Raw genomic sequence first — 115343 nt, forward strand, 5'->3', positions numbered from 1 at the left:
GCGCGGAAAGATTTTTCGAAACGGTAGTCGATCAGCGTGTTGAGGTTCTCATCCGCCTCTAACCACACGTCACCACCATCACCACCGTCGCCGCCGTCAGGGCCGCCACGTGGAATATATTTTTCACGGCGGAAGCTTACACAACCATTGCCGCCATCACCTGCTACGACCAGGATCGTTGCTTCATCAACAAACTTCATTTTACTCTCCGTAAATCATTCGCCTGAGCGGGGGACTTCTACTACTACCGCTTCATTTTTGCGCCAACGTCCCCAAAGACGATGACCAATGGCGGAATACATCGCGCCCGCAACCACGACAAACGCACCGAGATAACCCAACATGTTGAGCATCGGTCTGACGAAGACATCGGGCCAGGCCATTGATAACAAATCTGAAAATAACAGCGTAAACAGCGGAGTCAGCGTGATTAACGCGCTCACCTGCGCTGCCTGCCAGCGCGCCATTGCTTCGGCCAGCGCGCCATAACCGACCAGCGTATTCAAGCCACAAAAAATGAGGCACGCCAGTTGCCAGTCACTAAGCTGGGTGATCACACCCGGTTTAGCTAACGGCACTAATGCTAGTGTACATAAAGTGTACAGCAAAAGGAGGATCTGCTGTGAGGCAAGACGACGCAATAACACCTTTTGCGCGACGCCATAACTCACCCAGACCGTTGCTGCACCCACACCGAAAATCACACCCCAGGTGTAATCCGTCAGTCTGGTAAAAATCTCAATCAGGCTGGTGTTGAAGAACATCACCAGACCGCAGAGCAGCATACTTGCCCCAATGACCTGTGTACCACGCATCTTCTCTTTCAGGATGAAGACGCTGGCAACCATCATGCCTACCGGTGAAAGTTGACCAATCACCTGCGATGCCGTGGGGCTAAGATATTGCAGGGAAGAACTGAACAGAATGAAGTTGCCAAACAGACCGCCCGTTGCGATAGCCAACAACACCAGCCAACGCGGTTTGCGGAAGAGTCGCAATGGCGGAAGCTTACCTTTGACAGCAAGGATGGCTCCGAGGCCAATGCTTGCCATCAGAAAGCGATAAAACACCACCGTAGGCGGTTCCATCACTTCCAGTACCTGCTTCATTGCAATTGGCAATGCACCCCAGCACATCGCGGTAGTGAGCGCCAAAAGAATACCAATGCCGGCCTGCTGCTTCATGCCCGTTTTCCCTACAGAAAAAATTACCGGGTTTCCAATGTAAAAAGCCCCGCAACAGGGTGCGGGGCTTTAATCCGTTACCGGACCGAGAAAACCTTACTCAGCAACGATGCTGATATATTTACGGTTGTTCGGGCCTTTAACTTCAAATTTCACTTTACCGTCTGCTTTAGCAAACAGAGTGTGGTCACGACCGCAACCTACGTTGTTGCCAGCGTGGAATTTGGTACCACGTTGACGAACAATGATGCTACCCGCCAGAACGGATTCGCCACCGAAACGCTTAACGCCCAGGCGTTTAGCTTCTGAATCGCGACCGTTACGTGTGGAGCCGCCAGCCTTTTTATGTGCCATTTAAATCTCTCCTCAGGTCTTAGGCGCTGATGCCAGTAATTTTCACATCAGTGAACCACTGACGGTGGCCCTGCTGCTTACGGTAGTGCTTACGACGACGAAACTTAACGATTTTAACTTTCTCGCCACGACCGTGTGCAACAACTTCAGCTTTGATAACGCCGCCATCAACGAAAGGAACGCCGATTTTGACTTCTTCACCGTTTGCGATCATCAGAACTTCAGCGAACTCAACAGATTCGCCAGTTGCGATGTCCAGCTTTTCCAGGCGAACGGTCTGACCTTCGCTTACTCGGTGTTGTTTACCACCACTTTGGAAAACCGCGTACATATAAACTCCGCTTCCGCGCACGTCCTCGTATGAATCAGAGTGCGCTATAAATATTCACAATAGGGCGCGAATATTACGCAAAACGCGAGCCTTTGACAAGTGCTACCATCAATACATGAAGAAAAAAAACACAACACGTACGGTAACGTTTATCTGAGCCGTTTTTTCAGTACAATCAGCAATACTTTTGATAAACCGAAACCCTTCGTTAACCCATTTGATGTGGGATAAACAGGATAAAAAGCCCGGCTTTTGCGATGAATTTAGAAAAAATCAACGAGTTAACCGCGCAAGATATGGCGGGTGTAAATGCAGCAATCCTGGAGCAACTCAACTCTGATGTTCAGCTGATCAATCAGTTGGGCTATTACATCGTCAGTGGCGGCGGCAAACGTATTCGCCCGATGATAGCTATTCTGGCGGCGAGAGCTGTTGGCTATCAGGGAAATGCGCACGTCTCCATCGCGGCACTGATCGAATTTATCCACACTGCGACTCTTCTTCATGACGACGTAGTGGATGAATCAGACATGCGTCGTGGTAAAGCCACGGCAAACGCCGCATTTGGCAACGCTGCCAGCGTTCTGGTGGGGGATTTTATTTATACCCGCGCCTTCCAGATGATGACCCGTCTGGGCTCGCTGAAAGTGCTGGAAGTGATGTCTGAAGCCGTGAACGTCATTGCCGAAGGTGAAGTGCTGCAACTGATGAACGTCAACGACCCTGACATCACCGAAGAAAACTACATGCGCGTAATTTACAGCAAAACGGCACGTCTGTTTGAAGCTGCAGCGCAGTGCTCTGGTATCCTGGCGGGATGCTCAGAGGCTCAGGAGCGCGGATTACAGGACTATGGCCGCTATCTTGGCACCGCATTCCAGCTGATTGACGATTTACTGGATTACAGTGCGGATGGCGAAACGCTCGGTAAAAATGTCGGTGATGACCTGAACGAAGGCAAACCGACCCTGCCGCTGCTCCATGCCATGCGCAATGGTACCCCGGAGCAGGCACAAATGATCCGTGAAGCGATCGAGCAGGGAAATGGTCGACATCTTCTGGAACCTGTACTGGAAACAATGGCTATCTGTGGTTCCCTTGACTGGACGCGCCAGCGCGCAGAGGAAGAGGCAGATAAAGCCATTGAAGCGCTCCAGGTCATCCCAGATAGCCCATGGCGGGATGCTCTGATCGGCCTTGCCCACATCGCCGTTCAGCGCGATCGTTAACACGCCATCTTCTCCCCGTGTGCTTCACGGGGAGCTTCCAATAAGCGCCTGTAAATTTCATATTCACGTTAAAACATCAGCTTACAGGCCGCATGAATAAAGCTATGTCTTATTCTGAATATTGCTTCCAGTAATGCGAACTTTTTAGAACGGCTGTTCGAAGAAGGTATAGTAACGCTGTCATTTCAAGAGAACTGGCTCGGACGTATACGCACACAAGGACAGCACTATGGATATGAAATTTATCGACTGGCACTCGGCCGATATTATTGCGGCACTCCGCAAAAAAGGGACATCGCTGGCAGCAGAATCGCGTCGCAGCGGACTGAGTTCCTCTACGCTAGCAAATGCACTCACTCGCCCATGGCCAAAGGGCGAATTAATTATCGCAATTGCACTGGAAACCGACCCGTGGATAATCTGGCCATCGCGTTACCACGATCCCATCACTCACGAATTTATCGACAGAACACGCATGATGCGCCAGAAAAAGAGTAAGCAAGAGGATCAAAACTGACCCTCAGGTTTTGACAGGAACAGCAACCCCCCGGTCATCTCTGGCAGGGGGCTGCCGGAACGATTACTCGCCCTTCACACGCTCGATATTGGCACCCAGCGCGCGCAGTTTGTCTTCAATACACTCATAGCCGCGATCGATGTGATAAATACGATCCACCACCGTTGTGCCTTCAGCAATACAACCCGCCAGAACCAGACTCGCAGACGCGCGAAGATCGGTTGCCATCACCTGTGCACCAGACAGTTTCTCAACGCCATGGCAAATCACGGTGTTACTTTCGATTTCTGCATGTGCGCCCATACGGATAAGTTCCGGTACGTGCATAAAGCGGTTTTCGAAGATAGTTTCGGTGATAACACCCGTCCCTTCAGCAACCAGGTTCAGCAGCGTGAACTGCGCCTGCATGTCGGTCGGGAATGCCGGATGTGGCGAGGTGCGAACGGTAACGGCTTTAGGGCGCTTACCATGCATGTCCAGGCTAATCCAGTCTTCACCCACTTCGATATCGGCACCTGCTTCACGCAGTTTCGCCAGCACAGCGTCCAGCGTATCAGGCTGAGCGTTACGGCAAATAATTTTGCCGCCAGAAATGGCTGCTGCGACCAGGAAAGTACCGGTTTCGATACGGTCTGGCAGCACGCGGTAAACACCGCCGCCCAGACGCTCAACGCCTTCGATGGTGATGCGGTCAGTACCCTGCCCCGTGATTTTCGCACCCAGTGCAACGAGGAAGTTTGCGGTATCAACGATTTCCGGCTCACGCGCGGCGTTTTCGATGATAGTGGTGCCTTCTGCAAGCGTAGCCGCAGACATAATGGTCACCGTTGCGCCCACACTCACTTTGTCCATGACAATGTGCGCGCCCTTCAGGCGACCGTTTACAGAGGCTTTAACGTAACCTTCTTCCAGCTTGATCTCAGCGCCCAGTTTTTCCAGGCCAAAGATGTGCAGGTCAACCGGACGCGCGCCGATCGCACAACCACCCGGCAGAGAAACCTGACCCTGACCAAAACGCGCCACCAGCGGGCCTAGCGCCCAGATGGAAGCACGCATGGTTTTGACCAGGTCGTATGGTGCAGAAAAGTTATTCACGTTGCTGGCATCGAGCCAGACGGAACCGTTGCGCTCAACTTTAGTGCCCAGCTGGCCGAGCAGCTTCATGGTCGTGTCGATATCTTTCAGCTTCGGTACGTTCTGGATCTCTACCGGCTCTTCTGCGAGCAGCGCCGCAAAAAGGATTGGCAGTGCAGCGTTTTTCGCGCCAGAAATTGTGACTTCGCCCTGGAGGCGCGTAGGCCCCTGCACACGAAATTTATCCATGATTTTGCTCTCTTATAAATTCAACCGTGCTGCGGGCCTATAGCCCTCAGCTCAAAAACCGTTTAGTTTGCGATCGCGAGCCCACTCTTGCGGGGTGAACGCTTTAATCGACAGGGCGTGGATGCGGTTATCCGCAATGTATTCCATCAGCGGCGCGTACACAGCCTGCTGTTTCTTCACGCGGCTCATTCCGTCGAAGATCTCACCCACAGCAATAACCTGGAAGTGACTGCCATCGCCAGAGACGTGGGCTTCCTGAAGGGAGAGTGCATTCATCAGCACTGCCTGGATTTCATTATTTTCCATGGGTTCTACATCATCAGATAGTGAAAACAAGCCCAACATCTTAGAGCAAAGTAGCGTTGTCTTAAACAAGCAAAAAGCCCCAACGATGAAACAGTCGGGGCTTTCAGAATTAACGCTTTGAAAATATTAACGAGGTAGTACGTCTTCCGGCAAATTGTAGAGCTGCGCAAGAGTCATCACATTATCGCTGGCACCCGCCAGTGCAACCGTGAGCCCCTGCTTTTTGCCTTCCGCAACAAGATGCACTAACAGGGCGATTCCTGCCGTATCCACGCGTGAAACACCGGTCAAATCAATCAGCGTAACGCCTTTCATGGCATCGTTGCGAGCATCCCATAACGGGTTCAGCAAATCCTGATCAAGCTCGCCAGACAACAACAACGTCTCACCTTCGCGCGACCAGCTCAGTTGCTGTTGCATTACTTTTTCTCGTCCAGGGAAATTTTCTGACGCGAGATGGACTGCAACTGCGCGGTCAGGCCATCAATGCCTTTGGTACGCAGCAGGTCGCTCCATTCATTTTGCTTGGTGGTAATCATGCTCACCCCTTCCGCAATCATGTCGTACGCCTGCCAGTTACCTGTCTGGGAGTTTTTACGCCACTGGAAGTCCAGGCGAACAGGCGGACGACCGTTAGGGTCAAGAATGGTCACACGAATTGGCACAATAGTCGCATCGCCCAGAGGCTGTTCAGGCGCAATTTGATAGGTTTGACCGTGATACATTGCCAGCGCCTGACCGTAAGCCTGTTTCAGGTATTCACGGAACGCAGCAAAGTAAGCATCACGCTGTGCAGGCGTCGCATCTTTGTAGTAACGACCCAGCACAAGAGCACCCGCGTATTTAATCTGCACATAAGGCAGCAGTTCCTGATCAACCACTTCACGCAGATAATCCGGGTTAGCACGAATTTTAGGTTGTTCGTTTTTAAGGCGATCGAAGGTCTTTTTCGCGGCCTCATCCATCTGTTTGTACGGGTTACTCAAATCGGCAGCATGCGCTGCGGTCAGAGGGGCAATCACCAGCATGGCAACCATGAACAGTCGTTTAAACATGAATTACTTCTCCTGAGATGAATTCGTCGCGTCTGGGGCTGGCGCGGCGTCAGTATGGCCTTCACTTTGTGCTGGCGCACCGTCAGTTTTCTTGTCGTCACCGCCTTTACTGCTGTAAAGGAACTGACCAATCATATCTTCCAGCACCATGGCTGATTTCGTATCCTGAATGACGCTACCGTCTTTAAGGATAGTCGTTCCCAGTTCAGGATCTTCAAAGCCAACGTTAAGTGCCAGATATTGTTCACCCAACAGGCCGGAGGTACGAATCGACAGCGAACTGGTGTCCGGAAGATGGTTGTAACGCTCTTCGATATCCATCGCGACACGCGGCAGATAGGTTTTCTCGTCCAGCGTGATGTCCGCCACGCGACCAATAACCACGCCGCCAATACGCACCGGTGAGCGCGCTTTCAGGCCGCCGATGTTGTCGAACGTTGCATAGAGGCGATATGTCGGTTCGGTGCGAATAGACGTGATATCCGCAGCTCTCAGACAGATGAACAGCGCAGCCAACAGTGCCAGCAACAGAAACACGCCGACCCAAATTTCATTTTTTCTCGTTTGCATGAACTCAATTCCCAAACATCAGTGCGGTGAGCACAAAATCCAGACCCAGTACGGCCAGCGACGAATGTACGACAGTACGTGTAGTTGCACGGCTAATGCCCGCCGACGTCGGGATGGCATCGTAACCGTTGAACAACGCAATCCAGGTGACCGTAATAGCAAATACCACGCTCTTAATCAGACAGTTAACCAGGTCCATCCGCAGGTCGATAGCATCCTGCATGGCAGACCAGAAGAACCCGGCATCAATGCCTTTCCAGTGTACGCCAACCAGCGAGCCCCCCCAGATCCCGACCGCAACGAACAGGATAGTGAGCAGCGGCAGTGAAATCACGCCCGCCCAAAAACGCGGGGAAATCACACGGCGCAGAGGATCGACCGCCATCATCTCCATACTGGATAACTGCTCGGTGGCACGCATCAGGCCAATTTCAGCGGTTAACGCTGACCCGGCACGCCCGGCAAACAGGAGCGCGGCAACAACCGGGCCCAGTTCGCGCAGCAGCGAGAGTGCCACCAGCATCCCAAGGCTGGTCTCTGCGCTGTAGGTTGTGAGCACAAGATAGCCCTGCAACCCCAGTACCATGCCAATAAACAGGCCAGAAACGATAATAATGACCATCGACAAAACGCCGACATTGTAGAGCTGTCGCACCAGCAAAGGCGCGTGCTTACGGAATTCCGGTTTGCCAACCAGCGCATTGAATAACATCAATCCGGCACGCCCGAACGTCCTGATGGTTTTTACGCCACGGTGTCCCAGAGCGGCCAACGCATTTAACAGCATGAGTGGCTTAACTCCCTATTCCCAATAAATCGTCACGATAGTCGCCCGATGGATAGCGGAACGGCACCGGGCCGTCTGCGATACCGTCCAGGAACTGCCGTACTCGCGGATCGCAATTATCCTGTAGTGCCTGAGCACCACCGTGCGCGACGATCCTTTTGTCTGCCACAATATAGGCGTAATCAGCAATACTCAGCACTTCCGGTACATCGTGAGAAACCACGATACAGGTGACGCCAAGCGCACTGTTCAGTTCAGAGATTAACTTCACCAGAACGCCCATGGTGATAGGGTCCTGCCCGACAAAAGGTTCGTCGAACATGATTAAATCGGGTTCTAACGCAATGGCACGCGCCAGTGCGGCACGGCGCGCCATACCACCAGAAAGCTCTGATGGCATCAATTTGGCAGCCCCGCGAAGGCCAACGGCCTCGAGTTTCATCATGACCGTACTTTTCAGTAATTCATACGGCAGATTGGTGTGCTCGCGCAGCGGGTAGGCCACGTTATCAAAGACATTCATATCGGTGAATAATGCCCCTGACTGAAAGAGCATACTCATGCGCTTGCGGACAGTATACAAGCGCGAACGCGACATCTCCGGGACGTTCTCTCCGTCAAAGAGGATCTCGCCACTATCCGGCGGGATTTGCCCACCGATAAGACGCAACAGGGTCGTTTTACCGATTCCCGACGGCCCCATAATGGCGGTGATCTTGCCACGGGGTACAGTCAGTGAAATATCATCAAATATCAATCGGTTGCCGCGAGAAAAGCTGACACCACGGACATCGACTAAATTCGCCAAATTGGGGCTCATTTATGTTTCCTTTCTTACCCTGATTCACATTAAGCATGACGCTTAAATCAGCCCTAAACTCAACATTTTTACAGAATAATAGCCGTTGAGGTTAGCGAAAGCTGGCATTTGTTTTACTTTTCCGGCGCATAAAGTCAAAATTAGGAATTCGTTACGTCTTAGACTGTATGCAGCACCAAAATTCACGCGCAGTGGACCGGCGAGTATACCTGAAGAAAGGACTTTTGATGCTTTTAGCAACAGCACTGTTAATAATTGGTTTACTTTTGGTGGTCTACAGTGCTGACCGTTTGGTATTCGCTGCATCAATATTGTGCCGACTAATTGGCGTGCCGCCTATTATCATCGGGATGACGGTCGTCAGCGTCGGGACGTCTCTTCCTGAAATTATCGTGTCCGTCTCGGCATCGCTGCATGGCCAGATCAATCTCGCTATCGGCACGGCCATAGGTTCTAACATCGTCAATATCCTGCTGATTCTTGGTCTGGCTGCATTGCTGCACCCATTTCGCGTGCATTCTGATGTTCTGCGCCGTGAATTGCCGCTAATGTTAATCGTAAGCCTGTTGGCGGGCTGTGTGCTCTATGATGGGGTGCTGAGCTATAGCGATGGCATTTTCTTACTGGCGCTGGCGGTAATTTGGCTGCTGTTTATCGTTAAAATCGCCCGCCAGGCCGAAAAACAGGGTAATGATAGCCTCACTCGTGAGCAGGTAGCAGAGCTGCCGCGGGAAGGAACGTTACCGGTCGCGCTGCTTTGGCTTGGCGTGGCGCTCATTATTATGCCAATGGCCACCCGCATGGTGGTGGATAATGCCACCGTGCTGGCAAACGCCTTCGCCATGAGCGAATTAACCATCGGCCTGACCGTGATTGCTATCGGTACCAGCCTGCCGGAACTGGCAACCGCCATTGCCGGCGCGCGTAAAGGTGAGGATGATATCGCGATTGGCAATATTATCGGCTCTAACATTTTCAATATCGCGATCGTGACCGGCTTACCGGCATTGATATCGCCAGGGCCGTTTAATCCGCTGGCATTTTCGCGCGATTACGGTGTGATGTTGCTGGTCAGTGTTGTTTTTGCCCTGCTCTGCTGGCGGCGGAAACGTCAGATTGGTAAAGGCGCAGGCGCGCTACTGACAGGTGGATTTATCGTATGGATGGCGATGCTGTACTGGCTTTCGCCTCTTCTCTCTGGGTAAACGGAAACGCATTATGTCGCAAATAGAATTGCAGCCGGATTTTGACTTTCAGAAAGCAGGCAAAGACGTTCTGGAGATTGAACGTGAAGGTCTGGCGCAGTTAGATCAGTACATTAATCAGGATTTTAGTCTGGCATGTGAGAAGATGTTCTACTGTGCCGGCAAAGTCGTGGTCATGGGAATGGGCAAGTCTGGTCATATTGGGCGCAAAATGGCCGCAACTTTTGCCAGTACCGGAACTTCTTCATTCTTTGTTCACCCAGGGGAAGCAGCACACGGCGACCTGGGCATGGTCACGCCGCAGGATGTGGTCATTGCACTGTCGAATTCCGGTGAATCGAACGAGATCCTGGCGCTTATTCCAGTGTTGAAAAGGCTGCACGTGCCGCTGATTTGCATGACCAGCCGCCCGGAAAGCAGCATGGCCCGCGCTGCAGATATTCACCTGTGCGTCAAAGTGCCAAAAGAAGCGTGCCCATTGGGTCTTGCCCCGACGTCCAGCACCACTGCCGCACTGGTCATGGGAGATGCGCTTGCGGTGGCATTACTCGAAGCTCGTGGTTTTACGCCAGAAGATTTCGCGCTCTCTCATCCAGGCGGCGCGCTGGGGCGCAAGTTGCTGCTCCGGGTAAACGACATTATGCACACGGGCGATGAGATCCCGCATGTAAGTAAAGCCGCTTCACTGCGTGATGCGTTACTGGAAATTACCCGCAAAAATCTCGGCATGACGGTTGTTTGCGACGATCTCATGAAGATTCAGGGGATTTTCACTGACGGTGACTTACGCCGCGTGTTCGATATGGGCGTGGATGTCCGCACGTTAGGTATCGCCGATGTCATGACACCAGGCGGGATCCGCGTTCGTCCTGGCACCCTGGCGGTGGATGTGCTGAACCTGATGCAGTCCCGCCACATAACCTCGGTGATGGTTGCCGATGGCGACCAACTGCTGGGTGTGGTACATATGCATGATCTTCTACGCGCAGGCGTAGTGTAATGAAGGATAAGACAATGAGTAATGCGGGTGCATCCCTTGCAACCTGTTATGGTCCAGTAAGTACAGACATGATGGCGAAGGCGGAAAACATCCGTCTGCTGATCCTGGATGTTGATGGCGTACTCTCCGATGGCCTGATTTATATGGGCAATAATGGCGAAGAGCTAAAAGCATTCAATGTTCGCGACGGTTATGGCATTCGCTGCGCGCTCACATCCGGGATCGAAGTTGCTATCATCACCGGGCGAAAAGCTAAACTTGTAGAAGACCGCTGCGAAACGTTGGGCATTACCCATCTGTATCAGGGACAATCCGACAAGATGTTGGCATTCAACGATTTGCTTGCGAAACTGTCCATCGCGCCTGAGCATGTTGCCTATGTTGGCGACGATCTGATCGACTGGCCGGTGATGGCCGAAGTGGGGCTGAGCATCGCGGTAGCCGATGCCCATCCGCTGTTGATACCGCGTGCTGACTATGTCACCCATATCAACGGCGGTCGCGGTGCCGTACGTGAAGTCTGCGATCTGCTTCTGCTGGCGCAGGGCAAGCTTGAAGAGGCCAAAGGGCAATCAATATGAGTAAAACCAGACGTTGGGTTATCATTCTGCTAACGCTTGTCGCACTGGTACTGATTGGCGTAAACCTCGCTGACCGTGACGATACACAACCGGAAGTGTTCAACAATAGCGATCCAACATACAAAAGCGATCACAGTGACACGGTGGTTTACAGTCCAGAAGGTGCGCTGAACTATCGCCTGATTGCAACGCATGTTGAGTATTTTTCAGATGATGGTATCTCGTGGTTTACCCAACCGGTAATGACCACATTTGATGCCGATAAAGTGCCAACGTGGTCGATTAAGTCTGACAGAGCAAAATTAACAAATGACCGTATGCTTTATCTGTATGGTCATGTTGAGGTCAACGCCCTGACCGCTGACTCTCAACTGCGTAAAATTACAACAGATAATGCCCAGATTAACCTGGTGACCCAGGATGTGACTTCGCAAGATCTGGTTACACTGTATGGCACAACATTTAATTCCAGCGGTCTGAGAATGCGCGGGAACTTACGCAGCAAAAACGCCGAGCTGATTGAAAAGGTTAGATCCTCTTATGAAATTCAAAACAAACAAACTCAGCCTTAATTTTGTTATCGCCAGCGCGCTGCTGGCAGCCAGTCTTCCCGCACTTGCTGTGACTGGTGATACCGAACAGCCGATTCATATTGAATCTGACACTCAGTCTCTCGATATGCAGGGTAATGTCGTCACCTTTACCGGCAACGTCGTCATGACTCAGGGCACCATCAAAATTAATGCCGACAAAGTGGTCGTTACCCGTCCGGGCGGCGAGCAAGGCAAAGAAATTATTGATGGTTATGGCAACCCGGCAACCTTCTACCAGATGCAGGACAACGGTAAACCGGTGAAGGGCCACGCCACACATATGCACTATGAACTGGCGAAGGATCTTGTCATTCTGACCGGTAACGCCTATCTGGAACAGCTGGACAGCAATATCACCGGCGACCAGATCACCTATCTGGTGAAAGAGCAAAAAATGCAGGCTTCCAGCGAGAAAGGCAAACGCGTTACCACCGTGCTTGTTCCTTCACAGCTGCAAGATAAAGGCAAAAGCCAGGCCCCGGCACAGAAGAAGAGTAACTAATTCGTTATGGCAACATTAACTGCAAAAAATCTCGCTAAGGCCTATAAGGGCCGCCGCGTCGTGGAAGATGTCAGTCTGTCCGTCAACTCCGGCGAAATTGTTGGCCTTTTAGGTCCTAACGGTGCGGGTAAAACCACTACCTTCTACATGGTGGTGGGCATTGTGCCGCGTGATGCAGGCAACATTGTCATTGATGATGAAGATATCAGCCTTCTGCCGCTGCACGCCCGTGCGCGCCGTGGTATCGGCTATCTTCCTCAGGAAGCGTCCATTTTCCGCCGTTTAAGCGTCTTCGATAACCTGATGGCCGTCTTGCAGATCCGCGACGATCTGTCGAGCGAGCAGCGTCAGGATCGCGCTAACGAACTGATGGAAGAGTTTCATATTGAACACCTGCGCGATAGCTTAGGCCAGGCACTGTCAGGCGGTGAACGTCGTCGTGTCGAGATTGCGCGCGCACTGGCTGCAAACCCGAAATTCATCCTGCTGGATGAACCCTTCGCGGGCGTTGACCCTATTTCCGTCATCGATATCAAACGTATTATTGAACATCTGCGTGACAGCGGGCTTGGCGTACTGATCACTGACCACAACGTCCGTGAAACGCTGGCCGTTTGTGAACGCGCTTATATTGTGAGCCAGGGCCATCTGATTGCCCATGGTACGCCGACGCAGATCCTCGAAGATGAGCATGTTAAGCGCGTGTACCTTGGGGAAGACTTCAGACTCTGATAGGGTAGAGGTAACGTAACGCCGCACCGGAGAAAAATGCTCTGAACATGAAGCAAGGTTTGCAATTAAGGCTCAGCCAACAACTGGCGATGACGCCACAGCTACAACAAGCGATTCGCCTGTTGCAACTGTCCACGTTAGAACTTCAGCAGGAACTCCAGCAAGCACTGGACAGCAACCCGTTGCTGGAGCAAACCGATCTTCATGACGAGGTAGATACTCAGCAAACGCAGGACACCGAAACGCTCGATACCGTTGATGCTCTCGAACAAAAAGAGATGCCGGACGAGCTGCCTTTGGATGCCAGTTGGGATGAAATTTACACCGCAGGAACCCCGTCCGGGACGCGTGCGGACTACCAGGATGATGAGCTACCGGTCTATCAGGGCGAAACTACCCAGTCGCTTCAGGATTACCTTATGTGGCAGGTGGAGTTAACGCCCTTCTCTGACACCGATCGTGCGATTGCGACATCCATTGTCGATGCCGTTGATGACACCGGATATTTGACCGTTTCTCTGGACGATATTCTTGAAAGCATCGGCGATGATGAGATCGAACTCGAGGAAATTGAAGCGGTTCTGAAGCGTATTCAGCGCTTCGACCCGGTTGGCGTGGCCGCGAAAGATCTGCGCGACTGCTTGCTGATCCAGCTTTCTCAGTTTGCCAAAGAGACCCCCTGGATTGAAGAAGCCCGGTTAATTATCAGCGATCATCTGGATCTGCTGGCAAACCATGACTTCCGTACACTGATGCGCGTCACCCGCCTGAAAGAAGAGGTGTTGAAAGAAGCCGTCAATCTGATCCAGTCGCTCGATCCTCGCCCCGGCCAATCCATCCAGACCAGCGAACCCGAATACGTTATCCCGGATGTGCTGGTCAGAAAACATAACGACCGCTGGGTTGTAGAATTGAATTCAGACAGCATTCCTCGCCTGCAAATCAACCAGCAGTACGCCTCCATGTGCACCAGCGCACGCAACGACTCCGACAATCAATATATTCGTAGCAATCTTCAGGAAGCGCGATGGCTGATCAAAAGTCTGGAGAGCAGAAATGATACGCTGCTCCGTGTAAGCCGCTGTATTGTCGAGCAGCAGCAGGCGTTCTTTGAGCAGGGCGAAGAGTATATGAAACCGATGGTGCTGGCAGATATTGCCCAGGCCGTCGAAATGCATGAATCAACTATTTCCCGCGTGACAACGCAGAAATATCTGCACAGTCCACGCGGTATTTTTGAGCTTAAGTATTTCTTCTCCAGCCATGTGAATACCGAAGGCGGCGGCGAAGCCTCGTCGACGGCAATTCGTGCACTGGTGAAGAAGTTGATCGCCGCGGAGAATCCCGCGAAGCCACTGAGTGACAGTAAGTTAACCACCATGCTGTCCGATCAGGGTATCATGGTGGCACGCCGTACTGTTGCAAAGTATCGAGAGTCTTTATCCATTCCGCCGTCTAACCAGCGTAAACAACTGGTCTGACACAACCGATAAGGAAGACACTATGCAGCTCAACATCACAGGACACAACGTCGAAATTACTGATGCTTTACGTGATTTTGTGAACACTAAGTTCGCGAAACTTGAACAGTATTTCGAAAGGATCAACCAGGTCTATATTGTGTTGAAAGTGGAGAAAGTGACTCATATCTCGGATGCAACCCTGCACGTGAACGGGGGTGAACTCCATGCCAGTGCGGAAGGGCAAGACATGTATGCTGCTATCGACGGCTTGATTGACAAGCTCGCGCGACAGCTCAATAAACATAAAGATAAACTGAAACAACACTAATTGTCCGGGCAGTTAACGGGTGCAGGAAGGCCTGTTGTGAAACACAACAGGCCATTTGTACAGTTAGCGCTTAGGTGAAATTATGATGAACAACGATTCCGCTCTTCAACTGAGCAATGTCCTTAACCAGGAATGTACCCGTAGTGGCGTTCACTGCCAGAGCAAAAAACGTGCGCTGGAAATCATCAGTGAACTGGCCGCAAAACAGCTGGGCCTGCCGTCACAGGTGGTGTTCGAAGCTATTCTGACCCGCGAAAAAATGGGCAGTACTGGCATTGGCAACGGCATTGCTATCCCGCATGGTAAGCTGGAAGAAGACACCCTGCGTGCCGTCGGTGTATTTGTGCAGCTCGAAACGCCTATCGCCTTCGACGCCATCGATAATCAGCCAGTCGATCTCCTCTTCGCGCTGCTGGTTCCTGCTGACCAGACCAAAACCCATCTGCATACGCTTTCGCTGGTCGCTAAACGTCTGGCTGATAAAACTATTTGCCGTAGACTGCGCTCAGCCCAAAGTGATGAAGAGTTATATCAAATTATCACTGAAGCAGAAGGCAATCAGGATGATGCATAACCGGGAGATGTCCTTTACATCTGTTGTCCTGAGGAGAAACGGAACATGGTGCTGATGATCGTCAGCGGTCGTTCAGGGTCGGGGAAATCCGTCGCCCTCCGCGCGCTTGAAGATATGGGTTTTTACTGTGTCGATAACCTGCCGGTTGTGCTGCTGCCCGACCTGGCCCGGACGCTCGCGGACCGACAAACGTCTGCTGCCGTCAGTATCGACGTCCGTAACATGCCAGAATCACCGGAAGTCTTTGAACAGGCGATGAGCAACCTGCCTGACTCGTTTTCGCCTCAGTTGCTGTTCCTTGATGCTGACCGTAACACGCTGATCCGTCGTTACAGCGATACCCGCCGTTTGCATCCGCTCTCCAGTAAGAATCTCTCTCTGGAAAGCGCCATCGACGAAGAGAGCGACCTGCTGGAGCCATTGCGCTCTCGTGCAGACCTCATTGTCGATACATCTGAAATGTCCGTTCACGAGCTGGCTGAAATGCTCCGAACCCGTTTGCTGGGTAAACGCGAGCGCGAACTGACAATGGTGTTCGAATCCTTCGGCTTTAAGCACGGCATTCCTATCGATGCGGATTATGTTTTCGACGTGCGCTTCCTGCCTAACCCCCACTGGGATCCAAAACTGCGTCCAATGACCGGTCTTGATAAACCCGTGGCCGCGTTCCTCGACAGGCACACAGAAGTTCACAATTTTATCTACCAGACGCGCAGCTACCTTGAGCTATGGTTACCTATGCTGGAAACAAACAATCGTAGCTATCTGACGGTGGCGATTGGCTGTACCGGTGGTAAACATCGTTCGGTTTACATTGCTGAACAACTGGCCGACTACTTCCGTTCACGCGGGAAGAACGTTCAGTCCCGTCATCGTACGCTGGAAAAACGTAAAACATGACCGTAAAACAAACTGTTGAAATCACTAATAAGCTGGGTATGCACGCCCGCCCGGCGATGAAACTGTTTGAACTGATGCAGGGTTTTGATGCGGAGGTTCTGCTGCGTAACGATGAAGGTACAGAGGCTGAAGCCAATAGCGTTATCGCGCTACTGATGCTGGATTCTGCCAAGGGCAGACAAATTGAAGTTGAGGCAACAGGCCCACAGGAAGAAGAAGCTCTGGCGGCAGTGATAGCACTGTTTAATGCCGGGTTTGATGAAGACTAGACTGATGCATCCACCCTCTCCTTCACGGAGAGGGTCACTAATACAGCTTATTTCCCGTCATAAATCCTTCCCCGCCTAACTGGCGCATTTGCCGCATAATCCACGCCTGACGACCACGAACATACCCCGATGGGGCACTGGCCTTAAAGCGGACGGGATTGGGCAACACGGCCGCTAACAACGCGGCTTCTGATATCGTCAGACGGCTGGCAGGTTTATGGAAATAACGTTGCGCGGCGGCCTCGACACCAAACACCCCATCACCAAATTCAGCGATATTCAGATAGACGGTCAGAATACGCTTTTTGCTCCAGACCGTTTCCATACCAAGTGTCAGACCCGCCTCAAGACCTTTTCGCAGCCAGCTACGCCCATCCCATAAAAACAGGTTTTTTGCCGTCTGCTGAGAAAGCGTGGATGCACCCCGCACACGATCTTCATGCCTCTCGTTATGCGCCAGCGCTTTCTGGATAGCCGCTACGTCGAACCCCCAGTGATCCGGGAATTTCTGATCTTCTGCGGCAATCACTGCAAGCCCCATAAACGGAGAGATCTCATCCATGCTCACCCAGTCAGAGTGCGCAACGTAGCCGAAATCACCGGATAACCAGGCGCCAAGCTGGCGCTCAACCATCACGGCAGAAAAGGGGACAGGCATGATGCTAAACAAAGCAATACCGCCGCCCCAGAATACCGCCAGGACAATGACAATACGCAACAGGATCCGTTTGACCCACGCGCCAGCCGTGAATTTTCGGATCATTCAGTCAGAACCAACACTCTGTCTACCAGCTTCTCGATACCAGCTGCCGCCTCTGCGATGTTTTGCGCCAGCATATAGGCAGGTGTTGTGACAATCTTATTGTCCTCGTCAACCACGATATCATCGACCGGGCAAGGCACATGTTCGCCCCCCATATCTTCAATCATTTCTGCGGTATCGATATCTGTCCCGATGGTCAGGCGAAGCGGGAAATCGAAAATTTTTGGCAGCATGGCAGGAGCAATACAGATAAAGCCCAGCGGCTTACCGGCGGAATGCATCGCCTGTGCCAGCACGCTAAGATCCCTGTCGACCTGGCATTCGCTGCCCTGGGCTGCAAAGGTGCTTAAATTTTTGGCCGCGCCAAAGCCCCCCGGGACAATAAGCGCGTCAAGTTCAGCGGCATTAGCCTGCGCCAGGGGATGAATGTCGCCCCGCGCAATTCGGGCCGCCTCAATCAGCACGTTGCGGGTTTCCGGCATGGCTTCGCCAGTCAGATGATTTACCACGTCCACCTGGTTTTTATCCGGGGCGAAGCAGATAACGTCGGCGCCACGTCTGGCTAATGCCAGCAGTGTTATTACCGATTCGTGTATCTCAGAACCATCGTAAACTCCGCATCCACTCAGTACGACACCAATCTTTTTCATCATGACGTTCCTTCTTTGCAAATCGCTGAAGCATATTAATAATTCTGATTAAAACGCTATGCTTCACACATTTCACTGATTCATGTAACAAACTATTTAAGATTTGCTATCTTAACTGCGTGCGGCCTAAATTTTCAGGCGGCGTCCATGCGAAAACAACACAAAAAATCAGGCGCAGCCACGATTTCCCTGGTGTTGGCGCAGTATTCGCGCACCCCGGTTAATCCGGGGTCATTTTTTTCTGGCGTCCACCCAGGCTTTCAGTACCGCCACATCGTTCAGCCACTCTTGTTTCATCTCTTCAACCCATTCACCCACGTTATCTTCCCATGCAGGTAAATCCGGGGATTGAATCTGTTGTCCAAGCTGTTGCAGGTGGCGTAAGCCAACCGAACCGGCGGCACCTTTAATTTTGTGGCCCTCTTCAACGATCCCTTTTTGATCGCGCGCCGTCAGGTTCGATTCCAGCACACTCAGGTAGCCCGGCATCATTTTTTCAAACACGGCCAGACCATCGGTAATCAGTTTCGGACCAACCAAATCGATGTATTGCTCAAGCATGGCAGTATCCAGAATCGCTTGTGTCTTCGCGCTATCAACAGACGTCATGGTGCTCTCCTCTTCATCACAGGTATCCCAGAACTTCTTAATCATGGCGGTTAATGCAGGAACCGCCAGCGGCTTGCTGAGCACATCGTCCATACCGGCATCGAGATACTCTTTTTTGTCCTTCAGTACGTTCGCCGTCAATGCCACCAGCGGCGGCAGCTCATCGGCGGCGTACTTACGCGTTAGTTCACGAGAGATATCCAGCCCGGTCATGTCTGGTAGCTGAATATCCAGCAGCACGAGGTCATACTCGCCTGGCGTGAACATATCCAGCGCGGCCTGGCCGGTCATGGCCACATCCACGCTGTTGCCCAATTTTTCCAGTACCGAGCGCGCCACAATCACGTTCAGCTCAATGTCTTCCACCAGCAGGACATGCAGTGCAGGCAGCGGCATTTCGTCGTTATCAAAGGTGTCTTCTACCTCTTCAGCGACCGCCGGGGCATGAACCGTCAGCGTAAAGACAGAACCTTTGCCCGGCTGGCTGGCGACGGTAATATCCCCACCCATGCTTTTAGCCAGGCGTTTAGAGACGGCCAGGCCAATCCCGGTGCCCGTCGCAGGTTTACCGCCGTGACTGTCTTTCACCTGGTAATACATCGCGAAAATTTTATCCTGCTCTTCCTGCAGAATGCCGATACCAGAATCTTCGACTTCGAAATGCAGCATGTCCCCTTCGTCATAGCGGATACGCACAGCCACCCGGCCCCTCTGGGTAAATTTCACCGCGTTGCTGATCAGGTTCCACAGGATCTGGCGCAGACGCGTTCCGTCCGTGGTCACTTTATGCGGCAGCGGCAACGCTGGCTCCATCACAAAGCTCAACCCCTTTTGCTGAGCCTGTAACCCGGACAGGTTTTCCAGGTCGGCGAGGAAGCTGGTGAAATCCACCGGCTGGTTATCGAGCTGAACTTTACGGCGCTCCATCTTATCCATGTCAATAATATCGTTAAAGATATTACCCAGCGTCACCGCAGAGACATGGATCGTTTTCAGGTATTTTTCCTGCTCGCCCGTTAGCTCCGTATCCAGCAGGATGCGGCTCAGGCCGACAATCCCGTTCAATGGTGTACGCAGTTCATGGCTGATGGTAGAGATAAAGGTGGTTTTGTCGCGGCTGGCGCGCTCCAGGGCATCCTGATAACGCTTACGTTCGGTGATATCACGGCCAAAGCCCATCAGGCCGTGGCGTTTCCCCACGCGGTCGTAGTAAGGCACCTTACGGATTTCGAAGCAGGCTTTCCGCCCGTCCGGGTAATCCAGCCACTGCTCATAGGTGAGAGACACATTATGGCGGAAGACCTTTTCATCCGTTTCCATCACCTTCGCCGCCGCCTCTTCAGAATAGACATCCTGCGGCTTGAGGTTAACGAGCTGTTTCTCGCTTTTCCCGGTGAGCAACTCCATCGCCCGGTTACAGCCGGAAAACTCTTTGTCTTCGTTACGGTAGAAAACCAGATCCGGTGAAGCATCAAGGAAAGAGCGCAGGAAAGAGGATTGTTGTTCAAGCTGAATTTGCGTCACCTCACGCTCTTTCATTTCGATTTTCAGCTGCTCAAGCGTGGCCTGACGTTCGGCTTCGGCTTTTTCGCGATCTGAAATCTCCTGGTTGAGCTGGGCAATATTGTCCTTGAGCTGGACGTTAAGTTTGAGATCGCGCTCGCGCATCTCTTCCAGCTTCTCCACCAGTTTTGATAAACGCTGTCGGGACTCCTCAAGCTGCTCCACTACCACGGAGAGGAAATAGACCGCCCAGGGCGTAATCAGCAATCCGAAGAAGATAGAGCGGATTACGTCGATACTTTCGACCTGACCATGCAAGACCATGGTTACAGCCATCTGCACAACAATCGCCAGAACAACCAGCGCCAGAGCCAGCAGCATGGAGAAACGCACCAGGCCGAGCTTCATCATCAGATCGACATAGTACTGGGCCAGCATTCGAATTTGCTTCATAGAGGATCCCTTCACGACTTTATCGCTCAATAATACTCAAATTCAGGGCGGGGCGGTGGAGGTTGTGAGAAAAAGTGCGGGGTGAAACAGGAGATTAGCCTCGCTCCCGACAAGCCGGGAGCGAGATGAAGCATTTATCAGGAACGTTTCAGAAGCAGCCAGAGGCTGATCAGCAGGAAACTGGCGCTTGGCAACAGCGCACCGATAATTGGCGGGATGCCATAAACCAGCGTCAGCGGGCCAAAGATCTGGTCGAGAACGTAGAACACGAACCCGCAGCTGATACCGGTTACGACGCGAACCCCCATCGGCACGCTACGTAACGGCCCGAAGATAAACGACAGCGCCATCAGCATCATAACCGCAACGGACATCGGCTGGAAAATCTTGCTCCACATATTGAGCTGATAACGCCCGGCGTCCTGGCCGCTCAATTTCAGGTATTTCACGTAATTATGCAGACCGCTAATGGACAGCGCATCAGGATCCAACGCCACCACACCCAGTTTGTCCGGGGTAAGGTTGGTCTTCCACGTATCAGAAACCGTCTGAGAGCCGGTGATCTGTTTCGGGTCTTTGAGGTCTGATTCATCAACCTGTGATAAGCGCCATTGCTTATGCTCGGGATCAAACTTCGCGGAGGATGCGTGACGCACAGACTGCAAACGACGCTGGTCGTTGAAAGCGTAAATACTCACACCGCCCAGTTCATCATCGCCTTTCACGCGTTCAATGTAGACAAAGTTATTGCCATCTTTTGCCCACAGCCCTTGCTGGGTCGAGAGCAATGAGCCACCGTACATGGCCTGCGCACGATAGTTGCGCGCCATCTGCTCACCCTGCGGCGCCACCCACTCGCCGATCGCCATGGTCAGCAGCACCAGCGGGATAGCCGTTTTCATCACCGAGAGAGCAACCTGCAAACGGGTAAACCCGGAAGCTTGCATCACTACCAGCTCACTGCGCTGCGCCAGCATCCCCAGGCCAAGTAGTGCGCCTAACAGAGCGGCCATTGGGAAGAAGATCTGGACATCTTTTGGCACGCTAAGAAGGGTATACATCCCCGCGCCCAACGCGTCGTAAGTACCCTGCCCGGCTTTTTTCAGCTGGTCGACAAATTTAATAATGCCGGAGAGCGACACCAGCATGAACAAGGTCATCATGATGGTGGAGAAAATCGTTTTACCGATGTAGCGGTCGAGAACGCCAAACGCCTGCATTACAACGCTCCTTTACGCGAGAATCGGGCACGAATGCGGCGCACCGGCACCGTATCCCACAGGTTTAATCCCAGCGCCAGCAGGATATACAAACTGTTGACCACCCACGTCCAGACCATTGGATCAAGTTTACCCTTCGCACCATTCGAACGAATCGAGGTTTGCAACAGGAAGTAGACCAGATACAGCAGCATCGCCGGCAGCATAGAAAGCACGCGGCCCTGACGCGGGTTAACCACGCTCAGCGGAACGACAATCAGCGCCATCATAAACACGGTGAATACGAGAGTAATACGCCAGTGGAATTCTGCGCGTGCCCTGTCGGTATCGGTATTCCAGAGCGTGCGCATATCCATCTGTTCGGTATCGCCTGGATCAAGCGCAACCGCCTGGTGACCAATAATGGCCTGATAGTTCTGGAAATCCGTAATACGGAAATCGCGAAGCATCGCGGTACCTTCAAAACGGGTGCCTTTATTCAGCGTAACTATCTGAGAACCATCTTTACGCTGAGCCAGCTGGCCTGAATCGGCCACAACCACTGACGGGCGAGCATTGCCTTTCGTGCGCAGTTGCGCGAGGAATACGTCATTGAATTTGCTGCCATCAACGCTTTCGATGAACAACACAGAGTTACCGTCGGTGGCCTGCTGGAACTGCCCTTGCGCTAACGCCGCCATACCTGGGTTGGCTTTGGCTTCGGCCAGCACTTCATCCTGATGACGAGAGGACATCGGGCCCGCCCACATGACATTCACTGCGGCAACAATCCCGGTAAACAGCGCCAGTACCAGGGCGGCCTTCACCAGCACGGCTTTACTCAAGCCACAGGCGTGCATCACCGTGATTTCACTTTCGGTATAGAGTCTACCCAGCGTCATGAGCAAACCGAGGAAAAGGCTAAGCGGCAGAATGAGCTGCGCCATCTCCGGGATCCCCAGCCCAAGCAGGGAAAGCACCAGATTCGTTGGAATTTCGCCGTCAACGGCCGCACCGAGGATCTTCACCAGCTTCTGACAGAAGAAGATCAGCAGCAGGATGAACAGGATCGCCAGTTGGCTTTTGAGCGTTTCCCGCACCAGATATCTTATGATTATCACTTTAAATACGCCCGTAAAAACCCGTCTTTTTGCTGGAAAATCGCTTGTTTCATGGCTTAAACGTCATTTATTCTCTTGAGTCGTCGAAATCATCGCTAAGATTAAAAAACCCGGCGGATTCACGCTTCAGGATATTTTCTGACGTGTCGAAACCGTAATAACGTAAGATTAACACGAAGTCACCACAACAGCGGACATGAGTTACGAAAGGTTTCAATTCTATCCGTAGCAGCCGCCGTTGTCTTTAAGATTCAGGAGCGTAGTGCATGGAGTTCAGTGTAAAAAGCGGTAGCCCGGAGAAACAGCGGAGTGCCTGCATCGTTGTGGGCGTCTTTGAACCACGCCGACTCTCCCCGATCGCCGAACAACTCGATAAAATCAGTGACGGCTATATCAGCGCCCTGCTGCGCCGTGGCGAACTGGAAGGCAAACCTGGGCAGACGCTGTTACTGCACCATGTTCCGAACGTGCTGTCCGAGCGCATTTTGCTGATTGGTTGTGGTAAAGAGCGCGAGCTGGATGAACGCCAGTACAAGCAGGTTATTCAGAAAACCATTAACACGCTGAATGATACCGGCTCAATGGAAGCGGTATGCTTCCTGACCGAACTGCATGTCAAAGGGCGTAACACCTACTGGAAAGTGCGCCAGGCCGTTGAGACGGCAAAAGAGAGCCTGTACAGCTTTGATCAGCTAAAGACCAACAAGAGTGAGCCACGTCGCCCGCTGCGTAAAATGGTCTTTAACGTCCCTACCCGTCGCGAACTGACCAGCGGCGAGCGCGCCATCCAGCACGGTCTGGCGATTGCCGCAGGGATTAAAGCCGCTAAAGATCTTGGCAACATGCCACCGAACATCTGTAACGCGGCATACCTGGCTTCCCAGGCACGCCAGTTGGCTGACTCGTACAGCAAAAACGTCATCACCCGCGTGATTGGCGAACAGCAGATGAAAGAGCTGGGGATGCACTCTTACCTGGCCGTCGGCAACGGTTCTCAGAACGAATCGCTGATGTCGGTCATTGAGTACAAGGGCAACCCGTCTGAAGAGGCGCGTCCGGTTGTGCTGGTCGGTAAAGGCCTGACCTTCGATTCCGGTGGTATCTCCATCAAACCTGCCGAAGGCATGGATGAGATGAAGTACGACATGTGCGGTGCGGCGGCTGTTTACGGCGTGATGCGCATGGTTGCAGAGCTTCAGTTGCCAATTAACGTCATCGGCGTGCTGGCTGGCTGTGAAAACATGCCTGGCGGTCGCGCGTACCGTCCGGGTGACGTGCTGACCACCATGTCCGGCCAGACCGTTGAAGTGCTGAACACTGACGCAGAAGGCCGTCTGGTGCTGTGCGATGTGCTGACCTACGTTGAGCGCTTCGAGCCAGAAGCGGTTATCGACGTCGCGACACTGACCGGTGCCTGCGTGATTGCACTGGGTCACCACATTACCGGCCTGATGTCGAACCACAACCCGCTGGCACACGAGCTTATCGGCGCGTCCGAACAAGCCGGTGACCGCGCGTGGCGTCTGCCGCTGGGCGACGAGTACCAGGAACAGCTGGAGTCCAACTTTGCGGACATGGCGAACATCGGCGGCCGTCCGGGGGGTGCTATCACCGCGGGCTGCTTCCTGTCGCGCTTTACCCGCAAGTACAACTGGGCACACCTCGACATCGCGGGCACCGCATGGCGCTCCGGTAAAGCCAAAGGCGCAACCGGTCGTCCGGTCGCTCTGCTGTCGCAATTCCTGTTGAACCGCGCAGGGTTTAATGGCGAAGAGTAAGTCAAAACGGCAGTAAACCGTAGGCCGGGTAAGGCGAAAACGCCACCCGGCTTTGCATTTAAAGTGAGCACAAGAAGCCCCATATATGAAGAATGCAACGTTCTACCTTCTGGACAACGACACCCATCAGGATGGCTTAAGCGCCGTTGAACAACTGGTGTGTGAAATTGCCGCAGAACGTTGGCGCGCAGGCAAACGCGTTCTGATTGCCTGTGAAGATGAGCAACAGGCGATTCGCCTGGATGAAGCGCTATGGGCGCGCCCGCCGGAGAGTTTTGTTCCGCATAATTTGTCTGGCGAAGGGCCGCGCGGCGGCGCACCGGTCGAAATTGCCTGGCCGCAGAAGCGCAACAGTAGCGCGCGTGATGTGCTGATTAGCTTGCGCATCGATTTTGCAGATTTTGCCACCGCTTTCACAGAAGTGGTAGACTTTGTCCCTTACGAAGAATCTTTAAAACAACTGGCACGCGATCGTTACAAGGCGTACCGCCTGGCTGGTTTTAACCTGAATACGGCAACCTGGAAATAATGGAAAAGACATATAACCCACGCGATATCGAACAGCCGCTTTACGAGCACTGGGAACAGCAGGGCTATTTCAAGCCTAACGGCGATGAAAGCAAAGAGTCCTTCTGCATCATGATCCCACCGCCGAACGTCACCGGCAGTTTGCATATGGGTCATGCTTTCCAGCAGACCATCATGGACACCATGATCCGCTACCAGCGTATGCAGGGTAAAAACACCCTGTGGCAGGCGGGGACTGACCACGCGGGTATCGCGACCCAGATGGTCGTTGAACGTAAAATTGCTGCGGAAGAAGGTAAAACTCGTCATGACTACGGTCGCGATGCCTTCATCGACAAAATCTGGCAGTGGAAAGCAGAATCCGGCGGCACGATCACCCGTCAGATGCGCCGTCTCGGTAACTCCGTGGATTGGGAGCGCGAGCGCTTCACCATGGACGAAGGTCTTTCCAACGCTGTTAAAGAAGTGTTTGTCCGTCTGTACAAAGAAGACCTGATTTACCGTGGCAAACGCCTGGTAAACTGGGACCCTAAACTGCGCACCGCTATCTCTGACCTGGAAGTGGAAAACCGCGAGTCTAAAGGCTCCATGTGGCATATCCGCTATCCGCTGGCTGACGGCGCGAAAACCGCAGACGGTAAAGATTACCTGGTTGTTGCAACGACCCGTCCTGAAACCCTGCTGGGTGATACCGGTGTGGCCGTCAACCCGGAAGATCCACGCTATAAAGATCTGATCGGCAAATTCGTGGTGCTGCCACTGGTTAACCGCCGTATTCCGATTTTGGGCGACGAACACGCCGACATGGAAAAAGGCACCGGCTGCGTGAAAATCACCCCGGCGCACGACTTTAACGACTACGAAGTGGGTCGTCGTCACGCCCTGCCAATGATCAACATTCTGACCTTCGACGGTGATATCCGTGAAAGCGCAGAAGTGTACGATACCAAAGGCGAAGAAACTGACGTTTACTCAAGTGACATCCCGGCAGAATTCCAGAAGCTGGAACGTTTTGCTGCACGTAAAGCCATCGTTGCTGCTGTTGACGCACTGGGACTGCTGGAAGAAATCAAACCTCACGATCTGACCGTGCCGTACGGCGACCGTGGTGGCGTGGTTATCGAGCCGATGCTGACCGACCAGTGGTACGTGCGTGCCGACGTGCTGGCGAAACCGGCTGTTGAAGCGGTTGAAAATGGTGACATCCAGTTCGTGCCGAAGCAGTACGAAAACATGTACTTCTCCTGGATGCGTGATATTCAGGACTGGTGTATCTCCCGTCAGCTGTGGTGGGGTCACCGCATCCCGGCATGGTACGACAACGAAGGCAATGTCTACGTTGGCCGCACGGAAGACGAAGTGCGTCAGGAAAACAACCTGAGCGCGGATGTTGCCCTGCGTCAGGACGAAGACGTGCTGGATACCTGGTTCTCCTCCGCGCTGTGGACCTTCTCCACGCTCGGCTGGCCAGAAAACACCGATGCGCTGCGTCAGTTCCACCCAACCAGCGTGATGGTTTCCGGCTTCGACATCATCTTCTTCTGGATTGCCCGCATGATCATGATGACCATGCACTTCATCAAAGACGAAGACGGTAAGCCGCAGGTTCCGTTCCATACCGTTTACATGACCGGTCTGATTCGTGACGACGAAGGCCAGAAGATGTCTAAATCCAAGGGTAACGTGATTGACCCGCTGGATATGGTTGACGGTATCTCTCTGGAAGACCTGCTGGAAAAACGTACCGGCAACATGATGCAGCCGCAGTTGGCTGAGAAAATCCGCAAGCGCACCGAGAAGCAATTCCCGAACGGGATTGAACCTCACGGTACCGACGCCCTGCGTTTCACCCTGGCGGCACTGGCTTCAACTGGCCGTGACATCAACTGGGACATGAAGCGTCTGGAAGGTTACCGTAACTTCTGTAACAAACTGTGGAACGCCAGCCGCTTCGTGCTGATGAACACCGAAGATCAGGATTGCGGCTTCAACGGCGGCGAGATGACCCTGTCTCTGGCCGATCGCTGGATCCTGGCCGAGTTCAACCAGACGGTGAAAGCGTTCCGCGACGCGCTGGACAGCTACCGCTTCGATATCGCTGCGGGCATCCTGTACGAATTCACCTGGAACCAGTTCTGTGACTGGTATCTGGAGCTGGCGAAACCGGTCATGAACGGCGGTACTGAGGCGGAACTGCGCGGTACGCGTAATACGCTGATTACCGTACTGGAAGGTCTGCTGCGTCTTGCGCATCCGGTCATTCCATTCATCACCGAAACCATCTGGCAGCGTGTGAAGGTTATTGCTGGCATCAACGCAGACACCATCATGCTCCAGCCATTCCCGGAATTCGATGCAGCCCGTGTTGATGAAGCCGCAGCGGCCGATACCGAATGGCTGAAACAGGCGATCGTTGCTGTGCGTAACATCCGTGCAGAAATGAACATCGCGCCAGGTAAACCGCTTGAGCTGCTGCTGCGCGGTTGCAGCGAAGCTGCCGTTCGTCGTGTCACCGAGAACAACACCTTCCTGCAAACCATGGCGCGTCTGGAAAGCATCACCGTGCTGCCTGCTGATGACAAAGGTCCGGTATCCGTGACCAAAATCATCGACGGCGCAGAACTGCTGATCCCGATGGCTGGCCTTATCGACAAAGACGCTGAGCTGGCTCGTCTGGCGAAAGAAGTGGCGAAGGTCGATGTGGAAATTGGCAAAATCGAAAGCAAACTGGCGAACGAAGGCTTTGTTGCCCGCGCGCCGGAGGCGGTCATTGCCAAAGAGCGTGAGCGTCTGGTTGCCTTCGCTGATGCCAAGACCAAGCTGATTGAGCAGCAGGCTGTTATCGCAGCTCTGTAATGCTTTTACCCCTTACGCTTCAGGGCGTAAGGGGTTTCCTTCCTGAAATATCCTCGCTTGCACTCACCTTTATGCGGTGCTATTAACAGCAGATGAGTGTCAATTTTTGTCATGAGTAATGCTATGAGCGTGATTATCCCCGTCGCGACCAACATGCGTCGGATCACTGAGCAGGACAACCCGGCCATCGCCTCGGTTATCCGTGAAGTTTCGGCAGAGTACGGACTGACCGCCGATAAAGGCTATACGGTTGCCGACCCCAACCTGGACGAGTTGTTCCAGCTATACAGCCAGCCGGGCCATGCCTACTGGGTTATCGAGCAGGATGGCAAGGTCGTGGGCGGTGGCGGAGTTGCACCACTCAGCTGTAGTGAGCCGGATATCTGTGAGCTACAGAAAATGTATTTTTTGCCTGCGGTCCGTGGACAAGGCCTGGCAAAGAAACTGGCGCTGATGGCCTTTGAACACGCGCGTGCTCAGGGTTTTAAACGCTGCTACCTCGAAACAACTGCCTTCCTCAAGGACGCTATCGCCCTGTATGAACATCTGGGCTTTGAGCATATTGATGCGCCGCTTGGCTGCACCGGCCATGTTGATTGCGAAGTCAGAATGCTGAAAGCTCTGTAAATTTCGTTCCGGCCGTCTTCTGTTAAGCGACTGTAAACTGAATGCTCTACACTCTCAGTTCACACCATAACGGGGGAAAAACGATGTCGAAGATAAAAAGCTACGCCGCACCGCAGGCAGGTGCAGAGCTTGAACTGTACGAGTACGATGCAGGCGATTTAAGAGCTGAAGACGTCGAAGTGCAGGTTGATTACTGCGGTGTCTGCCATTCAGATCTCTCCATGATCGACAATGAATGGGGCTTCTCCAGCTATCCGCTGGTTGCCGGCCACGAAGTGATCGGACGCGTCGTCGCCCTCGGAACCGCTGCGCAGGACAAAGGCCTGAAGATCGGCCAGCGCGTGGGCATTGGCTGGACGGCACGCAGCTGTGGTCACTGTGATGCCTGTATCAGCGGCAATCAGATCAACTGCCTCGAAGGCGCTACGCCTACCATCCTGAACAAAGGCGGTTTCGCCGATAAACTGCGCGCCGACTGGCAATGGGTTATTCCACTGCCGGACAGTATTGATATCGAATCCGCAGGCCCGCTGCTGTGCGGCGGCATCACGGTGTTCAAACCACTGCTGATGCACCATATCACCGCCACCAGCCGCGTCGGCGTGATCGGTATTGGCGGTCTGGGCCATATTGCTATCAAGCTGCTGCACGCAATGGGCTGCGAGGTCACGGCATTTAGCTCTAACCCGGCGAAAGAGAAAGAAGTGCTGGCGATGGGTGCCGACAAAGTGGTGAACAGCCGCGCTCCTGAGGCACTGAAAGCGCTCGCGGGTCAGTTTGATTTGATCATCAACACCGTCAACGTCGATCTTGACTGGCAGCCGTACTTCGAAGCGCTGGCCTACGGCGGTAACTTCCACACCGTCGGTGCCGTGATGAAGCCACTGCCGGTTCCGGCGTTTACACTGATCGGCGGGGATCGTAGCGTGTCTGGCTCGGCCACCGGTACACCATTCGAGTTGCGCAAGCTGATGAAGTTTGCCGGACGCACCAAAGTGGCACCAACCACTGAGCTGTATCCGATGTCGAAAATCAATGAAGCTATCCAGCACGTTCGTGACGGTAAAGCCCGTTACCGCGTGGTGTTGAAAGCGGATTTTTGATGTGATATTGCCGGGGAATGTGCGGCCTGATGCCCTCACCCCAACCCTCTCCCACGGGGAGAGGGCGCAAACACTAAAAACGGTAACGGTTGTTACCGTTTTGCTTCTGCCATGGCCTTAAACACCTCTGCCACCGCCACAGCCCCCGGATCCATCACCCCTTCCAGATTCTCTTTATTCACATACGACGAACGCCCAGCCCCGGCTTTCACCATGTTCGCCGTTGCCTCTGCACCCTGTTTCGCCGCCCGTGCCGCCGCATGAAGATCGCCTTTCTGCAATGTCTCCAGCGCCGGTTGCAGGGCATCGATCAGCGTGCGATCGCCAAGATCAGCCCCGCCGTACTGCTTCATCTGGGCAAGCCCGCTCTGCAATGCCTGCGGCAACGGCTGCCCGTCATGCAGTTTCTGCCCGGCGGCGGTGAAGAAGATCGACATTAATACGCCACTCGAACCGCCCATTACCGTTGCCAGCCGCTCCCCCACCAGCAACAACAGCGCCGGCAGATCGTTAAGCGGAAGTTTCCCCGCGTCAAGATACTGCGCAATTTCCCGCGCGCCTTGCGCAAAGGTCGAACCGGTATCGCCATCGCCGACTTTTGCATCGAGGGCATTCAGCCGGTTTTCCAGCCGGGAAAGCATGTCCGTTGCCGCCGACACATAGCCCGCCACCTGTGGATTTTCCGACGGGGTATATTCCACGCGGTCATGAATGGCGCTGTGCGCAACGCTACGCAATGGTGCAAACGCCACTGGCTTCTGCCAGCCCAGCGTCTCGACGTCTTCATGGAGCGCTTTTTCGAACAGGTCGTTAAGCTTCAACAGCGACAGGGAAAATCCTTTCATATCCAGCGAGCTCACCAGCAGCGCCGGGCCAATCAGCCAGGCTATCTGATCTTTCAGCGCGGAATGCGCCAGCTCTTTGGTCAGCAGAGCCATCTCCAGTGCCGACACGCCGCCGAGGTTATTGATCAGCACCGCAAACCGCCCTTCAGCGGCCCGTGCTTTCAGCGCGTTGACCAGCGTGTCGATAATCTCTTTGCTGTTTTGCGTATCAACAACCGATGCTCCCGGCTCACCGTGTATACCCAGCCCCAGCTCGATATGGCCCTTTCTGATGCGCCCCTCTTCATCGTCGCTTCCCGGCAGGTTGCAGGTCTGCATTGCCACCCCCAGGCTCCAGAGGTTGTCACAGGCCTGTTGCGCAATGTCCCGTACTTCACCCAGCGATTTACCGTGCTCGGCCGCGTAACCCGCAATCTTGTGAACCAGCGCCGTACCCGCAATGCCGCGCGGCTGTTTGTTATCCGGCAGGGCGATGTCATCGGCGACAATCACCATTTCGACCTTCAGGCCATAGCGTTTGGCTTTTTCCGCCGCCAGGCCAAAGTTAAGGCGATCCCCGGTATAGTTTTTGACAATCAGCAGGCAGCCCCGGTCGCCCGTCACCGCTACAATGGCATTCAGCACCGCATCCACGCTGGGAGAAGCAAACAGGTCCCCACAAACTGCCGCCGTCAGCATCCCTTTCCCGACAAACCCGGCGTGAGCCGGCTCATGCCCTGAACCTCCGCCAGAAATAATCGCCACACGGCTCTTATCCCAGTCACTGCGTGCAACCACACGAATGGCCGGGTCGATATCGAGTTTGACGAGGTTGCCGTGCGGAGCAGAAATCAAAATGCCTTCAATGGCGTCGTTGACCAGTTGTTTGCGGTCGTTAAAGAAGAATCTGGACATAATTTCCTGAAATGTTGTGAACCGTATGCAAAAGCATAGTCCGCACTGGATAATGCGCCGCAAAGTAAGGAATTTACTGAGTCATAGTGCCGCCAGGTTGCCTATACTCCACCCAGGACAAAGAGAGGACGTTCATCATGAGTACACCACTGTTAATTGCCCGGACGCTGGATAAAGAACTGTTTTTGCTGCCTGCAATGGCGAACCGCCACGGCTTAATCACCGGCGCCACCGGGACGGGTAAAACCGTCACCCTGCAAAAGCTGGCAGAGTCCCTTTCAGAAATTGGCGTTCCGGTCTTTATGGCCGATGTAAAAGGCGATTTAACCGGGGTAGCTCAGGAAGGCACGGCATCAGAAAAGCTCATCGAGCGGCTGAAAAATATTGGCATCACTGACTGGGAGCCACATAAAAACCCGGTCGTCTTGTGGGATATCTTTGGCGAGAAAGGTCATCCGGTACGGGCGACGGTGTCCGACCTTGGCCCTTTGCTGCTGGCTCGCCTGCTTAATCTGAACGATGTGCAGTCTGGTGTACTGAATATCATCTTCCGTATCGCCGATGACCAGGGTCTGCTGTTGCTTGATTTCAAAGACCTGCGCGCCATTACCCAATACATCGGCGACAACGCTAAATCGTTCCAGAACCAGTACGGCAATATCAGCAGCGCTTCCGTGGGAGCCATCCAGCGCGGGTTACTGACCCTTGAGCAACAGGGCGCTGAGCATTTCTTCGGTGAGCCCATGCTGGATATCAAAGACTGGATGCGAACTGACAGTAACGGCAAAGGTATCATCAATATTCTGAGTGCAGAAAAGCTGTATCAGATGCCGAAACTCTATGCCGCCAGCCTGCTGTGGATGCTCTCCGAACTTTACGAACAGCTGCCGGAAGCGGGCGATCTCGACAAGCCGAAGCTGGTGTTCTTCTTTGACGAGGCCCACCTGCTGTTTAACGATGCGCCGCAGGTACTGCTGGACAAAATTGAGCAGGTTATCCGCTTGATCCGTTCTAAAGGGGTTGGCGTGTGGTTCGTTTCGCAAAACCCGTCCGATATCCCCGATAACGTGCTCGGGCAGCTTGGCAACCGCGTACAGCACGCTCTGCGCGCCTTTACGCCGAAGGACCAGAAAGCGGTCAAAGCGGCCGCCCAGACCATGCGGGCTAATCCGGCATTTGATACCGAAGCCGCCATCCAGGCATTAGGTACCGGTGAAGCGTTAATCTCATTCCTGGATGCGAAAGGCAGCCCGTCTGTAGTGGAGCGCGCGATGGTCATTGCCCCTTGCTCCCGCATGGGGCCAGTCACCGACGATGAGCGCAACGGTCTGATTAACAACTCGCCGGTTTACGGAAAGTATGAAGACGAAGTGGATCGTGAATCGGCGTTCGAGATGCTGCAAAAAGGGGTACAGGCAACCACGGAATCACAGAATACCCCCACCACCAGTGCCCAGCCTTCTGCCGTGGATGACGGTATTCTGGGTGGGCTGAAAGATATTCTGTTTGGTAGCACCGGGCCGCGCGGGGGTAAACGCGATGGCGTAGTTCAGACGATGGCAAAAAGCGCCGCGCGACAGGTCACCAACCAGATTGTACGCGGCATGTTAGGGAGCCTGTTAGGCGGTCGCCGCCGGTAAACGAGGAACCCACGGGCGGCCAAGTGCCGATCCCTGTACACCCTGCTCATGTAGATAGCGGTCTATTTCCACCATCCCCGTCCAGCGGTTCTCACACCAGAGCGGTGCCAGAAGCGTTGGACGGCGGGCGCTGGCGGAGATACGGTGATAGATAATCTCCGGCGGCGTGTGGCGAATCATCTCCCCCGCAGTGACCGTATATTCATCCAGCTCAATGCCATTTAACCGCCCCGCTTCCCAGGCTTTCGCCATGATGCTGCCCTTCACGATATGCAGCGGATGCAGCTTGATACCGTCCACGCCCGTCTCAACCACCTTTTCCAGCGTCTCCAGCCCGTGCTGCTGCCCTTCTCCTGGTAAACCGACAATCAGATGCGAGCAGACTTTCAACCCGCGCTCACGGGCAAGGCGCGTCGTTTTTTGATAGCAGGCGAAATCATGCCCGCGATTAATCCGGTGCAGCGTTTTGTCATGTGCGGTTTGTAACCCCAGCTCCAGCCAGATTTCATACCCCTGCTCTTTGTATTCGCAGAGCAAATCGAGCACGGCCTCCGGTACACAATCCGGGCGCGTGCCCACACACAGCCCCACGATATTGGCCTGGCTGACGGCCTGCTGATACATCGAGCGTAACACCTGCGCTTCCGCCCAGGTGCTGGTGTAGGCCTGGAAATAAGCCAGATATTGCTTTGCGCGGTTCACCAGGCTGGCCTGATGTGAAAGCTGCTCGGCAATGGAGTGGTGCTGCTGGGCCTCGTCGGCAAAGGAGGCAACGTTACAGAACGTGCAGCCGCCACGCCCGATGGTGCCATCGCGATTCGGGCAGCTAAAACCGCCGTGCAGCGTCAGCTTATGAACCTTTTGCCCATAGCGTTGCAAAAGATCCCCACCAAACATATTGACTAATTTCTGTAACTGCATAATCTGATAGACCGTCCCGAAGAAAGGGGACAAGCCTGCCATTTTTAGCCTCTGTCGGCGATGACCTGGATCAATCGCCCTGGACGGCCTTTATCCATTTGAATAAATAATCAAGATTACTGCAATTTCATTCACAGCAGGCGTGATTACTTTTCCTTATGTTCAGACTGTTTTTTTCATTAATGCTATCAACACTGAAAAACAGTGTCTTTATGCGGGTTTACAGCCATAACCAGATTAAAATTCTGCTAAAAAATCACTATTCAGCACGCTGCATTGATAATACCGCTTTCATATAGTGAGTCAGATCACACTCCGCGGTGACTCCTCAGGACGTTTAGTAGATGTAAAAATAGTTAAATATCTTTTGCATTCAAATATTTAACGCCTCTTTAGCACATTTTTGTATAAATAAGATTGCCATTTGACCTGTGTACCAATTCCCGATAAGTTGGAAATCCGCTGGAAGCTTTCTGGATGAGCGGCCTGCTCATCATATTTATGCAGTAATTGAGATTCCCTCTGAAGCAAGTCCTCAAACTTGTTTACCTGCGCGAAAGGATGAAAAGAGGGCGAATGCGAGGTACGCGTATGAAACGCAAACCCCGTCGCCATGCTCTTTCTGTGCCTGTGCGCCACGGTAAAGTTCAGTGGGAAGCCCGACGAGCCTGGGGAGGTTCACTGATATGTTGTACGATAAATCCCTTGAGAAGGATAACTGTGGTTTCGGCCTGATCGCCCACATAGAAGGCGAACCTAGCCACAAGGTAGTGCGTACTGCTATTCACGCACTGGCCCGAATGCAGCACCGTGGTGCAATCCTTGCCGATGGTAAAACCGGTGATGGTTGCGGCCTGCTGCTGCAAAAACCCGATCGTTTCTTCCGTATCGTTGCGGAAGAACGCGGCTGGCGTTTAGCCAAAAACTACGCTGTCGGGATGCTGTTCCTGAATCAGGATCCTGAAAAAGCGGCCGCCTCACGCCGCATCGTCGAAGAAGAACTTCAACGTGAAACCCTGTCGATTGTCGGCTGGCGCAATGTGCCAACCAACGAAGGGGTGCTCGGTGAAATCGCCCTCTCCTCGCTGCCTCGTATTGAACAGATTTTTGTTAACGCGCCTGCGGGCTGGCGTCCACGTGATATGGAACGCCGTCTGTTTATCGCCCGTCGCCGCATTGAAAAGCGTCTCCAGGAAGATAAAGAGTTCTACGTCTGTAGCCTCTCTAACCTGGTGAACATCTATAAAGGTCTGTGTATGCCGGCTGACCTGCCGCGCTTCTACCTGGACCTGGCGGACCTGCGTCTGGAATCGGCCATTTGCCTGTTCCATCAGCGCTTCTCCACCAACACCGTTCCACGCTGGCCGCTGGCTCAGCCGTTCCGCTATCTGGCGCACAACGGCGAGATCAACACCATTACCGGTAACCGCCAGTGGGCACGCGCCCGTACCTATAAGTTCCAGACTCCACTGATCCCTGACCTGCATGATGCAGCGCCATTCGTCAACGAAACCGGCTCTGACTCCAGCTCAATGGATAACATGCTGGAACTGCTGCTGGCAGGCGGCATGGATATCGTTCGCGCCATGCGTCTGCTCGTGCCGCCAGCCTGGCAGAACAACCCGGATATGGATCCGGAGCTGCGCGCGTTCTTCGACTTTAACTCCATGCATATGGAGCCGTGGGATGGCCCGGCGGGTATCGTGATGTCCGACGGTCGTTTTGCTGCCTGTAACCTGGACCGTAACGGTCTGCGTCCTGCGCGCTACGTCATTACCAAAGACAAACTGATCACCTGCGCCTCTGAAGTCGGTATCTGGGATTACCAGCCTGATGAAGTGGTCGAGAAAGGCCGCGTTGGCCCGGGTGAACTGATGGTTATCGACACCCGCGGTGGGCGTATCCTGCACTCCGCCGAAACCGATAACGACCTGAAAAGCCGCCATCCGTACAAAGAGTGGATGGAGAAAAACGTGCGTCGCCTCGTGCCGTTCGAAGACCTGTCTGATGAAGATGTTGGCAGCCGCGAAATGGACGACGACACACTGGCGAGCTTCCAGAAACAGTTTAACTACAGCGCTGAAGAGCTGGATTCCGTTATCCGCGTGCTGGGTGAAAACGGCCAGGAAGCCGTTGGCTCCATGGGCGATGACACGCCGTTTGCCGTGCTCTCCAGCCAGCCACGTATCATTTACGATTACTTCCGTCAGCAGTTTGCGCAGGTTACCAACCCGCCAATCGATCCGCTGCGTGAAGCACACGTGATGTCACTGGCCACCAGCATCGGTCGCGAGATGAATGTCTTCTGCGAAGCCGAAGGCCAGGCGCACCGTCTGACCTTTAAATCGCCGATCCTGCTGTACTCCGATTTCAAACAGCTCACCACCATGAAAGAGGAGCACTACCGCGCCGACACGCTCGATATCACTTTCGACGTGACGAAAGCGAGCCTCGAAGAGACGGTGAATGCCCTGTGCGACAAAGCCGAACAGATGGTGCGTAATGGTACCGTTCTGCTGGTGCTGTCCGACCGTAATATCGCGAAAGACCGCCTGCCGGTGCCTGCGCCAATGGCCGTGGGTGCTATCCAGACGCGTCTGGTCGACAAGAGCCTGCGCTGCGACGCCAACATCATTGTTGAAACCGCAAGTGCGCGTGACCCGCACCACTTTGCCGTGCTGTTAGGCTTCGGTGCGACCGCAATTTACCCGTACCTGGCCTACGAAACACTGGCTCGTCTGGTCGATACTCGCGCTATCGACAAAGAATACCGTGCAGTGATGCTGAACTACCGTAACGGCATCAACAAAGGCCTGTACAAGATCATGTCCAAAATGGGCATTTCTACAATTGCCTCTTACCGCTGCTCGAAGCTGTTCGAAGCCGTTGGCCTGCACGATGACGTGGCGAACCTGTGCTTCCAGGGCGTGATCAGCCGTATCGGCGGGGCCGGTTTCACTGACTTCGAACAAGACCTGGCGAACCTGTCAAAACGCGCCTGGCTGGCACGTAAACCGCTGGATCAGGGTGGCCTGCTGAAATACGTTCACGGTGGTGAATATCACGCCTACAACCCGGACGTGGTACGCACCCTGCAACAGGCCGTACAGAGCGGCGAATACAGCGATTATCAACAGTACGCTGAGCTGGTTAACAACCGCCCGGCGGCGACGCTCCGTGACCTGCTGGCAGTGAATCCAGGTGATGAAGCCGTCAGCATCAACGAGGTTGAGCCTGCGGCTGAGCTGTTCAAGCGCTTTGATACCGCGGCAATGTCTATCGGTGCTCTCAGCCCGGAAGCCCACGAAGCACTGGCGGAAGCCATGAACAGCATCGGCGGGAACTCAAACTCCGGCGAAGGCGGCGAAGATCCTGCGCGTTACGGCACCAACAAAGTGTCCCGTATCAAGCAGGTGGCATCCGGTCGCTTTGGCGTTACGCCAGCGTATCTGGTCAACGCCGACGTCATTCAGATTAAAGTCGCTCAGGGTGCTAAACCGGGCGAAGGCGGTCAGTTACCGGGTGATAAAGTCACGCCGTACATCGCCAAACTGCGCTATTCCGTGCCGGGCGTGACGCTGATCTCCCCGCCACCGCACCACGATATCTACTCTATCGAGGACTTAGCGCAGCTGATTTTCGACCTGAAACAGGTCAACCCGAAAGCGATGATCTCCGTGAAGCTGGTTTCTGAACCGGGCGTCGGCACCATCGCAACCGGTGTGGCAAAAGCCTATGCCGACCTGATTACCATTGCCGGTTACGACGGTGGTACAGGTGCAAGCCCGCTCTCCTCCGTGAAATATGCGGGTTGCCCGTGGGAACTGGGTCTGGTGGAAACCCAACAGGCACTGGTGGCAAACGGCCTGCGTCACAAGATCCGTCTGCAAGTGGATGGCGGTCTGAAAACCGGTCTGGATATCATCAAAGCGGCGATCCTGGGCGCTGAAAGCTTCGGCTTCGGTACCGGTCCAATGGTCGCGCTGGGCTGTAAATATCTGCGTATTTGTCACCTGAACAACTGCGCAACCGGTGTTGCTACCCAGGACGAGAAACTGCGTAAGAACCATTACCATGGTCTGCCGTTCAAAGTGACCAACTACTTTGACTTCATCGCCCGTGAAACCCGCGAGCTGATGGCGCAGCTGGGCGTGAAACGCCTGGTCGACCTGATTGGCCGTACTGACCTGCTGAAAGAGCTGGAAGGGTTCACTGCCAAACAGCAGAAACTGGAGCTGTCTAAACTGCTGGAAACGGCCGAGCCTAAGGCGGGTAAAGCGGTGTACTGCACCGAGAACAACCCGCCGTTCGATAACGGTGTGTTGAACGCACAACTGCTGCAACAGGCAAAAGCGTACGTGGATGACAAACAGAGCAAAACGTTCTGGTTTGATATCCGCAACACCGACCGTTCTGTTGGCGCGTCGCTCTCTGGTTACATCGCTCAGACGCATGGCGACCAGGGCCTGGCTGCCGATCCAATCACCGCGCACTTCAGCGGTACTGCGGGTCAGAGCTTCGGCGTGTGGAACGCAGGCGGCGTTGAGCTGTACCTGACTGGCGATGCTAACGACTATGTGGGTAAAGGCATGGCGGGTGGTCTGCTGGCGGTACGTCCACCGGTGGGTTCAGCCTTCCGCAGCTGTGATGCGAGCATCATCGGTAACACCTGTCTGTACGGGGCAACCGGTGGTCGTCTGTTCGCTGCAGGCCGTGCAGGTGAACGTTTTGCCGTGCGTAACTCCGGTGCTATCACCGTTGTGGAAGGCATTGGCGATAACGGATGTGAATACATGACAGGCGGGATTGTTTGCGTACTGGGTAAAACCGGCGTGAACTTCGGCGCAGGCATGACGGGCGGTTTTGCTTACGTCCTGGATGAAGACGGTGAGTTCCGCAAACGCGTGAACCCTGAACTGGTGGAAGTGCTGGGCGTTGATACGCTGGCCATTCACGAAGAACACCTGCGCGGTTTGATTACCGAACACGTGCAGCATACCGGTTCTTCGCGCGGCGAAGAGATCCTGGCGAACTGGCCGGCGTTCTCTGCGAAATTCGCGCTGGTTAAACCGAAGTCCAGCGATGTTAAAGCACTGTTGGGTCACCGTAGTCGTAGCGCAGCAGAGCTGCGTGTGCAGGCGCAGTAAGGAATTCAGATGAGCCAGAACGTATACCAGTTTATCGACCTGCAGCGTGTTGATCCGCCAAAGAAACCGCTGAAGATCCGTAAAATTGAATTTGTTGAAATCTACGAGCCGTTTTCAGAAGGCCAGGCCAAAGCACAGGCAGACCGCTGCCTGTCCTGCGGTAACCCTTACTGCGAATGGAAATGTCCGGTACACAACTACATCCCGAACTGGCTGAAACTGGCCAACGAAGGGCGTATTTTTGAAGCCGCCGAGCTGTCTCACCAGACCAACACCCTGCCGGAAGTGTGCGGCCGCGTGTGTCCTCAGGACCGTCTGTGTGAAGGTTCCTGTACGCTGAACGACGAGTTTGGCGCGGTGACCATCGGTAACATCGAACGCTATATCAACGATAAAGCGTTCGAGATGGGCTGGCGCCCGGATATGACCGGCGTGAAGCAAACCGACAAACGCGTGGCGATCATCGGTGCAGGCCCGGCGGGCCTGGCCTGTGCGGATGTCCTGACCCGTAACGGCGTGAAGGCGGTGGTCTTTGACCGTCACCCGGAAATCGGTGGTCTGCTGACTTTCGGTATCCCGGCCTTCAAGCTGGAAAAAGAGGTGATGACCCGTCGCCGTGAAATCTTCACCGGCATGGGCATTGAGTTCAAGCTGAATGTGGAAGTGGGCCGCGATGTGCAGCTCGACGATCTGCTGAAAGATTACGATGCCGTGTTCCTGGGCGTGGGCACCTATCAGTCCATGCGCGGTGGTCTGGAGAACGAAGAAGCGCCAGGCGTATTTGACGCCCTGCCGTTCCTGATTGCTAACACCAAGCAGATTATGGGTTACGGCGAAACGGCCGATGAGCCTTACGTCAGCATGGAAGGCAAACGCGTTGTCGTACTGGGCGGTGGTGATACCGCGATGGACTGCGTGCGTACCTCCATTCGTCAGAATGCGACTCACGTTATCTGTGCTTATCGCCGTGACGAAGAGAACATGCCAGGCTCCAAACGCGAAGTGAAAAACGCGCGTGAAGAGGGCGTGGAGTTCCAGTTCAACATCCAGCCTCTGGGTATTGAAGTGAATGCCAACGGTAAAGTGAGCGGTGTGAAAATGGCGCGCACTGAGATGGGTGCGCCGGATGCGAAAGGTCGTCGTCGCGCGGAGATTGTGGCAGGCTCTGAGCACGTGATCCCGGCCGATGCCGTGGTGATGGCGTTTGGTTTCCGTCCTCATAGCATGGAATGGCTTGCGAAGCACAGCGTTGAGCTGGATTCACAGGGCCGCGTGATTGCACCTGAAGGCAGCGATAACGCATTCCAGACCAGCAACCCGAAAATCTTCGCCGGTGGCGATATCGTGCGCGGTTCTGACCTGGTGGTCACGGCCATTGCCGAAGGCCGTAAAGCAGCCGACGGGATCCTGAACTACCTGGAAGTGTAATCCACCCTCCCGGCAGACCCTTTCTGCCGGGTTCTTCTCCTTCTTGCCGTTCCTCTCGTCAGCTTCACGCCTTCAGCGCATCATTTAAGATATCTTTAAAATCGGTTTTAGATTAAGTCATTTTATTAATAGATAGAGCAACCCTATCATATGAGAATAATCCAATGAATTACACCGAGAGCAGCAAGAATGAAATTTCCTTTAATACTTACTGTACTTGCAAGCATGGCTGCAAGTTGTTTTTCCTCCGCCTATGCAACCGGGATGACACCTGAATTCTCTGTATTATTGGTTAATGCAAATGATAATGGTGCCAGTATTAATGTTAAAAATACTGATGATAAAGCTGAATTGCTTTATACGGTAATGACTCCAACTTATTGATAGTGTTTTATGTTCAGATAATGCCCGATGACTTTGTCATGCAGCTCCACCGATTTTGAGAACGACAGCGACTTCCGTCCCAGCCGTGCCAGGTGCTGCCTCAGATTCAGGTTATGCCGCTCAATTCGCTGCGTATATCGCTTGCTGATTACGTGCAGCTTTCCCTTCAGGCGGGATTCATACAGCGGCCAGCCATCCGTCATCCATATCACCACGTCAAAGGGTGACAGCAGGCTCATAAGACGCCCCAGCGTCGCCATAGTGCGTTCACCGAATACGTGCGCAACAACCGTCTTCCGGAGCCTGTCATACGCGTAAAACAGCCAGCGCTGGCGCGATTTAGCCCCGACGTATCCCCACTGTTCGTCCATTTCCGCGCAGACGATGACGTCACTGCCCGGCTGTATGCGCGAGGTTACCGACTGCGGCCTGAGTTTTTTAAATGGCGGAAAATCGTGTTGAGGCCAACGCCCATAATGCGGGCGGTTGCCCGGCATCCAACGCCATTCATGGCCATATCAATGATTTTCTGGTGCGTACCGGGTTGAGAAGCGGTGTAAGTGAACTGCAGTTGCCATGTTTTACGGCAGTGAGAGCAGAGATAGCGCTGATGTCCGGCGGTGCTTTTGCCGTTACGCACCACCCCGTCAGTAGCTGAACAGGAGGGACAGCTGATAGAAACAGAAGCCACTGGAGCACCTCAAAAACACCATCATACACTAAATCAGTAAGTTGGCAGCATCACCCGTTATGTTTACAGATAATCCACGTTAAACGTTACGTTACCGTCGATGGTTTGCTGATCGGTAATATCTCGCAGGGCACTTGAAATATAAGCCGATGTCATAAACCTAAATTCTGCAGTGGCGCTAGCCTCTGGCTCCAGCGAACCTGAAGCGGCCATGGCGACATAGGCTCTGTCAGTGCTCCCCGCCTTGTTATTTAATGGGGTTATTGCCACGCCTGCGGGAGCTTTTGTCCAACTGGCGCCTGATGCTGCACTCCGAGAGAGCATGTCCTGATAATCCGTGCCGCCGAATTTAGTGGTGATATTTTGCAGTGAGATGTAATAGCCGCCAATATTCACATTATCGCTGGTTTTTCCCAGCCCTAACACGCGGCCTTCAAATGCAGCCCCTTGGGATGTCTCTGCGGCAGGAATAGCGGAGTCAGCCCGGTTATCGGTAAGTGACACCTGATATTTCAGCGGGCTAGTGCAGGTGATCCGCAAATAGTTAGTTTTCCCTAACGCCTCCAGACTGCCTGTTGGGGGAAGACTGTCCGCGCTGATATTACCTAAATCAATATTGGCCGTGGGCAATACAGCAGCGGTACAGGTCCCGGTAGAAACCTGGCCTTTTACCGCCAGCGTGGCGGAAGGGTTGGCCATTACCAGGCCGGAGAAAGCCATTGCGCCCGCCAGCAGCGAGTATTTAAAAATTCCATTTTTCATTGTTTGCTTCCTTACATGTAATCAACGTTGATGGTGGTATTGCCATCAAGATTCGCAGTGCTGGTGATACCCTTCATATCGCTGCTGATGGACGGGGTCACTTCCAGAGTGAAGGTGTAGTTTTTCTTGCTGACCGGCGCGGAGCCGCTGGTGTCGGTATAGGTAATATACTGAGCGGTGGTACCGTTATTGACGAATGCGTCAGAAGAGAGCGAGCTCCAGGTACTGGCGAGGGTTTTGCCGGTGCTGGAGAGCAGGCTACCTTCTGTGCCCTCTGCCGTGACCTTAGTGATTTTGATGCCATAAGAGCCGATTTTAAGGGCGTCATCATTGGTGCCCAGACCGAAGGCGGTGTTGCTGTCGGTCAGTTCGTCAGAATGGGTGGCGACCGAGTCCTTACGGTTATCGACAAAGCTGATAGCCACGGCCTGCGCCGTGTTCTGGCAATCAACGGTGGTGTCGATGGTTTTCGGCGTCATAGTATAAGTGCCGGTTGAAGGCAGCGCTTCGATGCTGACAGGATCAAAGGTCAGGGTGCCGCCGCCAGAAAGCGCAATAGTACAGGCTGCCGGGGTGACGGTGCCGGAGATGGTCAGAGTCGCGCTGGTACCTGCGTAGGAGGAGAGCGTGACGGTTAACAGCGAAGCAATCGCTCCTGCGGTAAAAATCTGTTTCTTGTATTGCATTGTTAACTCCGTTTAATGAGATCGCTTTTATTGATTAACGATACGTATAGCCAGCCAGTGTTGAACTATTCCGACTGCTCTATTCGCACCGTTAAGGTACTTTCAATTTTTTTGTCATCCGCTAAATCGCGGTAGGTGTTTTGTCCTAACCATGGTGTTATCTCTAGCGTTGCATTTAAGCTACGCACCGCGAGAGGAAGGCCCCCTGCGTCGACGGGTTTTATCCTGTCGCCCATATAAACTCGTAAGGAAGAGACGGGGTCAGTACTGACCGTTTTTCCCGTCGTACGCTTTATAAAAACATCGCCTGAGTCAGCCGAGAGGCTGGTAACGGTTAATATCACCTTGCCGTTATCTGAAAACGCCAGATCGCTGTTCTCAGTGATATTTCCCAGAAACGTCAGGTCAAATGTCTCTTTCTCCGGACAGGTAACGGTCAACTGGACCTGGCGTTTACGTAATTCCGCCGCCTGACCTTTATCTGTCGACGTAAAATTCAGTTCATCTTTATGAATTCGGCCGTAGTCCTGGCTTGTGGGGGAAAACAGGACATTACAGTCGGTATATTCCGCGTGAACACTGCTGCAGACACCTACACCGAACAGCATTACTGCAATCGTTAATTTCTTCATCATGGTTTCCTGCTATTCCGGCTTACACGTCGCGTTAACTTTCTGGTAAAAACTTTCTGTGTCCTTCTCGTCTAACGAGAACTGCACCCGGCAGCGGTGCCCCTGCTGATCGACAGTCGCGTAGATATCGGGTGTCGCGTCGACATCGCTAATAAAGACCAGCCCATCGTCAACCGCGGTGGTCACATACTGATTTTTTGCATCGACCAGCACATCCCCTTTAGGCACGGGTTTACCGTCCGGCAAATGTAATGTGAGCATTGCCCTTCGCACCTTAATCACGCCAAAGTTGACGCTGGTGACGGATCCGTGTCCCGGGGTTAGTTTTTTGATGCCATTATTTACGTCAATATTTTTCGGCAGCGTTTCGGTGTTGATTTCAAGCGTATTGACCCGATAAGGTGTAGCCGAAGCCGAAACGGCTTGTCCCCAAAAGTCTGTCCACACTGGCCCCTGCGGGGTGGAAATTTCTATTCCAGGCACGTTGTCATTAAACGAGATAACGCTAAAGGTATCCTGTACCTGATAAGGCGAAAGTGTCACGCCATGAGGGTGGGCGACGATGCCGCCTGACATATTTGCCGAATAGTTTTTAAAATCACTGCCCGACTTCGAGGCATTCAGGCTCAGTGAGGTGTAGTGCATATTGGTGCTCACCCCGGCAGCGACATATTTATCGCTTTCCTGGTCGCCTTTTTCAGCTGTGATGCTGTAAGTCGAATTTTTTGTTAACGGGCCATTGGCCTGCATGCCATAGCGTGTTTTTTCGCCATCATCACGCATGTAGCTTTGAATGCTGTGGCCGCCGAACGGCACACTGATGCTGACGTAGAACGTATCAGCGTCACGATAATCATTGCCTTCATCTTCATCCGGTGTGTTCAGGGCGTGCTGCCAGCTGGCATTGACGGATGCGTACTTAAACGTTTTGCCCCACGTCAACATGGATTGACGTGAATCGCTGTCATCACCAAAACCTTCAGATTGCGAGAGTGAAACCGCAAGCGAGCCCAGCATGGAGTTTGACCATCCTAGCGACGCACTGTAGCTATTTTTGATCCCAGCCGTTTCATCGTCGTCCTGAAGGGTATCGACAAGTGTACGAAAACCGCTCGTATTATGTGTACCTGACAGGCTGACGGACAAATTCCAGGGTAAGCGGTAGTTCGAGCCAATCTCGAACTGGTGTCCCATGTGATCGTTACGTTGATCCCATGCGCTCTGGGTGTTGGCATACAAGGAAAGATCCTGAAAGGGGATCACATTTACGTTAGCTGCCACTGACTGGTATTTTTGTGCTGTCATCGCCCCAATGTTGAGATTAAGGTTCGATGCAACCTGCCAGCTATTAGTCGCTGTAACCAGCCAGGGTTTGCTGTAACGCGTATCAATATCTCGCAACGTGCCCGCTGCAAGCGACCATCCTTCGGGCGGACGCAGACGTGCACCAGCCAGATTCGCCGCAGGAACCGTGAACTGACTCGAAGACCCGTCAGTTTCTTTTATGTTTACTAATAGATCGGTATTGGCGTTGGCTACCGGAACATCGCGCAGCGTAAACGTTCCGGCCGGCACCAGTGTGGACATAATCAACACGCCATTCTGACGAACCTCGACGCGCGCCTGATCGCTTCTGGCGATGCCCGTGACGGTGATGCCGCTTCCGGTCTCGCCTGTCAGTGCCGTTTCAGGTGTCAGTTGTACCCCGTTCAAACCTGAAAGGCTGAATGGCGTGTTTTGCACGTTGATTGCACCCGCCTGCATCACCTTTTCTAGCCCGGCGAAGGTATGCTGAACGTAGCCGTAAAGCACGCTGCTGTCTTGCTCACCGTCTGAATCAGAGACGATAAACTGGCTGCGTGCCAGCCAGTCAGCCACATTGACTCCGGCTTCAAACGTGCCCTGATCGTATTGCGTGCTACCACCGTTGTAATGGCTCTGACTGGTAAACATGTTGTAGTTCAGCAGAGCACCCGTACCACCAGTCTGGTAGTTTTTCGGTTTAATGCTGTTATCCAGCGCGTCTTGCGGAACGATCAGCTCCAGTTTTTCCTGGCCAGGTTTGAGCTTAACGATAGAACCCGGCCATGATGCGGCATAGTCGTAGCAGACAGGCGCGTCTGGTTTATCTTCCTTGCTGATAACTGAGTCGGGTGTCTTTAATCCTGAAAATTCGTTAAATTCTTTATCAAAACAAGGTTCCCCGGATGCATTAAAAAGTAGGGAGACTTCACCCTTCTCAGTGCCGTTGAGTATCAGGTTCACTTTTTGAATCCCCGGAGCAAACCGTGAGCCATGGGCGAAATATTCTGCGACTTCGGGAGACAATCCTCTATTTTTAAGCGTTGTAATATCAAAACTAGCAATATCCATGCTTTGTGCACTCTCGCTGCCTGATAAAGATGCAGGGACTTGTGCGGCGAAACTACAAGAAGAGAACGCCATTAGTGGATATATATAAACACCCGCGAAAATTCCATTTTTCATATAAGTTTTTGATATTGTTAGTTTATTGTCTGAATGAGATCATTCCTCGTTAATAATTCTAATTATTTATTAACTGCAGCTGTATAATCATTAACGGCGATACCAAAGCGCGAGGCTGGGAATATTTTTATTTGACTGTCAGTTACTGGTTTTTCCATTTTAATCGTTTCTGTTTCACCCGGCAGGATCCATGTTTTACTCAACATTCCTTTATTACCGGAGGGTAAGGTTTTCACTTGCTGTGACAGACGAACCACATAAGGGCTTGGATTACTGACAACGAGGGTATTTCCGGTCGTTTTCCAGACCAGTTTATCCCAGGGAGTAGAGGGTGATGCTGCCAACTTACTGATTTAGTGTATGATGGTGTTTTTGAGGTGCTCCAGTGGCTTCTGTTTCTATCAGCTGTCCCTCCTGTTCAGCTACTGACGGGGTGGTGCGTAACGGCAAAAGCACCGCCGGACATCAGCGCTATCTCTGCTCTCACTGCCGTAAAACATGGCAACTGCAGTTCACTTACACCGCTTCTCAACCCGGTACGCACCAGAAAATCATTGATATGGCCATGAATGGCGTTGGATGCCGGGCAACCGCCCGCATTATGGGCGTTGGCCTCAACACGATTTTCCGCCATTTAAAAAACTCAGGCCGCAGTCGGTAACCTCGCGCATACAGCCGGGCAGTGACGTCATCGTCTGCGCGGAAATGGACGAACAGTGGGGATACGTCGGGGCTAAATCGCGCCAGCGCTGGCTGTTTTACGCGTATGACAGGCTCCGGAAGACGGTTGTTGCGCACGTATTCGGTGAACGCACTATGGCGACGCTGGGGCGTCTTATGAGCCTGCTGTCACCCTTTGACGTGGTGATATGGATGACGGATGGCTGGCCGCTGTATGAATCCCGCCTGAAGGGAAAGCTGCACGTAATCAGCAAGCGATATACGCAGCGAATTGAGCGGCATAACCTGAATCTGAGGCAGCACCTGGCACGGCTGGGACGGAAGTCGCTGTCGTTCTCAAAATCGGTGGAGCTGCATGACAAAGTCATCGGGCATTATCTGAACATAAAACACTATCAATAAGTTGGAGTCATTACCAACATAACGAATCAAAGCCGTTCTATTTCTAATATTAATAGCTCGTACTGAAAAGTTTGATTTTATTTAAACCTGTCTACTCATACGAGCTATTTGCCAATTAAGTGAACACATTAAATGGAGTTAAATATGTCATTCACTAAACAGATTTTTACCGCAGGAGCGATTGCTTCGCTGTTAACCGTCACGCTCTCCTCCTACGCAGGTACCAGCGCGACTCTGACCATCTCCGGCACCGTCACCCCGGCGGCCTGTACTATTGCGATTTCTGGCGGCGGCACCCTGACCTTTGATCCTGTCAGCATCGAAGCACTGCCTTCAACCGGCACTTACACCATGACGCCGAAAACCATCGACACCACCGTTGATTGCCAGAACACGGCGCAGGCCGTGGCTATCAGCTTTGTCGATAACCGTAAGGACTCGGTCGCCACCCACTCTGACGAACTGACCGACAGCAACACCGCCTTCGGTCTGGGCACCAATGATGACGCCCTTAAAATCGGCTCTTATGGCATCAAAATCACTAAGGTCACGGCAGAGGGCACAGAAGGTAGCCTGCTCTCCAGCACCGGCAAAACCCTCGCCAGTACCTGGAGCTCGCTCTCTTCTGACGCATTCGTCAATAACGGTACCACCGCTCAGTATATTACCTATACCGACACCAGCGGCTCCGCGCCGGTCAGCAAGAAAAACTACACCTTCACTCTGGAAGTCACCCCGTCCATCAGCAGCGATATGAAGGGTATCACCAGCACCGCGAATCTTGATGGTAACACCACCATCAATGTTGATTACATGTAAGGAAGCAAACAATGAAAAATGGAATTTTTAAATACTCGCTGCTGGCGGGCGCAATGGCTTTCTCCGGCCTGGTAATGGCCAACCCTTCCGCTACTCTGGCGGTAAAGGGACAGGTCTCGACCGGGACATGTACAGCAACGTTGACAAAGACGAACATTGATTTAGGCAATATTAGTGCGGATATTCTCCCTACGACTAAGAGTTATCAGGCAGCAACGGATGTTGACGATTATTTATATGTCGATTGCACCAGCCCACTGAAGATGCAGGTGTCGCTCACCGATAACCGGGCTGATTCCCCTATCCCTGCAGCAGATATTAATTCATCTTTTGCAAAGGATGGCAATATCATGGGTTTAGGCAAAACGAATACCGGTGAAAACATTGGTGGCTACACCATGTCATTATTTACGATTAATGCCTCAGTCGATGGAAAGACAACCTATATGAATGTACTGTCCAAAACCAGTGATGAAAGTGCAACCTGGGTCATTGAACAGGACAAAAGTAAGACAAACATTTCACCATTGAATAATGCCGCTGGGCTAACAACGAAATCCTATATTTCGCTTTCGCTATCCAATGGTAAAACACCGTATCCGACGACCTCCAGCGAATACAGATTTAAAATCAATGCTTATATTTCGAGTAAGCTGAGATCTATTACCGATCAACAAACCATTGACGGCAATGTTACATTCAACGTCGACTATTTATAAATACTGTTAAGCAAAGGAATATATTTAATGGAATTTAAAAAGACAGTACTTGCCTCAGGAATATTTTATTCCCTGATGGCGACAACATTTATGGCACACGCAGGTACCAGTGCGACCCTGACCATCTCCGGCACCGTCACCCCGGCGGCCTGTACTATTGCGCTTTCTGGCGGCGGCACCCTGACCTTTGATCCTGTCAGCATCGAAGCGCTGCCTTCAACCGGCACTTACACCATGACGCCGAAAACCATCGACACCACCGTTGATTGCCAGAACACGGCGCAGGCCGTGGCTATCAGCTTTGTCGATAACCGTAAGGACTCGGTCGCCACCCATTCTGACGAACTGACCGACAGCAACACCGCCTTCGGTCTGGGCACCAATGATGACGCCCTTAAAATCGGCTCTTATGGCATCAAAATCACTAAGGTCACGGCAGAGGGCACAGAAGGTAGCCTGCTCTCCAGCACCGGCAAAACCCTCGCCAGTACCTGGAGTTCGCTCTCTTCTGACGCATTCGTCAATAACGGTACCACCGCTCAGTATATTACCTATACCGACACCAGCGGCTCCGCGCCGGTCAGCAAGCAAAACTACACCTTCACTCTGGAAGTCACCCCGTCCATCAGCAGCGATATGAAGGGTATCACCAGCACCGCGAATCTTGATGGCAATACCACCATCAACGTTGATTACATGTAAGGAAACCGATAATGAAAAACAGAATATTTAAACTCTCGCTGCTGGCTGGCGCAATGATCTTCTCTGGCCTGGCAATGGCTAAACCTTCCGCTACCCTAGCGGTAAAGGGACAGGTCTCGACCGGGACATGTAATATTGACTTATCTAAAGATGATATCGCCTTAGGTAATATTAGTGCTGATTCTTTGCCGGCAACTGGAAGCTATGCTTTAAACTCAGCCATTGAGTTTTTGTTTATCACATGCACCAGCCCACTGAAATTACAATTTTCTTTTACGGATAATCGTGCAGACTCAGCAATCTCTGCCGATTTGACGAATAGAGGTAGTACTTTTAACGGCCGTTTTATGGGTTTGGGTAAAACAGAAGATGGCAAAAAAATAGGCGGGTATTATTTTGCTTTACAGTCTATTATTACGACCATGAATGATAAAGCCACCTACATGAATATTCTGGGAAGAAGCAGTAAAGATGGGGCCTGGGAAGAAAATCCTAATCACATTATCTATCCGTTAAATAATGAAGCTGGAATTACGGAAAATATCTATACTACCATGGCTGAACCTGGTTCACTCGAGCCATACCCGTCTTCCTATACTGAAGTAAGGTATAATGTTTATCCTTATATTTCTAGCGAACTTCGCTCTATTACGGATCTGCAAACCATTGATGGTAGCGTGACCTTCAACGTAGATTATCTCTAAGCGAAAGAAAACAGGCCCATTCGGGCCTGTTTTCTTATTTCACAACGCGTAGCGCTGGACGTCCTCCGCGCGGCGGCGGCGGATCGTCATCAGGATCGTGGTCGTTGTGATGGTCAGGTTTGTCGCCATCAATGATAGACATCACCGTATCGCTTTCGCGATCGTCAGATACGTCGTCATCATTCAGGCTGGCACCGTCTTCGTCATAAGCCGCTTCCGGCTCGAACATGGTACCTGCACCGTTTTCTCGCGCGTAGATGGCCAGCACGGCAGCCAACGGCACGGATACCTGACGCGGCACGCCGCCGAAACGCGCGTTGAAGCGCACTTCGTCGTTTGCCAGTTCCAGGTTCCCCACTGCACGCGGCGCAATATTCAGCACGATCTGTCCGTCACGCGCGTATTCCATTGGCACCAGCACATCAGGCAACGTCACATCCACAACCAGGTGCGGCGTGAGCTGGTTATCCAGCAGCCATTCATAGAAGGCGCGCAGCAGATAAGGACGGCGTGGAGAAAGTTGTGACATTTCCACAGTCATTAGCCTCGGCCGAGACGCATTTCACGTTCCGGCTCTGTCAGAGAAGCCAGGAAAGAATCGCGTTCAAATACGCGAGTCATGTAGCCTTTCAGCTCTTTCGAACCCGGGCCACTGAACTCAACGCCCAGGGTAGGCAGACGCCACAGCAACGGTGCCAGATAGCAATCTACCAGGCTGAACTCGTCACTCAGGAAGAATGGCTTCTGACCAAATACCGGGGCAATCGCCAGCAGTTCTTCGCGCAGTTGCTTACGTGCAGCATCCGCCTCAGACGAGGAACCGTTAACGATGACGTTCATCAGCGTATACCAGTCTTTTTCGATACGCTGCATGTACAGGCGGCTTTCACCACGCGCAACAGGGTAAACAGGCATCAGTGGTGGATGCGGGAAACGCTCATCCAGGTATTCCATAATGATACGGGATTCCCACAGGGTCAGCTCGCGATCCACAAGCGTTGGTACGCTTTGGCTCGGGTTGAGATCGATCAGATCCTGAGGCGGGTTATCCTTTTCCACATGCTCGATCTCAAAACTGACACCCTTCTCGGCCAGCACGATACGAACCTGATGGCTATAAATGTCAGTAGGACCAGAAAACAGCGTCATTACCGAACGTTTGTTGGCAGCGACAGCCATGAAAACCTCCAGGTATATTCAGAATTTTTACTGCTACCGGCCCACCAGGGCCAGCCAGATGAAATATCGCCCATCCCAGAGAAGACACATTGTTCAAGAATCGAACAAAAATCGAGTATTCACCGATATTTGGGCAGAAAATTGGATGATAGTTTACCAGATTTTAAGACCATTGTGGTGAGGGGATTCTGGAAATGTGGAAAAAGAGGACATATATGCATTGAATTTGTGGATAACCTGAGCATTATCCATAAAAAAAAACCCGCCGAAGCGGGTTTTTCGCCAATCGTTCTGCGGAAGCAGAAATTGATTAACGTTTGGAGAACTGTGGACGACGACGTGCTTTACGCAGACCCACTTTCTTACGTTCAACCTGACGAGCGTCACGAGTAACGAAGCCAGCTTTACGCAGTTCAGAACGCAGGGATTCGTCGTACTCCATCAGAGCGCGGGTGATACCGTGACGGATCGCACCAGCCTGACCAGAGATACCACCACCTTTAACGGTGATGTACAGATCCAGTTTTTCTACCATATCAACCAGTTCCAGCGGCTGGCGAACTACCATGCGGGCAGTTTCACGACCGAAGTACTGTTCCAGAGAACGTTGGTTGATTACGATTTTACCGCTGCCCGGTTTGATGAACACGCGAGCTGCGGAACTTTTGCGGCGACCAGTGCCGTAGTATTGATTTTCAGCCATTGCCTATAATCCCGATTAGATGTCAAGAACTTGCGGTTGCTGTGCCGCGTGGTTGTGCTCGTTGCCTGCGTAAACTTTCAGTTTACGGAACATAGCACGACCCAGCGGGCCTTTTGGCAGCATGCCTTTAACCGCGATTTCAATCACACGCTCAGGACGGCGAGCAATCATCTCTTCAAAGGTCGCTTCTTTGATACCACCGATGTGGCCGGTGTGATGGTAGTACACTTTGTCTTCGCGCTTGTTGCCGGTTACAGCAACTTTTTCTGCGTTCAGAACGATGATGTAGTCACCAGTATCAACGTGCGGAGTGTATTCCGCTTTATGCTTACCGCGCAGGCGACGAGCCAGTTCGGAAGCCAGACGGCCCAGAGTTTTACCGGTCGCGTCAACAACATACCAGTCGCGCTGTACGGTTTCTGGTTTAGCTGTAAAAGTTTTCATTAAAAGCTTACCCAAATAATAAGTTACACGTTGGTGAACACCCAAACGTTTAGTCAGTTGAGGTTCACACGACAAAGTCCGGCAAACCTACCCCTTCGAATAGCTAATGCCGACACATAGAAAGTTTCGGGAAAAAAACCTTCTCGTAACGTGGGGTCGCAAGATTATAGAGAAGTTGAGGTTAAAGATCGACCCTTAAATGTGATTCGGAGCGGGTTTTTCGGGGTTAAGTATTGTGCGGTCTGGTGCCCTCACCCCCAGCCCCTCTCCCACAGGGAGAGGGTGGCATTTATTACGGCATATGCTCACGCTTGAGGTACTCTTCGCTTTGCATCTCCTGCAAACGCGACAGGCAGCGCTGGAACTCAAACTTCAGCCGCTCGCCCTGGTACACCTCATATAAAGGCACTTCTGCGCTCACCACCAGCTTCACGTGGCGCTCATAGAATTCATCCACCAGCGCGATGAATCGGCGCGCTTCACTCTCCATCAGCGGCGTCATAACGGGCACATCCAGCAGCATCACCGTGTGGAACAGGCGCGAAAGCGCAATGTAGTCATGCTGACTGCGGGCATCCACGCAAAGCGTGGTGAAAGAAACTGCCAGCGTTTGATTCTCAACGCCCTGCGTTTGCAGTGGCCGGTGGTTAATGTCCAGCACCGGCATGTTATTTCGCGGCGCACCCGCAAGCGCCAGCCACAGTTTATCCATCTGGCCTTGTGTGTCGGCGTTTAATGGCGAGAGCCACAAATGCGCCTGGGTCAGCGTGCGCAGACGATAATCCACACCCGCATCAACGTTCATGATGTCGCAATGCTGCTTGATAGCATCAATGGCGGGCAGAAAACGCGCCCGCTGCAAACCATTTCGGTAAAGCTCGTCGGGGGGAATGTTCGATGTTGCCACCAGCGTAATCCCGCGCGCGAACAGCGCTTTCATCAGGCCGCCCAGCAGCATGGCATCGGTGATATCGGATACAAAAAACTCATCGAAACACAGCACGTCCGTTTCGGCTTTGAAACGTTCGGCAACAATATCCAGCGGATCGCTCTGCCCCTGTAGCGCCGTCAGCTCTTCGTGAACACGCAGCATAAAACGGTGGAAATGCAGGCGCTGTTTACGCGTTCCCGGCAGGCTTTGGTAGAACATATCCATCAGCCAGGTTTTACCGCGCCCCACGCCTCCCCACATATATAAGCCACGCACCGGTGCATTCACCTGCGGCTCTTTTTTACCGAGCAACCGCCCAAATGCCGCTTTTAACCCACCGCTTTGCACTACATCTGCGGGTTTTGCCGTGAGTTCCTGGTAAATTGTATCCAGTCGGTTTACCGCTTCACGCTGAACGTCATCTGGCTGATGTGAGCCCTCGTTCAGGGCCTGTTGGTATCGCGATGAGGGGGAAAGGCTTTGCATGATATTGTTGTTATTCCTTCAGTTAATGCTCATCAGTGTGCACGACTGATGAAAAAAAGGCCGTTCTACACTACGCGATGATACGTCAGGATTCCACTTCTGCGGAAATAGCGGTTATAGTGGCATTATCAGGCACAGGCAGGAGCCGAGCCAACACCCTACGGAATCACAAGACAACGGGAGAAGTTCATGACCTGGGAATATGCGCTAATTGGTTTAGTCGTCGGCATCGTGATCGGTGCTGTAGCCATGCGTTTCGGTAATCGCAAATTGCGTCAGCAGCAGTCCTTACAGTACGAACTGGAAAAGAATAAAGCTGAACTGGAAGAGTATCGCGAAGAGCTGGTCAGCCACTTTGCCCGTAGCGCCGAGCTGCTGGATAACATGGCCACCGACTATCGTCAGCTGTATCAACACATGGCAAAAAGTTCCAGCAGCCTGCTGCCGGAAATGACCGCGGAATCCAACCCATTCCGCAATCGTCTGGCTGACTCTGAAGCCGGTAACGATCAAGCCCCGGTGCAGATGCCACGTGACTATTCAGACGGCGCATCCGGCCTGCTGCGCGGTGGCGCAAAACGCGATTAATCGCACAACCTGAATATATTTTACGGGTGCACATGCTGCACCCGTCCTTTCTTTCTGACCCCAGCTATTATTTAGTCAAATACCTCATTGTTCAGCGGTTTAAAATTCAATAACATCAACGTGTTTTTGGGGCCGTTCTTCCTTTATTTCAGGTTACGAGAGTCAACATCGATGAAGAAAAAAAACCAGCTGTTGAGCGCTATCGCGTTAAGTGTCGGGTTATCTCTCTCGGCGTCCTTCCCTGCAACCGCAAGCCTGCCTGCGCAGGTTCCGGGACAGTCAGCCATTCCTAGCCTCGCACCGATGCTGGAAAAAGTGCTGCCTGCTGTAGTGAGCGTAAAGGTGGAAGGCACTGCGCTGCAAAACCAGCGCGTACCTGAAGAACTGAAAAAATATTTCGGCGATGAATCTCCCGACCAGCAGGCTCAGCCTTTTGAAGGTCTGGGCTCAGGGGTGATCATCGATGCAGCCAAAGGCTATATTCTGACCAACAATCACGTTATCAGCCAGGCCGATAAAATCAGCGTTCAGTTGAACGATGGCCGGGAGTTTGATGCCAAACTGATTGGCGGTGATGACCAGAGTGATATCGCGCTGTTGCAGGTGCAAAATCCCAGTAATCTGACCCAAATCGCCATCGCCGACTCCGACAAACTTCGTGTCGGCGATTTCGCCGTGGCGGTCGGTAACCCGTTTGGTTTAGGGCAAACGGCAACCTCCGGCATCATTTCAGCACTGGGGCGCAGCGGCCTGAATCTGGAAGGGCTGGAAAACTTTATCCAGACCGATGCCTCTATTAACCGGGGTAACTCCGGCGGCGCGCTGCTTAACCTGAACGGCGAACTGATTGGCATTAATACCGCTATCCTGGCGCCTGGCGGCGGCAGTATCGGTATCGGTTTTGCAATCCCGAGCAACATGGCCAAAACCCTGGCGCAACAGCTGATGCAGTTTGGTGAAGTGAAACGCGGGCTGTTGGGCATCAAAGGAATGGAGATGAGCGCGGATATTGCTAAAGCGTTCAACATCAACGTGCAGCGTGGCGCGTTTGTCAGCGAAGTGCTGCCAAACTCCGGCTCCGCCAAGGCGGGGGTGAAATCGGGTGATGTCATTGTGAGCCTGAACGATAAACCACTGAGCAGTTTTGCCGAGCTTCGTTCACGTATCGCCACCACCGAACCGGGTGCCAAAGTGAAACTCGGTCTGATTCGCGATGGCAAACCGCTGGATGTGGAAGTGACGCTGGATAAAAGCACGTCCTCCTCTGCCAGCGCAGAACTTATCGCCCCTGCGCTGCAAGGCGCAACGTTGAGTGACGGGCAGCTTAAAGACGGAACGAAAGGCATTACTATCGATACCGTCGAAAAAAGCAGTCCTGCCGCTCAGGCAGGTTTACATCAGGATGATGTGATCATCGGTGTGAACCGCAACCGCGTGCAATCCATTGCGGAAATGCGCAAGGTGCTGGAAAGTAAACCGACGGTCATTGCCCTGCAAATTATGCGTGGCAATGAGTCTATTTATATTTTACTGCGCTAAGCATTTGCGACTCCGGACTTCGCCGCTGCGTGTGATGTCCGGAGAACTCATGTTATGCTGCAAACCGTTCCTTTTTTAACGACACGCGCATCATGCTTTTAAAGCTCTTTCGTTCCATTGCCATCGGTTTGATCGTTGCAGGCCTGCTGTTAGTGGCTATGCCGTCTTTACGTCAGTTCAATAAGCTGACGGCACCGCAATTTGACAGCACGGATGAAACGCCTGCCACTTACAACCAGGCCGTTCGCCGTGCCGCCCCTGCTGTGGTTAACGTCTATAACCGCGGCCTTAACAGTTCGAGCCATAACCAGCTGGAAATCCGCACGCTCGGATCCGGTGTGATTATGGACGAACGCGGCTATATCATTACCAACAAGCACGTTATCAACGATGCCGACCAGATAATCGTCGCATTGCAGGATGGCCGCGTGTTTGAAGCTCTGCTGGTTGGCTCTGACAGCCTGACCGACCTTGCCGTGCTGAAAATCAACGCCACCGGCGGCCTGCCGGTTATCCCGATTAACCGCAAACGTACGCCGCATATCGGGGATGTTGTTCTGGCGATTGGCAACCCATATAACCTGGGGCAAACCATTACCCAGGGGATTATCAGCGCCACCGGTCGAATCGGCCTGAACCCATCAGGCAGACAGAACTTCCTGCAAACGGATGCCTCTATCAACCACGGTAACTCCGGCGGCGCGCTGGTGAACTCGCTGGGTGAACTGATGGGGATCAATACCTTATCCTTTGATAAGAGTAATGACGGTGAAACGCCTGAAGGGATCGGTTTTGCAATTCCATTCCAGCTGGCCACCAAAATCATGGACAAGCTGATCCGCGATGGTCGCGTGATCCGTGGCTACATCGGTATTGGCGGGCGTGAAATTGCGCCAATGCATACCCAGGGTGGCGGCATTGATCAGATCCAGGGGATCGTGGTCAACGAAGTGTCACCTGGCGGCCCGGCAGCCAATGCGGGTATTCAGGTTAACGATGTGATTGTGTCAGTGAATGGCACACCGGCGGTATCTGCGCTGGAGACCATGGATCAGGTTGCGGAAATTCGTCCAGGTTCGATCATTCCGGTAGAAGTGATGCGTAATGATAAGAAGCTGACTATCCAGGTGACTATCCAGGAATACCCCGCGACAAATTAACAGGCATAAAAAAACGGAGCGATTAGCTCCGTTTTTTTTATGCCTGGAAGCGATATTACTTGTTAACGAACTCTTCGCCCAGGGTGATATCTTTTTTCAGCGTATCCAGCATGCCTTCCATCGCGTTCTGTTCAAACGCACTCAGTTTGCCAATAGACTGATGTTCTTCGATACCGTTTTTGCCCAGCAGCAGTGGCTGAGAGAAGAAGCGTGCGTGCTCGCCATCGCCTTCAACGTAAGCGCATTCCACCACGTTTTTCTCGCCCTGCAGAGCGCGAACCAGAGACAGACCGAAACGTGCAGCCGCCTGGCCCATAGACAGCGTTGCCGAACCGCCACCTGCCTTCGCTTCCACCACTTCGGTGCCGGCGTTCTGGATACGTTTGGTCAGGTCAGCCACTTCCTGCTCGGTGAAGCTCACGCCTGGGATCTGAGACAGCAGAGGCAGAATAGTCACGCCTGAGTGACCACCGATAACCGGCACTTCGATGTCGGTTGGCTGTTTGCCTTTCAGTTCGGCAACAAAGGTGTTGGAACGGATGATATCCAGCGTAGTCACGCCGAACAGTTTGTTCTTGTCGTAAACACCCGCTTTCTTCAGCACTTCTGCTGCGATAGCCACGGTGGTATTGACTGGGTTAGTGATGATACCTACGCACGCTTTCGGGCAGATTTCAGCGATCTGCTGTACCAGGTTTTTCACGATGCCGGCGTTGACGTTAAACAGGTCCGAACGATCCATGCCTGGCTTACGTGCAACACCTGCGGAGATCAGCACAACGTCAGCACCTTGCAGAGCAGGACGCGCATCTTCACCGGAGAAACCTTTGATTTTCACAGCTGTCGGGATGTGACTCAGATCAACCGCCACACCTGGGGTTACCGGAGCAATATCGTACAGGGAGAGTTCTGAGCCTGAAGGCAGTTGGGTTTTCAGTAGTAGGGCAAGCGCCTGGCCGATACCACCAGCAGCGCCGAGGACTGCGACTTTCATCCTAAACTCCTTATTATGGTTAACTTAAGTAACTAAAACTTCGTCGCGGCGACCTTAATTCAGCAAGTAAATAATTTCAATTTTCGTAGCTAAAGAATTTGAGGTCACTCGCCTTTCGCCAACGCCAGAATGCTATCGGACAGCAGGCGGCAACGAATTAAGAGGTGGTTACAATACACCCTGCCCCGCCACCAAAACAACATCAATTTGATAACATTTAATTTACTTTTAGCCTTATTTGCGCGGCGTGACCCAGGCATGTTTTCTGATAACGAAATCTGATAAAATCACTCCCTTTCATAACATTATTTCAGCCTTACACTTGGCAGATAGTTTGCATAAAAATTCATCCACATGCATAATAATGTTGTTTCTACCGTCATATTCCGGGTGACTTATGCGAAGCTCGTCTAAGCAAGAAGAATTAGTGAGGGCGTTTAAAGCGTTACTCAAAGAAGAGAAATTCAGTTCTCAGGGAGAAATTGTTCAGGCGTTGCAAGAACAAGGCTTCGATAACATTAACCAGTCGAAAGTCTCCCGCATGTTAACCAAATTTGGCGCAGTACGTACGCGTAATGCCAAAATGGAAATGGTCTACTGCCTGCCTGCTGAGCTTGGCGTGCCAACAACCTCAAGCCCACTGAAAAACCTGGTGCTGGATATCGACTACAACGATGCCGTTGTGGTTATCCACACAAGTCCGGGCGCTGCGCAGCTTATTGCCCGTCTGCTGGACTCCTTAGGTAAAGCGGAAGGCATCCTCGGTACCATTGCCGGTGATGACACCATCTTCACTACTCCGGCAAATGGCTTCTCCGTAAAAGATCTCTACGAAGCTATTCTGGTGCTGTTCGAACAAGAGCTGTAACCCTTCTCCCCGTGGCCGCTGGCTGCGGGGATCATCCTGCTCCCGCCTCGTTTCGCCCTACTTTATATCACCCTTCACTTTGACAAATAGTGCGTTTTACTGCGTTCAAACATTCATTTGGTGAATGCTAAATCAACAAATCGCACAAAAAATCAAAGTCTCATATCCATATGATTTTTTTAGACATAACCAAACATCGTGACGAGAAAATGACCATTTTTATACATTTTGGTTATAAAAAATATGTTGGTTAACACTTAATTACCAGTGAAACCATTAGCATGGTATTAATTTTTGTCGTTATTAGTGTATACTTGATTTTGTGATGAGGGTCACGAAACAAGACCCCAATAAAAAATTCGACGAGGTAAAGAATCATGAAAATCAAAACTACTGTAGCGGCTCTGAGCGTTCTGTCTGTCCTGTCATTCGGTGCTTTCGCAGCCGACTCCATCAACGCAGATCAGGCGCAGTCCCGCCAGGTAATCGGTACGGTTTCCGTAGGGGCTATCAGCACTTCGCCTATGGATATGAACGCCATGCTGAACAAAAAAGCGGAAGAACAAGGCGCGTCATCTTATCGCATCATTGAAGCCCGCACTGGCGACCACTGGCATGCAACGGCTGAACTGTACAAATAAGATTTGCTGATAACTGAAGACACTTTTTCCCTTAACGGCACCAGGCATAAAAAAAGCAGTTTAACCCTTCTCGCCGTTGAGCAAACACGATTCAGGAGTAATGACTATGAACACTAAATTAATCATCGCAACCCTTGGCCTGGCCTCTGTTCTCTCTTTTGGCGCTAGCGCCGCAGTTCACCAGGTTAATGCCGAACAAGCAGAAAATCTGCAATCCATGGGTAGCGTATCTGTTGCAGCAGTAGCGGGTTCTCCGATGGATATCCGTCAGGAATTGGCCGCTAAAGCTGAAAAAGCAGGCGCCAGCAGCTATCGGATCACCGAACTGAATGAAGGTGACCACTGGCACGCAACGGCTGAGCTGTACAAATAGACCCTCGTCGTATCTCATCATACGACTTGCCCCTGACTCCGGTCAGGGGCTTTTTTTATCTGTGGTTCAATGCCGGGCGTTGAAACGCAGCTGCCCTTCAAGCTCTTCTTCAGCCTCATCAAACAACAACACCAACGCGCCAAAACGCCTGCGCAGTTTTTCCGGCAGATGGATAAACTCGATTTCCAGTGGTAATGGCAACTGATTGCCAGTAACCACATCCCACAGCGTGTCTAAATTGGTGACGCTCTCCCGCCCCAGGTCAAACACCCGAATAAATTCACGATAGAAGTCTTCCTGACTGTCGATCTCGTCAAAATCAAATGTGTAGGTTTTCATTGCCAACCACCCGGTCCAGGCGGGCGGCAGATGCCGCCCTGACGATTATAATCCCCCAATATGCAGGGTTTTAACTTCCAGAAACTCTTCCAGCCCCAACACAGAGCCTTCACGGCCTAGCCCTGACTCTTTAACGCCGCCGAAAGGTCCCAGCTCGGTCGAGACTGCACATTCATTAATGCCGATCATGCCACTTTCAATGGCCTGAGAAACACGGAACACGCGCGACAGGTTCCGAGTATAGAAATAGGCCGCCAGGCCGAAGGGTGTATTATTGGCGCGCTGAATGACTTCCTCTTCCGACGTAAAGCGGAAGCAGGCAGCAACCGGGCCAAATGTCTCTTCTGCTGCAAGCAGCATATCTTCGTCGCAATCCCCCAGAACGGTCGGCATCCAGAAGTTACCGCCCAGAGGGTGCGCCTTGCCGCCTGCCAGCACGGTTGCACCTTTTGCAACGGCATCTTCAACATGCTCCCGCACTTTGCTCACCGCCGCAGACTCAATCATCGGCCCCACGACAACGCCCTCTTCCAGGCCATTCCCAACCTTTAAGGCCTTCACGGCATCAGCAAGCTTGTTCACAAACTGGTTGTAGACGGTTTCCTGAATATAGAACCGGTTTACACTGACGCAAACCTGCCCGGCATTACGGAATTTGTTAGCGATGGCGCCTTTAACGGCGGCATCGATATCTGCATCTTCAAAGACGATATAGGGCGCGTTTCCGCCCAGCTCCATAGAGACTTTTTTCATTGTCTCTGCCGCGTTACGTACCAGCGTTTTGCCGACCGCAGTAGAGCCGGTGAAGGAAATTTTTCGAACATCGTGGCTGGCCATAATCGCATCGCTGATTTCGTGCGTGTTCCCTGCCACGGCGTTTAATACGCCATCCGGTACACCTGCCTGTTTTGCCAGCGTCAGCAGAGCAAAAGCGCTCAGGGGCGTGTTATTGGCCGGTTTGATAACACCGGTGCATCCCGCAGCCAGCGCCGGGCCGAGCTTACGTGTCAGCATCGCCATCGGGAAGTTCCACGGCGTAATTGCCGCCACCACACCGACAGGTTCGCGGGTAGCCAGAATACGCGAGCCGGGTTTGATCGGCGGGATAATCTCACCGTTTGCCCGTTTAGCCTGCTCAGCAAACCACTGGATAAAACTTGCTGCATACTCGACTTCACCCTCGGCCTCTTTAAGGGGCTTACCCTGCTCGGTGGTCATTAACCACCCGAGCCAGCTTTTGTTTTCAATAATCAGTTCATACCAGCGATACAGGATCGTCGAACGTTCCTTCGCTGTTTTCGCCCGCCAGGCGGGAAAAGCACGGGTCGCCGCCGCAATGGCTTCTTCGGTTTCTTTTTTTCCTGCTTTTGCGACTTTGGCGATTACGTCACCCGTTGCCGGGTTGAGTACATCAAAGGTGGTTGCCAGCGTTTTCCATTTGCCATTGACCAGATAGCCGGTCTGAAAGAGTGCATTGTCCTGAAGTGCCTGGGTAGTCATGTGTCCTCCCTTTCTGAGTTTAAGAACTTGCAAGACTAAGTATAGCCACAAAAAAACCGACGCTTTTGGCGTCGGTTTTTAAGGTAATCAGTTGTCTGTTAGCGCGTTCTGATAACGATGAAGCATGAACACCAGTCGCTCTACCGGCTCTGTGACCTGCGGCGGCGCTTCCCAGATGCGCAGCTTCTCCTGGTAAATATCCAGCTCTTCCAGCAACTGCTTAAAGTAGCGTCGCCGTTTGTCATCACTGGTTGCGGAAATGACATGGTCGGCGGTACGACGCAGCTGGCGGTGAAATGAAGAGAGATCGTCGTTGATCGGCACTGGCGCATTTCGCAAACGCTGATGTGCAATGATCATTGTTAATGCCAGGCGGAACTTAGCGATGTCGCCAGGGAATTTATTCAGCAGTAAAAACAACTGCTGATACAGCGCTGGCAAGTGGTTCTCTTTACGACGCGCGGCGTTAGTAGTCATGGACGATACCGCAGCCGAAACAAACTGGTTTAACAACACGCGGCCTGTTCGCACCTGTGAGTTATCGCGTACCAGCAGAATCACCATCAACGCCAGGAAACACCCCACCAGTTGACCCAACGCGCTGTCGAGGAACTGGCTGAAGTGGAACGTCATTGGGTTATCCAGCACAATGATGTTAATGGTACTCGCCAGCGCCCCCAGAGAACCAATACGACGCTTCTGTACCTCAATACCAATAAAGAACGCCAGCACCGCCAGGCTGATACAGAGCAGCAACATACTTTGCTGGGTCGAAGGGATGATCACCAGGAAATAGAAGGCGCCGATCGGCAAGGCGGCAATAGTCCCGTACAGGAAATCAATCGCCACCATCCGTGGGTTGGGCAGGCGCATTGCCAGCGAGGTGACAACGGCAATCATCACCATGGCACCGCTACCGGAAGTCCAGCCCGTCCAGAGCCAGAACAGAGTGCCAAGCATACAGGCAAGCGTTGTACGCCAGAAGTTAACCATCGCGTGATGCCGCTCGGCAGACTCTGCCTTGATAACCACTTCCCCTTGTAAGACGTCTTCTTCGGTTGCGCTGATTTTGGTGTTGCTGATAACACCACGTTTAAGCAACAGATAGCGAGTCGCCGCGCCAACCCAGGTATAGATTGTCTCCGGCGTATCGCGCTCACCCGTCCAGGCGATGACCCTGCGCATACGTTTAAGCTGTTTGTGGACGTCCTGCACCGTTTCAACCGGCTCATCAAACAGCTCGCGGAAGGTATCGGTCACCACTTCCGGGCGTGTGTTCTGAATAAGATAGGTTTCGCACGCCTGGGTTATCAGGGTGAGTGATAACGTATTGATGGCTTTCAGGCGGCGATTTGCACGCGCCCAGCGCGAGGACTCCATGTTCAGGTTGCTGCGCATCCCTTCCAGAGCCGCCGTGCGACGCACCAGCCCGCTCCAGGCTTTATCAACCACTTCGCTGTCACCGTGCTTAATGCACAGTTGCATCAGCTGATATTGCGCAACCAGCAGCGAATCCAGCTCAATATCGACTTCTTGTTTGATTGAACGAGGCGAGAAAAGCAGGTCGGCAACAATCGCGCAGACAATACCAATGACGATTTCGCTACAGCGCTCCACTGCAAATTGCGGTGCGAGCAGCGGATCGGTCTGAATGGTAATGACAATGATCAGTGCGGTATAACCCGAAAGCCCCCAGGCGTAGGAGTTTTCCACCCTCACAAGGGAAGAGATCCAGGTACAGAAACCGGCCCATATACAGCACACCATCAGCATCAGCAGAGGCGTGCGGATCATCAGAATGATGATCGTTAGCGCCGCAATACAGCCGATGAATGTCCCGATGATACGCAGCATCCCGCGGTAACGGATAGCGCCAGAGTAGGGTTCACCACCCGCAGCAAATGCCGGGCCTGCGGCCACAATAGCCGCCGTCAGCACCGCCCAGCGGGGCGTTTCCAGCTGGAAGTGAAAGCCTACAAACAGCGCCAGCACAATGGCACATGCCAGCTTCACGGCGAAGCGGATGTGCTGGCTGGCGATGGAGAAGATGCCCATAGCGATTAACCAAACTCACGCAGGCGATGTGCGATTTTACGGAAGATAGAGTCCTGGCTGGCATCCCGGTCTTTTTCGCCGGTGATCACTACCGTAGCGGTTGTCCCCGCAGGCCACAGGTTACCCTGCTGCTCATCCAGATGAATACGCACCGGCACACGCTGCGCCAGACGCACCCACTCAAGGTTGGAATCAACGGTTGCCATCCCTTTCGTGTCGCTGGTGCTGCTGGAGTTAGTCACACCCGCAGCCACGCTGTCCACCGTACCTTTCAGCACGCGGTTACTGCCAAGCGGAGTAATTTCTGCACGATACCCCGGACGCACGCCCTCAAGCTTAGTCTCTTCCATATAGGCGAGCACGTAGAACGAGTTTTGCTTCACCAGCGCGACCGCGGTGGAACCCCGGGTAATAAACTCACCGGTATAAACGTTCAGGTTAGTCACCCAGCCATCAGATGGCGCACGGATTACGGTACGCTCCAGATCGAGCTTCGCCAGATCGCGCGTTGCTTCTGATTTTGCCAGTTGATGCAGCACGGTTTGCAGCACGTTATTGGACTGGTCAATCTCTTCACGAGACATGGCCTGAATACCCAACTGGTTGCGGCGTCCGGCTTCACGACGTTTTTCAGCCGCCAGCGCCTGGTAGTAGGCTACGTCTGCGTCAGCCTCTTCTAAGGCTTTTTGGTAACGTGGCTGGTCGATGGTGAACAGCACCTGATCCTTTTTCACCAGTTGGTTATCGTGTACGTTCACCGCAGTGATAAGACCGGCGACATCAGGTGCAATTGCCACCACATCGGCACTGAAACGCGCATCGCGCGTCCACGGTGATTCGGTGTAATAGACCCAGGCGCGAAAAATAGCGATGAACGCGAGGATAACCAGCGCCATGGTAATGGCGGTGCGGGAGATTTTTCTTGTTAGCGTTTTCACATCGACCTCAGACAAACATGCGCGATATTAGATAAAACAGGCAGCAATACAGCGCGGTATTAAACAATGCAGGATGCCAGACGAAATCGTAGATCCCGGTAGGAACCAGCACCTTGCGCACCAGCCAGAAGATCGCCAGTGATAAAAGAAGTTCGAAAAATATCGGTGGGAACGACAAACCGAACACCACGATAACGGGAAACAGACTCATGTTGACCTTGATTAGAGAGAGTGCAGGCTACAGAATTTTTAAGCACACGCCACCGCAGGAGAGCAAGAAAGGCTGGGCGAGAGTGGCGTAGCCGTTATGTAATTAATAATATATTAACGTAACTGTTATGCTGTTATCTATAATATGTGATCTAAATCACTTTTAAGCCAGAGTGAACAATGGAACGTTTAAAACGCATGTCGGTCTTCGCCAAAGTGGTCGAACTTGGCTCCTTTACTGCCGCTGCCAGACAGCTCCAGATGAGCGTCTCTTCCATCAGCCAGACGGTTTCGAAACTGGAAGATGAGCTACAGGTCAAACTGTTGAACCGGAGCACTCGCAGTATTGGGCTGACGGAAGCTGGCAAAATTTACTACCAGGGTTGCCGTCGCATGTTGCAGGAAGTGCAGGAAGTGCACGAGCAGCTCTACGCCTTTAACAACACGCCCATCGGTACGCTGCGCATCGGTTGTTCTTCAACTATGGCACAAAATGTACTCGCTGGCATGACGGCTGAAATGCTCAAAGAGTACCCCGGATTAACGGTAAATCTGGTCACGGGTATCCCCGCCCCGGATCTGATCGCCGATGGGCTTGATGTGGTGATCCGCGTCGGCGCATTGCAGGACTCCAGCCTCTTTTCTCGCCGTCTGGGGAGTATGCCCATGGTGGTCTGTGCTTCAAAAAGCTATCTGGCGCAGTATGGTGTCCCGGAAAAACCCGCCGATCTCAGCAACCATTCATGGCTGGAGTACAGCGTTCGCCCGGACAACGAATTCGAGTTGATTGCCCCGGAAGGCCTTTCAACGAAACTGCTGCCGGAAGGGCGGTTTGTCACCAACGATCCGATGACCATCTCGCGCTGGCTGGTTGCCGGTGCCGGGATCGCCTACGTACCACTGATGTGGGTGATCAACGAGATCAACAGCGGGGTACTGGAGATCCTGTTCCCGCGCTATCAATCCGATCCGCGTCCGGTGTATGCCCTGTATACCGAAAAAGACAAGCTGCCGCTGAAAGTGCAGGTGTGTATTAACTATCTGACGGAGTATTTTGTGGAAGTGGCGGAGCTTTTTCAGGGAATGCGGGGAAGACGCAAAGAGTAATAATTAAATCCCGGAAAGAATATTTGGCATGAACATTTCCGGGATTTTTCCGCCGCACTTAAGGAATTTTCCGCCCTCCTATCAAGAATAGCGAATTGACACTGCCACCACCTGACATTTACCGTGTAAGCAGTCTGACATTCAGACTGTTATTTTTTTGTTACCAATATGAATAATAAAAATATATTTTTCAGGATTATTTAAACAAGGACCAGAAATGAATCTATTTGAACAAACACCGCCTTCGCGCAGGCGCTACGGGCTAGCCGCGTTCATTGGCTTGATCGCAGGGATTGTCTCCGCGTTCGTCAAATGGGGAGCCGAAGTACCACTGCCCCCGCGTAGCCCTATTGATTTATTCAGCGGCGCATGTGGGCCAGAGCAATTAATAAGAGCAGCCGGGCAGATTGACTGTTCTCGCAACTTTTTAAACCCGCCTTATATATTTCTACGCGACTGGCTGGGCGTTGTTGATCCTAACGCGGCAGTTTACACATTCGCTGGTCATATATTTAACTGGGTTGGCGTAACGCACATTATTTTTTCTATCGTCTTCGCCGTAGGTTATTGCATAGTTGCAGAAGTCTTCCCAAAAATAAAACTCTGGCAAGGCCTGCTCGCCGGTGCATTAGCTCAGCTCTTTGTTCACATGATCTCGTTCCCACTGATGGGGCTGACACCACCGCTCTTCGAACTTCCCTGGTATGAGCATGTTTCAGAGATCGTGGGCCATCTGATCTGGTTCTGGTCGATTGAAATTATTCGTCGTGATTTGCGTAACCGCATCACTCACGAGCCCGACCCTGAGTTCCCGCGCGGAAACTTACGTTAAAAAAAATGGCGCTACCCACAGAGTAGCGCCATTTTTCATGACGGGTCAGGTCAGGCTGTGCCGCCCACCGTCAGGCTGTCCACTTTCAGTGTTGGCTGGCCCACGCCAACCGGCAGGCTCTGACCTTCTTTACCGCAGACGCCCACGCCGTTATCCAGCTTCAGATCGTTACCCACCATCGAAATCTGCTGCATGGCTTCAATGCCGGAGCCAATCAGGGTTGCGCCCTTCACAGCTTTGGTCACTTTGCCTTTCTCAATCAGATACGCTTCTGAAGTAGAGAAGACAAATTTACCGGAGGTGATATCCACCTGGCCGCCGCCAAAGTTTGGCGCGAAGATACCGTAATCAACGGATTCGATAATCTCCTGCGGTGTGGATTTGCCCGCCAGCATGTAGGTGTTGGTCATACGCGGCATCGGCAGGTGCGCATAAGACTCACGACGGCCATTACCGGTTGGCGCAACGCCCATCAGGCGCGCATTAAGTTTGTCCTGCATATAGCCTTTCAGTACGCCGTTTTCGATAAGCACATTGTACTGGCCTGGCGTGCCTTCATCGTCGATAGCCACAGAGCCACGGCGATCGTGCATCGTGCCATCATCCACCACAGTGCAAAGTTCAGACGAGACAAGCTGCCCCATCTGACCACTGAATACGGAAGTGCCACGGCGGTTAAAATCGCCTTCCAGACCGTGACCGACAGCTTCATGCAGCAGCACGCCCGGCCAGCCAGCACCCAGCACCACCGGGAATGTCCCCGCTGGGGCAGCAACTGCATTCAGATTCACCAACGCCATACGCACGGCTTCTTTGGCCCACGCGTCAGCGCGTGTTTCACCGTCAACATCGCCCAGGAACCAGTCATAGCCGAAACGACCGCCGCCGCCGCTTGAGCCGCGCTCACGTTTACCGTCGTCATCGACCTGCACGCTAATAGAAAGACGCACAAGCGGACGTACATCCGCTGCCAGGGTGCCGTCAGTCGCAGCAACCAGGATTAATTCATAGACACCGCTCAGGCTGGCGGACACTTCCTGCACACGCTTATCGGCGGCGCGAGCCACTTTATCCACGCGGCGCAGAATATCCAGCTTCTCTTCGCGGCTCATGCTTTGCAGTGGATCGATGCTGGTATACAGCGCGGAATGTTGTACTTCACCCAGCGTTTTTACCCGGCCATCGCCGGTTTCACGCACAATGGTACGCGCGGCCTGCGCGCTCTGCTCCAGCGCAGTCAGGCTTATCTGATCCGCATAGGCAAAACCGGTTTTCTCACCGCTGACGGCACGCACACCAACGCCCTGGTCGATGTTATAAGAGCCATCTTTAATGATGCTGTCTTCTAAAACCCAGGATTCGTGATAGCTCGACTGAAAGTAAAGATCGCCGTAGTCAAGTCGGCGTTCGGTCAGTTGACCAAGAATGGAAAACAGGTCCTGATGGCTCAGGCCGTTCGCTGCCAGCAGATGTTCACTTACCAGGTTCAGACTCATCGTTTTGCTACTCGTTCGTTGCCGCCGCATGGCGGTAAATAAATTCTTATCAGTTGAGAGTGAGGCAATTAAGCGCCTTCGTCAAATCATTGCTGTGCATCTTTGCGCGGCTGGCGCAGCACTTCATTAATCTGCGGCTTATCAACCGGGCCCGTAATACGGTAACGCAGAATAGAGACTTTACTCCACAGCGGCCCCAGCACTTTACTGGCTGCAAACACCGCCGCGCCGATAATCGGGTTCACCACGAATGCCGTCGCAACACCGACGGTTGCAGAGATCTCTGGCGCAACCACGGCCTCCATATCCAGCTCGCGGCGAACGAGATCCACCGACCCTTTCATGGCAATATCGGCTTCCAGGCCATCCACCAGCGTGTCGTCAGTGTGCAGCACACCATCTTTGATCCAGGCAGTACTGCGGATGGAATCATAGTAGAAACCTTCGCTGAAGGTATCGCTGAAATCGAAGCGCAGCTTACGCAGCAGCGCGTCAAAGCTCAGCAGGCGCAGGATCTGCCCGGCATGACCGGTACTGACATCTGCAATTTCCCCTTTGCCAAAGTTAGTTTTCAGGATGCCGTTCAGAGAGGCTTCGTCTGGTTTCCACGGCGCAGCACGCCAGTGCAAATCATAGTTAACGTCAAACGAGGAGCCACGCAGCGGGGTACTGATACCAAAGAAGTTGGCCGCTGCATCCAGTTTGTTCCCCTTAATTTGCCCCTTGAGGGATGTACGCTGCTCGCCTGGGTTATTTACCCATTCGCCTTCTGCTGTCAGGCGTCCAAAACCGGTATCCACCAGACCACCGGAAAGACTCAACGTATTTCCCTGTATCGCTAAATCACCGTCGATACGGCCATACTTTTGTCCCCACAGCCAGCACTCGGCGCAACGCAGTTGCAGATCGGGCCAGCCGCTGAAATCCACACGCGCAGTGCTGCTGAACGGCGACGCGTTTGCTGACTGATCTTTCCCGGGCGCGGTCGCCGGGTTGTAGTAGAGATAGCGGATCGCCGCTTGCCACGGCGCATTATTACGCAGGGTGAGTGTGCCGTTGATCTCCCGGCCCTGCGCTTCGACTTTCGAGCCCGTCGCCGTGGGCTGTGAAACAATGCTCAGGTTATTCCACTGCTGTCCGGCCATGGTCAGCGCCGGGGTGCGCAGGGTAACGGTTTGCGGGAACTGCGCTGCATCGTCAACATTTTGCCCGATGCCTTGCTGGAGCAGGGCCAGCCATTCAGCGCCATCCATCGGCGGTAAATTCAGCTCGATTCCTGATTGTTCCGGCAATGGCGGGATTGTGCGGCTGTCCGTGGTCCAGATAGCTTTATCAAGCGTAAGCTTGCGGTTCAGCAGCCAGCGGCTATTAAAGTGGTTCGTGCCGTTCGCATTACCAGTCAGCTCAAAGCTGTTCAGGTTGCCATCCACGTTAAGCTTCACTGGCAGTGACTGGCCGGCTTTCTTATCCAGCGGCGCCGGAAGGTCACTGCTGATGTTTTTAAGGTCGCCGGTAATATCGACTTTATACCGCGCACTGGCGTGATATGGCAGATCAATGGCAACCTTACCATTCCAGGACACAGCGCCGTTAATGGCGCCCGCAATCGGCTTTGGCAACACGTCCATACGGGAAGGCTGCCAGCTGGCGTCCAAATTGACGGCCACCTGATAGGCTTTTTCACCCTCTGTGGTCGAAAAATCGATGTTAACCGGCTGATTGAACCAGCTCGCCTTCAGCGGGTCACTCTTCAGATTGCCGTTTTCAAAGCTGAACTGCCCGGTGAGGTTTTTCAGGGTGCTATTAAGCGGTTTGATAAAGAGGCTGTTGTTATTGAGCCGGACGTCGCCTTTGGCGGTGGTCATCTTCCCGTCCAGCGGGATATCCAGATGTAAGCGAGCATTCACATCGCCATCAAGCTGCAACTCCTGAAGGGTAGCAGCCAGGGACTCTTTCAGCGGCGTCTCTTCAAAGTACGGACCAACGGCTTTGCCTGGGCCATTGATATCCGCATCAATGAGCAGTTTTTCTTTCGAATAGTCCGGTATGTTCGCCGTCAGGTTGCTGGCGGTCACGCCCCCGAGCCCAACACTTGCCGACTTCATCCACAGCCCGTCATTGAGGAAGTTAAGCTCAATATCGAGGTTTTTCAGCGCAGGCCAGTTTGGCTGGAAGGCAAAGGTGGCGTTGTGCAAAGGCACCAGCACCTGGAACTGCCCTTCATTATGCTTGTACGGGAAAAGGTGCGGGTTGCCGCCATACACCAGCGTGGCGTTATCCGCCTGACCGCCCTGGATCGCACCGCTCAGGTAATCCACCAGCTCTTTACCCATCAGGTTTTCCGGGAAGTAGCGCCAGGCCTGAGAGCCATCGTCAGTGCTAATGCCTGCCAGGATGCCGAGCCAGGGCTCATCTCCCTCCGGCTGCAAATAACGGAAGTCACCGCGGGCATGAACCCCTTTGGCTTTCACATCAATGTTGCGCCCATCCAGCTGGAAGCCTTTATCATTTTTGAGCCAGTTGAGTGTAGCGGTGCCCTTTTCTATCTCCAGCGGGGCGCGGAATACCGTTTCGTATGGCATTTTGGCGTCGGCCATTTCTGCCGTCAGCCTGCCGTCCTCAACGCTGCCTTCCAGCTTGCCGCTAAAGTGCTGCGCGCCTGGCAGCAGTTTCCACTGTTTCCAGGCCAGGTCTTTCCAGGTCACCTGGAAGCGGGTTTTTTCTGTGACCTGTAATGGGATATCCAGCGCCAGCGTCTCTATCTGCCCGCTTGGTTGTGTTGCCAGCCAGATGTCACCCAAATCAGGAGAGAGTTTGGCCGCCATTGAACGCAGCCCTTCAACTGCGGCCAAATCCAGGTTGCTGGCACGAATGCGTAGCTCATCGCTACGTTTACCACTTGTCCCGCCAACATCCTGCTCAGGGATCCAGGCCAGCGCCAGCTCGCCACGCGGCCAGGGTTTGTTGTCCATGGTGATGCGCGTATCCGGGATTGCAAATTGCCAGCCGTTCTGTACTTTGGTGATGTGTGCGGTCAGGTTATCAACGGAAAGCTGATGCTGCTGGTTTTCCCCTTTCCAGCTCCCGCCCCCCTGCTTTAGCCAGATATCGCCGCTGGCAAATTCGCCTTTGGTCAGCGTCATCCAGCCTTCCAGGCTAAAACGGGCGGTTTCCAGCTGCATGTTTTGCTGTAACCAGTCGCCAAGCCAGGGCTTCACATCCACATCATCGGCTTGCAGCCAGACCTTGCCATTGTTCAGCAGACCATTGTCATCTCGCAGATCCATACGCACCTGCATCACGCCATGCTGCCCGTTCAGGCTGGAAAGATTAACCTGCCCTTCAGCGCGATGCCGGTCTTTGCCGTTAAGCCAGGTCAGCTGCGGAATGGCCAGCTCTGCGCGCTGGCCGGAGAGCGTGATAAAGCTCACTTCGCTGTCGCGCAAATCGAAATGATCGAACTGACGCAGGAAGAGATCGCTTATCCGGTTGGTTTCAATACCCTGGCTACTGTCGTCGCTGCGCAGCGGCGTGTTGGTCAGAAACTGGAGCTGATAAAAGGTGAGATCGCGAAACTGCCAGCGAAGGTGCAGCAAGCTTTGCCACACATCCAGCGCCAGAGTCACACGTTTGATTTTCAGATAGCCGCCATCTTTCAGGCTGGCATTGATATCCCGCACATCGAGCGTCGGGCCGAAGTTTTGCCAGTTGGCACTAACCTGGCTCACATCCACCGGCACGCCGGTGGAGGATTCGATTTTCGCCAGCACCTGCGGGCGCCAGCTGTCCAGATGCGGTAAAACGAGGCGCAGCCCGCTCACGAGCAACGCGACAATCACGACAAGCGTTGCCCCTGTAAGCAGTAAAATCCCCGGCAATCGCCTCACGCATCTCTCCTTGTCAGCCTTTGGTCTCGCAGCGTACTGCGTCTTACATCATGACGACGTCAAACTGCTCCTGGTTATAGAGCGGCTCGATTTGCACTTTAACCTGTTTGCCGACAAAGATTTCCACTTCCGCCAGCGCGTGCGACTCTTCGCCTTTGAGGGCCTCAGCCACCGCAGGGGAAGCATAGACCAGAAAACGGTCAGAGTCGTAGGCGTGATGGACACGAACAACTTCACGCATGATTTCGTAACAGACAGTCTCCACCGTCTTTACGGTGCCACGGCCATGACAGGTCGGGCATTCATTACACAGCACGTGCTCTACGCTTTCGCGGGTACGCTTACGCGTCATTTCCACCAGACCCAGCTGCGAGAAGCCGTTGATACTGGTTTTCACGCGATCTTTACTCAGCGCCTGCTCCAGCGAGTGCAGTACGCGACGGCGGTGATCTTCATTATTCATATCGATAAAGTCGATGATGATAATGCCGCCCAGATTCCGCAGACGAAGCTGGCGCGCGATGGCCTGCGTCGCTTCGATGTTGGTATTGAAAATGGTGTCGTCCAGATTACGATGGCCAACAAAAGCCCCGGTATTGATATCCACCGTGGTCATGGCTTCGGTCTGATCGATAATCAGATAACCGCCCGATTTCAGCTCAACCTTGCGCTCAAGCGCGCGCTGGATCTCGTTCTCTACGTCATAGAGATCGAAAATCGGCTGGCGGCCGGAGTAGTGCTCCAGCAGACCGGGCATTTCCGGGATATATTCGGCGGTAAACTCCAGTAGCGCTTCATACGTCAGGCGGGAGTCAACACGAATTCTGTCGAGCTGCGCATCGGCAAAGTCACGCAATACGCGCTGAGCGAGCGCCAGTTCGCCGTACAGCTGGTAACGGGTCTGGTTGCGTTTTTTACGCTCCATCACCTTGGTCCAGACGCGCTTCAGGTAGGCCGCATCAGACGCCAGATCCTCTTCGCTGATCCCTTCCGCCGCAGTACGGATGATAAATCCGCCCTGCTCGTCGCAGTACGCGCTCACTACTTTTTTCAGGCGTTCACGTTCGCTTTCGCTCTCAATGCGCTGTGAAACGCCAACGTGCGAAGCACCCGGCATAAAGACCAGATAACGGGAAGGAAGCGTGATGTCGGTCGTCAGACGTGCGCCTTTGGTGCCCAGGGGATCTTTCACCACCTGCACCATCAGATCCTGGCCCTGACGCACCAGCTCGGAGATGTCGCGGACGGCAAACTGTTTTTGCTCTTCGCCTGCCACGCACTCGGTGTGCGGCATGATATCGGAGGCATGTAAAAATGCCGCCTTATCCAGTCCAATATCTACAAAAGCCGCCTGCATGCCCGGTAGTACACGACTGACACGACCTTTGTAGATATTGCCTACTATTCCGCGCCGCGCTTCACGCTCAATATGAATTTCCTGAAGAATGCCACCATCAATGTAGGCCACACGGGTTTCCGATGGCGTTACGTTTACCAACAATTCAGCCGTCATAATTATCCCTTCCCTCACGCAGTGAGTTAAAATTGCTCAGCAACTCATACGTTTCCACCAGCGGTAAGCCGACCACGGCGTGATAGCTGCCATTAATCTTCCTGACAAAACAGCCACCCAACCCTTGAATACCGTATGCACCTGCTTTATCCATTGGTTCACCGCTGGCGATATACGCGGCGATCTCATCGTCGGTAAGCACTCTGAACGTGACGTCCGTAACCACCAGGCAATCCAGTACGTCCTGGCTATCAGCCAGTGCCACTGCGGTCATCACCTGGTGTGTTTGCCCGGACATCTTGCGCAGCATCCGCGCCGCATGTTCTGCGTCACGGGGTTTCTCAAGGACTTCACCATTAAGAATAACGATGGTATCTGCCCCCAGCACCGGTAAGTCACGCGGCACAAGCGCCACACCAGCACGCGCTTTTTCACGAGCCAGACGAGAAACGTACTGCTGGGCGCTTTCACCCTCAGCACGTTTTTCTTCAATACCGGTAACGATGCGTTCAAAGGAGACGCCCAACTGAGTGAGCAACTCCTGACGACGCGGTGAACCAGAGGCAAGATATACAGACGTCATAGAAACCTTTTATTGCACGGCAAACTGCTGGCGAACTTTACGCATCAGCAGGAACAGCCACGGCCAGAGCACACCATTCACTACACTACTCCAGAACACTTCCGGTCGGAAAGAGACATTGATCACTAAAAACTCTGCCCAGAAAACAACGATATCCGCAGCAAGCGACAACAACATCACCACCAGCGCCTGTTGCCAGAGCGCGAGGTTACGAAAGAGCTGGAATTTGAGTGCGACGAGGTACGCAATAATGCTCATGGATAAGGCGCGCACGCCAAGCGTAGAGCCACTAATGAGATCCAGTATGGCACCCATCACAAAACCTGTGCCGACATTTACGCGGTGCGGCAGGGCAAGGATCCAGTAGAGCAAAATGAGCAATACCCAGTTTGGCCGGAAGACGAGGATGTCGTCCGGCCAGGGCATAATTTGCAGCAATAGTGCAATGAGAAACGAGAGCCAGATAACCCAGCGTCCCTGGCTACGATAACTTGCCACTACTGCCCTCCCTGGGAGAGTCGCGGTGGCGGTGGCGCATCCGGTAGAGGCTGCGTTAATCCCGTAGCAGGCGCAGGGACTGGCGCAGGTGGCCCCATAGAGTCAGCCGGCGGAAGCACCTGCGGCATCATTTGCATCAGGCGTTCATTCGCAACACGGTGAACCTCTTCCGGGGTCATCGGGTTAGTGCCGTTACGATCGGCCCCCCACAGCAGCAGCAAATAGCGCAGACGCTGTAAACCTGCCGTTGGACGAGCCTGAATCACGGTGTAAGCACGCTGGGTATCAAGCTTCACAGACGAGACAACCCCAACCGGATAACCTTCAGGGAAGCGTCCGCCAAGGCCGGATGTCACCAGCACATCACCCACACGAATATCCGTGTTGGCTGGCAGGTGTTCCAGTTGCAGATCGTCCGTACAGCCGTTGCCGGCCGCAATCACACGGATGTCGTTACGCAGTACCTGAATCGGCAGTGCATGGGTTGCATCGCAAATCAGCAGGACGCGGCTGGTCAATTTCGCGACCGCCACAACCTGGCCGACAACGCCTTTATCACTGATTACAGGCTGGCCTTCATAAACCCCGTTGACGCTGCCTTTGTCGATCACCACCTGATCGCTGTAAGGATCGTTCACGGTGGAGATGACCTGGGTCACCATTTTCTGCTCGTCCTGACGCAGCGGCGAGCCAAGCAGTTCACGCAGACGCGCGTTTTCCTGCTTATATTGGCCAAGCATCAGCAGCTCGCTATTTTTCAGCAGCAGTTCCTGACGTAACGCCCGGTTTTCAAGTTCGAGCTGGTCGCGTGAAGACAACGTTTGAGAAACGGAGTCGAGTAATTCACGGGGACCATTTGATACAAAGTAGAAAGGACTGACGGCGGTATCCATGTACGTTCTGATTTGGCTGAACGTACCGAGGCGGCTATCGGCAATAATGACACCAAGCGCCACCAGAACCGCCAGGATCAGGCGAAACTGTAGCGATGGGCCACGGCTAAAAATTGGCTTCATAGGCTATGCGTATTCTCGCGTCAGAGAGAAAGGGTAGCAATTTGCTACCCTTTCACAACCGACTACTCTTCGCTGAACAAGTCGCCGCCGTGCATGTCGATCATTTCCAGCGCCTTGCCACCACCACGGGCGACGCAAGTCAGTGGATCTTCTGCAACTACGACAGGAATACCTGTCTCTTCCATTAACAGGCGGTCGAGGTTACGCAGCAGCGCACCACCACCGGTCAGCACCATACCGCGCTCAGAGATATCAGAAGCCAGTTCTGGTGGGCACTGCTCCAGAGCAACCATTACCGCGCTCACGATACCGGTCAGCGGCTCTTGCAGCGCTTCCAGGATTTCGTTGGAGTTCAGGGTAAAGCCGCGTGGAACGCCTTCAGCCAGGTTACGACCACGAACTTCGATTTCGCGAACTTCGTCACCCGGGTAAGCAGAACCGATTTCGTGCTTGATACGCTCTGCGGTGGCTTCACCGATCAGAGAGCCGTAGTTACGGCGCACATAATTAATAATGGCTTCGTCGAAGCGGTCACCACCGATACGTACGGAAGAGGAGTAAACCACGCCGTTCAGGGAGATAACGGCCACTTCAGTGGTACCACCACCGATATCAACCACCATAGAACCGGTCGCTTCAGACACAGGCAGACCCGCACCGATTGCCGCAGCCATTGGCTCTTCAATCAGGAACACTTCACGCGCACCAGCACCCTGAGCGGATTCACGGATTGCACGACGTTCTACCTGAGTTGCACCAACGGGCACACACACCAGAACACGCGGGCTTGGACGCATGAAGCTGTTGCTGTGAACCTGCTTGATGAAGTGCTGAAGCATTTTTTCAGTCACGAAGAAGTCAGCAATAACACCGTCTTTCATTGGGCGGATCGCGGCGATGTTGCCTGGGGTACGACCCAGCATCTGCTTCGCATCATGACCAACAGCAGCCACGCTTTTTGGCGAGCCGGCACGGTCCTGACGAATGGCCACAACGGAAGGCTCATTCAATACGATGCCTTGTCCTTTTACATAAATAAGGGTATTCGCGGTACCCAGGTCAATGGACAGGTCATTGGAAAACATGCCACGAAATTTTTTCAACATACTAAGGGATAATCCTGAAAGCTGGGGCGGAAAACAAAATCCGCTTACTTTACCAACCACACGCAGCAGCGACAAGGCGCAAAAATCGTCTGCTACGGTGAAAATTAGTGCAGTACGTTTCCTTTGTTACAAATTCATCCCCTGAGTCCCTCAGGGCTGAGTAAACAGTAGCGTCCCTCACTTTCATTTGTAACCAGTCAAAGGTCGTTCACTGGCTTTTGCTCGTCAAACTCAAAGCTACAGGCGCGATATTCTACGTGAAAACAAATTAAACGGCAGGTCAAACAGAGTATCTTTGCAAATATTTTTTCACATTGGTGTCAAGCGGCTGAGAGGACGCAAAAAAATCACCCTGACCACCCACAACACCGCGCTCTGTCAACATCTGCCATTCGCTTCGTGATCGCACGCCGGTGGCAAATACTTGTGTTCGCGTTCCCTTGCACGCTTCAACCAGGCTCTGAACCAACAGCTGGTTTTCCGTGCGTTTTTCGATATTCCTTACCAGCCCTGGATGAAGTTTCAATAATTCAACATCCAGTTCCTTGATCCAGCTGGTGCTGACCAGCGTCAAGCCCGCCTGCGTGACCGCCACACGAGCGCCGAGCGCATTCATCAAACGTACCATCGGGCGTAACCGGCTGATGTGTTGACCTACATCCGCCTCAGCAAGTTCAAAAATAATGCGTTTGCGTTGCGATTTTTCGCATTGCATTAATATATCGCGTAGCCAGCGCTGAAAACGCGGGCGAATTAAAGACTCGACGGTGACCTGTAATGCCAGGTTTTCCTCTGGCCAGAAAGATAAGAAGGGAATAAGCCGCGTAATCTGCTGGCGGTCGTACTCTTCTGATAGCCCAAATTGCAACACAATCGGCAGATACTCTGCGGAAATCACCTCTTCCGTTCCGTCGAAAATACGGCACATCAGTTCACGATGATGCACATGGCCATTTTTCATCACCGCAGGTTTTTGATAAATACGTGGCCCGCCGCGACTCAGCATTTGCTCAATCAGCGTTCGCCAGCGCACATTCCCGCGCCCTTTCTCCGGCAGCGAGTCATCATATACCGCCCACCCGTTTGCCCCTTGCAACACGGCGTTGCGGGTGGCTGCTTCCGCATGTTCCATGACCTGTTCAGTCGACTGGCCGCCGCGCCAGGCACAGATACCAATGTGTACCATGTCATCCCTGTCGAGCATTTTGCTTTGTGGCAATGCATCGACGGCTTTAAGCAGTTGACCTGCAATGCTTTCAGATTCTTTTAGCGTACGGTGAGGCAACAGCACGGCAAAATCGCTGCGGTGATAGCGCGCCAGCAGAGAGCCAGGATAGCGCATAATAAAGGTCGACAGCAGGTTAATAAGGATAAAGAGATTGTCTTCCGCCACGGCCCGTCCCCAGTTGTCCCGCAGCAGATCAAAATCGGGCAGGCGGATCATCATCACGACCCCGTGCGTCCCTACTTTTTCAGGATCGTCCAGCAGCGTAGCCAACTGATTATCAAAGAAGAGACGGTTATTCAGGCCGGTTTTATTGTCCTGCGCGGCGTAGGACCGAATCAGTGTATCCATACGACTGCGCTGATCGCTGGCAAACTGGATTTCCGAAAGCAGCACGTCCAGGGCGCTGCTGGTACGCGTCGGCCATTCGTAAATTGACCCGCGAACCTGCGGCCCACGTTCGCCATTTAAAATGCGTACCGAGCGGTTTTCCAGCAGCTCCTGCCCTGAAAGCTGACGACGCTGCCAGCGCACGGCCAGAAAAATCAGCAGCACAATAAACCCCACCGCCAGAGTAAGCGGTGCGGTGGTCATTAAAGAGCGGAAGTAATTTGCCATCGGATCCTGATAAGCCAGTTTGATGGTCATACCTGGATTTTTGAGCGAATGAACCGTCACTTCACGATACTGGTTCATCATGCCTGCCGGACGGTAGCTTCCCTGCCGGGCATGGCTGAAGACGAGCGAATTCCCCTGGCGGATGTCTATCTGAACGATATCAACCGGCACCATAATTTCATCCAGTTCACGGGACAGTGCTGGCAACGGCGTGGTCACCAGACGCGTATCAATGACGGATGCAACAGACTGGACCCGATTAACCAGCTTGTCCTGAATGGCGTTATAAAAGCTCAGGGAACAGCCGATGAGGGTGACAAAGATGGTGAGTCCCGTCAGCAGCGTGATAAAAGCCGAGAATTTCGTCGTTAATCGCATCCTTGAGATTACTCCGTGGGTTGATGGGGTAGCGAGTAAGCGCTAACTTGCATTTCAAATGCGGCATACTACCAAACCTGGTGTTTCTGGCAATTTATTGCGTTAAATCGGCATTGGCTTTCAATGAGCGAGTATAGTCTTCAGAAAATTTTTTCCAATCATCATACGTAGTGAGGACCCTGTATGCAGGCTTTGATCTTAGAACAGCAGGACGGCAAAACGCTTGCCTCGGTGCAAACCATTGAAGAGAGCCGTCTGCCGGAGGGTGAAGTAACCGTCGACATCGACTGGTCCAGCCTGAATTATAAGGATGCGCTGGCCATTACGGGCAAAGGCAAAATCATTCGTAATTTCCCGATGGTTCCAGGTATCGATTTTGCCGGGCGTGTGCATACGAGCGAAGATCCACGCTTCCACCCAGGACAGCAAGTATTGCTCACCGGCTGGGGGGTTGGCGAAAACCACTGGGGAGGTCTGGCAGCTCAGGCCCGGGTGAAAGGTGACTGGCTGGTGCCTATGCCGAAAGGCCTGGATGGGCGTAAAGCGATGATCATTGGTACCGCAGGCTTTACCGCCATGCTTTGCGTAATGGCGCTGGAAGATGCAGGTATTCGTCCTGAGTCAGGTGAAATCGTTGTCACCGGAGCCAGCGGTGGCGTGGGCAGTACCGCCGTGGCTCTGCTGCATAAATTAGGCTATCAGGTTGCTGCCGTATCTGGACGCGAAAGCACGCACGACTACCTGCGCCAGCTGGGTGCTAACCGGATCCTGGGACGTGACGAATTTGCCGAAACCCGTCCACTGGAAAAACAGATCTGGGCTGGTGCAGTCGATACCGTGGGCGACAAAGTGCTGGCAAAAGTGCTGGCGCAAATGAACTACGGCGGTTGCGTAGCCGCCTGCGGTCTGGCGGGTGGATTTACCCTGCCAACCACCGTAATGCCGTTTATTCTGCGTAATGTGCGTTTACAGGGGGTGGATTCCGTCATGACCCCTGCGGCGCGTCGTGCAGAAGCCTGGGAACGCTTGTCTCGTGACCTGCCAGAATCATTCTACGCCCAGAGTGCAACGGAAATTAGCCTTAGCCAGGCACCGGAATATGCCGGTAAGATCATGGACAACCAGTTCCACGGCCGCGCGCTGGTGAAAATTGTCTAATCTTCAAATTTTCGTGACATATTCGCGCTAACCCTTCTCCTCCGTCATGCTTAGAAAAACGCATGACGGAGGATGCCATGAAAACCAAAAAACTGACGGAAGCCGACGTAACGTCCGAGTCTGTCTTTATGTTACAGCGCCGCCAGATCCTGAAAATGCTTGGCATCAGCGCAACCGCCCTGACGCTCTCACCGGCAGCCCATGCCGACCTGCTTGACTGGTTTAAAGGTAACGATCGCCCGAAAGCCCCTTCCGGCGCGCCACTCACCTTTACCAAACCAGCCGAATGGCAAAACAAACTCGCTTTAACGCCCGAAGACAAAGTCACTGGTTACAATAACTTCTACGAGTTTGGTCTTGATAAGGCCGACCCGGCGGCCAACGCTGGCGGAATGAAAACCGATCCCTGGACGCTGAAAATTGACGGTGAGGTCGCGAAGCCCCTGACCCTGGATCATCACGACCTGACCACCCGTTTCCCGCTGGAAGAGCGCATCTACCGTATGCGCTGTGTCGAAGCCTGGTCGATGGTCGTGCCCTGGGTGGGGTTCCCGCTGCATAAGCTACTGGAGATGGTAGAACCCACCAGCAATGCAAAATATGTCGCTTTTCAGACGCTCTACTCCCCGGATGAGATGCCCGGCCAGAAGGACCGGTTTATCGGCGGTGGGCTGGATTATCCTTATGTAGAAGGGTTGCGCCTCGATGAGGCCATGCACCCGCTCACCCTGCTTACGGTGGGTGTGTACGGTAAAGCTCTCCCGCCACAAAACGGCGCACCTGTTCGCTTAACCGTGCCGTGGAAATACGGATTTAAAGGGATTAAATCGATTGTCAGTATTAAGCTCACACGCGAGCGCCCTCCTACCACCTGGAATCTGGCCGCGCCCGATGAGTACGGTTTTTTTGCCAATGTGAATCCGCATGTGGATCACCCGCGCTGGTCGCAGGCTACAGAACGTTTTATCGGCTCAGGCGGCGCACTGGACGTTAAGCGTCAGCCAACGCTGCTGTTTAACGGCTACGCCGATGAGGTCGCTTCTCTGTATCGCGGCCTGAATTTACGGGAGAATTTTTAAGTGCGTTTAAGCGTAAAACAGATAACCTGGCTCAAGGTCATTTTGCACTTAGCAGGATTGCTTCCATTTATCTGGCTGTTTTGGGCAGCCAGTCACGGGTACTTCAGCGCCGACCCGGCAAAGGATATTCAACACTTTACCGGTAGGATGGCTCTGAAATTTCTGCTGGCCACCTTGCTGGTTTCCCCTTTAGCGCGCTACGCTAAACAGCCATTATTGATACGTACCCGTCGGCTTTTAGGGCTATGGTGTTTTGCCTGGGCGACGCTACACCTCACCAGCTATGCGCTGCTTGAGCTGGGTATTAACAATCTGGCATTGTTGGGTCGTGAGCTGGTTACGCGTCCTTATCTGACGTTAGGTATCGTCAGCTGGCTGATTTTACTGGCACTGACGCTGACTTCGACGCAATATGCGCAGCGAAAACTGGGCAAGCATTGGCAACTGCTGCACAACTTCGTCTATCTTGTCGCGATCCTCGCCCCCATACATTACCTGTGGTCAGTGAAGATTTTATCCCCGCAACCCATCATCTACGCACTGCTGGCCCTGGCGCTTTTAGCGTGGCGTTACAAGAAGTTCCGCCAGTGGATGAGATAGTTCGCCAAACTGTGCGTTTTCCCGCAGATTACTTATCCGCCGCGACTCTTTTTCGGATAGCGGTTGATAATCTTCCCTGATAAGACCAGTATTTAGCTGCCAAATGCTACGAAATCGTTATAATGTGCGACCTTGGTTTTCCTGACAGGGGTTTTAGGCCTCTGAAAAGGTGACAATCGCGCATCGAAGGTATATTTTGTTTTTTACCGGAGAATCGCAGGAGATAGCAGCACAATGGCTGACAAGTTCCAGATCTTAGTTTTGAACGGACCGAACTTAAACATGCTCGGCACCCGTGAGCCAGAGAAGTACGGCACGCTGACATTGAGTGAAATTGTTAACCGTCTTGGGACGGAAGCAGCCTCGTTGAATGTGGATTTGGATCATTTTCAGTCAAACGCGGAGTACGCACTCATCGACCGTATTCATCAGGCTAAAGACAATGTGGACTATATCCTGATCAATCCGGCCGCGTTTACGCACACCAGTGTTGCTATCCGTGACGCGCTGCTCGCGGTGAGTATCCCGTTCATCGAGATCCACCTGAGCAACGTACATGCGCGGGAGCCGTTCCGTCACCATTCGTATCTGTCGGATATCGCCGCTGGCGTTATCTGCGGACTTGGTGCGGACGGTTATTCATACGCTTTACAGACAGCGGTAAAACGCTTGTCACAATCACACTAAACAAGAGTACGGAACCCACTCATGGATATTCGTAAGATTAAAAAACTGATCGAGCTGGTTGAAGAATCAGGCATCTCCGAACTGGAAATTTCTGAAGGCGAAGAGTCTGTACGCATCAGCCGTGCAGCCCCAGCCGCTAGCTTCCCGGTAATGCAGCAAGCATACGCTACGCCGATGATGCAGCAGCCAGCCCTTTCTAACGCAGTTGCGCCGGCAGCAGAAGCGCCAGCAGCGGCGGCAGCAGAAATCAGTGGTCACATCGTACGTTCCCCAATGGTTGGTACTTTCTACCGCACCCCGAGCCCAGACGCGAAAGCGTTCATCGAAATCGGTCAGAAGGTCAATGTAGGCGATACCCTGTGCATCGTTGAAGCCATGAAAATGATGAACCAGATCGAAGCAGACAAATCAGGTACTGTGAAAGCGATTCTGGTCGAAAGTGGTCAGCCGGTTGAATTCGACGAGCCGCTGGTCGTCATCGAGTAACGAGGCGAACATGCTGGATAAAATTGTTATCGCCAACCGCGGCGAGATTGCTCTGCGTATTCTTCGTGCCTGTAAAGAACTGGGCATCAAGACTGTCGCTGTGCACTCAAGCGCGGATCGCGATTTAAAACACGTATTGCTGGCGGATGAGACGGTCTGTATTGGCCCGGCTCCGTCCGTAAAAAGCTATCTGAACATCCCGGCTATCATCAGTGCCGCTGAAATCACCGGCGCGGTGGCAATTCATCCGGGTTATGGTTTCCTCTCTGAGAACGCCAACTTTGCTGAGCAGGTTGAACGCTCTGGCTTCATCTTCATCGGCCCGAAAGCCGACACCATTCGCCTTATGGGTGACAAAGTGTCTGCGATCACGGCGATGAAAAAAGCCGGTGTTCCAACCGTACCAGGTTCTGACGGCCCTCTGACCGACGACATGGATGCTAACCGTGCTCATGCTAAACGCATTGGCTACCCGGTTATCATCAAAGCGTCCGGCGGCGGCGGCGGTCGCGGGATGCGCGTTGTGCGCGGCGATGCTGAACTGGCGCAGTCCATCTCCATGACCAAAGCTGAAGCGAAAGCCGCGTTCAGCAATGACATGGTGTACATGGAAAAATACCTGGAAAACCCACGTCACATCGAAATTCAGGTGCTGGCAGACGGTCAGGGTAACGCTATCTATCTGGCAGAACGTGACTGCTCTATGCAGCGTCGTCACCAGAAAGTCGTTGAAGAAGCACCAGCGCCGGGTATTACCCCGGAACTGCGTCGTTACATCGGCGAGCGTTGCTCTAAAGCCTGTGTGGATATCGGCTATCGCGGTGCAGGTACTTTTGAGTTCCTGTTCGAAAACGGCGAGTTCTATTTCATCGAAATGAACACCCGTATTCAGGTAGAACACCCGGTTACCGAAATGATCACCGGTGTTGACCTGATCAAAGAACAGCTGCGTATTGCAGCCGGTCAGCCACTGTCCATCAAACAGGAAGAAGTTGTGGTCAAAGGCCATGCGGTAGAATGCCGTATCAACGCCGAAGACCCGAACACCTTCCTGCCAAGCCCGGGTAAAATCACGCGTTTCCACGCGCCGGGTGGTTTTGGTGTGCGTTGGGAGTCTCATATCTACGCCGGTTACACCGTACCGCCGTACTATGACTCAATGATCGGTAAGCTGATTTGTTACGGCGAAAACCGTGACGTGGCAATTGCCCGCATGAAAAACGCCCTGCAAGAACTTATCATCGACGGTATCAAAACCAACGTTGACTTGCAGATGCGTATCATGAGCGACGAGCACTTCCAGAATGGTGGAACTAACATCCACTATCTGGAGAAAAAACTCGGTATGCACGAGAAGTAAGACTGCATCGACGCTAAAAGGCCGGATTATCCGGCCTTTTTTATTTCTGGGGATCCGAAAGCCCCATCATGTACAATCCCCGCTTTCTTCATCCACAAGGGACGACAAATGGACACGCGTTTTGTTCAGGCCCATAAAGAGGCGCGCTGGGCGCTGTGGCTGACCCTTCTCTATCTTGCAGCATGGTTAGTGACTGCTTACTTACCTGATTCTGCTATTGGCATTACCGGCCTTCCGCACTGGTTTGAAATGGCCTGCCTGCTGTTACCGTTGGTTTTTATTGTGTTGTGCTGGGCAATGGTGAAATTTATCTATCGTGATATTCCGCTGGAGGACGATGATGCAGCTTGAGGTCATTCTGCCCCTTATCGCTTACCTGCTGGTGGTGTTTGGTCTGTCGGTTTATGCCATGCGTAAAAGAACGACAGGCACCTTCCTGAACGAGTATTTCCTCGGTAGCCGCTCGATGGGTGGCGTCGTGCTGGCCATGACGCTCACGGCTACCTACATCAGCGCCAGCTCGTTTATTGGCGGGCCGGGAGCTGCCTATAAATACGGGTTAGGCTGGGTGCTGTTAGCGATGATTCAGCTTCCTGCCGTCTGGCTCTCTCTGGGCATACTCGGCAAAAAGTTTGCCATCCTTGCACGTCGTTATAATGCCGTAACGCTCAACGATATGCTGTTTGCCCGCTACCAGAGCCGCTTACTGGTATGGCTGGCGAGCTTAAGCCTGCTGGTCGCCTTTGTTGGTGCGATGACGGTGCAATTTATCGGTGGTGCGCGTCTGCTGGAAACCGCAGCGGGTATTCCCTACGAAACGGGGCTTATCATCTTCGGGGTCAGCATTGCGCTCTATACCGCCTTTGGCGGGTTCCGTGCCAGCGTGCTGAACGATACGATGCAGGGCATGGTCATGCTCATCGGTACGATTGTTCTGCTGGTGGGTATCGTTCATGCCGCAGGTGGCCTGAGCCATGCTGTTGAAACTCTGGAAGCGATCGATCCGAAACTGGTCTCGCCGCAGGGGGCGGATGATATCCTTTCTCCGACATTCATGACCTCCTTCTGGGTGCTGGTCTGCTTTGGGGTGATTGGCCTGCCGCATACCGCCGTACGTTGTATCTCTTATAAGGACAGTAAGGCGGTTCATAAAGGCATCATCATTGGCACCATTGTGGTTGCCATCCTGATGTTTGGAATGCATCTGGCAGGTGCATTAGGCCGCGCTGTGATTCCGGATCTCACCGTGCCGGATCTGGTGATCCCGACATTAATGGTCAAAGTTCTGCCGCCGTTTGCCGCCGGGATTTTCCTTGCCGCACCGATGGCCGCCATCATGTCGACAATCAACGCCCAATTGCTGCAAAGTTCCGCTACGATCATTAAAGATCTCTATCTGAGCGTGCGTCCCGAGCAGGTCACCAATGAAACTCGCTTAAAACGCATGTCGGCCCTGATAACACTGGTGCTGGGAGCGCTGTTGTTATTAGCCGCCTGGCGTCCGCCAGAGATGATCATCTGGCTCAACCTGCTTGCGTTTGGCGGCCTGGAAGCCGTGTTCCTGTGGCCACTGGTTCTGGGGCTGTACTGGGAGCGGGCAAATGCCGCTGGCGCATTAAGCGGTATGATTGTCGGGGGAGTGCTGTATGCCGTCCTGGCAACATTTAAAATTCAGTACCTGGGCTTCCATCCGATTGTGCCTTCGCTACTGTTAAGTTTGCTGGCGTTTGTGGTGGGTAACCGTTTTGGTCAACCTGTGCCACAGGCCGCCGTAATTTCTACTGATAAATAAAGAGTTTGCCATGCCGTGGATCCAACTAAAACTGAACACAACCGGCGCTAACGCCGAAGAGCTGAGCGATGCGCTGATGGAAGCCGGTTCGGTTTCTATCACCTTCCAGGACACGCATGACACCCCGGTGTTTGAGCCGCTGCCTGGCGAAACACGCCTGTGGGGCGACACTGACGTTATCGGCCTGTTCGACGCAGAAACCGACATGAAAGAGGTGGTCGCTGTCCTGGAAAACCACCCGCTGTTGGGTGAAGGCTTTGTGCACAAGATTGAGCAACTGGAAGACAAAGACTGGGAGCGCGAGTGGATGGATAACTTCCATCCGATGCAGTTCGGTAAACGTCTTTGGATCTGCCCAAGCTGGCGCGACGTGCCGGATGAAAACGCGGTTAACGTGATGCTTGATCCGGGTCTGGCGTTTGGTACGGGTACACACCCGACAACGTCACTGTGCCTGCAATGGCTGGACGGTCTGGATCTGGAAGGAAAAACAGTGATCGACTTCGGTTGCGGATCCGGGATCCTCGCCATCGCGGCACTGAAACTGGGCGCAGCAAAAGCCATCGGGATCGATATCGATCCGCAGGCGATTCAGGCCAGCCGTGATAACGCTGAACGCAACGGCGTATCAGACCGTCTTGAACTGTATCTGCCAGACGCTCAGCCAGAGGTCATGAAAGCCGATGTGGTGGTCGCCAACATCCTGGCCGGCCCATTACGCGAACTGGCCCCGTTAATCAGCGTGCTGCCCGTTGAGGGGGGTCTGCTGGGCCTTTCGGGAATACTGGCAAGCCAGGCCGACAGCGTCTGTGAAGCTTATGCCGACCTCTTTGCGCTTGACCCGGTGGTCGAGAAAGAGGAATGGTGCCGTATTACAGGACGTAAAAAATAAGTTTTTGGCGTGGTCATCTGACCACGCCTTTCCCTTCTGATTTTCCTCTCATCCCCTGCCATTCTTCGTTAAAATAACCACACAAATCATAGTAATAATTATTGATTTGGATAATAAAATTCACAGGAAGAATACTATGACTCACTTTACTGGCAAGGCAGCGCTGCTGGCGCTAAGCATTATCTCGTTCTCAGCATCTGCGTCTCACTGGGGCTATGAAGGAGAAGGCGCACCTGAGCATTGGGGAGAATTGGACGACGCATACAAAACCTGTAAAAACGGGGTTAACCAGTCTCCCGTTAACATCGATACCACCGCCAAAGCCCACCTCTCTCCTTTGCAAACGCATTACAGCGAAGGGCCTGTCTCTCTGACGAATAATGGACATACCATTCAGGCGGGTGAAAAGGCCGGAACACATGACAGTATCACCCTCGATAAACAGAGCTGGATCCTGCAACAGTTCCATTTCCATGCCCCAAGCGAAAACACAGTGCATGGCAAAAAATACGCGATGGAAATGCATCTGGTGCACAAAAATGCCGAGGGGGAACTGGTGGTAGTCGCCGTGATGTTTGATCAAGGCGCAGCTAACTCAGAGCTGGAAAAACTGTGGGCCGTGATGCCAGGACAAGCCGACCAGAACGTTAGCATTACGTCGAACCTCAATCTGAATAAATTACTGCCAACCGACAAAACGTTCTGGCGTTTTAGCGGTTCTCTGACCACTCCACCTTGCTCTGAGGGCGTCACCTGGGTTGTCCTCAAACACCCACTGACCCTTTCTACAGAACAACTGGAGAAATTCACCCATACCATGCATCACGATAATAACCGCCCGGTACAGTCACTTCATGGCCGCGTCATTGTCGAATAACGTGCATTTTTTGCGCTAAGATCATGTTCTAAATTGCGACGTAGATCGCATAGAACCGGGATAATCCGCTGCAAAAAACAGCAGATTATCCCGCTTAAGTGATACCTTTATTCAGAAATGATGAGAAGTTACGGGAAATTGTAAGAGACGATAAAATAACCGTTATCGCATAACATAATGATTTAAATAATGAATAATTTTTACCACAGGCCCTGAGCGGCGATTCATTGATCTACAACAGTGGATTGTTCAAAGTTTGGCCTTTCATCTCGTGCAAAAAATGCGTAATATACGCCGCCTTGCAGTCACAGTATGGTCATTTCTTAACTCATGCGCATCGGACACCACCAGCTCAGAAATCGCCTGATCGCAGCACCTATGGCAGGTATTACCGACCGACCATTCAGGACGCTGTGCTACGAGATGGGAGCAGGATTAACCGTATCCGAGATGATGTCGTCTAACCCGCAAGTGTGGGAAAGCGATAAGTCCCGCCTGCGGATGGTGCACATAGATGAACCAGGTATTCGTACCGTGCAAATTGCCGGAAGCGTGCCTGAAGAGATGGCAGATGCCGCGCGTATTAACGTGGAAAGTGGCGCCCAGATTATTGATATCAATATGGGTTGCCCGGCCAAAAAGGTGAATCGCAAGCTTGCAGGTTCAGCCCTTCTGCAATACCCCGACCAGGTGAAGTCAATCCTGGAGGCGGTTGTCAGCGCGGTGGACGTTCCTGTTACGCTGAAGATTCGCACGGGTTGGTCGCCGGATCACCGTAACTGTGTAGAGATTGCCCAACTGGCCGAAGACTGTGGCATTCAGGCCCTGACCATTCATGGACGCACTCGCGCCTGTTTGTTCAACGGTGAAGCTGAATACGACAGCATTCGGGCAGTTAAGCAGAAAGTTTCCATTCCGATTATCGCGAATGGCGACATAACTGACCCGCTTAAAGCCAGAGTTGTGCTCGACTATACGGGAGCTGATGCTCTGATGATAGGACGTGCCGCTCAGGGAAGACCCTGGATCTTTCGGGAAATCCAGCATTATCTGGACACTGGAGAGCTGCTTGCTCCACTGCCTCTGGCAGAGATTAAGCGCTTGCTTTGTTCGCATGTTCGGGAATTGCATGACTTTTACGGTCAGGCAAAAGGGTACCGAATTGCGCGTAAACACGTATCCTGGTATCTCCAGGAGCACGCTCCGAATGACCAGTTTCGGCGCACATTCAACGCCATAGAGGATGCCAGCGTACAGCTGGAGGCGTTGGAGGCATACTTCGAAAATCTTGCGTAATGAAATAAAGAGCTGACAGAACTATGTTCGAACAACGCGTAAATTCTGACGTACTGACCGTTTCCACCGTTAACTCTCAGGATCAGGTAACTCAAAAGCCCCTGCGTGACTCGGTTAAACAGGCACTGAAGAACTATTTTGCTCAACTGAACGGTCAGGATGTTAATGACCTGTATGAGCTGGTATTGGCTGAAGTTGAACAGCCACTGTTGGACATGGTGATGCAATACACCCGCGGTAACCAAACCCGCGCTGCGCTGATGATGGGTATCAACCGTGGTACTCTGCGTAAGAAACTGAAAAAATACGGCATGAACTGATACTAGTCAGTTAAATGCTTGTTTAAAAAGGCGCTCTTCGGCATGGGGAAGCGCCTTTTTTATTGCCGCTCACATTTAGCGTCAATGCTTTGTAAACCTTCACATTTCCCACTTTTCAACATCTACTTTTCGTGTATATTTCCACCACCTTAACGGCCTCTCTTTTCCCGGAATGTCACAATGATTCGTAAATACTGGTGGCTGGTTGTCTTTGCTGTCTCCGTTTTCATTTTCGATGCGCTACTGATGCAGTGGATTGAACTGATGAGCACCGAAACCGATAAGTGCCGCAATATGAATTCTGTGAACCCGTTAAAGCTCGTGAATTGTTCCGATCTCGATTAAGCGTCAGACACTGCACACCCTGCTATCACTCAATAATTGAAGGGATTTAAATCCCTTTGAGTCATTACCTGACGGTGATAATGTCTCAGCCCTTCTAAACCTCTCTTGCTAAACTTCTCACAACGAGCTGAAAAGACCATGCTGGTTAGCCAATACAACCAAATCCTCGTAGTCACCTCCTTTGTTGTCGCCATCCTTGCTGCCTTTACCGCGTTGAATATGGCTGCACGTGTCGCCGGAAGCCAGGGAGTAGCTGCTCGCATCTGGTTAGCGGGCGGTGGTATCGCAATGGGTATCGGCGTGTGGGCGATGCATTTCATCGGGATGCTGGCCATGGATCTCTCCATGAGCATGAGTTACAACGCGGCGCTTACAGTGCTATCGATGGTGATTGCCATTGGCTCATCGATGTTTGCGTTGTGGCTTGTCAGCTGCGAGCAACTGCGTTTACGCCGCCTGCTGCCCGGCGCGTTAGTGATGGGGAGCGGTATTGTCGCCATGCACTACACCGGCATGGCAGCGCTTGAGGTTATGCCGGGCATTGTCTGGGATAAAGGTTGGGTGGCCATTTCTGTCGTCATCGCCCTCGTCGCGTCACTCGCCGCATTGTGGCTAACGTTCCGTTTACGTCACGAAGCCGCACAGGTGGCGCTGATGCGCCTGGGAGCGGCTATCACCATGGGGATAGCCATCGCCGGGATGCACTATGCTGGGATGAAAGCCGCACAGTTTCCAATGTCGACAATGGTGCATCACGACGGCATTAACGGCAGCTGGCTGGCGGTACTGGTCAGTGTCGTGGCGCTCTCAATTCTTGGGATCAGCCTGCTGGTATCGATGCTGGATGCCCGCCTCCAGGCGCGTACGTCTTTGCTGGCCTCTTCTCTGGCAGAAGCTAACCGCGAGCTGGCACAACTGGCGCTACACGATACGCTGACGCGCCTGCCCAATCGTATTCTGCTGGAAGACCGACTTGATCAAGCCATCAGCAAAGCTGACCGTGAAGGCTCCCACTTTGCGCTGATGTTTATGGATCTCGACGGCTTTAAAGCCATCAATGATGCCTACGGCCACGATGTGGGCGATAGGCTGCTGGTCGCCGTCACGAAACGCATGCTACTGCCACTGAAAGGCCAGTACACTCTTGCCCGTATCGGTGGAGATGAGTTTGTACTGTTGGCCGAAACGGAAGGGCCAGATGATGCCGCCTCACTGGCAAGCGCGCTGGTTCGCGCGATTGATAGCCCCTTCCTCCTGGAACCCTGCGAGCTGGTCGTGACCCTCAGCATCGGCATTGCACTCTACCCGCACGACGGTCATAACGATCGTGAGCTCATGTTTAACGCTGATGCGGCGATGTACCACACCAAACATATGGGACGAAATGGCTATCACTTCTTCCAGCCATCAATGAACACCATGGCGCAAACGCATCTCCAGCTCATGAATGACCTGTGGCTGGCTATCGACCGCGATGAGTTACGTCTGCTTTATCAACCTAAATTCCACGCTCCGGCAGGGCCAGTCCTCGGATTTGAAGCCCTGCTGCGCTGGCAACACCCGAAACAGGGCCTGCTGACACCGGACATGTTCCTGTCGCTGGCCGAAAAAACGGGACTAATTATTCCTATCGGTAACTGGGTGATTAACGAAGCCTGCCGCCAGTTGCGGGAATGGCATATCCAGGGACACCAGAGCTGGTCGATGGCGGTGAACCTGTCAACGCTTCAGTTCGAGCAGCCTTCACTGGTTAAAACCGTGCTCGACTGCCTGGCGCGCCACAATGTGCCACCTGAAATGTTGATTCTGGAAGTGACCGAAACCACGGCAATGAGTAACCCGGATGAAAGTGTACGTGTGCTCACCGAGTTAACCAATGCAGGTGTAAAAGCCTCCATTGACGACTTTGGTACAGGCTACTCAAGCTTGCTTTACCTTAAACGTTTACCGGCCTGTGAGCTGAAGATAGACCGGGCATTTGTGAAAGAGCTGAGCGGGGAGAGTGATGATGCAACAATTGTCTCGGCTATCGTTGCACTGGCCAAAACGCTTAACCTGAAAGTGGTTGCCGAAGGTGTTGAAACACAGGCACAGCAGGAATTTTTAACAGAACTGGGCTGCAACACGCTTCAGGGTTACCTGTTAGGTAAACCTGTTACGGCACAGGCCGTTGAAGCCCTGTGCCAGGACGGGGAGTTGCTTCCCACCAGAGTGTCATAACGCTACGCCATAAACCGCTGGCGACACGCGCGTGCTATGCAGTGTCGCCAGGATATTATCGACCAGAGCAGGAGCCTGTTGATAGAGATTAAAGCTGTCTCTGTTCATTAACCAATTCTTAATCAATCCGCTAAAGAAACCGTGGAAAACAATCAGCGTGAGATCAATATTCACGCTGGGTGAAATCGCATTTTTTAAAACACACAGCTCCAGCGTTTTACGCAGGCAATCGTCATTTATGCCAATACGCTTACGAATTTCACACTCTGAAATAACTTCGTTACTAAACTCACATTTATGATAAAGAATTTGTAATAGCGCATACTGCCGGGGTTCATGGGCGATATATTGTAATGTGGTAATAAATTGCTCACGAAGCATTAACAACGGGTCGTCATCCTCTGAAAGCGAGAGCTTATCCCTGATTATTTCCCGCAGCGGTAATTGCTGTTCCCAGATAGCATTAAATATTTCTGATTTACTGGAAAAATGCCAGTACACCGCCCCACGAGTCACCCGCGCAGCATCGGCAATATCCGTCAGGGTCGTGTTCGCCACACCGCGCGTAGCGAACTGCCCGATAGCCGCTTCGATCAGCTGTTGCCGTGTCTTTTGTGCATCTTTTTTGGTTTTACGCGCCATAGGCAGTAACTCATTACTCGCAGGGTTGATACGCAATCCGCAGCCAATAAGCGGGCTCAGAAAAACAGAAGTATTCACCAGAACGGGAATTCATTTTGTACAAAAAAAGTCACTTCATTTAATTCATAGATTTGGCAAATGATTCAATTGCGCCATATTCATTAAACACATTAATAATGTGAATGGACAACGGATAAAATAAATAAACCGATCGCCATGATACCTCTAATACAGAGTGTAAAATTCTGATTATGGTGTTCCCATCTCTTCCTCAGCACTTATAAATTAAAAAACATTAAATACCCTCATTATTATACGCAGCTACATTTTTTGTTTTTATGCCCCCTCAACCCTCTCACCGATTTTCGGCAAACATCGGTTATGGGTATTTAAAGGAACAGTAATGACACTTCATTTCAGGCTCTTACCCTTATCCGGTTTAATTGTTTGCGCCGCCCTGCTCGCGGGCTGCGATGGGCAGGATGACCAACAACAGCATCCGCAATCGCCGCAGGTTAGCGTGTATACCGTAAAAAGCGCGCCACTGGCCGTAACCACTGAGCTACCGGGCAGAACCGATGCTTTCCGCGTTGCAGAAGTGCGGCCACAGGTGAGCGGGATCATACTGCGCCGTAACTTTACGGAAGGAAGCGATGTCAAAGCCGGGGACTCCCTTTATCAGATAGATCCCGCAACCTACAAGGCAGCATACGACAACGCAAAAGGTGAGCTGGCTAAGGCCCAGGCAGCGGCAAATATTGCCCATCTGACAGTCAAACGTTATGTCCCACTGGTGGGCACACAATATGTCAGTAAGCAGGAGTACGATCAGGCCGTAGCAACGGCTCAGCAGGCTGATGCCAGCGTGGTCGCAGCGCAGGCAGGGGTAGAGAGCGCCCGTATCAATCTGGCGTATACCAAAGTGACATCCCCCATTGAGGGCAGGATCGGTAAATCCAGCGTTACCGAAGGGGCGCTGGTCACCAATGGACAGGCCACTGCTCTGGCAACCGTCCAGCAGCTTGATCCCATTTATGTCGACGTGACCCAACCCAGCAGTGATTTTATGCGTCTGAAGCAGTCCAGCCTGCAAAAAGGAGATGGCAGCAGTGCCGTCGAGTTACTGATGGAAAATGGTCAGCCTTATCCCCTGAAAGGCACGCTGCAATTCTCCGATGTGACGGTAGATGAAAGCACCGGCTCAATTACGCTTCGCGCTATTTTCCCGAACCCTAAACACCTGCTATTGCCGGGCATGTTTGTGCGTGCACGCATTGATGAAGGCATACAGCCAGACGCAATTCTGGTGCCTCAGCAGGGGGTCACTCGCACCCCACGTGGCGATGCAACCGTGCTGGTTGTTAATGACAAAAATCAGGTGGAATCGCGCACGGTTGTTGCGCCACAGGCCATTGGCGATCGCTGGCTGATTACCGAAGGGTTAAAGAACGGTGACCGCGTGATCGTCAGCGGTTTACAGAAAGCCCGTCCTGGCACCACCGTGGTGGCTACACCCGATACCACTGCCAATACAGCCAGTTAAGGGAAGAGAACATGGCTAATTTCTTTATCCAGAGGCCTGTTTTTGCCTGGGTGCTCGCCATCATTCTGATGATTGCCGGTGGGCTTGCCATCTTAAAACTGCCCATTGCACAGTATCCTACCATTGCGCCACCTGCGGTGGCGGTCACGGCAACTTACCCTGGTGCTGACGCCCAGACGGTACAGGACACCGTTACACAGGTTATCGAACAGAACATGAACGGTATCGATAACCTGATGTATATGTCCTCCACCAGCGACTCTGCCGGTAGCGTGACGATCACCCTGACCTTCCAGTCAGGTACAGACCCGGACATCGCCCAGGTACAGGTGCAAAATAAACTCCAGCTCGCCATGCCATTGTTGCCGCAGGAAGTGCAGCAACAGGGTATTGGCGTAGAGAAATCCAGTAGCAGCTTCCTGTTGGTCGCGGGCTTTGTTTCGGACAATAAGAGCCTCACCCAGGATGACATCTCTGACTACGTTGCATCGAATGTGAAAGATGCCATTAGCCGTACATCCGGCGTTGGCGATGTTCAGCTGTTTGGTGCCCAGTACGCCATGCGCATCTGGCTAGACAGTAATGCGATGAATAAATACCAGCTCACACCGCTGGATGTTATCAACCAGTTGAAAACCCAGAACAACCAGATTGCTGCTGGCCAACTGGGTGGAACGCCGTCCATACCGGGGCAGCAGTTAAACGCATCCATCATTGCGCAGACCCGTCTCAAAACGCCGGAAGAGTTTGGCCGCGTAACGCTGAAGGTGAACCCGGATGGCTCAATGGTGCATCTGAAAGACGTTGCCCGTATTGAGCTGGGCGGTGAAAACTACAACATGGTGACGAAGATCAACGGCCAGGCAGCAACCGGCCTGGGGATTAAGCTTGCCACCGGTGCCAACGCGCTGGATACCGCTGCGGCGATCAAAACCAGGCTTTCGCAGTTGCAGCCTTTCTTCCCGCAAGGGCTGAAAGTGGTTTATCCGTACGACACCACCCCGTTCGTGAAAATTTCTATTCATGAAGTGGTGAAGACGCTGTTTGAGGCGATCATACTCGTCTTCCTGGTCATGTATCTGTTCCTGCAAAACCTGCGAGCAACCCTGATCCCTACCATCGCGGTTCCGGTGGTATTGCTGGGGACATTCGCAATACTGGCCGCATTTGGCTTCTCTATAAACACGCTAACGATGTTCGGTATGGTGCTGGCCATAGGCCTGCTGGTTGATGATGCCATCGTGGTAGTGGAGAACGTCGAACGCGTAATGGTCGAAGACAAACTGCCGCCCAAAGAGGCTACGCAGAAGTCGATGGAACAAATTCAGGGCGCACTGGTAGGTATTGCCATGGTGCTCTCTGCGGTGTTCATCCCGATGGCCTTTTTTGGCGGATCGACGGGGGCCATTTACCGACAGTTTTCACTCACCATTGTCTCTGCGATGGCGCTGTCCGTACTGGTGGCGTTGATTTTAACGCCCGCACTCTGTGCAACGCTGCTCAAACCGGCCAGCGAGCACCACGAAAAACGAGGCGGATTCTTCGGCTGGTTTAATGCCCTTTTTGAGAAAAGTGTGGAGCATTACACCAACAGCGTCAGCGGTATTTTGCGCAAGACCGGTCGTTACCTGCTGATTTATGTCCTTATCGTCGGCGGCATGGCGGTTCTTTTTCTGCGCCTGCCAACCTCCTTCCTGCCAGAAGAGGATCAGGGGGTGTTTATGACAATGGTTCAGCTGCCAGCAGGTGCAACGCAGATGCGTACCCAGCAGGTCCTTGACCAGGTTCAGAACTATTACCTGAACCAGGAAAAAGCCAATGTGGAATCGGTGTTTACCGTTAACGGGTTTAGCTTCAGCGGTCAGGGGCAAAACTCGGGCCTGGTTTTCATAAGCCTGAAACCCTGGGAAGACCGCCCGGGGAGTGAAAACAACGTTGAGTCCATTGTTGGCCGCGCTACTAAAGCGTTCAGCCAGATAAAAGATGGCCTGGTATTTCCGTTTAACTTGCCTGCCATTCTGGAGTTAGGCACGGCTACGGGCTTCGATTTTGAGCTGATTGACCAGGCGAACCTCGGACATACTCAGCTGACCCAGGCGCGTAATGAGCTGCTCGGTATGGTGAAAGAGCATCCTGACCTGCTGGTGCGCGTGCGTCCTAACGGGCTTGAAGATACGCCGCAGTTCAAGCTGGATGTGGATCAGGAAAAAGCACAGGCATTGGGTATAAGCCTCTCAGATGTTAACCAGACCATTTCGACAGCGCTTGGCGGAACCTATGTGAATGACTTTATTGATCATGGTCGTGTGAAAAAGGTGTATGTCCAGGCGGATGCCCGTTTCCGAATGCTACCGGGCGATATCAACAATCTTTACGTGCGCAGTGCGAACGGCGAGATGGTCCCTTTTTCATCGTTTAGCAGCTCTCACTGGGTTTACGGTTCACCACGCCTGGAGCGATACAACGGGATGCCATCAATGGAGATCCTCGGAGAATCTGCACCGGGTAAAAGTACCGGTGAGGCAATGGCAATGATGGAAAGCCTGGCCGCAAAACTGCCAGCGGGTATCGGCTACGACTGGACGGGGATGTCCTTCCAGGAGCGTCTGTCAGGTAACCAGGCGCCAGCACTGTATGCCATCTCCTTGATCGTGGTTTTCTTATGCCTCGCCGCATTGTATGAAAGCTGGTCTATACCGTTCTCGGTCATGCTGGTTGTGCCACTGGGGGTCATCGGCGCGCTTCTCGCAGCGTCACTTCGCGGTTTGAACAATGACGTTTATTTCCAGGTCGGCCTGCTCACGACAATAGGGTTATCGGCCAAAAATGCCATTCTGATTGTGGAGTTTGCAAAAGACCTGATGGAGAAAGAAGGCAAAGGTATTATTGAAGCAACGCTTGAAGCGTCAAGAATGCGTCTTCGCCCTATTCTGATGACGTCTCTGGCCTTTATTCTGGGTGTGATGCCGCTGGTGATGAGTAGCGGAGCCGGAAGCGGCGCTCAAAATGCCGTGGGGACAGGGGTAATGGGCGGCATGTTGTCAGCCACCCTTCTGGCCATCTTCTTCGTGCCGGTGTTCTTTGTGGTTGTCCGACGACGGTTCACCCGTCATAAAGAGTAACGCTTAACAAAAGGCACCCTGGGTGCCTTTTTATTTTTAACGTAAACAATGAATTGGCCAGCGAAACGTAACAACATTTAAAATGCGTCATTTGCATTAAGTAAAAATAAAACCGCCAGTAGATTCACACTTTCTCCATTAATTCATCCAGGTAAGTCTCTTTTCTCCATGATTTTTACAAACCACATAATTTGAGATTATTCCCCATGCAACCAGGGCTTATCACAATGGTAAAATATCCTCGATTCGTTAATTGCCCTCCTGGCTTTATAGCGAATTAAAAAGAATGCAGAGGTAACATCATGAAAAGATTCATTTCCGTTGCACTACTCGCTGCGCTGCTTGCTGGTTGCGCGCACGACTCTCCATGTGTACCGGTATACGACGATCAGGGGCGACTGGTTCATACCAATACCTGTATGAAAGGCACCACCCAGGATAACTGGGAAACAGCCGGTGCAATCGCTGGCGGTGCTGCCGCAGTAGCAGGTCTGACGCTGGGTATCGTTGCTTTGACGAAGTAATCGCTAAGGCATAAACGTACACTTGTGAAAGCGCGGCTCCGGCCGCGCTTTTGCTTTGAAATAGTGCAGTTTTTTCAGAGAAGTAAAATATTAGCCCTGGTTTCTTCCATCAGCTTATTTTAATCCACGACGTTAATCACATCTTTTTTGCGCATCGATTCAAATTTCATATTCAACAGTGATGATTTTCACAAATCAATTACATTAAATATCCTGCCAATATTCACGCCAGAAACTATCTATTGTTATATCCGATATGTAATCAAACTTTTGCTCTAATTTGTGGCGCAGGTTGTAATTTCGCACCATTTCGGGGCGCTCGATTTATTTAACCCTGTCTACACTCAGCATTATGCGTTCCGTTGTCCTTTATTTTCGCGAGCGCAAACCTGGCATTACGTTTGCTTTATAAACGTTGGCCAAAGCCACAGACAGGTCAAAGCGTTTTAAGACGCCTCTATAACGATAAATTTCGCCACACAGGATGCATTATGAAAAAGACGATGATAGCCAGCCTGGCCGCCGCGAGCGTGTTGTTTGCTGTAGCCAACCAGGCCCACGCGGGCACAACGCTTGATGCCGTTAAAAAGAAAGGTTTTGTACAGTGCGGTATCAGTGACGGGTTACCTGGCTTCTCTTATGCCGATGCCAACGGCAAATTTACCGGTATTGACGTTGATGTCTGCCGTGGCGTCGCCGCAGCCGTTTTCGGTGATGACAGCAAAGTAAAATATACCCCGCTGACGGCGAAAGAACGCTTCACCGCACTGCAATCTGGCGAAGTTGATATGCTCTCGCGTAATACCACATGGACCTCTTCTCGTGATGCCGGCATGGGGATGTCATTCACTGGCGTGACCTATTACGACGGTATCGGCTTCCTTACCCATAATAAAGCGGGCCTGAAAAGCGCCAAAGAGCTGGATGGGGCGACCGTATGTATTCAGGCCGGTACCGATACCGAGCTGAACGTCGCCGATTACTTTAAAGCGAACAATATGAAATATACGCCTGTGACGTTCGACCGCTCTGACGAATCTGCGAAAGCACTGGAATCTGGTCGTTGCGATACATTGGCTTCTGACCAGTCTCAGCTGTACGCCCTGCGTATCAAGCTAAGCAATCCTGCTGAGTGGATCGTATTACCTGAAGTGATCTCCAAAGAGCCTCTGGGACCGGTTGTTCGCCGTGGCGATGAAGACTGGTTCTCCATTGTTCGCTGGACGCTGTTTGCCATGCTGAACGCCGAAGAGATGGGCATCAATTCGAAAAACGTTGATGAGAAAGCGGCGAACCCGACTAACCCGGATATGGCGCACCTGTTAGGTAAAGAAGGTGATTTCGGTAAAGACCTGAAGCTCGACAACAAGTGGGCTTACAACATTGTTAAGCAGGTTGGTAACTACTCCGAGATCTTCGAACGCAACGTAGGATCTGAAAGCCCGCTGAAGATCAAACGCGGCCAGAACAATCTCTGGAACAACGGCGGTATTCAGTACGCTCCGCCAGTACGTTAAGCATTTGCTGTAACGGGCACCGCGCTTGCGGTGCCCACTCCAGAGTCATGGTTACCGAGGTTTCTTTATGTCCCATCGCCGCTTAGCCGTAAAAGGATCGTTATCCTTTTCTCATCCCGCGGTTCGCGCCTGGCTTTTCCAGATTATAGCCATCGTCGTGGTTGTGGTTATCGCCGTTTATTTAATCCATAACACTGTTACTAACCTGAATAACCGCGGTATCACCTCCGGCTTTGCATTTCTGGATCGCAGTGCGGGTTTCGGCATTGTTCAGCATCTTATTGATTATCAGGAAGGAGATACCTACGGACGTGTGTTCGTGGTCGGCCTGCTGAATACGCTGTTGGTGTCAGCACTCTGTATTGTTTTTGCATCCATACTGGGGTTCTTTATCGGCCTGGCGCGGCTTTCTGAAAACTGGCTGCTGCGAAAACTGTCGACGATTTACATTGAGACTTTCCGTAATATCCCGCCACTGCTACAGATCTTCTTCTGGTATTTTGCCGTTCTGCGTAACCTCCCAGGCCCTCGCCAGGCAGTGGATGCCTTCGACCTGCTTTTTCTGAGTAATCGTGGGCTGTACATTCCTTCGCCTCTGGCAGGTGAAGGGCTTTACGCGTTTGTTGTTGCTATTGCTATCGCTATTGCCCTTTCTGTAGGGCTATTCCGCTATAACCGCAAACACCAGATTAAAACCGGTCAGCTTCGCAAAACCTGGCCCAGTGCTGCACTCCTTATCGTGGGTTTGCCACTGCTGGCACACTGGCTCGTTGGCTCTGCGCTGCACTGGGATATTCCACATTTGCGCGGTTTTAACTTCCAGGGAGGGATGGTCTTAATTCCTGAGCTGGCGGCGCTGACGCTGGCGCTATCCATTTATACATCGGCATTTATCGCGGAGATCATCCGTTCAGGGATCCAGGCCGTGCCTTATGGTCAGCACGAGGCCGCTCGCTCGCTGGGCCTGCCGAACACAGTGACGCTTCGCCAGGTCATTATTCCGCAAGCGTTGCGGGTCATCATTCCGCCACTGACCAGCCAGTATCTCAATATTGTCAAAAACTCGTCGCTGGCTGCCGCCATTGGCTATCCCGATATGGTGTCACTGTTTGCAGGAACCGTGCTCAACCAGACCGGACAAGCGATTGAAACTATTGCCATCACAATGTCTGTTTATCTGATTATCAGTCTGATTATCTCGTTGCTGATGAACCTTTATAACCGTCGCATCGCACTGGTTGAGCGTTAAGGAGCCATGATGACAAAAGCGATATTGTCTCACTCTTCGCGTCCAGCCAGAAAACCTGGCGGACGCTATATCAACTGGGCGCGCAAGAACCTGTTCTCCAGCTGGAGTAACGGCCTGCTGACCATTGTCTGTCTGTGGTTGATGTGGGAGTTGATCCCACCGTTACTGAACTGGGCGTTTTTGCAGGCTAACTGGGTAGGTTCTACCCGAGCTGACTGCACAAAAGCGGGCGCATGTTGGGTATTTATCCACGAACGTTTTGGCCAGTTTATGTACGGGCTGTACCCGCACGAACAACGCTGGAGAATTAACCTGGCTCTGGTCATCGGTTTGCTCTCCATCGCCGCAATGTTCTGGAAAAAACTGCCGCATCGTGGGCGTTACATTGCCTGCTGGGCGGTGGCCTATCCCATTATTGTCTGGGTGTTGCTGTACGGTGGTTTCCTGGGACTGGAACGTGTCGAAACCCGCCAATGGGGTGGCCTGACGCTAACGCTGATTATCGCCTCCGTGGGGATTGCCGGTGCGTTACCCTGGGGGATTTTACTGGCGCTTGGACGGCGCTCCAGAATGCCGGTCGTGCGTGTGCTTTCCGTTCTCTTCATCGAGTTCTGGCGCGGCGTGCCGTTGATTACCGTGCTGTTTATGTCATCGGTCATGCTTCCACTCTTTATGGCTGAAGGAACGACGATCGATAAGCTTATTCGCGCACTGGTAGGGGTGATTTTATTCCAGTCTGCTTACGTTGCCGAAGTCGTGCGCGGTGGTCTTCAGGCATTACCAAAAGGTCAGTACGAGGCTGCGGAATCACTGGCTCTCGGTTACTGGAAAACACAGGGGCTGGTGATACTGCCTCAGGCGCTTAAGCTGGTTATTCCAGGGCTGGTGAACACGATCATCGCACTCTTTAAAGATACCAGCCTTGTGATCATCATCGGCTTGTTTGATCTCTTTAGCAGTGTGCAGCAGGCCACTGTCGATCCTGTCTGGCTTGGTATGTCTACTGAGGGCTATGTCTTTGCCGCTCTGATTTACTGGATTTTCTGTTTTAGCATGTCGCGCTATAGCCAGCATCTGGAAAAGCGCTTTAACACCGGGCGTACACCGCACTGAGGAAATTATGAGCCAGATTACTATGACACCTGCCGACGCGATGATTACGCTGGAAAACGTCAATAAATGGTACGGACAGTTTCACGTTCTGAAAGATATCAACCTGAAGGTAAAACAGGGGGAGCGAATCGTTCTCTGTGGGCCTTCAGGATCGGGTAAATCAACAACCATTCGCTGCATTAACCACCTGGAGGAACATCAGCAGGGACGTATTGTGGTTGATGGCATCGAGCTGAATGAAGATATTCGTAATATCGAACGTGTGCGCCAGGAAGTGGGGATGGTGTTTCAGCACTTTAACCTTTTCCCGCACCTGACGGTTTTACAGAACTGCACACTGGCACCAATTTGGGTGCGAAAGATGCCGAAAAAGGAAGCGGAAGCACTGGCAATGCATTACCTGGAACGCGTGCGAATTGCTGAACATGCGAATAAGTTTCCGGGGCAGATATCAGGTGGACAGCAGCAACGAGTGGCCATCGCCCGTTCACTGTGCATGAAACCTAAAATTATGCTGTTTGATGAGCCAACATCCGCGCTCGATCCGGAAATGGTGAAGGAAGTTCTGGATACCATGATTGGTCTGGCGCAATCCGGGATGACCATGCTGTGCGTAACACATGAAATGGGGTTTGCCCGCACCGTGGCTGACAGGGTGATCTTTATGGATCGCGGTGAGATTGTGGAACAGGCTCCGCCAGATGAGTTCTTTGCTCATCCAAAGTCAGAGCGTACCCGTGCCTTCCTGTCGCAGGTGATTCACTAGTCGTTTGCTCTGCCCGGTGGCGCGTTGCCTACCGGGCCTATGGGCTATCCAGGTCGGTTAAGGCGAAGCCTCCACCCGACTTTTTCAGACAGCACAAAGCAAAAAACCCCGAACCTTACGGTACGGGGTTTTTCTTATTGGATATCTGCCCGTTGTATGCCGGGCGTCCTGCAGCCAGCCAGGAGAGCTATCACCGACAAATAACACCTAAAACAAAAGGCCCAGTCTTTCGACTGGGCCTTTTGTTTTAATTGATGTCTGGCAGTTCCCTACTCTCACATGGGGAGACCCCACACTACCATCGGCGCTACGGCGTTTCACTTCTGAGTTCGGCATGGGGTCAGGTGGGACCACCGCGCTAAAGCCGCCAGACAAATTCTTTTACTATGTGCCGAACTTCAACCTACGTATTAAGTGGTGCTGATACCCAGAGTCGAACTGGGGACCTCACCCTTACCAAGGGTGCGCTCTACCAACTGAGCCATATCAGCACGCTAAATTTGATGCCTGGCAGTTCCCTACTCTCACATGGGGAGACCCCACACTACCATCGGCGCTACGGCGTTTCACTTCTGAGTTCGGCATGGGGTCAGGTGGGACCACCGCGCTAAAGCCGCCAGGCAAATTCTGTTAAATCTGTATCAGGCTGAAAATATTCTGTCTCTCAACCGCCGAAACAGCTTCGGCGTTGTAAGGTTAAGCCTCACGGTTCATTAGTATCGGTTAGCTCAACGTATCGCTACGCTTACACACCCGACCTATCAACGTCGTAGTCTTCAACGTTCCTTCAGGACTCTCAAGGAGTCAGGGAGAACTCATCTCGGGGCAAGTTTCGTGCTTAGATGCTTTCAGCACTTATCTTTTCCGCATTTAGCTACCGGGCAATGCCATTGGCATGACAACCCGAACACCAGTGATGCGTCCACTCCGGTCCTCTCGTACTAGGAGCAGCCCCCCTCAATTCTCCAGCGCCCACGGCAGATAGGGACCGAACTGTCTCACGACGTTCTAAACCCAGCTCGCGTACCACTTTAAACGGCGAACAGCCGTACCCTTGGGACCTACTTCAGCCCCAGGATGTGATGAGCCGACATCGAGGTGCCAAACACCGCCGTCGATATGAACTCTTGGGCGGTATCAGCCTGTTATCCCCGGAGTACCTTTTATCCGTTGAGCGATGGCCCTTCCATTCAGAACCACCGGATCACTATGACCTGCTTTCGCACCTGCTCGAGCCGTCACTCTCGCAGTCAAGCTAGCTTATGCCATTGCACTAACCTCCTGATGTCCGACCAGGATTAGCTAACCTTCGTGCTCCTCCGTTACTCTTTGGGAGGAGACCGCCCCAGTCAAACTACCCACCAGACACTGTCCGCAACCCGGATTACGGGTCTACGTTAGAACACCAGCCATTAAAGGGTGGTATTTCAAGGTTGGCTCCACGCAGACTGGCGTCCACGCTTCAAAGCCTCCCACCTATCCTACACATCAAGGACCAGTGTTCAGTGTCAAGCTATAGTAAAGGTTCACGGGGTCTTTCCGTCTTGCCGCGGGTACACTGCATCTTCACAGCGAGTTCAATTTCACTGAGTCTCGGGTGGAGACAGCCTGGCCATCATTACGCCATTCGTGCAGGTCGGAACTTACCCGACAAGGAATTTCGCTACCTTAGGACCGTTATAGTTACGGCCGCCGTTTACCGGGGCTTCGATCAAGAGCTTCGCGTTGCCGCTAACCCCATCAATTAACCTTCCGGCACCGGGCAGGCGTCACACCGTATACGTCCACTTTCGTGTTTGCACAGTGCTGTGTTTTTAATAAACAGTTGCAGCCAGCTGGTATCTTCGACTGATTTCAGCTCCACCCGCAGGGGCTTCACCTACACATCAGCGTGCCTTCTCCCGAAGTTACGGCACCATTTTGCCTAGTTCCTTCACCCGAGTTCTCTCAAGCGCCTTGGTATTCTCTACCTGACCACCTGTGTCGGTTTGGGGTACGATTTGATGTTACCTGATGCTTAGAGGCTTTTCCTGGAAGCAGGGCATTTGTTACTTCAGTACCGTAGTACCTCGTCATCACACCTCAGCGTTAAAAAGAGTCCGGATTTACCTAAACTCTCCGCCTACATGCTTAAACCGGGACAACCGTCGCCCGGCTAACATAGCCTTCTCCGTCCCCCCTTCGCAGTAACACCAAGTACAGGAATATTAACCTGTTTCCCATCGACTACGCCTTTCGGCCTCGCCTTAGGGGTCGACTCACCCTGCCCCGATTAACGTTGGACAGGAACCCTTGGTCTTCCGGCGTGCGGGCTTTTCACCCGCATTATCGTTACTTATGTCAGCATTCGCACTTCTGATACCTCCAGCATCCCTCACAGGACACCTTCAACGGCTTACAGAACGCTCCCCTACCCAACAACGCATAAGCGTCGCTGCCGCAGCTTCGGTGCATGGTTTAGCCCCGTTACATCTTCCGCGCAGGCCGACTCGACCAGTGAGCTATTACGCTTTCTTTAAATGATGGCTGCTTCTAAGCCAACATCCTGGCTGTCTGTGCCTTCCCACATCGTTTCCCACTTAACCATGACTTTGGGACCTTAGCTGGCGGTCTGGGTTGTTTCCCTCTTCACGACGGACGTTAGCACCCGCCGTGTGTCTCCCGTGATAACATTCTTCGGTATTCGTAGTTTGCATCGGGTTGGTAAGCCGGGATGGCCCCCTAGCCGAAACAGTGCTCTACCCCCGAAGATGAGTTCACGAGGCGCTACCTAAATAGCTTTCGGGGAGAACCAGCTATCTCCCGGTTTGATTGGCCTTTCACCCCCAGCCACAAGTCATCCGCTAATTTTTCAACATTAGTCGGTTCGGTCCTCCAGTTAGTGTTACCCAACCTTCAACCTGCCCATGGCTAGATCACCGGGTTTCGGGTCTATACCCTGCAACTTAACGCCCAGTTAAGACTCGGTTTCCCTTCGGCTCCCCTATACGGTTAACCTTGCTACAGAATATAAGTCGCTGACCCATTATACAAAAGGTACGCAGTCACACCACGAAGGTGCTCCCACTGCTTGTACGTACACGGTTTCAGGTTCTTTTTCACTCCCCTCGCCGGGGTTCTTTTCGCCTTTCCCTCACGGTACTGGTTCACTATCGGTCAGTCAGGAGTATTTAGCCTTGGAGGATGGTCCCCCCATATTCAGACAGGATACCACGTGTCCCGCCCTACTCTTCGAGTTCACAACCTGTGTGCTTTCGTGTACGGGGCTATCACCCTGTATCGCCGGACTTTCCAGACCGTTCCACTAACACACAAGCTGATTCAGACTCTGGGCTGCTCCCCGTTCGCTCGCCGCTACTGGGGGAATCTCGGTTGATTTCTTTTCCTCGGGGTACTTAGATGTTTCAGTTCCCCCGGTTCGCTTCGTTAAGCTATGTATTCACTTAACGATAGTGTGTCGGAACACACTGGGTTTCCCCATTCGGAAATCGCCGGGTCAAAGGTTCATATCACCTCGCCGGCGCTTATCGCAGATTAGCACGTCCTTCATCGCCTCTGACTGCCAGGGCATCCACCGTGTACGCTTAGTCGCTTAACCTCACAACCCGAAGATGTTTCTTTCGATTCATCATCAAATTGCGAAAATTTGAGAGACTCGAACACACCACTTAAGGTGTGTCGTTTCAATTTTCAGCTTGATCCAGATTTTTAAAGAGCAAATATCTCAAACATGACTCGCTGAGTCAGTTTTGAGATACGGGGGTCGGCGACTTTCACTCACAAACCAGCAAGTGGCGTCCCCTAGGGGATTCGAACCCCTGTTACCGCCGTGAAAGGGCGGTGTCCTGGGCCTCTAGACGAAGGGGACACTGAAGTCTGCTTCGGCAAGACGCCTTGCTATTTACTTTTCATCAGACAATCTGTGTGAGCACTACAAAGGCAGGTTCTTTAAGGTAAGGAGGTGATCCAACCGCAGGTTCCCCTACGGTTACCTTGTTACGACTTCACCCCAGTCATGAATCACAAAGTGGTAAGCGCCCTCCCGAAGGTTAAGCTACCTACTTCTTTTGCAACCCACTCCCATGGTGTGACGGGCGGTGTGTACAAGGCCCGGGAACGTATTCACCGTAGCATTCTGATCTACGATTACTAGCGATTCCGACTTCATGGAGTCGAGTTGCAGACTCCAATCCGGACTACGACATACTTTATGAGGTCCGCTTGCTCTCGCGAGGTCGCTTCTCTTTGTATATGCCATTGTAGCACGTGTGTAGCCCTACTCGTAAGGGCCATGATGACTTGACGTCATCCCCACCTTCCTCCAGTTTATCACTGGCAGTCTCCTTTGAGTTCCCGGCCGAACCGCTGGCAACAAAGGATAAGGGTTGCGCTCGTTGCGGGACTTAACCCAACATTTCACAACACGAGCTGACGACAGCCATGCAGCACCTGTCTCAGAGTTCCCGAAGGCACCAATCCATCTCTGGAAAGTTCTCTGGATGTCAAGAGTAGGTAAGGTTCTTCGCGTTGCATCGAATTAAACCACATGCTCCACCGCTTGTGCGGGCCCCCGTCAATTCATTTGAGTTTTAACCTTGCGGCCGTACTCCCCAGGCGGTCGACTTAACGCGTTAGCTCCGGAAGCCACTCCTCAAGGGAACAACCTCCAAGTCGACATCGTTTACGGCGTGGACTACCAGGGTATCTAATCCTGTTTGCTCCCCACGCTTTCGCACCTGAGCGTCAGTCTTTGTCCAGGGGGCCGCCTTCGCCACCGGTATTCCTCCAGATCTCTACGCATTTCACCGCTACACCTGGAATTCTACCCCCCTCTACAAGACTCTAGCCTGCCAGTTTCGAATGCAGTTCCCAGGTTGAGCCCGGGGATTTCACATCCGACTTGACAGACCGCCTGCGTGCGCTTTACGCCCAGTAATTCCGATTAACGCTTGCACCCTCCGTATTACCGCGGCTGCTGGCACGGAGTTAGCCGGTGCTTCTTCTGCGAGTAACGTCAATCACCAAGGTTATTAACCTTAATGCCTTCCTCCTCGCTGAAAGTACTTTACAACCCGAAGGCCTTCTTCATACACGCGGCATGGCTGCATCAGGCTTGCGCCCATTGTGCAATATTCCCCACTGCTGCCTCCCGTAGGAGTCTGGACCGTGTCTCAGTTCCAGTGTGGCTGGTCATCCTCTCAGACCAGCTAGGGATCGTCGCCTAGGTGAGCCGTTACCCCACCTACTAGCTAATCCCATCTGGGCACATCTGATGGCAAGAGGCCCGAAGGTCCCCCTCTTTGGTCTTGCGACGTTATGCGGTATTAGCTACCGTTTCCAGTAGTTATCCCCCTCCATCAGGCAGTTTCCCAGACATTACTCACCCGTCCGCCGCTCGTCACCCAGGAGCAAGCTCCCTGTGTTACCGCTCGACTTGCATGTGTTAGGCCTGCCGCCAGCGTTCAATCTGAGCCATGATCAAACTCTTCAATTTAAGTTTGATGCTCGTGAATTAAACTTCGTAATGAATTACGTATGTTCACTCAGAGACTTGGTATTCATTTATCGTCTTGCGACGTTAAGAATCCATGTCACTTTGAGTGCCCACACAGATTGTCTGATAAATTGTTAAAGAGCAGTGCAACGTGGCTTTCAGCTCACCGTTGCGAGGTGGCGTATATTACGCTTTCCTCTTTCAGAGTCAACCCGTTATTTCAGGATTTTTTCTCTTCAACCGACCGCGTTGTTTGTGAAGTGATTCACATCCGCCGTGTCGATGGAGGCGCATTATAGGGATCCCAGTTTTTAGCACAAGCGTTTTTTAGATCTTTTTTTCTGACTGCTGCTTTTCCACTCTTTTCGCTGAAATCCCACCCGATTTGCTTAAATATTGACGCATTTTGGCCTTGCCTCGATCCATAAATGCGATCAAAGTCTTCTGTGTAGCGTTTATTAACAGAGGTAGATATGTCAGCTGTACTGCGTCCTTATAAAGATCTGTTCCCCCAGAAAGGCGATCGCGTGATGATCGATGCCAGCAGTGTTGTCATCGGCGATGTGCGAATGGCGGATGATGTCAGTATCTGGCCGCTCGTTGCGATCAGGGGAGACGTCAACTATGTTGCGATTGGTGCTCGCACCAATATTCAGGACGGCAGCGTTCTGCATGTAACCCACAAATCTTCGTATAACCCGCAAGGCAATCCTCTTATCGTCGGAGAAGAGGTTACCGTTGGCCATAAGGTGATGCTCCACGGCTGCACGATAGGCAACCGGGTTCTGGTCGGTATGGGTTCAATTCTGCTGGATGGTGTTGTTGTAGAAGATGATGTGATGATTGGCGCTGGCAGCCTGGTCCCGCAAAATAAACGGCTCGAAAGCGGTTATCTCTATTTAGGCAGCCCGGTAAAACAGATCCGCCCCTTAACAGAGGCGGAAATTGAAGGATTAAAATACTCTGCGAACAACTACGTAAAATGGAAGAATGACTATTTAGATCAGGATATCCAGACCCAGCCTTGATCATCTTCCTGCTGATCGCGGATTAAATCGCTGGCTTCCTCTTCAAGGTCCCAGCGATTTTCGCAAAATACGTCGATTGCCTGAGTGCCGCCAAAGCGTTCTAGCAACACATCCTTACTGATTGCGCAGGTTAACTGCATCCCATGTACCAGCACCGGGAAACAAACGGCTTGTTTTTCTTCGTCCCAGATTTCTCGGTCGGGAAAGTGAATGGCCTGATTCACGCGGACAGTTCCTGTTTCAGCTTCTCAATCACAGGCTCGACCGCAGGTAACACGCCATGCCAAAGCAACACGGCATGTGCAGCTTGCCCCACCAGCATTCCCAGACCGTCAGCCAGATGTTTCGCTCCATGCTGTTCGCACCAGTTAAGGAAAGGTGTTTTCCCATTCTGGTAGAACATGTCATAGAAAAAGAGATGCGCATTCACCAGCGAAGCAGGGATAGCCGGGACTTCTCCGCCAATACCGCTCGATGTTGCGTTAATCACCAGATCGAACTCATGCCCCGCCAAATCATCCAGCGCGACAGCACTCACGCTGCCTGTATGTGCAAACAATGCGGCTAACTCTTCTGCCCGGGAAAAAGTACGGTTAGTAATGGTAACGGAACAGTCCAGTGATAACAGAGGCAGCAACACGCCACGTGATGCGCCGCCTGCACCAATCAGCAATATCCGGAAGCCTGGCTTTATAAATGACAACCTTTCCAGATCGCTCAACAGCCCAATCCCGTCGGTGTTATCACCCAGCAGGCGTCCATCCTCAAGCCGTTTAAGCGTATTCACTGCGCCAGCAAGAGAAGCTCGCTCAGTAAGTTCATCCGCTCGCTCGAAAGCCTCTTCTTTAAAAGGGACGGTGACATTCGCCCCTTTACCACCCGCATCAAAAAAGGCATTCAGGGTCGCAACAAACGCATCAACTGGGGCCAGCACCCGGCCATAGGGATGGTCTATCTGCAATTGTTCAGCAAACTGCTGATGAATCAGCGGTGATTTACTGTGCGCAATCGGATTTCCAAAAACGGCATAAGTTTCCATCATATTACCCCTGGCGAAAACGTTCGCCGGTTAAAGCATCGCGGATTTCAGAGGGATTCAGGCGCCCGCCCGTTTCACCAACAGCCACCGGGAAATCATCCCCGAATTGCGCCAGCACTTCTTCAGAAGTCCGGCAAGGTGGCAACCCGGTCAGGTTAGCGCTGGTCGACACCAAAGGTTTACCGAACGCCAGACATAGCTCAACCACCAGCGGATGATCTGTTACGCGAACGGCGAGGGAATCAAAGCGCCCGGTTAGCCAGCGCGGCGTTGTCGGCTGCGCCGGGAAAACAAAGGTCACAGGGCCAGGCCAGGCGGAGAAGATTGTTTCCCGCTGCGCCGGCGTCAGCATGGAATCATCAATGTAAGGTTTGAGTTGCTCGTAATTTGCTGCAATCAGTATCAGCCCTTTCTCGACAGGCCGTTGTTTCAGCTCAAGCAGACGGCCCACAGCCATTTCGCTGTCAGGATCGCAACCGACCCCAAATACAGCCTCTGTTGGATAAGCGATGACTTCTTCTTTTTTCAGTACGTCCACCGCATACGCAATGGAGCCTGATGGCAGGTTATTATTCACTGGTTTGATCCGCCGCAACCGGCTTTCCACATTGTTTACTGGCGCAGAAACGTTTTATGCCTTGCGCAGTTTTCTTCTCTATTAGTAACGGGTAGTCGCAATGAGGGCAGACTCCCGCTACCGGTTTGAAATTGATAACGAACTGGCATTCAGGATAGCGATCGCAAGAATGGAAGGTCTTACCAAAACGAGAACGACGCTGAACCAACTGCCCATGCTGGCATTGTGGGCACGCGATTGCCGTTTCATCTGGTTTATCAATTTGTTCTGTATGTCCACATTCAGGATAGTGACTGCATCCGATAAACATGCCGAAGCGGCCTTGTCGCAAAGCTAACTCACCACCACAGACAGGGCATAACTGCCCCTCCAGAATCTTAACGATATGACCATCCGCCTGGCTTTTCAGGGGACGGACATAATCACATTCCGGATAGTGTGAACAACCGAGAAACGGACCGTGTTTCCCGGACCGAATGACAAGTTCAGCCCCGCACTGCGGGCAGGGCTCATTTTTATGCACCGTGAATAGTGCTGATTTGGCCATAACAACTCTTGGTGCTGCACATTTGAATCAGTGCAGCATACCTTCATTCACTTCAAAGAGTAATTCTTCCATTTGTTGATAGGCATTTTCACAGCCCGGGATATTAAACAGAACCATCAGAATCACCCACTTGAGGTCTTCCAGTTCGAATTCTGCTGTATCCAGCGCCATAACGCGCTCTATCACCATTTCTCGCGTTTCGAGGTTTAGCACCTGAATCTGCTCAAGGAATAAAATGAATCCCCGGCAGCTGGCATCCAGCCTTTCACACTCTTCAGCTGTATAGATGCGAACAGACAGCGGATCGGAAGCAAGCTGCATCGGTTCGGCAAGGCCTTCCTGATAATCAGCCAGCTTCTCTAACCACATCAACGCATTATAAATATCTTCCCGCTCGAATCCCGCATCGGTAAGATCCCGTGTCAATTTGTCCTGATCCACTCGCATTTCTGCTTCGTTATGGATGTAAGTCTCAAACAAATACATCAGTACGTCGAACATGGCTTGCCCTCCTTAATCGGACATAGCCGCCGGGTACAGCTGCGATCCACCCTGCTAACTCCAGTTCGAGTAGCTGTGCTACCGTTACTGGCACAGGTTGGCCGGCACGTTCAGCGACAACGTCAACAGGTGTTACCTCATCTCCTACGTTAGCCAGGAGCTTGGGAAATGGCAATGCCACCTCCTCCTGATCTGATGAATATTGTCGCTTTTCGGCTTCCCCCTGAAGCCAGTGCAGCCCGTATCGCAAATTTTCCAGAATGTCTTCTGTACTTGTGACAGGCGTTGCGCCCTGCTTTATCAGCCAGTGCGGTCCTTCGCATCCAGGATTCCCAACTGGCCCCGGCAACGCAAAAACCTCACGACCTTGCTCCAGCGCACATCTGGCGGTAACAAGCGAACCGCTACGTAAGGCCGCCTCAACTACAAACACCCCCAGGCTCAACCCGCTTATGATGCGGTTACGACGAGGAAAATTACCGGGCCAGGCAGATGTTGATAAGGAGAACTCAGAAATAACGGCCCCACCGCCCTCAATCAGTTGATCGGAAAGGGAAAGATGCCTGCGCGGATAAATACTGAAAAGGCCATTGCCTAACACCGCAACGCTGCTTCCTTTAGCCGCCAGTGCCGCTCGATGAGCAACACCATCAATCCCACAGGCCAGCCCGCTGGTTATCGTGAATCCACATTGCGCCAGCTGCTCGCACAGGAGCTTTCCCCAGCGCTGACCATACCAGGACGGCGAACGGCTCCCCACAACCCCCAGTTGAATACTATTGAGTACTTCAACATGCCCTTTAACGAATATGGCGCCAGGGTAATCCGGTATCATTCGAAGTAATGGTGGATATCGTGGGTCATTCGCGGACAGCAGAAAATGACCTGGCTGTTCGAGCCAAATCAGGCTCCGCTCAAGCTCAGCCTCACCGAGTGCAAAAAAGCGTTCAGCTTGCTTAACCGACAGCCCTGCATCTTTGATAGAAACATTATCAATATTCGTCTGGCGCAACAGGTATACGGCTGCTTCCAGCATCGTATCACCGCACAGTGTTGCCATGTTTATCAGTCGTAACCATATCTCTGTGGACGTCATCCTTTTCCCTGCCATAAGCAGCCTCCGCAATCATTGCGATTGGTCACTGATGCTGTCAATCGATGGGGGATTTGTCTAGAATAGAGGTAATATTCTTATCAACTCCTGAATACGACTCTGGAAATTTATGGCAGTTTTGCAAGTGTTACATATACCGGACGAGCGCCTTCGCATCGTCGCTGAACCGGTAAAAGAAGTGAATGCAGAAATTCAGCGTATCGTCGATGATATGTTCGATACCATGTACGCCGAAGAAGGCATTGGCCTGGCGGCTACGCAGGTTGACATTCACAAGCGTATTATCGTGATTGACGTCTCTGAAAATCGCGATGGCCGTCTGGTGCTGATCAACCCTGAGCTGCTCGAAAAGAGCGGAGAAACAGGTATCGAGGAAGGCTGTCTGTCCATTCCAGAACAGCGTGCTTTAGTACCACGTGCCGAAAAAGTGAAAATTCGCGCTTTGGATCGTGACGGTAATCCGTTCGAGCTGGAAGCTGACGAACTGCTGGCGATTTGTATTCAACATGAGATGGATCATCTGGTCGGTAAACTGTTTATCGATTATCTCTCGCCACTGAAACAACAGCGTATTCGCCAGAAAGTAGAGAAACTGGATCGTATGCGCTCTCGTGCATAACATCCCGGGATACAAGGAATAACGTGTCTAAATCGCTACGTATTATCTTCGCAGGAACTCCTGATTTTGCAGCGCGCCATCTCGACGCGCTGTTATCTTCTGGCCACCAGGTTGTGGGTGTATTTACTCAACCGGATCGTCCGGCTGGCCGCGGCAAAAAGCTGATGCCGAGCCCGGTAAAAGTACTGGCAGAAGAACACGGACTACCTGTATTCCAGCCCGTATCCTTACGTCCTCAGGAAAATCAGCAACTTGTTGCCGAGCTGAATGCTGACGTCATGGTGGTGGTGGCTTACGGTTTAATTCTGCCAAAAGCTGTTCTTGAAATGCCTCGCCTGGGCTGTGTCAATGTGCACGGCTCTCTGCTGCCTCGCTGGCGCGGCGCTGCACCTATCCAGCGTTCTTTGTGGGCAGGAGATGCAGAAACTGGCGTCACTATCATGAAGATGGACGTGGGTTTAGACACCGGCGACATGTTGTATAAACTCGCCTGCCCGATTACCGCAGAAGACACCAGCGCAACACTTTACGACAAGCTGGCGGATCTTGGCCCTCAGGGTCTCATCGAGACCCTGCAACAGCTTGCGGATAATACGGCGCAGCCTGAAGTTCAGGATGAAGCGCTGGTTACCTATGCCGAAAAGTTGAGCAAAGAAGAAGCTCAGATCGACTGGTCATTGTCGGCAGCTCAGCTTGAACGCTGCATTCGTGCATTTAACCCTTGGCCGATGAGCTGGGTAATGATCGATGATCAGCCAGTAAAAGTCTGGAAAGCTTCCGTCATTGAGGGGCACTCAACCGCAGAGCCCGGTACGATCCTCGATGCGAACAAACAGGGGATCCAGGTTGCAACGGCAGAAGGTATTTTGAACCTTGAGTCGCTCCAGCCTGCGGGTAAGAAAGCGATGAGTGCCCAGGATCTGTTAAATTCCCGTCGCGAATGGTTTATCCCCGGCAAACGTCTTGCCTGAGAAAATTTATCCTTAAGGCCCGGTGTTTCCGGGCATTTTTATTTTTACGGCTATGAAAAAACAAAATCTACGCAGTATGGCGGCGCAGGCCGTCGAACAAGTGGTTGAGCAAGGGCAGTCGCTGAGCAATGTACTGCCACCGCTTCAACAAAAGGTATCGGATAAAGACAAAGCGCTACTTCAGGAGCTGTGCTTTGGTGTCCTGCGCACCCTTTCCCAGCTCGAGTGGCTGATTAACAAGCTGATGTCACGCCCGATGACAGGAAAGCAGCGCACCGTGCATTACCTGATTATGGTTGGA

General features: G+C 52.6%; 110 protein-coding genes, 2 tRNA genes and 4 rRNA genes (2 of these 116 running past the window's edge). 60 read left to right on the forward strand and 56 right to left on the reverse strand.

The features are described from left to right. From cgtA to rplU, 4 genes are all read right to left on the reverse strand, one after another. Positions 1 to 200, reverse strand: the 5' portion of a protein-coding gene (cgtA, locus tag HV107_RS07025) for an Obg family GTPase CgtA (RefSeq protein ID WP_182062651.1). The gene continues 976 nt to the left of window position 1, outside the view; only the first 200 of its 1176 coding nucleotides appear in the window; the start codon lies at positions 198 to 200; its stop codon lies beyond the left edge, outside the window. 15 nt (positions 201 to 215) lie between these two features. Further along, positions 216 to 1184 carry a DMT family transporter gene (locus HV107_RS07030; RefSeq protein ID WP_182062653.1) on the reverse strand — a complete coding sequence of 323 codons (969 nt, stop codon included), beginning with the start codon at positions 1182 to 1184 and terminating at the stop codon, positions 216 to 218. 96 nt (positions 1185 to 1280) lie between these two features. Next, positions 1281 to 1538 (reverse strand): 50S ribosomal protein L27, encoded by a 258-nt coding sequence (gene rpmA / locus HV107_RS07035; RefSeq protein WP_004385076.1) that lies wholly within the window; start codon positions 1536 to 1538, stop codon positions 1281 to 1283. Between the two features lie 19 nt (positions 1539 to 1557). Beyond that, complete coding sequence (gene rplU / locus HV107_RS07040) at positions 1558 to 1869, reverse strand: 50S ribosomal protein L21 (protein ID WP_003025032.1); 312 nt, start codon at positions 1867 to 1869, stop codon at positions 1558 to 1560. A gap of 257 nt (positions 1870 to 2126) precedes the next feature. Between rplU and ispB the strand changes: the two genes are divergently transcribed. Together ispB and sfsB are read left to right on the forward strand one after the other, a co-directional pair. Continuing rightward, on the forward strand, positions 2127 to 3098 hold the full coding sequence (gene ispB, locus HV107_RS07045; RefSeq protein ID WP_182062655.1) for an octaprenyl diphosphate synthase: 972 nt from the start codon (positions 2127 to 2129) through the stop codon (positions 3096 to 3098). 229 nt (positions 3099 to 3327) lie between these two features. Next, positions 3328 to 3615: a DNA-binding transcriptional regulator SfsB gene (gene sfsB, locus HV107_RS07050; protein WP_182062657.1), complete on the forward strand. Its 288-nt coding sequence runs from the start codon at positions 3328 to 3330 to the stop codon at positions 3613 to 3615. 63 nt (positions 3616 to 3678) lie between these two features. Here sfsB and murA read toward each other — a convergent pair whose 3' ends face one another. The 7 genes from murA to mlaF all read right to left on the reverse strand — a co-directional run bounded on the left by murA (position 3679) and on the right by mlaF (position 8476). After that, positions 3679 to 4938 (reverse strand): UDP-N-acetylglucosamine 1-carboxyvinyltransferase, encoded by a 1260-nt coding sequence (gene murA, locus HV107_RS07055; RefSeq protein ID WP_182062659.1) that lies wholly within the window; start codon positions 4936 to 4938, stop codon positions 3679 to 3681. Between the two features lie 51 nt (positions 4939 to 4989). Further along, on the reverse strand, positions 4990 to 5244 hold the full coding sequence (gene ibaG / locus HV107_RS07060; protein ID WP_014071941.1) for a BolA family iron metabolism protein IbaG: 255 nt from the start codon (positions 5242 to 5244) through the stop codon (positions 4990 to 4992). A gap of 126 nt (positions 5245 to 5370) precedes the next feature. Continuing rightward, on the reverse strand, positions 5371 to 5664 hold the full coding sequence (mlaB, locus tag HV107_RS07065) for a lipid asymmetry maintenance protein MlaB (RefSeq protein WP_182062661.1): 294 nt from the start codon (positions 5662 to 5664) through the stop codon (positions 5371 to 5373). Further along, positions 5664 to 6299 carry a phospholipid-binding protein MlaC gene (gene mlaC, locus HV107_RS07070; RefSeq protein WP_182062663.1) on the reverse strand — a complete coding sequence of 212 codons (636 nt, stop codon included), beginning with the start codon at positions 6297 to 6299 and terminating at the stop codon, positions 5664 to 5666. The genes mlaB and mlaC overlap by 1 nt, the downstream gene beginning before the upstream one ends. Before the next feature lie 3 nt (positions 6300 to 6302). After that, complete coding sequence (gene mlaD, locus HV107_RS07075) at positions 6303 to 6869, reverse strand: outer membrane lipid asymmetry maintenance protein MlaD (protein ID WP_182062665.1); 567 nt, start codon at positions 6867 to 6869, stop codon at positions 6303 to 6305. Positions 6870 to 6873: 4 nt separating this feature from the next. Then, complete coding sequence (mlaE, locus tag HV107_RS07080; protein WP_014071945.1) at positions 6874 to 7656, reverse strand: lipid asymmetry maintenance ABC transporter permease subunit MlaE; 783 nt, start codon at positions 7654 to 7656, stop codon at positions 6874 to 6876. A 7-nt stretch (positions 7657 to 7663) separates the two neighbouring features. After that, positions 7664 to 8476: a phospholipid ABC transporter ATP-binding protein MlaF gene (gene mlaF / locus HV107_RS07085; RefSeq protein ID WP_182062667.1), complete on the reverse strand. Its 813-nt coding sequence runs from the start codon at positions 8474 to 8476 to the stop codon at positions 7664 to 7666. Between the two features lie 227 nt (positions 8477 to 8703). Between mlaF and HV107_RS07095 the strand changes: the two genes are divergently transcribed. From HV107_RS07095 to npr, 11 genes are all read left to right on the forward strand, one after another. Beyond that, complete coding sequence (locus HV107_RS07095) at positions 8704 to 9681, forward strand: calcium/sodium antiporter (RefSeq protein WP_182062668.1); 978 nt, start codon at positions 8704 to 8706, stop codon at positions 9679 to 9681. Between the two features lie 13 nt (positions 9682 to 9694). Beyond that, positions 9695 to 10681: an arabinose-5-phosphate isomerase KdsD gene (gene kdsD / locus HV107_RS07100; protein WP_182062670.1), complete on the forward strand. Its 987-nt coding sequence runs from the start codon at positions 9695 to 9697 to the stop codon at positions 10679 to 10681. A gap of 14 nt (positions 10682 to 10695) precedes the next feature. After that, positions 10696 to 11262, forward strand: a complete 567-nt coding sequence (gene kdsC / locus HV107_RS07105; RefSeq protein ID WP_182063475.1) for a 3-deoxy-manno-octulosonate-8-phosphatase KdsC — start codon at positions 10696 to 10698, stop codon at positions 11260 to 11262. Next, positions 11259 to 11834 carry an LPS export ABC transporter periplasmic protein LptC gene (gene lptC / locus HV107_RS07110; RefSeq protein WP_182062672.1) on the forward strand — a complete coding sequence of 192 codons (576 nt, stop codon included), beginning with the start codon at positions 11259 to 11261 and terminating at the stop codon, positions 11832 to 11834. Before kdsC ends, lptC begins: the two co-directional genes overlap by 4 nt. Then, a complete protein-coding gene (gene lptA, locus HV107_RS07115; protein WP_182062674.1) occupies positions 11803 to 12357 on the forward strand; it encodes a lipopolysaccharide ABC transporter substrate-binding protein LptA in 555 nt (184 codons plus the stop codon). The genes lptC and lptA overlap by 32 nt, the downstream gene beginning before the upstream one ends. Before the next feature lie 6 nt (positions 12358 to 12363). Then, positions 12364 to 13089, forward strand: a complete 726-nt coding sequence (lptB, locus tag HV107_RS07120; protein WP_182062676.1) for an LPS export ABC transporter ATP-binding protein — start codon at positions 12364 to 12366, stop codon at positions 13087 to 13089. Positions 13090 to 13136: 47 nt separating this feature from the next. Then, positions 13137 to 14570, forward strand: coding sequence for an RNA polymerase factor sigma-54 (gene rpoN, locus HV107_RS07125; protein ID WP_182062678.1), 1434 nt, complete (start codon positions 13137 to 13139; stop codon positions 14568 to 14570). 22 nt (positions 14571 to 14592) lie between these two features. Beyond that, on the forward strand, positions 14593 to 14880 hold the full coding sequence (hpf, locus tag HV107_RS07130) for a ribosome hibernation promoting factor (RefSeq protein WP_182062680.1): 288 nt from the start codon (positions 14593 to 14595) through the stop codon (positions 14878 to 14880). A gap of 82 nt (positions 14881 to 14962) precedes the next feature. After that, on the forward strand, positions 14963 to 15454 hold the full coding sequence (ptsN, locus tag HV107_RS07135) for a PTS IIA-like nitrogen regulatory protein PtsN (protein ID WP_014071955.1): 492 nt from the start codon (positions 14963 to 14965) through the stop codon (positions 15452 to 15454). 45 nt (positions 15455 to 15499) lie between these two features. Continuing rightward, complete coding sequence (rapZ, locus tag HV107_RS07140; RefSeq protein WP_182062681.1) at positions 15500 to 16354, forward strand: RNase adapter RapZ; 855 nt, start codon at positions 15500 to 15502, stop codon at positions 16352 to 16354. Then, entirely contained in the window at positions 16351 to 16623 is a 273-nt protein-coding gene (gene npr, locus HV107_RS07145) for a PTS phosphocarrier protein NPr (protein WP_003861872.1), read from the forward strand. The genes rapZ and npr overlap by 4 nt, the downstream gene beginning before the upstream one ends. Positions 16624 to 16660: 37 nt before the next feature. Here the strand turns inward: npr and mtgA are convergent, their stop codons facing one another. From mtgA to lptF, 5 genes are all read right to left on the reverse strand, one after another. After that, positions 16661 to 17386 (reverse strand): monofunctional biosynthetic peptidoglycan transglycosylase, encoded by a 726-nt coding sequence (mtgA, locus tag HV107_RS07150; RefSeq protein WP_182062682.1) that lies wholly within the window; start codon positions 17384 to 17386, stop codon positions 16661 to 16663. Next, positions 17383 to 18036 carry an isoprenoid biosynthesis glyoxalase ElbB gene (gene elbB, locus HV107_RS07155; protein ID WP_182063476.1) on the reverse strand — a complete coding sequence of 218 codons (654 nt, stop codon included), beginning with the start codon at positions 18034 to 18036 and terminating at the stop codon, positions 17383 to 17385. Before elbB ends, mtgA begins: the two co-directional genes overlap by 4 nt. Positions 18037 to 18267: 231 nt before the next feature. Continuing rightward, the gene (gene arcB, locus HV107_RS07160) at positions 18268 to 20601 is read right to left on the reverse strand and encodes an aerobic respiration two-component sensor histidine kinase ArcB (protein ID WP_182062683.1); all 2334 of its coding nucleotides are present in this window, start codon (positions 20599 to 20601) and stop codon (positions 18268 to 18270) included. Positions 20602 to 20738: 137 nt separating this feature from the next. Beyond that, on the reverse strand, positions 20739 to 21821 hold the full coding sequence (gene lptG, locus HV107_RS07165) for an LPS export ABC transporter permease LptG (RefSeq protein WP_182062684.1): 1083 nt from the start codon (positions 21819 to 21821) through the stop codon (positions 20739 to 20741). Then, positions 21821 to 22921, reverse strand: coding sequence for an LPS export ABC transporter permease LptF (gene lptF, locus HV107_RS07170; RefSeq protein ID WP_182062685.1), 1101 nt, complete (start codon positions 22919 to 22921; stop codon positions 21821 to 21823). Before lptF ends, lptG begins: the two co-directional genes overlap by 1 nt. A 266-nt stretch (positions 22922 to 23187) precedes the next feature. Between lptF and pepA the strand changes: the two genes are divergently transcribed. The 5 genes from pepA (at position 23188) to HV107_RS07195 (ending at position 29813) form a co-directional block, all read left to right on the forward strand. Further along, complete coding sequence (gene pepA, locus HV107_RS07175; protein WP_182062686.1) at positions 23188 to 24699, forward strand: leucyl aminopeptidase; 1512 nt, start codon at positions 23188 to 23190, stop codon at positions 24697 to 24699. A gap of 85 nt (positions 24700 to 24784) precedes the next feature. Next, positions 24785 to 25228 (forward strand): DNA polymerase III subunit chi, encoded by a 444-nt coding sequence (gene holC, locus HV107_RS07180; protein ID WP_182062687.1) that lies wholly within the window; start codon positions 24785 to 24787, stop codon positions 25226 to 25228. Continuing rightward, on the forward strand, positions 25228 to 28083 hold the full coding sequence (locus HV107_RS07185; protein ID WP_182062688.1) for a valine--tRNA ligase: 2856 nt from the start codon (positions 25228 to 25230) through the stop codon (positions 28081 to 28083). Before holC ends, HV107_RS07185 begins: the two co-directional genes overlap by 1 nt. 123 nt (positions 28084 to 28206) lie before the next feature. Further along, entirely contained in the window at positions 28207 to 28710 is a 504-nt protein-coding gene (locus HV107_RS07190; protein ID WP_182062689.1) for a GNAT family N-acetyltransferase, read from the forward strand. Positions 28711 to 28793: 83 nt separating this feature from the next. Next, positions 28794 to 29813, forward strand: coding sequence for an NAD(P)-dependent alcohol dehydrogenase (locus tag HV107_RS07195; protein ID WP_182062690.1), 1020 nt, complete (start codon positions 28794 to 28796; stop codon positions 29811 to 29813). Between the two features lie 92 nt (positions 29814 to 29905). On the opposite strand, the gene HV107_RS07200 is transcribed toward HV107_RS07195, so the two are convergent. Next, a complete protein-coding gene (locus HV107_RS07200; protein WP_182062691.1) occupies positions 29906 to 31552 on the reverse strand; it encodes a dihydroxyacetone kinase subunit DhaK in 1647 nt (548 codons plus the stop codon). Between the two features lie 137 nt (positions 31553 to 31689). Between HV107_RS07200 and HV107_RS07205 the strand changes: the two genes are divergently transcribed. Next, entirely contained in the window at positions 31690 to 33192 is a 1503-nt protein-coding gene (locus tag HV107_RS07205; RefSeq protein ID WP_182062692.1) for a helicase HerA-like C-terminal domain-containing protein, read from the forward strand. Here HV107_RS07205 and HV107_RS07210 read toward each other — a convergent pair. Beyond that, a complete protein-coding gene (locus tag HV107_RS07210) occupies positions 33172 to 34113 on the reverse strand; it encodes a TIGR01212 family radical SAM protein (RefSeq protein WP_182063477.1) in 942 nt (313 codons plus the stop codon). The two genes, HV107_RS07205 and HV107_RS07210, sit on opposite strands and share 21 nt — an antisense overlap. A 686-nt stretch (positions 34114 to 34799) precedes the next feature. Between HV107_RS07210 and gltB the strand changes: the two genes are divergently transcribed. From gltB to HV107_RS07225, 3 genes are all read left to right on the forward strand, one after another. Beyond that, entirely contained in the window at positions 34800 to 39260 is a 4461-nt protein-coding gene (gene gltB / locus HV107_RS07215) for a glutamate synthase large subunit (RefSeq protein ID WP_182062693.1), read from the forward strand. Positions 39261 to 39269: 9 nt separating this feature from the next. Next, positions 39270 to 40688, forward strand: a complete 1419-nt coding sequence (locus tag HV107_RS07220; protein ID WP_182062694.1) for a glutamate synthase small subunit — start codon at positions 39270 to 39272, stop codon at positions 40686 to 40688. A 189-nt stretch (positions 40689 to 40877) separates the two neighbouring features. After that, positions 40878 to 41072 carry a hypothetical protein gene (locus tag HV107_RS07225; RefSeq protein WP_182062695.1) on the forward strand — a complete coding sequence of 65 codons (195 nt, stop codon included), beginning with the start codon at positions 40878 to 40880 and terminating at the stop codon, positions 41070 to 41072. On the opposite strand, the gene HV107_RS07230 is transcribed toward HV107_RS07225, so the two are convergent. From HV107_RS07230 to HV107_RS07255, 6 genes are all read right to left on the reverse strand, one after another. Further along, positions 41066 to 41763, reverse strand: a protein-coding gene (locus tag HV107_RS07230) for an IS1-like element IS1B family transposase (RefSeq protein ID WP_095033700.1) whose coding sequence is annotated in 2 segments (ribosomal slippage) — positions 41066 to 41514 and positions 41514 to 41763 — 699 coding nt in all. Because the reading frame shifts where the segments join, the coding sequence is not laid out codon by codon here. The genes HV107_RS07225 and HV107_RS07230 overlap by 7 nt on opposite strands. 63 nt (positions 41764 to 41826) lie before the next feature. Beyond that, a complete protein-coding gene (locus HV107_RS07235; RefSeq protein ID WP_182062696.1) occupies positions 41827 to 42525 on the reverse strand; it encodes a DUF1120 domain-containing protein in 699 nt (232 codons plus the stop codon). A gap of 11 nt (positions 42526 to 42536) precedes the next feature. Beyond that, on the reverse strand, positions 42537 to 43211 hold the full coding sequence (locus tag HV107_RS07240; RefSeq protein WP_182062697.1) for a DUF1120 domain-containing protein: 675 nt from the start codon (positions 43209 to 43211) through the stop codon (positions 42537 to 42539). Positions 43212 to 43276: 65 nt separating this feature from the next. Then, positions 43277 to 43846: a hypothetical protein gene (locus HV107_RS07245; RefSeq protein WP_182062698.1), complete on the reverse strand. Its 570-nt coding sequence runs from the start codon at positions 43844 to 43846 to the stop codon at positions 43277 to 43279. A gap of 9 nt (positions 43847 to 43855) precedes the next feature. Further along, positions 43856 to 46330 (reverse strand): fimbrial biogenesis usher protein, encoded by a 2475-nt coding sequence (locus HV107_RS07250; protein ID WP_259349687.1) that lies wholly within the window; start codon positions 46328 to 46330, stop codon positions 43856 to 43858. Positions 46331 to 46392: 62 nt separating this feature from the next. Then, positions 46393 to 46674 carry a hypothetical protein gene (locus tag HV107_RS07255; RefSeq protein WP_220458427.1) on the reverse strand — a complete coding sequence of 94 codons (282 nt, stop codon included), beginning with the start codon at positions 46672 to 46674 and terminating at the stop codon, positions 46393 to 46395. Between the two features lie 41 nt (positions 46675 to 46715). Between HV107_RS07255 and HV107_RS07260 the strand changes: the two genes are divergently transcribed. The 5 genes from HV107_RS07260 (at position 46716) to HV107_RS07280 (ending at position 50357) form a co-directional block, all read left to right on the forward strand. Beyond that, positions 46716 to 47413 (forward strand): IS1-like element IS1B family transposase gene (locus HV107_RS07260; protein WP_095033700.1). Its coding sequence is split into 2 segments (ribosomal slippage): positions 46716 to 46965 and positions 46965 to 47413, totalling 699 coding nucleotides; the frame shifts between segments, so codons are not numbered across the junction. A gap of 144 nt (positions 47414 to 47557) precedes the next feature. Further along, positions 47558 to 48232 (forward strand): DUF1120 domain-containing protein, encoded by a 675-nt coding sequence (locus HV107_RS07265; RefSeq protein ID WP_182062699.1) that lies wholly within the window; start codon positions 47558 to 47560, stop codon positions 48230 to 48232. Positions 48233 to 48243: 11 nt separating this feature from the next. Further along, positions 48244 to 48951, forward strand: coding sequence for a DUF1120 domain-containing protein (locus HV107_RS07270; protein ID WP_182062700.1), 708 nt, complete (start codon positions 48244 to 48246; stop codon positions 48949 to 48951). Positions 48952 to 49026: 75 nt separating this feature from the next. After that, complete coding sequence (locus tag HV107_RS07275; RefSeq protein ID WP_259349688.1) at positions 49027 to 49653, forward strand: DUF1120 domain-containing protein; 627 nt, start codon at positions 49027 to 49029, stop codon at positions 49651 to 49653. An 11-nt stretch (positions 49654 to 49664) separates the two neighbouring features. Continuing rightward, positions 49665 to 50357: a DUF1120 domain-containing protein gene (locus tag HV107_RS07280; RefSeq protein WP_182062702.1), complete on the forward strand. Its 693-nt coding sequence runs from the start codon at positions 49665 to 49667 to the stop codon at positions 50355 to 50357. A 34-nt stretch (positions 50358 to 50391) separates the two neighbouring features. On the opposite strand, the gene sspB is transcribed toward HV107_RS07280, so the two are convergent. From sspB to zapE, 5 genes are all read right to left on the reverse strand, one after another. Next, a complete protein-coding gene (gene sspB / locus HV107_RS07285) occupies positions 50392 to 50892 on the reverse strand; it encodes a ClpXP protease specificity-enhancing factor (RefSeq protein ID WP_182062703.1) in 501 nt (166 codons plus the stop codon). A 5-nt stretch (positions 50893 to 50897) separates the two neighbouring features. After that, positions 50898 to 51536, reverse strand: a complete 639-nt coding sequence (gene sspA / locus HV107_RS07290; protein ID WP_182062704.1) for a stringent starvation protein SspA — start codon at positions 51534 to 51536, stop codon at positions 50898 to 50900. A 310-nt stretch (positions 51537 to 51846) separates the two neighbouring features. Then, positions 51847 to 52239, reverse strand: a complete 393-nt coding sequence (gene rpsI / locus HV107_RS07295; protein WP_003860436.1) for a 30S ribosomal protein S9 — start codon at positions 52237 to 52239, stop codon at positions 51847 to 51849. Between the two features lie 15 nt (positions 52240 to 52254). Next, positions 52255 to 52683 (reverse strand): 50S ribosomal protein L13, encoded by a 429-nt coding sequence (rplM, locus tag HV107_RS07300; protein ID WP_182062705.1) that lies wholly within the window; start codon positions 52681 to 52683, stop codon positions 52255 to 52257. Between the two features lie 292 nt (positions 52684 to 52975). Beyond that, complete coding sequence (gene zapE / locus HV107_RS07305) at positions 52976 to 54100, reverse strand: cell division protein ZapE (RefSeq protein ID WP_182062706.1); 1125 nt, start codon at positions 54098 to 54100, stop codon at positions 52976 to 52978. A gap of 189 nt (positions 54101 to 54289) precedes the next feature. Between zapE and zapG the strand changes: the two genes are divergently transcribed. The 3 genes from zapG to degS all read left to right on the forward strand — a co-directional run bounded on the left by zapG (position 54290) and on the right by degS (position 57387). Continuing rightward, complete coding sequence (zapG, locus tag HV107_RS07310; RefSeq protein ID WP_014171843.1) at positions 54290 to 54688, forward strand: Z-ring associated protein ZapG; 399 nt, start codon at positions 54290 to 54292, stop codon at positions 54686 to 54688. A 171-nt stretch (positions 54689 to 54859) separates the two neighbouring features. Next, the gene (degQ, locus tag HV107_RS07315) at positions 54860 to 56227 is read left to right on the forward strand and encodes a serine endoprotease DegQ (RefSeq protein ID WP_182062707.1); all 1368 of its coding nucleotides are present in this window, start codon (positions 54860 to 54862) and stop codon (positions 56225 to 56227) included. A gap of 92 nt (positions 56228 to 56319) precedes the next feature. Then, entirely contained in the window at positions 56320 to 57387 is a 1068-nt protein-coding gene (gene degS, locus HV107_RS07320) for an outer membrane-stress sensor serine endopeptidase DegS (protein WP_014071983.1), read from the forward strand. 55 nt (positions 57388 to 57442) lie between these two features. On the opposite strand, the gene mdh is transcribed toward degS, so the two are convergent. Then, positions 57443 to 58381: a malate dehydrogenase gene (gene mdh, locus HV107_RS07325; RefSeq protein ID WP_182062708.1), complete on the reverse strand. Its 939-nt coding sequence runs from the start codon at positions 58379 to 58381 to the stop codon at positions 57443 to 57445. 397 nt (positions 58382 to 58778) lie between these two features. Here mdh and argR point away from each other — a divergent pair, with 397 nt between their 5' ends. From argR to yhcN (HV107_RS07340), 3 genes are all read left to right on the forward strand, one after another. Continuing rightward, on the forward strand, positions 58779 to 59249 hold the full coding sequence (argR, locus tag HV107_RS07330) for a transcriptional regulator ArgR (RefSeq protein WP_148422335.1): 471 nt from the start codon (positions 58779 to 58781) through the stop codon (positions 59247 to 59249). A 377-nt stretch (positions 59250 to 59626) separates the two neighbouring features. Beyond that, a complete protein-coding gene (yhcN, locus tag HV107_RS07335) occupies positions 59627 to 59890 on the forward strand; it encodes a peroxide/acid stress response protein YhcN (RefSeq protein ID WP_182062709.1) in 264 nt (87 codons plus the stop codon). A gap of 106 nt (positions 59891 to 59996) precedes the next feature. Continuing rightward, the gene (gene yhcN, locus HV107_RS07340; RefSeq protein WP_014071986.1) at positions 59997 to 60263 is read left to right on the forward strand and encodes a peroxide/acid stress response protein YhcN; all 267 of its coding nucleotides are present in this window, start codon (positions 59997 to 59999) and stop codon (positions 60261 to 60263) included. A gap of 66 nt (positions 60264 to 60329) precedes the next feature. Here the strand turns inward: yhcN (HV107_RS07340) and HV107_RS07345 are convergent, their stop codons facing one another. The 5 genes from HV107_RS07345 to aaeX all read right to left on the reverse strand — a co-directional run bounded on the left by HV107_RS07345 (position 60330) and on the right by aaeX (position 65306). Further along, entirely contained in the window at positions 60330 to 60602 is a 273-nt protein-coding gene (locus tag HV107_RS07345; protein WP_182062710.1) for a barstar family protein, read from the reverse strand. Between the two features lie 45 nt (positions 60603 to 60647). Next, the gene (locus tag HV107_RS07350; protein WP_182062711.1) at positions 60648 to 62102 is read right to left on the reverse strand and encodes an NAD-dependent succinate-semialdehyde dehydrogenase; all 1455 of its coding nucleotides are present in this window, start codon (positions 62100 to 62102) and stop codon (positions 60648 to 60650) included. A gap of 87 nt (positions 62103 to 62189) precedes the next feature. After that, positions 62190 to 64157 carry a p-hydroxybenzoic acid efflux pump subunit AaeB gene (gene aaeB / locus HV107_RS07355; RefSeq protein ID WP_182062712.1) on the reverse strand — a complete coding sequence of 656 codons (1968 nt, stop codon included), beginning with the start codon at positions 64155 to 64157 and terminating at the stop codon, positions 62190 to 62192. Positions 64158 to 64162: 5 nt separating this feature from the next. Beyond that, positions 64163 to 65095 (reverse strand): p-hydroxybenzoic acid efflux pump subunit AaeA, encoded by a 933-nt coding sequence (aaeA, locus tag HV107_RS07360; protein ID WP_182063480.1) that lies wholly within the window; start codon positions 65093 to 65095, stop codon positions 64163 to 64165. A gap of 7 nt (positions 65096 to 65102) precedes the next feature. Then, positions 65103 to 65306, reverse strand: a complete 204-nt coding sequence (gene aaeX, locus HV107_RS07365) for a p-hydroxybenzoic acid efflux pump operon protein AaeX (protein ID WP_003860416.1) — start codon at positions 65304 to 65306, stop codon at positions 65103 to 65105. A 179-nt stretch (positions 65307 to 65485) separates the two neighbouring features. On the opposite strand from aaeX, the gene aaeR reads away from it, so the two are divergent. Both aaeR and HV107_RS07375 read left to right on the forward strand, forming a co-directional pair. Beyond that, a complete protein-coding gene (gene aaeR / locus HV107_RS07370; RefSeq protein ID WP_014071991.1) occupies positions 65486 to 66412 on the forward strand; it encodes an HTH-type transcriptional activator AaeR in 927 nt (308 codons plus the stop codon). 217 nt (positions 66413 to 66629) lie between these two features. Next, complete coding sequence (locus HV107_RS07375; protein ID WP_182062713.1) at positions 66630 to 67244, forward strand: YagU family protein; 615 nt, start codon at positions 66630 to 66632, stop codon at positions 67242 to 67244. A 50-nt stretch (positions 67245 to 67294) separates the two neighbouring features. Here the strand turns inward: HV107_RS07375 and tldD are convergent, their stop codons facing one another. The 8 genes from tldD to csrD form a co-directional block, all read right to left on the reverse strand. Further along, positions 67295 to 68740 (reverse strand): metalloprotease TldD, encoded by a 1446-nt coding sequence (gene tldD, locus HV107_RS07380; protein ID WP_182062714.1) that lies wholly within the window; start codon positions 68738 to 68740, stop codon positions 67295 to 67297. 86 nt (positions 68741 to 68826) lie between these two features. Beyond that, positions 68827 to 72627 carry an AsmA2 domain-containing protein YhdP gene (gene yhdP / locus HV107_RS07385; RefSeq protein ID WP_182062715.1) on the reverse strand — a complete coding sequence of 1267 codons (3801 nt, stop codon included), beginning with the start codon at positions 72625 to 72627 and terminating at the stop codon, positions 68827 to 68829. A gap of 43 nt (positions 72628 to 72670) precedes the next feature. Then, positions 72671 to 74140 carry a ribonuclease G gene (gene rng, locus HV107_RS07390; protein WP_014071995.1) on the reverse strand — a complete coding sequence of 490 codons (1470 nt, stop codon included), beginning with the start codon at positions 74138 to 74140 and terminating at the stop codon, positions 72671 to 72673. Continuing rightward, the gene (locus tag HV107_RS07395; protein ID WP_014071996.1) at positions 74130 to 74723 is read right to left on the reverse strand and encodes a nucleoside triphosphate pyrophosphatase; all 594 of its coding nucleotides are present in this window, start codon (positions 74721 to 74723) and stop codon (positions 74130 to 74132) included. Before HV107_RS07395 ends, rng begins: the two co-directional genes overlap by 11 nt. A gap of 9 nt (positions 74724 to 74732) precedes the next feature. Then, positions 74733 to 75221: a rod shape-determining protein MreD gene (gene mreD / locus HV107_RS07400; RefSeq protein WP_014071997.1), complete on the reverse strand. Its 489-nt coding sequence runs from the start codon at positions 75219 to 75221 to the stop codon at positions 74733 to 74735. Next, complete coding sequence (gene mreC, locus HV107_RS07405; protein ID WP_182062716.1) at positions 75221 to 76237, reverse strand: rod shape-determining protein MreC; 1017 nt, start codon at positions 76235 to 76237, stop codon at positions 75221 to 75223. Before mreC ends, mreD begins: the two co-directional genes overlap by 1 nt. A 62-nt stretch (positions 76238 to 76299) precedes the next feature. Next, a complete protein-coding gene (gene mreB / locus HV107_RS07410) occupies positions 76300 to 77343 on the reverse strand; it encodes a rod shape-determining protein MreB (RefSeq protein WP_000913396.1) in 1044 nt (347 codons plus the stop codon). 280 nt (positions 77344 to 77623) lie between these two features. Next, entirely contained in the window at positions 77624 to 79564 is a 1941-nt protein-coding gene (csrD, locus tag HV107_RS07415) for an RNase E specificity factor CsrD (protein ID WP_182062717.1), read from the reverse strand. 183 nt (positions 79565 to 79747) lie between these two features. On the opposite strand from csrD, the gene HV107_RS07420 reads away from it, so the two are divergent. From HV107_RS07420 to HV107_RS07485, 14 genes are all read left to right on the forward strand, one after another. Then, complete coding sequence (locus HV107_RS07420; RefSeq protein WP_182062718.1) at positions 79748 to 80722, forward strand: MDR family oxidoreductase; 975 nt, start codon at positions 79748 to 79750, stop codon at positions 80720 to 80722. A 77-nt stretch (positions 80723 to 80799) separates the two neighbouring features. Then, entirely contained in the window at positions 80800 to 81801 is a 1002-nt protein-coding gene (gene msrP, locus HV107_RS07425; RefSeq protein WP_182062719.1) for a protein-methionine-sulfoxide reductase catalytic subunit MsrP, read from the forward strand. Then, the gene (gene msrQ, locus HV107_RS07430) at positions 81802 to 82401 is read left to right on the forward strand and encodes a protein-methionine-sulfoxide reductase heme-binding subunit MsrQ (protein ID WP_182062720.1); all 600 of its coding nucleotides are present in this window, start codon (positions 81802 to 81804) and stop codon (positions 82399 to 82401) included. 234 nt (positions 82402 to 82635) lie between these two features. Beyond that, a complete protein-coding gene (gene aroQ, locus HV107_RS07435) occupies positions 82636 to 83088 on the forward strand; it encodes a type II 3-dehydroquinate dehydratase (RefSeq protein WP_025756653.1) in 453 nt (150 codons plus the stop codon). 21 nt (positions 83089 to 83109) lie between these two features. Next, positions 83110 to 83574, forward strand: coding sequence for an acetyl-CoA carboxylase biotin carboxyl carrier protein (gene accB / locus HV107_RS07440; protein WP_182062721.1), 465 nt, complete (start codon positions 83110 to 83112; stop codon positions 83572 to 83574). A gap of 10 nt (positions 83575 to 83584) precedes the next feature. Then, positions 83585 to 84934 carry an acetyl-CoA carboxylase biotin carboxylase subunit gene (accC, locus tag HV107_RS07445; RefSeq protein ID WP_182062722.1) on the forward strand — a complete coding sequence of 450 codons (1350 nt, stop codon included), beginning with the start codon at positions 83585 to 83587 and terminating at the stop codon, positions 84932 to 84934. Between the two features lie 108 nt (positions 84935 to 85042). Further along, positions 85043 to 85285, forward strand: a complete 243-nt coding sequence (locus tag HV107_RS07450) for a YhdT family protein (RefSeq protein WP_182062723.1) — start codon at positions 85043 to 85045, stop codon at positions 85283 to 85285. Next, entirely contained in the window at positions 85275 to 86726 is a 1452-nt protein-coding gene (panF, locus tag HV107_RS07455) for a sodium/pantothenate symporter (protein WP_182063481.1), read from the forward strand. The genes HV107_RS07450 and panF overlap by 11 nt, the downstream gene beginning before the upstream one ends. A 10-nt stretch (positions 86727 to 86736) precedes the next feature. Next, entirely contained in the window at positions 86737 to 87618 is an 882-nt protein-coding gene (prmA, locus tag HV107_RS07460; protein WP_182062724.1) for a 50S ribosomal protein L11 methyltransferase, read from the forward strand. Between the two features lie 136 nt (positions 87619 to 87754). Next, on the forward strand, positions 87755 to 88495 hold the full coding sequence (locus HV107_RS07465) for a carbonic anhydrase (RefSeq protein ID WP_182062725.1): 741 nt from the start codon (positions 87755 to 87757) through the stop codon (positions 88493 to 88495). A gap of 330 nt (positions 88496 to 88825) precedes the next feature. Beyond that, positions 88826 to 89791, forward strand: a complete 966-nt coding sequence (gene dusB, locus HV107_RS07470; protein ID WP_182062726.1) for a tRNA dihydrouridine synthase DusB — start codon at positions 88826 to 88828, stop codon at positions 89789 to 89791. 23 nt (positions 89792 to 89814) lie between these two features. Then, positions 89815 to 90111 (forward strand): DNA-binding transcriptional regulator Fis, encoded by a 297-nt coding sequence (gene fis, locus HV107_RS07475; protein WP_000462905.1) that lies wholly within the window; start codon positions 89815 to 89817, stop codon positions 90109 to 90111. A gap of 180 nt (positions 90112 to 90291) precedes the next feature. Next, entirely contained in the window at positions 90292 to 90456 is a 165-nt protein-coding gene (locus tag HV107_RS07480; RefSeq protein ID WP_014072033.1) for a DUF2556 family protein, read from the forward strand. A 138-nt stretch (positions 90457 to 90594) separates the two neighbouring features. Then, positions 90595 to 92676 carry a bifunctional diguanylate cyclase/phosphodiesterase gene (locus tag HV107_RS07485; RefSeq protein WP_182062727.1) on the forward strand — a complete coding sequence of 694 codons (2082 nt, stop codon included), beginning with the start codon at positions 90595 to 90597 and terminating at the stop codon, positions 92674 to 92676. Here the strand turns inward: HV107_RS07485 and envR are convergent. Next, entirely contained in the window at positions 92671 to 93318 is a 648-nt protein-coding gene (gene envR, locus HV107_RS07490) for an acrEF/envCD operon transcriptional regulator (protein WP_182063482.1), read from the reverse strand. The two genes, HV107_RS07485 and envR, sit on opposite strands and share 6 nt — an antisense overlap. Positions 93319 to 93721: 403 nt before the next feature. Here envR and HV107_RS07495 point away from each other — a divergent pair, with 403 nt between their 5' ends. The 7 genes from HV107_RS07495 (at position 93722) to HV107_RS07525 (ending at position 103152) form a co-directional block, all read left to right on the forward strand. After that, on the forward strand, positions 93722 to 94861 hold the full coding sequence (locus HV107_RS07495; RefSeq protein ID WP_182062728.1) for an efflux RND transporter periplasmic adaptor subunit: 1140 nt from the start codon (positions 93722 to 93724) through the stop codon (positions 94859 to 94861). Between the two features lie 11 nt (positions 94862 to 94872). Then, positions 94873 to 97983, forward strand: a complete 3111-nt coding sequence (locus tag HV107_RS07500; protein WP_182062729.1) for an efflux RND transporter permease subunit — start codon at positions 94873 to 94875, stop codon at positions 97981 to 97983. 302 nt (positions 97984 to 98285) lie between these two features. Then, complete coding sequence (locus HV107_RS07505) at positions 98286 to 98507, forward strand: lipoprotein (RefSeq protein WP_008502867.1); 222 nt, start codon at positions 98286 to 98288, stop codon at positions 98505 to 98507. A gap of 491 nt (positions 98508 to 98998) precedes the next feature. Further along, entirely contained in the window at positions 98999 to 100024 is a 1026-nt protein-coding gene (locus HV107_RS07510; RefSeq protein WP_182062730.1) for an amino acid ABC transporter substrate-binding protein, read from the forward strand. Positions 100025 to 100091: 67 nt separating this feature from the next. Further along, positions 100092 to 101273 carry an amino acid ABC transporter permease gene (locus HV107_RS07515; RefSeq protein ID WP_182062731.1) on the forward strand — a complete coding sequence of 394 codons (1182 nt, stop codon included), beginning with the start codon at positions 100092 to 100094 and terminating at the stop codon, positions 101271 to 101273. Between the two features lie 9 nt (positions 101274 to 101282). Next, positions 101283 to 102386, forward strand: a complete 1104-nt coding sequence (locus tag HV107_RS07520; protein WP_182062732.1) for an amino acid ABC transporter permease — start codon at positions 101283 to 101285, stop codon at positions 102384 to 102386. A 7-nt stretch (positions 102387 to 102393) separates the two neighbouring features. Beyond that, entirely contained in the window at positions 102394 to 103152 is a 759-nt protein-coding gene (locus tag HV107_RS07525) for an amino acid ABC transporter ATP-binding protein (protein ID WP_014171880.1), read from the forward strand. A 256-nt stretch (positions 103153 to 103408) separates the two neighbouring features. On the opposite strand, the gene rrf (HV107_RS07530) is transcribed toward HV107_RS07525, so the two are convergent. The 6 genes from rrf (HV107_RS07530) to HV107_RS07555 form a co-directional block, all read right to left on the reverse strand. After that, positions 103409 to 103524: ribosomal RNA gene (gene rrf / locus HV107_RS07530) — 5S ribosomal RNA — on the reverse strand. Positions 103525 to 103567: 43 nt separating this feature from the next. After that, a tRNA-Thr gene (locus tag HV107_RS07535) sits at positions 103568 to 103643 on the reverse strand. 14 nt (positions 103644 to 103657) lie between these two features. Next, positions 103658 to 103773: ribosomal RNA gene (gene rrf / locus HV107_RS07540) — 5S ribosomal RNA — on the reverse strand. A gap of 71 nt (positions 103774 to 103844) precedes the next feature. Then, positions 103845 to 106750 (reverse strand): 23S ribosomal RNA (locus HV107_RS07545). Positions 106751 to 106944: 194 nt separating this feature from the next. Next, positions 106945 to 107020 (reverse strand) — tRNA-Glu (locus tag HV107_RS07550). Positions 107021 to 107106: 86 nt separating this feature from the next. Beyond that, positions 107107 to 108646 (reverse strand): 16S ribosomal RNA (locus HV107_RS07555). Together the 16S, 23S and 5S rRNA genes with 2 tRNA genes alongside form the textbook arrangement of a ribosomal RNA operon. 473 nt (positions 108647 to 109119) lie before the next feature. On the opposite strand from HV107_RS07555, the gene HV107_RS07560 reads away from it, so the two are divergent. Continuing rightward, positions 109120 to 109674, forward strand: coding sequence for a gamma carbonic anhydrase family protein (locus HV107_RS07560; protein ID WP_182062733.1), 555 nt, complete (start codon positions 109120 to 109122; stop codon positions 109672 to 109674). Here HV107_RS07560 and HV107_RS07565 read toward each other — a convergent pair. The 6 genes from HV107_RS07565 to dprA are packed head-to-tail and all read right to left on the reverse strand — an operon-like array spanning position 109650 to position 113434. Beyond that, positions 109650 to 109898, reverse strand: coding sequence for a DUF1488 domain-containing protein (locus HV107_RS07565; RefSeq protein ID WP_182062735.1), 249 nt, complete (start codon positions 109896 to 109898; stop codon positions 109650 to 109652). The two genes, HV107_RS07560 and HV107_RS07565, sit on opposite strands and share 25 nt — an antisense overlap. Next, positions 109895 to 110713 carry a shikimate dehydrogenase gene (gene aroE, locus HV107_RS07570; protein ID WP_182063483.1) on the reverse strand — a complete coding sequence of 273 codons (819 nt, stop codon included), beginning with the start codon at positions 110711 to 110713 and terminating at the stop codon, positions 109895 to 109897. Before aroE ends, HV107_RS07565 begins: the two co-directional genes overlap by 4 nt. A gap of 4 nt (positions 110714 to 110717) precedes the next feature. Continuing rightward, positions 110718 to 111290 (reverse strand): L-threonylcarbamoyladenylate synthase type 1 TsaC, encoded by a 573-nt coding sequence (gene tsaC, locus HV107_RS07575; protein ID WP_182062736.1) that lies wholly within the window; start codon positions 111288 to 111290, stop codon positions 110718 to 110720. Further along, positions 111283 to 111837 (reverse strand): type I DNA topoisomerase, encoded by a 555-nt coding sequence (locus tag HV107_RS07580; RefSeq protein WP_182062738.1) that lies wholly within the window; start codon positions 111835 to 111837, stop codon positions 111283 to 111285. Before HV107_RS07580 ends, tsaC begins: the two co-directional genes overlap by 8 nt. Before the next feature lie 27 nt (positions 111838 to 111864). Next, the gene (smg, locus tag HV107_RS07585) at positions 111865 to 112338 is read right to left on the reverse strand and encodes a DUF494 family protein Smg (protein ID WP_014072048.1); all 474 of its coding nucleotides are present in this window, start codon (positions 112336 to 112338) and stop codon (positions 111865 to 111867) included. Next, positions 112310 to 113434 carry a DNA-protecting protein DprA gene (gene dprA, locus HV107_RS07590; protein WP_182062739.1) on the reverse strand — a complete coding sequence of 375 codons (1125 nt, stop codon included), beginning with the start codon at positions 113432 to 113434 and terminating at the stop codon, positions 112310 to 112312. The genes smg and dprA overlap by 29 nt, the downstream gene beginning before the upstream one ends. 127 nt (positions 113435 to 113561) lie before the next feature. On the opposite strand from dprA, the gene def reads away from it, so the two are divergent. The 3 genes in view from def to rsmB are tightly spaced (at most 52 nt apart) and all read left to right on the forward strand, a layout consistent with a single transcriptional unit that may run on beyond the window. Next, complete coding sequence (gene def, locus HV107_RS07595; RefSeq protein ID WP_014072050.1) at positions 113562 to 114071, forward strand: peptide deformylase; 510 nt, start codon at positions 113562 to 113564, stop codon at positions 114069 to 114071. Positions 114072 to 114094: 23 nt separating this feature from the next. Continuing rightward, a complete protein-coding gene (fmt, locus tag HV107_RS07600) occupies positions 114095 to 115042 on the forward strand; it encodes a methionyl-tRNA formyltransferase (RefSeq protein WP_182062741.1) in 948 nt (315 codons plus the stop codon). Positions 115043 to 115094: 52 nt separating this feature from the next. After that, on the forward strand, positions 115095 to 115343 hold the start of the coding sequence (gene rsmB / locus HV107_RS07605) for a 16S rRNA (cytosine(967)-C(5))-methyltransferase RsmB (protein ID WP_182062742.1). It continues 1038 nt past the right edge of the window; the window shows 249 of its 1287 coding nt (coding positions 1–249); it begins with the start codon at positions 115095 to 115097; its stop codon lies beyond the right edge, outside the window.

The organism is Enterobacter sp. RHBSTW-00175 (genome assembly GCF_013927005.1).
In the GTDB taxonomy this organism is placed as follows: domain Bacteria; phylum Pseudomonadota; class Gammaproteobacteria; order Enterobacterales; family Enterobacteriaceae; genus Enterobacter.

Excerpts from the sequence above, each read along its gene's own strand:
- HV107_RS07030 (WP_182062653.1), bottom strand. The coding sequence starts at position 1,184 with ATGAAGCAGCAGGCCGGCATTGGTATTCTTTTGGCGCTCACTACCGCG.
- rpmA (WP_004385076.1), bottom strand. The coding sequence starts at position 1,538 with ATGGCACATAAAAAGGCTGGCGGCTCCACACGTAACGGTCGCGATTCA.
- rplU (WP_003025032.1), bottom strand. The coding sequence starts at position 1,869 with ATGTACGCGGTTTTCCAAAGTGGTGGTAAACAACACCGAGTAAGCGAA.
- ispB (WP_182062655.1), top strand. The coding sequence starts at position 2,127 with ATGAATTTAGAAAAAATCAACGAGTTAACCGCGCAAGATATGGCGGGT.
- sfsB (WP_182062657.1), top strand. The coding sequence starts at position 3,328 with ATGGATATGAAATTTATCGACTGGCACTCGGCCGATATTATTGCGGCA.
- murA (WP_182062659.1), bottom strand. The coding sequence starts at position 4,938 with ATGGATAAATTTCGTGTGCAGGGGCCTACGCGCCTCCAGGGCGAAGTC.
- ibaG (WP_014071941.1), bottom strand. The coding sequence starts at position 5,244 with ATGGAAAATAATGAAATCCAGGCAGTGCTGATGAATGCACTCTCCCTT.
- mlaB (WP_182062661.1), bottom strand. The coding sequence starts at position 5,664 with ATGCAACAGCAACTGAGCTGGTCGCGCGAAGGTGAGACGTTGTTGTTG.
- mlaC (WP_182062663.1), bottom strand. The coding sequence starts at position 6,299 with ATGTTTAAACGACTGTTCATGGTTGCCATGCTGGTGATTGCCCCTCTG.
- mlaD (WP_182062665.1), bottom strand. The coding sequence starts at position 6,869 with ATGCAAACGAGAAAAAATGAAATTTGGGTCGGCGTGTTTCTGTTGCTG.
- mlaE (WP_014071945.1), bottom strand. The coding sequence starts at position 7,656 with ATGCTGTTAAATGCGTTGGCCGCTCTGGGACACCGTGGCGTAAAAACC.
- mlaF (WP_182062667.1), bottom strand. The coding sequence starts at position 8,476 with ATGAGCCCCAATTTGGCGAATTTAGTCGATGTCCGTGGTGTCAGCTTT.
- HV107_RS07095 (WP_182062668.1), top strand. The coding sequence starts at position 8,704 with ATGCTTTTAGCAACAGCACTGTTAATAATTGGTTTACTTTTGGTGGTC.
- kdsD (WP_182062670.1), top strand. The coding sequence starts at position 9,695 with ATGTCGCAAATAGAATTGCAGCCGGATTTTGACTTTCAGAAAGCAGGC.
- kdsC (WP_182063475.1), top strand. The coding sequence starts at position 10,696 with ATGAGTAATGCGGGTGCATCCCTTGCAACCTGTTATGGTCCAGTAAGT.
- lptC (WP_182062672.1), top strand. The coding sequence starts at position 11,259 with ATGAGTAAAACCAGACGTTGGGTTATCATTCTGCTAACGCTTGTCGCA.
- lptA (WP_182062674.1), top strand. The coding sequence starts at position 11,803 with ATGAAATTCAAAACAAACAAACTCAGCCTTAATTTTGTTATCGCCAGC.
- lptB (WP_182062676.1), top strand. The coding sequence starts at position 12,364 with ATGGCAACATTAACTGCAAAAAATCTCGCTAAGGCCTATAAGGGCCGC.
- rpoN (WP_182062678.1), top strand. The coding sequence starts at position 13,137 with ATGAAGCAAGGTTTGCAATTAAGGCTCAGCCAACAACTGGCGATGACG.
- hpf (WP_182062680.1), top strand. The coding sequence starts at position 14,593 with ATGCAGCTCAACATCACAGGACACAACGTCGAAATTACTGATGCTTTA.
- ptsN (WP_014071955.1), top strand. The coding sequence starts at position 14,963 with ATGATGAACAACGATTCCGCTCTTCAACTGAGCAATGTCCTTAACCAG.
- rapZ (WP_182062681.1), top strand. The coding sequence starts at position 15,500 with ATGGTGCTGATGATCGTCAGCGGTCGTTCAGGGTCGGGGAAATCCGTC.
- npr (WP_003861872.1), top strand. The coding sequence starts at position 16,351 with ATGACCGTAAAACAAACTGTTGAAATCACTAATAAGCTGGGTATGCAC.
- mtgA (WP_182062682.1), bottom strand. The coding sequence starts at position 17,386 with ATGATCCGAAAATTCACGGCTGGCGCGTGGGTCAAACGGATCCTGTTG.
- elbB (WP_182063476.1), bottom strand. The coding sequence starts at position 18,036 with ATGAAAAAGATTGGTGTCGTACTGAGTGGATGCGGAGTTTACGATGGT.
- arcB (WP_182062683.1), bottom strand. The coding sequence starts at position 20,601 with ATGAAGCAAATTCGAATGCTGGCCCAGTACTATGTCGATCTGATGATG.
- lptG (WP_182062684.1), bottom strand. The coding sequence starts at position 21,821 with ATGCAGGCGTTTGGCGTTCTCGACCGCTACATCGGTAAAACGATTTTC.
- pepA (WP_182062686.1), top strand. The coding sequence starts at position 23,188 with ATGGAGTTCAGTGTAAAAAGCGGTAGCCCGGAGAAACAGCGGAGTGCC.
- holC (WP_182062687.1), top strand. The coding sequence starts at position 24,785 with ATGAAGAATGCAACGTTCTACCTTCTGGACAACGACACCCATCAGGAT.
- HV107_RS07185 (WP_182062688.1), top strand. The coding sequence starts at position 25,228 with ATGGAAAAGACATATAACCCACGCGATATCGAACAGCCGCTTTACGAG.
- HV107_RS07190 (WP_182062689.1), top strand. The coding sequence starts at position 28,207 with ATGAGCGTGATTATCCCCGTCGCGACCAACATGCGTCGGATCACTGAG.
- HV107_RS07195 (WP_182062690.1), top strand. The coding sequence starts at position 28,794 with ATGTCGAAGATAAAAAGCTACGCCGCACCGCAGGCAGGTGCAGAGCTT.
- HV107_RS07200 (WP_182062691.1), bottom strand. The coding sequence starts at position 31,552 with ATGTCCAGATTCTTCTTTAACGACCGCAAACAACTGGTCAACGACGCC.
- HV107_RS07205 (WP_182062692.1), top strand. The coding sequence starts at position 31,690 with ATGAGTACACCACTGTTAATTGCCCGGACGCTGGATAAAGAACTGTTT.
- HV107_RS07210 (WP_182063477.1), bottom strand. The coding sequence starts at position 34,113 with ATGCAGTTACAGAAATTAGTCAATATGTTTGGTGGGGATCTTTTGCAA.
- gltB (WP_182062693.1), top strand. The coding sequence starts at position 34,800 with ATGTTGTACGATAAATCCCTTGAGAAGGATAACTGTGGTTTCGGCCTG.
- HV107_RS07220 (WP_182062694.1), top strand. The coding sequence starts at position 39,270 with ATGAGCCAGAACGTATACCAGTTTATCGACCTGCAGCGTGTTGATCCG.
- HV107_RS07225 (WP_182062695.1), top strand. The coding sequence starts at position 40,878 with ATGAAATTTCCTTTAATACTTACTGTACTTGCAAGCATGGCTGCAAGT.
- HV107_RS07235 (WP_182062696.1), bottom strand. The coding sequence starts at position 42,525 with ATGAAAAATGGAATTTTTAAATACTCGCTGCTGGCGGGCGCAATGGCT.
- HV107_RS07240 (WP_182062697.1), bottom strand. The coding sequence starts at position 43,211 with ATGCAATACAAGAAACAGATTTTTACCGCAGGAGCGATTGCTTCGCTG.
- HV107_RS07245 (WP_182062698.1), bottom strand. The coding sequence starts at position 43,846 with ATGATGAAGAAATTAACGATTGCAGTAATGCTGTTCGGTGTAGGTGTC.
- HV107_RS07250 (WP_259349687.1), bottom strand. The coding sequence starts at position 46,330 with ATGAAAAATGGAATTTTCGCGGGTGTTTATATATATCCACTAATGGCG.
- HV107_RS07265 (WP_182062699.1), top strand. The coding sequence starts at position 47,558 with ATGTCATTCACTAAACAGATTTTTACCGCAGGAGCGATTGCTTCGCTG.
- HV107_RS07270 (WP_182062700.1), top strand. The coding sequence starts at position 48,244 with ATGAAAAATGGAATTTTTAAATACTCGCTGCTGGCGGGCGCAATGGCT.
- HV107_RS07275 (WP_259349688.1), top strand. The coding sequence starts at position 49,027 with ATGGCGACAACATTTATGGCACACGCAGGTACCAGTGCGACCCTGACC.
- HV107_RS07280 (WP_182062702.1), top strand. The coding sequence starts at position 49,665 with ATGAAAAACAGAATATTTAAACTCTCGCTGCTGGCTGGCGCAATGATC.
- sspA (WP_182062704.1), bottom strand. The coding sequence starts at position 51,536 with ATGGCTGTCGCTGCCAACAAACGTTCGGTAATGACGCTGTTTTCTGGT.
- rpsI (WP_003860436.1), bottom strand. The coding sequence starts at position 52,239 with ATGGCTGAAAATCAATACTACGGCACTGGTCGCCGCAAAAGTTCCGCA.
- rplM (WP_182062705.1), bottom strand. The coding sequence starts at position 52,683 with ATGAAAACTTTTACAGCTAAACCAGAAACCGTACAGCGCGACTGGTAT.
- zapE (WP_182062706.1), bottom strand. The coding sequence starts at position 54,100 with ATGCAAAGCCTTTCCCCCTCATCGCGATACCAACAGGCCCTGAACGAG.
- zapG (WP_014171843.1), top strand. The coding sequence starts at position 54,290 with ATGACCTGGGAATATGCGCTAATTGGTTTAGTCGTCGGCATCGTGATC.
- degQ (WP_182062707.1), top strand. The coding sequence starts at position 54,860 with ATGAAGAAAAAAAACCAGCTGTTGAGCGCTATCGCGTTAAGTGTCGGG.
- degS (WP_014071983.1), top strand. The coding sequence starts at position 56,320 with ATGCTTTTAAAGCTCTTTCGTTCCATTGCCATCGGTTTGATCGTTGCA.
- mdh (WP_182062708.1), bottom strand. The coding sequence starts at position 58,381 with ATGAAAGTCGCAGTCCTCGGCGCTGCTGGTGGTATCGGCCAGGCGCTT.
- argR (WP_148422335.1), top strand. The coding sequence starts at position 58,779 with ATGCGAAGCTCGTCTAAGCAAGAAGAATTAGTGAGGGCGTTTAAAGCG.
- yhcN (WP_182062709.1), top strand. The coding sequence starts at position 59,627 with ATGAAAATCAAAACTACTGTAGCGGCTCTGAGCGTTCTGTCTGTCCTG.
- yhcN (WP_014071986.1), top strand. The coding sequence starts at position 59,997 with ATGAACACTAAATTAATCATCGCAACCCTTGGCCTGGCCTCTGTTCTC.
- HV107_RS07345 (WP_182062710.1), bottom strand. The coding sequence starts at position 60,602 with ATGAAAACCTACACATTTGATTTTGACGAGATCGACAGTCAGGAAGAC.
- HV107_RS07350 (WP_182062711.1), bottom strand. The coding sequence starts at position 62,102 with ATGACTACCCAGGCACTTCAGGACAATGCACTCTTTCAGACCGGCTAT.
- aaeB (WP_182062712.1), bottom strand. The coding sequence starts at position 64,157 with ATGGGCATCTTCTCCATCGCCAGCCAGCACATCCGCTTCGCCGTGAAG.
- aaeX (WP_003860416.1), bottom strand. The coding sequence starts at position 65,306 with ATGAGTCTGTTTCCCGTTATCGTGGTGTTCGGTTTGTCGTTCCCACCG.
- aaeR (WP_014071991.1), top strand. The coding sequence starts at position 65,486 with ATGGAACGTTTAAAACGCATGTCGGTCTTCGCCAAAGTGGTCGAACTT.
- HV107_RS07375 (WP_182062713.1), top strand. The coding sequence starts at position 66,630 with ATGAATCTATTTGAACAAACACCGCCTTCGCGCAGGCGCTACGGGCTA.
- tldD (WP_182062714.1), bottom strand. The coding sequence starts at position 68,740 with ATGAGTCTGAACCTGGTAAGTGAACATCTGCTGGCAGCGAACGGCCTG.
- rng (WP_014071995.1), bottom strand. The coding sequence starts at position 74,140 with ATGACGGCTGAATTGTTGGTAAACGTAACGCCATCGGAAACCCGTGTG.
- HV107_RS07395 (WP_014071996.1), bottom strand. The coding sequence starts at position 74,723 with ATGACGTCTGTATATCTTGCCTCTGGTTCACCGCGTCGTCAGGAGTTG.
- mreC (WP_182062716.1), bottom strand. The coding sequence starts at position 76,237 with ATGAAGCCAATTTTTAGCCGTGGCCCATCGCTACAGTTTCGCCTGATC.
- mreB (WP_000913396.1), bottom strand. The coding sequence starts at position 77,343 with ATGTTGAAAAAATTTCGTGGCATGTTTTCCAATGACCTGTCCATTGAC.
- csrD (WP_182062717.1), bottom strand. The coding sequence starts at position 79,564 with ATGCGATTAACGACGAAATTCTCGGCTTTTATCACGCTGCTGACGGGA.
- HV107_RS07420 (WP_182062718.1), top strand. The coding sequence starts at position 79,748 with ATGCAGGCTTTGATCTTAGAACAGCAGGACGGCAAAACGCTTGCCTCG.
- msrP (WP_182062719.1), top strand. The coding sequence starts at position 80,800 with ATGAAAACCAAAAAACTGACGGAAGCCGACGTAACGTCCGAGTCTGTC.
- aroQ (WP_025756653.1), top strand. The coding sequence starts at position 82,636 with ATGGCTGACAAGTTCCAGATCTTAGTTTTGAACGGACCGAACTTAAAC.
- accB (WP_182062721.1), top strand. The coding sequence starts at position 83,110 with ATGGATATTCGTAAGATTAAAAAACTGATCGAGCTGGTTGAAGAATCA.
- accC (WP_182062722.1), top strand. The coding sequence starts at position 83,585 with ATGCTGGATAAAATTGTTATCGCCAACCGCGGCGAGATTGCTCTGCGT.
- HV107_RS07450 (WP_182062723.1), top strand. The coding sequence starts at position 85,043 with ATGGACACGCGTTTTGTTCAGGCCCATAAAGAGGCGCGCTGGGCGCTG.
- panF (WP_182063481.1), top strand. The coding sequence starts at position 85,275 with ATGCAGCTTGAGGTCATTCTGCCCCTTATCGCTTACCTGCTGGTGGTG.
- prmA (WP_182062724.1), top strand. The coding sequence starts at position 86,737 with ATGCCGTGGATCCAACTAAAACTGAACACAACCGGCGCTAACGCCGAA.
- HV107_RS07465 (WP_182062725.1), top strand. The coding sequence starts at position 87,755 with ATGACTCACTTTACTGGCAAGGCAGCGCTGCTGGCGCTAAGCATTATC.
- dusB (WP_182062726.1), top strand. The coding sequence starts at position 88,826 with ATGCGCATCGGACACCACCAGCTCAGAAATCGCCTGATCGCAGCACCT.
- fis (WP_000462905.1), top strand. The coding sequence starts at position 89,815 with ATGTTCGAACAACGCGTAAATTCTGACGTACTGACCGTTTCCACCGTT.
- HV107_RS07480 (WP_014072033.1), top strand. The coding sequence starts at position 90,292 with ATGATTCGTAAATACTGGTGGCTGGTTGTCTTTGCTGTCTCCGTTTTC.
- HV107_RS07485 (WP_182062727.1), top strand. The coding sequence starts at position 90,595 with ATGCTGGTTAGCCAATACAACCAAATCCTCGTAGTCACCTCCTTTGTT.
- envR (WP_182063482.1), bottom strand. The coding sequence starts at position 93,318 with ATGGCGCGTAAAACCAAAAAAGATGCACAAAAGACACGGCAACAGCTG.
- HV107_RS07495 (WP_182062728.1), top strand. The coding sequence starts at position 93,722 with ATGACACTTCATTTCAGGCTCTTACCCTTATCCGGTTTAATTGTTTGC.
- HV107_RS07500 (WP_182062729.1), top strand. The coding sequence starts at position 94,873 with ATGGCTAATTTCTTTATCCAGAGGCCTGTTTTTGCCTGGGTGCTCGCC.
- HV107_RS07505 (WP_008502867.1), top strand. The coding sequence starts at position 98,286 with ATGAAAAGATTCATTTCCGTTGCACTACTCGCTGCGCTGCTTGCTGGT.
- HV107_RS07510 (WP_182062730.1), top strand. The coding sequence starts at position 98,999 with ATGAAAAAGACGATGATAGCCAGCCTGGCCGCCGCGAGCGTGTTGTTT.
- HV107_RS07515 (WP_182062731.1), top strand. The coding sequence starts at position 100,092 with ATGTCCCATCGCCGCTTAGCCGTAAAAGGATCGTTATCCTTTTCTCAT.
- HV107_RS07520 (WP_182062732.1), top strand. The coding sequence starts at position 101,283 with ATGACAAAAGCGATATTGTCTCACTCTTCGCGTCCAGCCAGAAAACCT.
- HV107_RS07525 (WP_014171880.1), top strand. The coding sequence starts at position 102,394 with ATGAGCCAGATTACTATGACACCTGCCGACGCGATGATTACGCTGGAA.
- HV107_RS07560 (WP_182062733.1), top strand. The coding sequence starts at position 109,120 with ATGTCAGCTGTACTGCGTCCTTATAAAGATCTGTTCCCCCAGAAAGGC.
- aroE (WP_182063483.1), bottom strand. The coding sequence starts at position 110,713 with ATGGAAACTTATGCCGTTTTTGGAAATCCGATTGCGCACAGTAAATCA.
- HV107_RS07580 (WP_182062738.1), bottom strand. The coding sequence starts at position 111,837 with ATGGCCAAATCAGCACTATTCACGGTGCATAAAAATGAGCCCTGCCCG.
- smg (WP_014072048.1), bottom strand. The coding sequence starts at position 112,338 with ATGTTCGACGTACTGATGTATTTGTTTGAGACTTACATCCATAACGAA.
- dprA (WP_182062739.1), bottom strand. The coding sequence starts at position 113,434 with ATGACGTCCACAGAGATATGGTTACGACTGATAAACATGGCAACACTG.
- def (WP_014072050.1), top strand. The coding sequence starts at position 113,562 with ATGGCAGTTTTGCAAGTGTTACATATACCGGACGAGCGCCTTCGCATC.